The 112392-nt window shown below is 60.6% G+C and carries 109 protein-coding genes; 53 read left to right on the forward strand and 56 right to left on the reverse strand.

From position 1 onward, the window contains the following. Positions 1-97 precede the first annotated feature (97 nt). The 3 genes from metF (at position 98) to IAI51_RS13875 (ending at position 4029) form a co-directional block, all read left to right on the forward strand. On the forward strand, positions 98-943 hold the full coding sequence (gene metF, locus IAI51_RS13865) for a methylenetetrahydrofolate reductase [NAD(P)H] (RefSeq protein WP_003229047.1): 846 nt from the start codon (positions 98-100) through the stop codon (positions 941-943). 147 nt (positions 944-1090) lie between these two features. Continuing rightward, positions 1091-1903 carry a substrate-binding periplasmic protein gene (locus tag IAI51_RS13870; protein WP_187679007.1) on the forward strand — a complete coding sequence of 271 codons (813 nt, stop codon included), beginning with the start codon at positions 1091-1093 and terminating at the stop codon, positions 1901-1903. A gap of 221 nt (positions 1904-2124) precedes the next feature. After that, positions 2125-4029 (forward strand): DEAD/DEAH box helicase, encoded by a 1905-nt coding sequence (locus IAI51_RS13875; RefSeq protein ID WP_187679008.1) that lies wholly within the window; start codon positions 2125-2127, stop codon positions 4027-4029. 67 nt (positions 4030-4096) lie between these two features. Here the strand turns inward: IAI51_RS13875 and IAI51_RS13880 are convergent, their stop codons facing one another. Both IAI51_RS13880 and IAI51_RS13885 read right to left on the reverse strand, forming a co-directional pair. Further along, positions 4097-4690, reverse strand: coding sequence for a YceI family protein (locus IAI51_RS13880; RefSeq protein ID WP_187679009.1), 594 nt, complete (start codon positions 4688-4690; stop codon positions 4097-4099). 31 nt (positions 4691-4721) lie between these two features. Beyond that, complete coding sequence (locus IAI51_RS13885) at positions 4722-5273, reverse strand: cytochrome b (protein WP_187679010.1); 552 nt, start codon at positions 5271-5273, stop codon at positions 4722-4724. A gap of 313 nt (positions 5274-5586) precedes the next feature. Here IAI51_RS13885 and IAI51_RS13890 point away from each other — a divergent pair, with 313 nt between their 5' ends. Further along, complete coding sequence (locus IAI51_RS13890; RefSeq protein WP_262410344.1) at positions 5587-5949, forward strand: hypothetical protein; 363 nt, start codon at positions 5587-5589, stop codon at positions 5947-5949. A gap of 375 nt (positions 5950-6324) precedes the next feature. On the opposite strand, the gene IAI51_RS13895 is transcribed toward IAI51_RS13890, so the two are convergent. Beyond that, positions 6325-8094, reverse strand: coding sequence for a flavin monoamine oxidase family protein (locus tag IAI51_RS13895; RefSeq protein WP_187679011.1), 1770 nt, complete (start codon positions 8092-8094; stop codon positions 6325-6327). Between the two features lie 222 nt (positions 8095-8316). On the opposite strand from IAI51_RS13895, the gene IAI51_RS13900 reads away from it, so the two are divergent. Together IAI51_RS13900 and IAI51_RS13905 are read left to right on the forward strand one after the other, a co-directional pair. Further along, positions 8317-9723 (forward strand): adenosylmethionine--8-amino-7-oxononanoate transaminase, encoded by a 1407-nt coding sequence (locus IAI51_RS13900; RefSeq protein WP_187679012.1) that lies wholly within the window; start codon positions 8317-8319, stop codon positions 9721-9723. 143 nt (positions 9724-9866) lie between these two features. Next, the gene (locus IAI51_RS13905; protein ID WP_187679013.1) at positions 9867-10586 is read left to right on the forward strand and encodes a 16S rRNA (uracil(1498)-N(3))-methyltransferase; all 720 of its coding nucleotides are present in this window, start codon (positions 9867-9869) and stop codon (positions 10584-10586) included. A 41-nt stretch (positions 10587-10627) separates the two neighbouring features. Here IAI51_RS13905 and trhA read toward each other — a convergent pair whose 3' ends face one another. Further along, positions 10628-11245: a PAQR family membrane homeostasis protein TrhA gene (trhA, locus tag IAI51_RS13910; RefSeq protein ID WP_187679014.1), complete on the reverse strand. Its 618-nt coding sequence runs from the start codon at positions 11243-11245 to the stop codon at positions 10628-10630. Between the two features lie 162 nt (positions 11246-11407). Between trhA and IAI51_RS13915 the strand changes: the two genes are divergently transcribed. After that, positions 11408-12322 (forward strand): LysR substrate-binding domain-containing protein, encoded by a 915-nt coding sequence (locus IAI51_RS13915; RefSeq protein ID WP_095187015.1) that lies wholly within the window; start codon positions 11408-11410, stop codon positions 12320-12322. A 111-nt stretch (positions 12323-12433) separates the two neighbouring features. Here IAI51_RS13915 and madM read toward each other — a convergent pair whose 3' ends face one another. From madM to pilG, 15 genes are all read right to left on the reverse strand, one after another. Then, complete coding sequence (gene madM / locus IAI51_RS13920; RefSeq protein ID WP_187679015.1) at positions 12434-13198, reverse strand: malonate transporter subunit MadM; 765 nt, start codon at positions 13196-13198, stop codon at positions 12434-12436. A 1-nt stretch (position 13199) separates the two neighbouring features. Further along, positions 13200-13616 (reverse strand): malonate transporter subunit MadL, encoded by a 417-nt coding sequence (gene madL, locus IAI51_RS13925; RefSeq protein ID WP_187679016.1) that lies wholly within the window; start codon positions 13614-13616, stop codon positions 13200-13202. A gap of 64 nt (positions 13617-13680) precedes the next feature. Continuing rightward, on the reverse strand, positions 13681-14601 hold the full coding sequence (gene mdcH, locus IAI51_RS13930) for a malonate decarboxylase subunit epsilon (RefSeq protein ID WP_187679017.1): 921 nt from the start codon (positions 14599-14601) through the stop codon (positions 13681-13683). Beyond that, a complete protein-coding gene (locus IAI51_RS13935; protein ID WP_187679018.1) occupies positions 14598-15218 on the reverse strand; it encodes a malonate decarboxylase holo-ACP synthase in 621 nt (206 codons plus the stop codon). Before IAI51_RS13935 ends, mdcH begins: the two co-directional genes overlap by 4 nt. After that, a complete protein-coding gene (gene mdcE, locus IAI51_RS13940; protein WP_187679019.1) occupies positions 15212-15997 on the reverse strand; it encodes a biotin-independent malonate decarboxylase subunit gamma in 786 nt (261 codons plus the stop codon). The genes IAI51_RS13935 and mdcE overlap by 7 nt, the downstream gene beginning before the upstream one ends. Further along, positions 15994-16845 carry a biotin-independent malonate decarboxylase subunit beta gene (locus tag IAI51_RS13945; RefSeq protein ID WP_187679020.1) on the reverse strand — a complete coding sequence of 284 codons (852 nt, stop codon included), beginning with the start codon at positions 16843-16845 and terminating at the stop codon, positions 15994-15996. Before IAI51_RS13945 ends, mdcE begins: the two co-directional genes overlap by 4 nt. Next, positions 16838-17137 carry a malonate decarboxylase subunit delta gene (locus IAI51_RS13950; protein ID WP_007913697.1) on the reverse strand — a complete coding sequence of 100 codons (300 nt, stop codon included), beginning with the start codon at positions 17135-17137 and terminating at the stop codon, positions 16838-16840. The genes IAI51_RS13945 and IAI51_RS13950 overlap by 8 nt, the downstream gene beginning before the upstream one ends. Continuing rightward, positions 17137-18009 (reverse strand): triphosphoribosyl-dephospho-CoA synthase, encoded by an 873-nt coding sequence (locus IAI51_RS13955; protein WP_187679021.1) that lies wholly within the window; start codon positions 18007-18009, stop codon positions 17137-17139. Before IAI51_RS13955 ends, IAI51_RS13950 begins: the two co-directional genes overlap by 1 nt. Beyond that, the gene (mdcA, locus tag IAI51_RS13960; RefSeq protein WP_093429846.1) at positions 18009-19679 is read right to left on the reverse strand and encodes a malonate decarboxylase subunit alpha; all 1671 of its coding nucleotides are present in this window, start codon (positions 19677-19679) and stop codon (positions 18009-18011) included. The genes IAI51_RS13955 and mdcA overlap by 1 nt, the downstream gene beginning before the upstream one ends. A 302-nt stretch (positions 19680-19981) precedes the next feature. Beyond that, positions 19982-20452, reverse strand: a complete 471-nt coding sequence (locus tag IAI51_RS13965; RefSeq protein WP_187679022.1) for a chemotaxis protein CheW — start codon at positions 20450-20452, stop codon at positions 19982-19984. Continuing rightward, positions 20445-26369: an Hpt domain-containing protein gene (locus IAI51_RS13970; protein WP_187679023.1), complete on the reverse strand. Its 5925-nt coding sequence runs from the start codon at positions 26367-26369 to the stop codon at positions 20445-20447. Before IAI51_RS13970 ends, IAI51_RS13965 begins: the two co-directional genes overlap by 8 nt. 11 nt (positions 26370-26380) lie before the next feature. Beyond that, positions 26381-28441 carry a methyl-accepting chemotaxis protein gene (locus IAI51_RS13975; protein WP_187679024.1) on the reverse strand — a complete coding sequence of 687 codons (2061 nt, stop codon included), beginning with the start codon at positions 28439-28441 and terminating at the stop codon, positions 26381-26383. A gap of 154 nt (positions 28442-28595) precedes the next feature. Further along, positions 28596-29135 (reverse strand): chemotaxis protein CheW, encoded by a 540-nt coding sequence (locus IAI51_RS13980; protein WP_187679025.1) that lies wholly within the window; start codon positions 29133-29135, stop codon positions 28596-28598. A gap of 10 nt (positions 29136-29145) precedes the next feature. Then, a complete protein-coding gene (gene pilH / locus IAI51_RS13985; RefSeq protein WP_027926574.1) occupies positions 29146-29511 on the reverse strand; it encodes a twitching motility response regulator PilH in 366 nt (121 codons plus the stop codon). Between the two features lie 60 nt (positions 29512-29571). Next, the gene (gene pilG, locus IAI51_RS13990; RefSeq protein ID WP_187679026.1) at positions 29572-29976 is read right to left on the reverse strand and encodes a twitching motility response regulator PilG; all 405 of its coding nucleotides are present in this window, start codon (positions 29974-29976) and stop codon (positions 29572-29574) included. Between the two features lie 225 nt (positions 29977-30201). Here pilG and gshB point away from each other — a divergent pair, with 225 nt between their 5' ends. The 7 genes from gshB (at position 30202) to IAI51_RS14025 (ending at position 36229) form a co-directional block, all read left to right on the forward strand. Further along, complete coding sequence (gshB, locus tag IAI51_RS13995; protein WP_187679027.1) at positions 30202-31173, forward strand: glutathione synthase; 972 nt, start codon at positions 30202-30204, stop codon at positions 31171-31173. A 107-nt stretch (positions 31174-31280) separates the two neighbouring features. Beyond that, on the forward strand, positions 31281-32180 hold the full coding sequence (locus tag IAI51_RS14000) for an energy transducer TonB (protein ID WP_008077848.1): 900 nt from the start codon (positions 31281-31283) through the stop codon (positions 32178-32180). A gap of 135 nt (positions 32181-32315) precedes the next feature. Further along, on the forward strand, positions 32316-32888 hold the full coding sequence (locus tag IAI51_RS14005) for a YqgE/AlgH family protein (RefSeq protein WP_100846946.1): 573 nt from the start codon (positions 32316-32318) through the stop codon (positions 32886-32888). After that, entirely contained in the window at positions 32888-33325 is a 438-nt protein-coding gene (ruvX, locus tag IAI51_RS14010) for a Holliday junction resolvase RuvX (protein WP_008077844.1), read from the forward strand. The genes IAI51_RS14005 and ruvX overlap by 1 nt, the downstream gene beginning before the upstream one ends. 97 nt (positions 33326-33422) lie before the next feature. Next, complete coding sequence (gene pyrR, locus IAI51_RS14015) at positions 33423-33929, forward strand: bifunctional pyr operon transcriptional regulator/uracil phosphoribosyltransferase PyrR (RefSeq protein ID WP_187679028.1); 507 nt, start codon at positions 33423-33425, stop codon at positions 33927-33929. Positions 33930-33956: 27 nt separating this feature from the next. After that, the gene (locus IAI51_RS14020) at positions 33957-34961 is read left to right on the forward strand and encodes an aspartate carbamoyltransferase catalytic subunit (protein WP_007913665.1); all 1005 of its coding nucleotides are present in this window, start codon (positions 33957-33959) and stop codon (positions 34959-34961) included. After that, positions 34958-36229 (forward strand): dihydroorotase, encoded by a 1272-nt coding sequence (locus IAI51_RS14025; protein ID WP_187679029.1) that lies wholly within the window; start codon positions 34958-34960, stop codon positions 36227-36229. Before IAI51_RS14020 ends, IAI51_RS14025 begins: the two co-directional genes overlap by 4 nt. Positions 36230-36322: 93 nt before the next feature. Here the strand turns inward: IAI51_RS14025 and IAI51_RS14030 are convergent, their stop codons facing one another. Further along, positions 36323-36757, reverse strand: a complete 435-nt coding sequence (locus tag IAI51_RS14030; protein WP_187679030.1) for an NINE protein — start codon at positions 36755-36757, stop codon at positions 36323-36325. A gap of 248 nt (positions 36758-37005) precedes the next feature. Between IAI51_RS14030 and IAI51_RS14035 the strand changes: the two genes are divergently transcribed. Continuing rightward, positions 37006-37629: a C40 family peptidase gene (locus IAI51_RS14035; protein ID WP_187679031.1), complete on the forward strand. Its 624-nt coding sequence runs from the start codon at positions 37006-37008 to the stop codon at positions 37627-37629. A gap of 47 nt (positions 37630-37676) precedes the next feature. On the opposite strand, the gene IAI51_RS14040 is transcribed toward IAI51_RS14035, so the two are convergent. Continuing rightward, entirely contained in the window at positions 37677-38711 is a 1035-nt protein-coding gene (locus tag IAI51_RS14040; RefSeq protein WP_187679032.1) for a type IV pilus twitching motility protein PilT, read from the reverse strand. 56 nt (positions 38712-38767) lie between these two features. Between IAI51_RS14040 and IAI51_RS14045 the strand changes: the two genes are divergently transcribed. The 11 genes from IAI51_RS14045 to IAI51_RS14095 all read left to right on the forward strand — a co-directional run bounded on the left by IAI51_RS14045 (position 38768) and on the right by IAI51_RS14095 (position 46375). Then, complete coding sequence (locus tag IAI51_RS14045; protein ID WP_187679033.1) at positions 38768-39454, forward strand: YggS family pyridoxal phosphate-dependent enzyme; 687 nt, start codon at positions 38768-38770, stop codon at positions 39452-39454. Between the two features lie 23 nt (positions 39455-39477). Next, complete coding sequence (gene proC, locus IAI51_RS14050; protein WP_187679034.1) at positions 39478-40296, forward strand: pyrroline-5-carboxylate reductase; 819 nt, start codon at positions 39478-39480, stop codon at positions 40294-40296. Between the two features lie 10 nt (positions 40297-40306). Further along, on the forward strand, positions 40307-40897 hold the full coding sequence (locus tag IAI51_RS14055) for a YggT family protein (protein WP_187679035.1): 591 nt from the start codon (positions 40307-40309) through the stop codon (positions 40895-40897). Further along, a complete protein-coding gene (locus tag IAI51_RS14060) occupies positions 40894-41190 on the forward strand; it encodes a DUF167 domain-containing protein (protein ID WP_187679036.1) in 297 nt (98 codons plus the stop codon). The genes IAI51_RS14055 and IAI51_RS14060 overlap by 4 nt, the downstream gene beginning before the upstream one ends. Before the next feature lie 228 nt (positions 41191-41418). Continuing rightward, entirely contained in the window at positions 41419-42558 is a 1140-nt protein-coding gene (locus IAI51_RS14065; RefSeq protein ID WP_187679037.1) for a homoserine O-succinyltransferase MetX, read from the forward strand. Between the two features lie 7 nt (positions 42559-42565). Continuing rightward, complete coding sequence (gene metW, locus IAI51_RS14070; protein WP_095186989.1) at positions 42566-43186, forward strand: methionine biosynthesis protein MetW; 621 nt, start codon at positions 42566-42568, stop codon at positions 43184-43186. Between the two features lie 26 nt (positions 43187-43212). Next, complete coding sequence (locus IAI51_RS14075) at positions 43213-43647, forward strand: DUF4426 domain-containing protein (protein WP_187679038.1); 435 nt, start codon at positions 43213-43215, stop codon at positions 43645-43647. Further along, entirely contained in the window at positions 43644-44240 is a 597-nt protein-coding gene (gene rdgB, locus IAI51_RS14080; protein WP_095186987.1) for an RdgB/HAM1 family non-canonical purine NTP pyrophosphatase, read from the forward strand. Before IAI51_RS14075 ends, rdgB begins: the two co-directional genes overlap by 4 nt. Then, positions 44237-45442 (forward strand): radical SAM family heme chaperone HemW, encoded by a 1206-nt coding sequence (hemW, locus tag IAI51_RS14085; protein ID WP_262410345.1) that lies wholly within the window; start codon positions 44237-44239, stop codon positions 45440-45442. The genes rdgB and hemW overlap by 4 nt, the downstream gene beginning before the upstream one ends. Positions 45443-45477: 35 nt before the next feature. Then, complete coding sequence (locus IAI51_RS14090) at positions 45478-45801, forward strand: DUF3392 domain-containing protein (RefSeq protein ID WP_008083808.1); 324 nt, start codon at positions 45478-45480, stop codon at positions 45799-45801. Positions 45802-45826: 25 nt separating this feature from the next. After that, positions 45827-46375 (forward strand): RNA 2'-phosphotransferase, encoded by a 549-nt coding sequence (locus IAI51_RS14095; RefSeq protein ID WP_187679039.1) that lies wholly within the window; start codon positions 45827-45829, stop codon positions 46373-46375. Positions 46376-46394: 19 nt separating this feature from the next. Here IAI51_RS14095 and IAI51_RS14100 read toward each other — a convergent pair whose 3' ends face one another. From IAI51_RS14100 to IAI51_RS14120, 5 genes are all read right to left on the reverse strand, one after another. Further along, positions 46395-47183: a hypothetical protein gene (locus IAI51_RS14100; protein ID WP_187679040.1), complete on the reverse strand. Its 789-nt coding sequence runs from the start codon at positions 47181-47183 to the stop codon at positions 46395-46397. Between the two features lie 202 nt (positions 47184-47385). Further along, complete coding sequence (trmB, locus tag IAI51_RS14105) at positions 47386-48111, reverse strand: tRNA (guanosine(46)-N7)-methyltransferase TrmB (RefSeq protein ID WP_187679041.1); 726 nt, start codon at positions 48109-48111, stop codon at positions 47386-47388. 9 nt (positions 48112-48120) lie between these two features. Further along, complete coding sequence (locus IAI51_RS14110) at positions 48121-48915, reverse strand: thiazole synthase (RefSeq protein WP_042561554.1); 795 nt, start codon at positions 48913-48915, stop codon at positions 48121-48123. 60 nt (positions 48916-48975) lie between these two features. Further along, positions 48976-49176, reverse strand: a complete 201-nt coding sequence (gene thiS / locus IAI51_RS14115) for a sulfur carrier protein ThiS (RefSeq protein ID WP_167394879.1) — start codon at positions 49174-49176, stop codon at positions 48976-48978. A 90-nt stretch (positions 49177-49266) separates the two neighbouring features. Then, positions 49267-49638, reverse strand: a complete 372-nt coding sequence (locus IAI51_RS14120) for a DUF423 domain-containing protein (protein WP_187679042.1) — start codon at positions 49636-49638, stop codon at positions 49267-49269. Between the two features lie 74 nt (positions 49639-49712). Here IAI51_RS14120 and mtgA point away from each other — a divergent pair, with 74 nt between their 5' ends. Next, the gene (gene mtgA / locus IAI51_RS14125; RefSeq protein WP_187679043.1) at positions 49713-50435 is read left to right on the forward strand and encodes a monofunctional biosynthetic peptidoglycan transglycosylase; all 723 of its coding nucleotides are present in this window, start codon (positions 49713-49715) and stop codon (positions 50433-50435) included. Between the two features lie 153 nt (positions 50436-50588). Here the strand turns inward: mtgA and rpoH are convergent, their stop codons facing one another. The 4 genes from rpoH to ftsY all read right to left on the reverse strand — a co-directional run bounded on the left by rpoH (position 50589) and on the right by ftsY (position 54785). Next, positions 50589-51443, reverse strand: coding sequence for an RNA polymerase sigma factor RpoH (gene rpoH / locus IAI51_RS14130; protein ID WP_007913617.1), 855 nt, complete (start codon positions 51441-51443; stop codon positions 50589-50591). A gap of 116 nt (positions 51444-51559) precedes the next feature. Next, positions 51560-52585 (reverse strand): permease-like cell division protein FtsX, encoded by a 1026-nt coding sequence (ftsX, locus tag IAI51_RS14135; protein ID WP_187679044.1) that lies wholly within the window; start codon positions 52583-52585, stop codon positions 51560-51562. Continuing rightward, positions 52582-53253: a cell division ATP-binding protein FtsE gene (gene ftsE, locus IAI51_RS14140; RefSeq protein ID WP_008065082.1), complete on the reverse strand. Its 672-nt coding sequence runs from the start codon at positions 53251-53253 to the stop codon at positions 52582-52584. The genes ftsX and ftsE overlap by 4 nt, the downstream gene beginning before the upstream one ends. Beyond that, positions 53250-54785, reverse strand: coding sequence for a signal recognition particle-docking protein FtsY (gene ftsY, locus IAI51_RS14145; RefSeq protein WP_187679045.1), 1536 nt, complete (start codon positions 54783-54785; stop codon positions 53250-53252). The genes ftsE and ftsY overlap by 4 nt, the downstream gene beginning before the upstream one ends. Here ftsY and IAI51_RS14150 point away from each other — a divergent pair. From IAI51_RS14150 to IAI51_RS14180, 7 genes are all read left to right on the forward strand, one after another. Then, positions 54784-54978, forward strand: a complete 195-nt coding sequence (locus tag IAI51_RS14150; protein WP_187679046.1) for a hypothetical protein — start codon at positions 54784-54786, stop codon at positions 54976-54978. The genes ftsY and IAI51_RS14150 overlap by 2 nt on opposite strands. Before the next feature lie 152 nt (positions 54979-55130). Continuing rightward, entirely contained in the window at positions 55131-56486 is a 1356-nt protein-coding gene (locus IAI51_RS14155; protein WP_187679047.1) for a M16 family metallopeptidase, read from the forward strand. Continuing rightward, positions 56479-57966 carry a M16 family metallopeptidase gene (locus IAI51_RS14160; RefSeq protein ID WP_187679048.1) on the forward strand — a complete coding sequence of 496 codons (1488 nt, stop codon included), beginning with the start codon at positions 56479-56481 and terminating at the stop codon, positions 57964-57966. Before IAI51_RS14155 ends, IAI51_RS14160 begins: the two co-directional genes overlap by 8 nt. After that, positions 57966-58568 (forward strand): 16S rRNA (guanine(966)-N(2))-methyltransferase RsmD, encoded by a 603-nt coding sequence (gene rsmD, locus IAI51_RS14165; RefSeq protein ID WP_187679049.1) that lies wholly within the window; start codon positions 57966-57968, stop codon positions 58566-58568. Before IAI51_RS14160 ends, rsmD begins: the two co-directional genes overlap by 1 nt. Before the next feature lie 116 nt (positions 58569-58684). Then, positions 58685-60028 carry a M16 family metallopeptidase gene (locus tag IAI51_RS14170; RefSeq protein ID WP_187679050.1) on the forward strand — a complete coding sequence of 448 codons (1344 nt, stop codon included), beginning with the start codon at positions 58685-58687 and terminating at the stop codon, positions 60026-60028. After that, positions 60021-61526, forward strand: a complete 1506-nt coding sequence (locus IAI51_RS14175; RefSeq protein WP_187679051.1) for a M16 family metallopeptidase — start codon at positions 60021-60023, stop codon at positions 61524-61526. Before IAI51_RS14170 ends, IAI51_RS14175 begins: the two co-directional genes overlap by 8 nt. 79 nt (positions 61527-61605) lie before the next feature. After that, positions 61606-62604, forward strand: coding sequence for a hydrolase (locus IAI51_RS14180; protein WP_187679090.1), 999 nt, complete (start codon positions 61606-61608; stop codon positions 62602-62604). 33 nt (positions 62605-62637) lie between these two features. On the opposite strand, the gene IAI51_RS14185 is transcribed toward IAI51_RS14180, so the two are convergent. Further along, positions 62638-63492 (reverse strand): sulfurtransferase, encoded by an 855-nt coding sequence (locus tag IAI51_RS14185; RefSeq protein WP_187679052.1) that lies wholly within the window; start codon positions 63490-63492, stop codon positions 62638-62640. A gap of 32 nt (positions 63493-63524) precedes the next feature. Continuing rightward, positions 63525-64196 (reverse strand): TetR/AcrR family transcriptional regulator, encoded by a 672-nt coding sequence (locus IAI51_RS14190; protein WP_187679053.1) that lies wholly within the window; start codon positions 64194-64196, stop codon positions 63525-63527. A gap of 146 nt (positions 64197-64342) precedes the next feature. Here IAI51_RS14190 and IAI51_RS14195 point away from each other — a divergent pair, with 146 nt between their 5' ends. The 5 genes from IAI51_RS14195 (at position 64343) to IAI51_RS14215 (ending at position 68985) form a co-directional block, all read left to right on the forward strand. Beyond that, positions 64343-65773 carry a coniferyl aldehyde dehydrogenase gene (locus IAI51_RS14195; RefSeq protein WP_187679054.1) on the forward strand — a complete coding sequence of 477 codons (1431 nt, stop codon included), beginning with the start codon at positions 64343-64345 and terminating at the stop codon, positions 65771-65773. Positions 65774-65805: 32 nt separating this feature from the next. Next, on the forward strand, positions 65806-66351 hold the full coding sequence (locus IAI51_RS14200; RefSeq protein WP_187679055.1) for a twin-arginine translocation pathway signal protein: 546 nt from the start codon (positions 65806-65808) through the stop codon (positions 66349-66351). Between the two features lie 90 nt (positions 66352-66441). Next, entirely contained in the window at positions 66442-68064 is a 1623-nt protein-coding gene (locus IAI51_RS14205) for a GMC family oxidoreductase (RefSeq protein WP_187679056.1), read from the forward strand. A gap of 87 nt (positions 68065-68151) precedes the next feature. Next, positions 68152-68631 carry a pantetheine-phosphate adenylyltransferase gene (gene coaD / locus IAI51_RS14210; protein ID WP_003229157.1) on the forward strand — a complete coding sequence of 160 codons (480 nt, stop codon included), beginning with the start codon at positions 68152-68154 and terminating at the stop codon, positions 68629-68631. Positions 68632-68733: 102 nt separating this feature from the next. After that, on the forward strand, positions 68734-68985 hold the full coding sequence (locus IAI51_RS14215) for a YfhL family 4Fe-4S dicluster ferredoxin (RefSeq protein ID WP_003195146.1): 252 nt from the start codon (positions 68734-68736) through the stop codon (positions 68983-68985). A gap of 135 nt (positions 68986-69120) precedes the next feature. Here IAI51_RS14215 and IAI51_RS14220 read toward each other — a convergent pair whose 3' ends face one another. The 3 genes from IAI51_RS14220 to IAI51_RS14230 form a co-directional block, all read right to left on the reverse strand. Further along, positions 69121-69444, reverse strand: a complete 324-nt coding sequence (locus IAI51_RS14220; RefSeq protein ID WP_187679057.1) for a multidrug transporter — start codon at positions 69442-69444, stop codon at positions 69121-69123. Positions 69445-69513: 69 nt separating this feature from the next. After that, positions 69514-70326: a bifunctional DNA-formamidopyrimidine glycosylase/DNA-(apurinic or apyrimidinic site) lyase gene (mutM, locus tag IAI51_RS14225; RefSeq protein WP_187679058.1), complete on the reverse strand. Its 813-nt coding sequence runs from the start codon at positions 70324-70326 to the stop codon at positions 69514-69516. 12 nt (positions 70327-70338) lie between these two features. Beyond that, a complete protein-coding gene (locus tag IAI51_RS14230) occupies positions 70339-71151 on the reverse strand; it encodes an HDOD domain-containing protein (protein WP_187679091.1) in 813 nt (270 codons plus the stop codon). A gap of 228 nt (positions 71152-71379) precedes the next feature. On the opposite strand from IAI51_RS14230, the gene IAI51_RS14235 reads away from it, so the two are divergent. The 6 genes from IAI51_RS14235 to ilvD all read left to right on the forward strand — a co-directional run bounded on the left by IAI51_RS14235 (position 71380) and on the right by ilvD (position 79055). Further along, complete coding sequence (locus IAI51_RS14235) at positions 71380-71919, forward strand: type 1 glutamine amidotransferase domain-containing protein (RefSeq protein WP_187679059.1); 540 nt, start codon at positions 71380-71382, stop codon at positions 71917-71919. 117 nt (positions 71920-72036) lie between these two features. Continuing rightward, positions 72037-73233, forward strand: coding sequence for a class I SAM-dependent rRNA methyltransferase (locus IAI51_RS14240; protein WP_187679060.1), 1197 nt, complete (start codon positions 72037-72039; stop codon positions 73231-73233). 451 nt (positions 73234-73684) lie between these two features. Further along, the gene (locus IAI51_RS14245; RefSeq protein ID WP_187679061.1) at positions 73685-74758 is read left to right on the forward strand and encodes a SagB family peptide dehydrogenase; all 1074 of its coding nucleotides are present in this window, start codon (positions 73685-73687) and stop codon (positions 74756-74758) included. Further along, positions 74755-75732: a diiron oxygenase gene (locus tag IAI51_RS14250; RefSeq protein ID WP_187679062.1), complete on the forward strand. Its 978-nt coding sequence runs from the start codon at positions 74755-74757 to the stop codon at positions 75730-75732. Before IAI51_RS14245 ends, IAI51_RS14250 begins: the two co-directional genes overlap by 4 nt. Further along, a complete protein-coding gene (locus IAI51_RS14255; protein WP_187679063.1) occupies positions 75725-76957 on the forward strand; it encodes an MFS transporter in 1233 nt (410 codons plus the stop codon). Before IAI51_RS14250 ends, IAI51_RS14255 begins: the two co-directional genes overlap by 8 nt. A 256-nt stretch (positions 76958-77213) precedes the next feature. Then, positions 77214-79055, forward strand: coding sequence for a dihydroxy-acid dehydratase (gene ilvD, locus IAI51_RS14260; protein ID WP_187679064.1), 1842 nt, complete (start codon positions 77214-77216; stop codon positions 79053-79055). Between the two features lie 120 nt (positions 79056-79175). Here the strand turns inward: ilvD and IAI51_RS14265 are convergent, their stop codons facing one another. Further along, positions 79176-80237: a haloacid dehalogenase-like hydrolase gene (locus IAI51_RS14265; protein ID WP_187679065.1), complete on the reverse strand. Its 1062-nt coding sequence runs from the start codon at positions 80235-80237 to the stop codon at positions 79176-79178. A 241-nt stretch (positions 80238-80478) separates the two neighbouring features. Between IAI51_RS14265 and IAI51_RS14270 the strand changes: the two genes are divergently transcribed. Then, entirely contained in the window at positions 80479-81870 is a 1392-nt protein-coding gene (locus IAI51_RS14270) for an L-cystine transporter (protein WP_187679066.1), read from the forward strand. An 89-nt stretch (positions 81871-81959) separates the two neighbouring features. On the opposite strand, the gene IAI51_RS14275 is transcribed toward IAI51_RS14270, so the two are convergent. Further along, complete coding sequence (locus IAI51_RS14275) at positions 81960-82472, reverse strand: dihydrofolate reductase (RefSeq protein WP_187679067.1); 513 nt, start codon at positions 82470-82472, stop codon at positions 81960-81962. Positions 82473-82568: 96 nt separating this feature from the next. On the opposite strand from IAI51_RS14275, the gene IAI51_RS14280 reads away from it, so the two are divergent. Beyond that, complete coding sequence (locus tag IAI51_RS14280) at positions 82569-83942, forward strand: DUF2868 domain-containing protein (RefSeq protein WP_187679068.1); 1374 nt, start codon at positions 82569-82571, stop codon at positions 83940-83942. Next, positions 83935-85311, forward strand: a complete 1377-nt coding sequence (locus IAI51_RS14285) for a GTPase/DUF3482 domain-containing protein (RefSeq protein ID WP_187679069.1) — start codon at positions 83935-83937, stop codon at positions 85309-85311. The genes IAI51_RS14280 and IAI51_RS14285 overlap by 8 nt, the downstream gene beginning before the upstream one ends. 103 nt (positions 85312-85414) lie before the next feature. Here IAI51_RS14285 and IAI51_RS14290 read toward each other — a convergent pair whose 3' ends face one another. The 8 genes from IAI51_RS14290 to IAI51_RS14325 all read right to left on the reverse strand — a co-directional run bounded on the left by IAI51_RS14290 (position 85415) and on the right by IAI51_RS14325 (position 95424). Beyond that, entirely contained in the window at positions 85415-85972 is a 558-nt protein-coding gene (locus IAI51_RS14290) for a phosphonate degradation HD-domain oxygenase (protein ID WP_187679070.1), read from the reverse strand. Next, positions 85972-87105, reverse strand: coding sequence for a TIGR03364 family FAD-dependent oxidoreductase (locus IAI51_RS14295; RefSeq protein ID WP_187679071.1), 1134 nt, complete (start codon positions 87103-87105; stop codon positions 85972-85974). The genes IAI51_RS14290 and IAI51_RS14295 overlap by 1 nt, the downstream gene beginning before the upstream one ends. A 143-nt stretch (positions 87106-87248) precedes the next feature. Continuing rightward, positions 87249-88274 (reverse strand): putative 2-aminoethylphosphonate ABC transporter substrate-binding protein, encoded by a 1026-nt coding sequence (locus tag IAI51_RS14300; RefSeq protein ID WP_187679072.1) that lies wholly within the window; start codon positions 88272-88274, stop codon positions 87249-87251. A gap of 46 nt (positions 88275-88320) precedes the next feature. Continuing rightward, on the reverse strand, positions 88321-90045 hold the full coding sequence (locus IAI51_RS14305; protein WP_187679073.1) for a putative 2-aminoethylphosphonate ABC transporter permease subunit: 1725 nt from the start codon (positions 90043-90045) through the stop codon (positions 88321-88323). After that, positions 90045-91121 carry a putative 2-aminoethylphosphonate ABC transporter ATP-binding protein gene (locus IAI51_RS14310; RefSeq protein WP_187679074.1) on the reverse strand — a complete coding sequence of 359 codons (1077 nt, stop codon included), beginning with the start codon at positions 91119-91121 and terminating at the stop codon, positions 90045-90047. Before IAI51_RS14310 ends, IAI51_RS14305 begins: the two co-directional genes overlap by 1 nt. A gap of 214 nt (positions 91122-91335) precedes the next feature. Further along, on the reverse strand, positions 91336-91701 hold the full coding sequence (locus IAI51_RS14315; RefSeq protein ID WP_187679075.1) for a DUF6124 family protein: 366 nt from the start codon (positions 91699-91701) through the stop codon (positions 91336-91338). Positions 91702-92229: 528 nt separating this feature from the next. Further along, positions 92230-93093 carry a LysR family transcriptional regulator gene (locus tag IAI51_RS14320; RefSeq protein WP_187679076.1) on the reverse strand — a complete coding sequence of 288 codons (864 nt, stop codon included), beginning with the start codon at positions 93091-93093 and terminating at the stop codon, positions 92230-92232. A gap of 15 nt (positions 93094-93108) precedes the next feature. Further along, complete coding sequence (locus IAI51_RS14325; RefSeq protein ID WP_187679077.1) at positions 93109-95424, reverse strand: heavy metal translocating P-type ATPase; 2316 nt, start codon at positions 95422-95424, stop codon at positions 93109-93111. Between the two features lie 84 nt (positions 95425-95508). Between IAI51_RS14325 and cadR the strand changes: the two genes are divergently transcribed. Further along, positions 95509-95958, forward strand: coding sequence for a Cd(II)/Pb(II)-responsive transcriptional regulator (gene cadR, locus IAI51_RS14330; protein WP_008088440.1), 450 nt, complete (start codon positions 95509-95511; stop codon positions 95956-95958). 47 nt (positions 95959-96005) lie between these two features. Here the strand turns inward: cadR and IAI51_RS14335 are convergent, their stop codons facing one another. The 3 genes from IAI51_RS14335 to IAI51_RS14345 all read right to left on the reverse strand — a co-directional run bounded on the left by IAI51_RS14335 (position 96006) and on the right by IAI51_RS14345 (position 98705). Further along, positions 96006-96977: a thymidylate synthase gene (locus IAI51_RS14335; protein ID WP_187679078.1), complete on the reverse strand. Its 972-nt coding sequence runs from the start codon at positions 96975-96977 to the stop codon at positions 96006-96008. Between the two features lie 50 nt (positions 96978-97027). Next, on the reverse strand, positions 97028-97843 hold the full coding sequence (gene lgt / locus IAI51_RS14340; protein WP_103304351.1) for a prolipoprotein diacylglyceryl transferase: 816 nt from the start codon (positions 97841-97843) through the stop codon (positions 97028-97030). A 79-nt stretch (positions 97844-97922) separates the two neighbouring features. Further along, positions 97923-98705, reverse strand: a complete 783-nt coding sequence (locus IAI51_RS14345; protein WP_187679079.1) for a sulfite exporter TauE/SafE family protein — start codon at positions 98703-98705, stop codon at positions 97923-97925. A 130-nt stretch (positions 98706-98835) separates the two neighbouring features. Between IAI51_RS14345 and IAI51_RS14350 the strand changes: the two genes are divergently transcribed. Then, positions 98836-99582, forward strand: coding sequence for an NRDE family protein (locus IAI51_RS14350; RefSeq protein WP_187679080.1), 747 nt, complete (start codon positions 98836-98838; stop codon positions 99580-99582). A 126-nt stretch (positions 99583-99708) separates the two neighbouring features. Here IAI51_RS14350 and ptsP read toward each other — a convergent pair whose 3' ends face one another. Continuing rightward, positions 99709-101988, reverse strand: a complete 2280-nt coding sequence (ptsP, locus tag IAI51_RS14355) for a phosphoenolpyruvate--protein phosphotransferase (RefSeq protein WP_187679081.1) — start codon at positions 101986-101988, stop codon at positions 99709-99711. 22 nt (positions 101989-102010) lie between these two features. Then, entirely contained in the window at positions 102011-102490 is a 480-nt protein-coding gene (locus IAI51_RS14360; protein WP_003229203.1) for an RNA pyrophosphohydrolase, read from the reverse strand. A 143-nt stretch (positions 102491-102633) separates the two neighbouring features. Between IAI51_RS14360 and IAI51_RS14365 the strand changes: the two genes are divergently transcribed. Then, positions 102634-103290 carry an HAD family hydrolase gene (locus tag IAI51_RS14365; RefSeq protein WP_187679082.1) on the forward strand — a complete coding sequence of 219 codons (657 nt, stop codon included), beginning with the start codon at positions 102634-102636 and terminating at the stop codon, positions 103288-103290. Between the two features lie 120 nt (positions 103291-103410). Here the strand turns inward: IAI51_RS14365 and IAI51_RS14370 are convergent, their stop codons facing one another. Next, positions 103411-103824, reverse strand: coding sequence for a DUF2269 family protein (locus IAI51_RS14370; protein WP_187679083.1), 414 nt, complete (start codon positions 103822-103824; stop codon positions 103411-103413). A 40-nt stretch (positions 103825-103864) separates the two neighbouring features. Beyond that, positions 103865-105379: a threonine ammonia-lyase, biosynthetic gene (gene ilvA / locus IAI51_RS14375; RefSeq protein WP_187679084.1), complete on the reverse strand. Its 1515-nt coding sequence runs from the start codon at positions 105377-105379 to the stop codon at positions 103865-103867. A gap of 308 nt (positions 105380-105687) precedes the next feature. Between ilvA and rpiA the strand changes: the two genes are divergently transcribed. Beyond that, complete coding sequence (gene rpiA / locus IAI51_RS14380) at positions 105688-106362, forward strand: ribose-5-phosphate isomerase RpiA (protein WP_100846912.1); 675 nt, start codon at positions 105688-105690, stop codon at positions 106360-106362. A gap of 84 nt (positions 106363-106446) precedes the next feature. Here the strand turns inward: rpiA and IAI51_RS14385 are convergent, their stop codons facing one another. The 4 genes from IAI51_RS14385 to IAI51_RS14400 form a co-directional block, all read right to left on the reverse strand. Further along, entirely contained in the window at positions 106447-107364 is a 918-nt protein-coding gene (locus tag IAI51_RS14385; protein WP_187679085.1) for an SdiA-regulated domain-containing protein, read from the reverse strand. A 117-nt stretch (positions 107365-107481) separates the two neighbouring features. After that, on the reverse strand, positions 107482-108405 hold the full coding sequence (locus IAI51_RS14390; RefSeq protein ID WP_187679086.1) for an SdiA-regulated domain-containing protein: 924 nt from the start codon (positions 108403-108405) through the stop codon (positions 107482-107484). 269 nt (positions 108406-108674) lie between these two features. After that, positions 108675-109340, reverse strand: coding sequence for a fumarylacetoacetate hydrolase family protein (locus IAI51_RS14395; RefSeq protein ID WP_187679087.1), 666 nt, complete (start codon positions 109338-109340; stop codon positions 108675-108677). Between the two features lie 41 nt (positions 109341-109381). Beyond that, positions 109382-110776, reverse strand: coding sequence for an FAD-binding oxidoreductase (locus IAI51_RS14400; RefSeq protein ID WP_187679088.1), 1395 nt, complete (start codon positions 110774-110776; stop codon positions 109382-109384). 206 nt (positions 110777-110982) lie between these two features. Between IAI51_RS14400 and serA the strand changes: the two genes are divergently transcribed. Next, a complete protein-coding gene (gene serA / locus IAI51_RS14405; RefSeq protein WP_064116317.1) occupies positions 110983-112212 on the forward strand; it encodes a phosphoglycerate dehydrogenase in 1230 nt (409 codons plus the stop codon). Positions 112213-112392: the final 180 nt, after the last annotated feature.

A 112392-nucleotide genomic window follows, 5' to 3' on the forward strand; every position in this document is an offset into this window, starting at 1 on the left:
GCCGCAGGCTGCGATCTTTTGATTTTCAAAGATCGCAGCCTGCGGCAGCTCCTACAGGGGTGCAGCGTCCGGCTTACGTGTTTCCAAGGGTATGACCATGTCCCAAGACCGTCGCTACAGCTTCGAGTTCTTCCCGACCAAGACCGATGCTGGGCATGAAAAGCTGCTCAACGTTGCCCGTCAGTTGGCAACGTACAATCCCGATTTCTTCTCCTGCACCTATGGCGCTGGTGGTTCGACCCGTGATCGCACCCTCAACACCGTTTTGCAACTGGAAAGCGAAGTCAAAGTACCCGCCGCACCGCACCTGTCGTGCGTCGGCGACAGCAAGGACGACCTGCGCGGCCTGCTGAACGAGTACAAGGCTGCCGGCATCAAGCGCATCGTCGCCCTGCGTGGTGATCTGCCGTCCGGCATGGGCATGACCAGCGGTGAGCTGCGTCACGCCAATGAACTGGTTGAATTCATTCGTGAAGAAACCGGCGATCATTTCCACATCGAAGTGGCCGCTTACCCGGAGATGCATCCGCAGGCGCGCAATTACGAAGACGATCTCGCCAATTTCGTGCGCAAGGCCCGCGCCGGCGCCGACAGCGCGATCACCCAGTACTTCTTCAACGCCGACAGCTACTTCTACTTCGTCGACCGTTTGCAGGCGCTGGGCGTGGATATTCCGGTGGTGCCGGGGATCATGCCGATCACCAACTACAGCAAACTCGCGCGCTTCTCCGATGCCTGCGGTGCGGAAATCCCGCGCTGGATTCGCAAGCAACTGGAAGCCTACGGCGACGACAGCCAAAGCATTCAGCGCTTTGGCGAGCAAGTCGTCAGCGAAATGTGCGAACGCCTGCTTCAGGGCGGCGCACCAGGGCTGCACTTCTATTCCATGAACCAGGCCGAACCTAGCCTGGCGATCTGGAATAATCTGAAGTTGCCGCGCTAAACGCTACAAGCAAGATCAAAAGATCGCAGCCTTCGGCAACTCCTACAGGGGTTGTTGTGGCTGCGATTTTTTGCGTTTGAATCCCCGAATTAGAGCTTGTGCTGTCACTTTCTGGCTCTTTGCGGTTTCTCGTCGTAATCTCAAGCCATGCCTTTGATCACGCAGTTATTCGCCGTGCTGGTTTTTGCTTGCCTGAGCTTCGCCGCTCGGGGCGAGAAGTTGCGTATTGTCACCGAGCCGTGGGCGCCTTATGTCTATGAGGAGAACGGCAAGAACCTCGGGCTGGACTACGAAACCACGGCCATCGTGTTCAAGCGCCTGGGCATTGAGGTCGAATGGCAATTCCTGCCGTGGAAGCGTTGTCTGTCGATGCTTGAAACCGGTCAGGCTGATGGCGCACTGGACATTTTTCACAGCGACGAGCGCGACGCCACTCTGCTCTACCCCAGCGAACCGCTGTCGGACGTCGAGTTCGTGATGTTCTACGCCAACGACCGGCCGCACCCGTTCAGCACACTCGAAGAGCTCAAAGGCCTGACCATCGGCACCTCGCCGGGTTATCTGTACAGCCCCGACTTCAGCGAATCGACTCTGTTCACCCGCGAACCGGCGCCGACCCACGAAGCCAATTTCGGAAAACTGGTGCGCGGGCGCATCGATTTGCTGATTACTGATCGCCGCGTCGGCCAGCATTTGCTCGATCAGTTGAATATCCGTGACCAGATCAGCGAAAACCCCACTGTCATTAGCCGTCAGAGCCAATTTCTTGCGGTTCGGCGCAATGCTGGTATGGATTTACTGGTGCAGCGTTTTGGCGCCGAGCTCAAGCGATTCAAGCGTGAACCGGCCTATGCCGAGCTGAGCGCGCGTTATGGCGCAGCGCCAACCGGAGCCACGCCACTGGGGAATGTCTCGGCGAGCAGCAAAACCGTTGAGCAGCAGGAAAGCAGCGCGCAGTGATTGCTCTGTTATACTCCGGCGTTCCCGCCAGGCTCACGCCCGGACGCCCGGAACCGTAACAGGCCTCTCGACCCGCTACAGCGCAGCTTTCAGCCCGCGCGAGCACTCCAGACGTGCCTTCGGAACCGCAGCAGGACCGGACGGGATTGCGTCCTCTTAAACGCTATTCGCGCCAGGCAAGACTCCCATTGGGCCAAGCCCTAACTAAAACAGGATTACTCATGTCCTTTGCTTCCCTCGGTCTCTCCGAGGCTTTAGTCCGCGCCATCGAAGATGCGGGCTATACCGAGCCTACTCCGGTGCAACAGCGGGCCATTCCCGCCGTGTTGCAAGGTCGCGACCTGATGGTTGCGGCTCAGACAGGTACTGGTAAAACCGGAGGTTTCGCCCTTCCGATTCTGGAGCGGTTGTTCCCCAACGGTCACCCGGACAAATCCCAGCGTCACGGCCCGCGCCAACCACGCGTACTGGTCCTGACCCCGACCCGCGAACTCGCGGCCCAGGTTCACGAGAGCTTCAAGATCTACGCCCGTGACCTGAAATTCGTCAGCGCCTGCATTTTTGGCGGCGTCGGCATGAACCCGCAGGTTCAGGCCATGTCCCGTGGCGTTGACGTCCTCGTTGCTTGCCCGGGTCGTTTGCTCGACCTGTGCGGCCAGGGCAGCGTCGATCTGTCCCACGTCGAAATTCTTGTGCTCGACGAAGCCGACCGCATGCTCGACATGGGCTTCGTCCACGACGTGAAGAAAGTCCTCGCGCGTCTGCCGGCCAAGCGTCAGAACCTGCTGTTCTCGGCAACGTTCTCCAAAGACATCACCGACCTCGCCGGCAAACTGCTGCACAACCCGGAACGCATCGAAGTGACGCCGCCGAACACCACGGTCGAGCGCATCGAGCAACGCGTGTTCCGTCTGCCGGCCAGCCACAAGCGTGCACTGCTGGCGCACCTGATCACCGCAGGCGCCTGGGAACAGGTACTGGTGTTCACTCGCACCAAGCATGGCGCCAACCGTCTGGCCGAGTACCTGGACAAGCACGGCCTGCCGGCTGTGGCGATCCACGGCAACAAGAGCCAGAACGCCCGCACCAAAGCACTGGCCGACTTCAAGGCTGGCGAAGTGCGCATTCTGGTCGCGACCGACATCGCCGCTCGCGGTCTGGACATCGACCAGTTGCCACACGTGGTCAACTTCGAACTGCCGAACGTCGATGAAGATTACGTACACCGTATCGGCCGCACTGGCCGCGCCGGTCGTTCGGGTGAGGCGATCTCGCTGGTTGCCCCGGACGAAGAAAAGCTGCTGAAAAGCATCGAGCGCATGACCAAGCAGAAGATTGCCGATGGCAACCTGATGGGCTTCGACTCGAGCACCATTGAAGCCGAGAAGCCGGAAGTGCGTGAGCGTCCGGACGTGCGCAACCCGCGCAATCCTCGCGGCCCACGCGGCGACGGCCCGAATGGCGGCGGCGGTGGCGGCGGTCGTAAAGACAAAGGCAAGGACAAGGGCAAGGAAAAACCGGCCGGCGAACGTGGCGAGCGTCCTGCCCGTCAGCAGAAGCCGCGCGAAGGCACCCCGGCCCGTGAACAGCGTCAGCCATCGCAGCCGCCACGCGCCGCTGCCGATCGTGCACCGGACGAGTTCCTCGACGACGATGTCGATAACTTCGGTAACCGCGTTGATTACGTTCCTCAAGCCAAACCGGCTCAGGGCCGTGGTCGCCGTCCGGGTGCTCCGGCACAAGGCACGACAGCGGGTGCAGGTGCTCCGCGCAGCGGCAGCGGCAGCGGCAGCGGCAGCGGCAGCGGTAAGCCTCAGGGTCGTCAAAGCGGCCCACGCAGCAGCGATGGCGCCACCACCGGCACTCCGCCGGCCAAGCGCAACGGCCCGCGCAGCGGTGCTCCACGTGACGGCCAGGCCCGTCGCGAGGAGTCCCGCAACCGTCGCCCGGCTCGCACCGACGACCAGCCGCGTTCGGAACCTGCCGTGCAAAATCCGCGCGGCCCGGCACCGAAGATCATTCACAAGGAGTCAAAAACCGATCGTTTCCCGACTCCTGAGCAACTTGATCAACTGCCAGGCCGTCCGCGCGGCGAGAAACCAGCGTTGCTGACCCGCAACCGCTGATTTAACGCAGCCATAAAAAATGCCCCTGATCGCGAGATCAGGGGCATTTTTTTATCCGTCGCGAAAGTTATTTCGCTTTGACACCTTCAAACGTGATGTACAGATCGACGTTATCGGACTGTGGACCCAGAACCATCATCTTGCCGAAATCAGAGCGCTTGATGCTGGTAGTGCCTTCGAAACCGGCACGGTAACCGCCCCATGGATCCTTGCCTTCACCCAGGAAAGTGGCCTTGACCACGATTGGCTTGGTCACGCCGTGAAAGCTCAGGTCGCCGGTCACGTCAGCAGTGACCTTGCCATCGGCATTCTTGCCGGTTGGCTTGACGCTGGTAGAGACGAAGGTCGCTTTGGCGTACTTGCTCACGTCCAGGAAGTCAGCGCTGGCGATGTGTTTGTCGCGCTCGGCATGGTTGGTGAATACGCTGGCGGTATTGACGTTGAACTCGATTTTGCTGTCTTCAGGCTTGGCAGCGTCAAAGCTGAACTTGCCGTCGATGTCTTTGAAAGTACCGGTGATGAAGCTGTAGCCCAGGTGGCTGATCTTGAAGTCAACGAAGGCGTGCTGGCCTTCTTTGTCGACGGTGTAGTCAGCGGCCATTACGTTGGCGGACAGCACGGCAGAACCGATTGCCAGAGCGGCCAGAGTCTTTTTCAACATGCTTTCTTTTCCTTTGAGTCGAGGTTGAACTTCAGGCTTTGCGACCGAGCATTCGAGTGAGGGTCGCATCACGATCGATAAAGTGGTGCTTCAATGCTGCCAACGCATGGAGACCGGAAAAAATTACCAGCGCCCACGCCAGCCAGAGATGAATCACCCCAGCGGTATCTGCCTGATCCGGTAGCCCGGAAACCAGTGCAGGAACTTCAAACAGGCCAAACACCGGAATCCCGACACCGTCTGCGGTGGAAATCAGGTAACCGGCAAGCATCACAGCGAACAGCCCGACATACAGAAACCCGTGGCCGAACTTGGCGCCGATACGAGTCATGCGGCTGTAGCTTTGCAGCGTTGGCGGCGGTGGGCTGATAAAGCGCCACAACACCCGCAACACCATCACACCCAGCAGCACCAGACCGATGCTCTTGTGTAGATCCGGCGCGTCTTTGCGCCAGCTGCTGTAGTAATCCAGCCCAACCATCCACAGACCCAGCGCGAACAGTCCGAAGACCACCAGCGCCACGCCCCAGTGCATGAAGATGCTGACCCAACCATAGCGCGAAGAAGAGTTACGTAGCTGCATTGCCTAAATCCTGTGAGAACTGCGAACCAAGACTAGCGAGTTATCTATCGAATTAAAGCGGAAAATTTCGCTTTGAAATATCGAGAAATACGATGAAGAGTCTGGAAGTGATGCGTTAAGGAAAGATTAAAGGCGATTTTGCCGCATCGCGCTTGGGACAGACTGGTCGATTTTTACTAGCTGATCAGGCGCGATACGGGGTATTGAACTCGGCAGGCGGCTTTACGGAAGACCGCAAACAGCTAAATTTTCAATCAATAACTATGTATAGCTCATTGCACTTCGTTTGATCTTACAGGCCGATGGAAATCTGGTGATCAAGGAGGGTGAAACATTAATCTGGGTGGCAGATGGAAATCAGCCTTACAGTAAAACCTTGCATCAGAAACGCATGCGCGATCCTCTGCAGTTCGTCATCAGCAATAGCGGCTTTCTTTATGATCCGTCCAGACGCCGCCTTTGGATCGCTGAAAGTACTCACACCACTGACAAATCCCTCTGGTACCACACATGTATGACTATTCAGGATGATGGCAACCTGGTCATCTATGATCAACGCACCGGCAGTCCACGCTGGGCGCGCTTTGGCTTTACCCCAGGACGAAGCTCAAAGCCAAAGGAAAGATGGCTGAGAAACTTACCGGACGGTACGAAAGTATACGATTGGGATTTCTAACAGGCCCGGCACTGTCATCTTCGATTAGTTCTTGAGAACAGCCGGCGGCTGTAAACAATCTGCGCTATAAGGGTCTATCTTGCATTTGTGAGCAAGCTCCGAACTATATCCGCCCGGAAAAAAACGGCCATTTGCACAGCCGGAAAGTGTCAATAACACGAGCAGTATCGTAAGTATTTTCATAGCGGGTCACCTCCAATTTATCCAAGCATAAAATTTGAGATCGCGTGCCCGCTATCATTTCGCTCTGAATACTATGTGGGAAACTTCCTGTGCAGAGGTAAGCCTCGAGACTGCACAGCAGAGATAAGTGTGGAGGTTTAATTGCAAAAAAAACGCGGCCCATTTGGCCGCGTTTTTTATTGGAGCGAAGGCTTACTGCGCCTTGGTCTCTGTCGTTGCAGCAGGCTTGGCCGCCGGTTTCTTCGCCGGTTCAGCCTTTTTTGCCGCCGGTTTTGCCGGAGCTTTTTTCGCTTCGGTCTTGGCCGCCGGCTTCTTCGCCGCAGGCTTGGCCGCTGCTTTCTTGGCTGGCTCGGCTTTTACCGGGGCCGCTGGTTTCGGCGCTTCCACTGGTGCTGGTGCAGCTGCCGGGGTTGGCGCAGGCGCTGGAGTTACTGGCGCTGGAGCCGGCTCCGGGGCCTTGGTTGGCTCAGGTTTCTTGTCGTCATCCGAACCGCCGAACAGGTTGCTGAAGAAGTTGCCCTTCTTCGCCGCCACGGCACCCGCCGCGCCTGCCGCTGCAGCGGCCGGAACCACTTTGGCAGGTTCGAACGATTTGCCTGCCGCCAGATCTTCAACCTGACTGGCCGCACGCTGACCAGTGCGCAGAGCGCCTTCCAGCGTGCCCGGGTACAAGGTGTCGGTGTGTTCACCGGCGAACGCTACGCGTTGCAGCGGACGTTCCCAGATACGCCAGAACTTGCTGATCTGGCCCGGGCCGTAGGCCAGATACGCGCCACCCATCGACGGGTCGGTGCTGTAGCGGCGGATTTCATAACCGGTGAACGAGCCACGGGCCTGTGGATAAAACGCGTGCAGACGGATCAGCACCTGATCGACCATCTGTTTGTCGCCGAACGCCTGCATCACACGGGAGTTGTCGCCGGACAGGTTGATCACCACGTTGGCGCCGCCCTTCAGCGCCGGCTCGATCCAGAGCATGCCCAGACCTGCGTTGCTGTAGATTTCGCCGGACATACGCGCCTTGCTTTCCCACACTGGCGTCTTGAACTTCAACATGATCTGGTCGCGCCAGCCGTAGTTGGTGCCCTTGATCGCCGCCATATGCTGGGCATCCAGCGCAGGCGTCAGCTGAATCTTGCTCAGCGCACGCAGCGGCACGGCCAACACCACGTAGTCAGCCTGATAACCGACACTGCCGACCTTGACGGTCACGCCGTCCTTGTCCTGGCTGATGGCGGAAACCGGCGAGTTGGTCTTGATGGTCTTGATCTGTTTGACGAAGGCCTGCGCCAGCACCTGACTGCCGCCGACCAGACGCGAGGCGCGCAGGTCACGGTCGGAGATGCCGCGATAGACGCGGTTCTGCTGGGCGAAATACAGCAGCGACAGACGCGATGGTTCGTCGTAGTGGGTGCGGATGTCCTGGTTGATCAACTGGCGCGCAGTGGCTGGCAGGTTTTGCTTGTCGAGCCAGTTCGATACGTTGATCTGGTCCAGCGCGTGTAGGGTGCTGGTCGCCGCCGGGTTTTGCGGATCGTCGATCGAACGCGCCAGATCATCGAGGGTTTTCTGGTAGCGCTTCAAGGCATCGGCAGTGGACGGTTGCTTGATCGCCAGATCAGCGGCGGAGAAATACTCGCCGTCGATCAGATAACCCGGGGTGCGCACGAATTCCGGTGCCGGCGTGGTGCCCAGTTTGAAGGTCGAGACGTACTTGTTCAGCACCGGCTGCGTCTTGTCGTTGCCGATCCATTCGCTGGTGGCCATGCCCGAGCGACCGCCCATGCCTGGCTTGGCTTCCAGCAGCGTCACCTGCCAGCCTTTGTTTTGCAGCTCATAAGCAGCGGTCAGACCCGAAAGGCCGCCGCCGATCACGATTGCGGTTTTATCCTTGGCCAGCGCCGTAACGCTGAACAGCCCCAACATCACCAGCGCACAGGCGCGCAGCCAACCGACAGACATTCAGCGAACTCCGGAAAACACATAGGAAAAAGCAGTTTTGCGGGTCAGACGACCCAAAGAACCGCGAAGAATACGTTAGCCATCAAAACGCCGCCAGCGACGTCTATCGGCTCATACAAAGTAGCTCAATCGACACAATGGGTTGTCCCCGCGCGATGCATTGCATAGGCTTGCGCGATTGTTCGCCCGCGCCTGACGCGAGCCGCCTCGAGGAGACTGAAAATGGGCCTGAATAACCAGTGGATGCAACGCGATCTCGCGGTGCTGTGGCATCCCTGCACCCAGATGAAAGACCACGAGCAGCTGCCGCTGATCCCGATCAAGCGCGGCGAAGGCGTCTGGCTCGAAGACTTCGAAGGCAAGCGCTACCTCGACGCGGTCAGCTCCTGGTGGGTCAACGTGTTCGGCCACGCCAACCCGCGAATCAACCAGCGCATCAAGGATCAGGTCGATCAACTGGAGCACGTGATTCTCGCCGGTTTCAGCCATCAACCGGTGATCGAGCTGTCCGAGCGTCTGGTAAAGATGACGCCGCAAGGCCTGAACCGGGTGTTCTACGCCGATAACGGTTCGTCCTGCATCGAAGTCGCGCTGAAAATGAGCTTTCACTACTGGCTCAATCGCGGCCAGCCAAACAAGAAGCGCTTCGTTACCCTGACCAACAGCTACCACGGCGAGACCATGGCGGCGATGGCAGTCGGTGACGTGCCGCTGTTCACCGAAACCTATAAAGCCCTGCTGATGGACACCATCAAGGTGCCGAGCCCGGATTGCTACCTGCGCCCCGAAGGCATGAGCTGGGAAGAACACTCGCGCAATATGTTCGCGGCGATGGAACAGACACTGGCTGAGAATCACGACAGCGTTGCAGCCGTGATCGTCGAACCGTTGATCCAGGGCGCCGGCGGCATGCGCATGTATCACCCGGTGTATCTCAAGCTGCTGCGCGAAGCCTGCGACCGTTATGGCGTGCACCTGATCCACGACGAAATCGCCGTCGGCTTTGGCCGCACCGGCACCATGTTCGCCTGTGAACAGGCCGGCATCCGTCCGGACTTCCTCTGCCTGTCCAAGGCCCTGACCGGCGGCTACCTGCCGCTGGCGGCGTGCCTGACCACCGACGAGGTCTACAGCGCGTTCTACGACGACTATCCGACCCTGCGCGCCTTCCTCCACTCGCACAGCTACACCGGCAACCCGCTGGCCTGTGCGGCGGCGTTGGCGACGCTGGATATCTTCGAGCAGGACAACGTGATCGAGAACAACAAGGCGCTCGCCCAACGCATGGCGTCGGCCACCGCGCATCTGGTCGATCACCCGAACGTGTCGGAAGTGCGCCAGACCGGCATGGTGCTGGCCATCGAGATGGTCAAGGATAAAGCCAGCAAAGAGGCCTACCCTTGGCAGGAACGTCGTGGCTTGAAGGTGTTCCAGCATGCGCTGGAGCGTGGCGCGTTGCTGCGTCCGCTGGGCAGCGTGGTGTATTTCCTGCCGCCCTACGTGATTACCCCGGAGCAGATCGACTTCCTCGCCGACGTCGCCAGCGAAGGCATCGACATCGCTACGCGTGACAGCGTCAACGTGGCGGTGCCGAAAGATTTCCATCCCGGATTCCGTGATCCGGGCTGATCTATTTCACTTAAGCTTCAGCGGTGACCGGACTATCGTCATCGCTGGCAAGCCAGCTCCCACAGGTTCTGCGCAGTCCTTGTGGGAGCTGGCTTGCCAGCGATGGGGCCGCCAGACTTTTACACTTTTTACAGAGACCCCGCATGAGACTGTCCCGCTTCTTTATCGACGCCCCGCTGAGCACCGGCCAACACGAATTGCCGGAAGCTCAGGCGCATTACATCAGCCGCGTGCTGCGCATGGCCGAGGGCGATGCGGTGCAGATGTTCGACGGCTCCGGCCATGAGTTTCGCGGATCGCTGGTGGAAGTCGGCAAGAAACGCGTCGTCGTGCAGATCGACGAGCAACTTGCCGGGCAGATCGAATCGCCGCTGCAAATCCACCTCGGCCAAGGCCTGTCCCGTGGCGAGCGAATGGACTGGGCGATTCAGAAAGCCACCGAACTGGGCGTCACTGAAATCACCCCGATCTTCAGCGAGCGCTGCGAAGTGCGCCTGAAGGACGAACGCGCCGACAAACGCCTGCTCCACTGGCGCCAGGTGGCGATCAGCGCTTGTGAGCAATGCGGGCGTTCGCGGGTGCCGGTGATTCATCCGCCGGTGCTGTTGGCAGACTGGATCAAGCAGACTGAAGCTGATCTGAAGCTAGTACTGCATCCAATAGCTGAGCCGATGGTGAGCCATGCAAAACCTTCGACACTGGCGTTCCTGATCGGGCCGGAGGGTGGGTTGTCCGATGCCGAGGTCGAGCAGGCCAGGGGCAACGGCTTCCACGCCGCCCGCCTCGGCCCACGAGTGTTGCGCACTGAGACCGCGCCGGTGGTTGCACTGGCGGTGGCCCAGCAACTTTGGGGTGATTTCTAGGGCGCCATCGCTGGCAAGCCAGCGATTAGTCGCACCTCGGTCTACAAGACGTAAAACATAATCGCCACAAAGTGCAGCAAGCTCCCGGCAATCACAAACAGATGCCAGATCCCGTGCGCATGCCGCAACCGGTGATCCAGGGCAAAAAAGACAATCCCCACGGTGTACAAAACCCCGCCCGTGGCCAGCCAGGCGAAACCGGTGGTGCCCAGTGCCGCCAATAACGGCTTGACCGCCACCAGCACAATCCAGCCCATCACCGCGTAGATCACAATCGACAGAATCCGCGCCTCGGAGCGCGGTTTGATCTCTTGCAGAATACCGATCAGCGCCAGCCCCCAGACAATCCCGAACAACGTCCAGCCCCACGGCCCGCGCAGGGTCACCAGACAGAACGGCGTGTAACTCCCGGCGATCAGCAGGTAGATCGAAAAGTGATCGACCTTCTTCATGATCGCTTTCTTGCGCCCGCGCACGCTGTGGTACACGGTCGATGCGCTGTAGAGCACCAGCAAGGTAAAGGCGTAAATCGCCACACTGACAATCTTCCAGGGACTGCCATCCAGACAGGCAATCACCAGCATCCACACCCCACCGATAAAAGCCGCCACCGCCCCGACCAGATGCGTCCAGGCGTTCAATCGTTCCCCGTGATACATGTATCGCTCACCTCAAATTCGTTACCGCAGCGCGCAAGGCTCGGGCCTTGAGCGTAAAAGCGCAATGTTTCCGTTAAACATGATCTCCTGTAGGCGCTGCCCAAGGCTGCGATCTTTTGATCTTCCGTGCACAATCGGCCGACATAAAAAAGAGTCCGCGCCATGTTGATCGACGAAGAGTTGACCCTGAAAAAACTCGAGGTGTTCCTCGCCTTCATGCGCACCGGCAATCTGGCCCGCGCCGCTGCGGAGTTGCAGACCAGCAACGTCAGCGTGCACCGCGCGATTCATTCGCTGGAAAGCGCCCTGCGCTGCCCGCTGTTCAAACACGAAGGGCGCAACCTGACGCCGCTGGAAAGTGCCTATGTGCTGGAAGAACGCGCACAGAAGCTGATTCAGGACGTGGTCGAAAGCGTGCGCCTGACCCGCGAAGCCGCCGGGTTCTCCGCAGAACGCTTCAAGCTGGGCTCGCTGTACTCGCTGACAGTGAAGACCGTGCCGCAACTGATCATGGGCCTGAAGATCCGTCGCAGCGAACTCAACATCGACCTGATCCTCGGCTCGAACATCGACCTGCTCTACAAGCTGAAAAACATGGAAGTCGACGCGATCCTGGTGTCGCTGGACGACAGCATCAACGACCCGGACTGCGAGCAGATTGCGCTGTTCTCCGACGACATCTTCCTCGCCACGCCAGCAGATTCACGGTTCGCCCAGCGCAGTGAAGTCGATCTGGCAGAAGTTCGCGACGAAACCTTCATCACCCTGACCCAAGGCTTCGCCACCCATCAGGACGGCAATCGGGTGTTCAAGCAGGCTGGGTTCGAACCGAAGGTGGCGATGCAGGTGAATGACATCTTCACGCTGTTGAGCATGGTCAGTTCCGGGGTGGGTTATGCGCTGCTGCCGGGAAGGATTGCGGCGGTGTATGAGAATCGGGTGAAGCTGATTCCGTTGCAGGAGAAGTACCGGTTGCAGCAGCACATTGGCGTGGTGTTTCTGAAGGCCAAGGAGCGCGATCCGAATTTGCTGGCGTTGTTGGCGGAGTGTCGGATGTATGCCAATCGGCAGGCTTGAGACCGTGTCGTCTCCTTCGCGAGCAGGCTCGCTCCCACAGTTGGAATGCATTTCCCTGTGGGAGCGAGCCTGCTAGCGAAGGCGTCAGCCCAGACGACTCAAAACCCGAACCTAGCCAACAATCGCGCGAACAATAAAGAACAGCAACGAAGGCCCAAGCAAGCACCCAAGCCCGGTGTGGAACGTCGCCGTCAGCGCCCCATAAGGCACCAACCGCCGATCCGTCGCCGCCAGCCCGGCAGTCACACCACTCACCGTCCCGGCCAACCCGCCAAACACCATCGCCGAACGCGGGTTATCCAGGCCCATCCAGCGCGCCGCGACCGGCGTGCCGACCATCACCAGAATCGCCTTGATCAACCCGGTGGCAATCGACAGCGCCATCACATCCGAACTCGCACCAATCGCCGCACCGGTCACAGGGCCAACGATGTAGGTCACCGCGCCAGCGCCGATGGTGGTCATGCTCACCGCATCGCGATAACCAAACGCCCAGGCCATGCTCGCGCCGACAATGAACGGCAGGATCGTGCCCAGCAACAACGCAATCACCCCGATCGTCCCGGCCTTTTTCGCCTCGGTCGCCTGCACTTCAAACGCGGTGGCAACAATCGCGAAATCACGCAGCATTGCCCCGCCCATCAGGCCGATGCCGGAGAACAGCGTCAGATCCGCCAAACCTTTCTGCCCGCCCGTCATGGTGCCGCCGACCCACGCCAGCACCAGACCGATGACGATGGCAATCGCCGAGCCGTGAATGCGTCCGAAAGTCAGGCGTTTGGAGAGAACCACCGACACCCACATGATCACGCCGACAAAAGCGAAGGCAGTGATCAGACCGTTGTGTTCCAGACCTTTTTCAATGAGATCCCACATATCAGCGACCTCCTACCGGCGTGCCGACCGGAGAGATTTCCGCCGGCTCGTCAGGCAGTGGCTCGCCCTTGTGAGTGCGGCTGATCAGGGCAATCGTAAAACCGCAGACCACCACCGAACCAATCGCCGCCAGCACTGCGACCGTGCCGCCGTGCAGCGCGGTGACGACGTTCTGTTGCGCGGCCATCGCCACCACCACCGGAATGTACATGGCGCCCCAGAAGCCGACGCCCATCTCGCACTCCTTGGTCATGCCGCCGCGTTTCTGCATCCACAACCGCGCGCAGATCAACAGGATCATCGCGATGCCGACCCCGCCGACGTTGGATTTGACGCCCAGCAACACGCCGAGCATGTCGCCCATGATCACCCCTGCCAGCGTACAGATCGCCAACAGCGCCACACCGTAAATAATCATTGTTGTAGTCCTCAAAGTGCATCGTCGAATGTTGTTTTTGTTGTTCGAAGCTTGAGTCGGCGTTTTAGGTTCGGCGGCTTCCCTCCTCACGCAACAGCGCCTGCAAGGTGTCGAGGCGAGCACTGTCGAAGGCAGTGACGGTGCCTTGCTCGAACACCCGGCGCGCCAGCCCGGTCAGCACCGCACCGGGCGGCAGTTCGATCTGTAGCCGCACGCCGCGCTCGTAGGCGCTTTGCACGGTGCCGCGCCAATCCACGATGCGACACATGTTGTAAGCGAGATCGTCGCGCAGGGCATCGACCTTGATTACCGGGCGCGCGCGGCTGCCGCTCAGGTAGGCGATTTTCGGGGCTTGCAGTTGTACTTTGGCGAAGGCTTCGGCGAGGGTTTGCGCCGGTTTTTCAAGCAGCGGACAGTGCGACGGCACGCTGACTGCCAGACGTTTCGCCAGACCCGCGCCACGGCTGCGCGCGAGTTCGGCCACCGCTTGCATCGCCTTGTCGCTGCCGGCAATCACCACCTGGTTATCGGCATTGATATTGGCCAGATAAACCGGCGTTTCGGCGCTGTGAACTTGCCCCAGCAACGTTTCGACGGTGGACAGTTGCAGACCGATGATCGCGGTCATGCCAAAGCCCTGTGGATAAGCCTGTTGCATCAACTCACCGCGCAGGCTGACCAGATGCAGCGCATCACTGAAGCTCAAGGCCCCGGCCACCACCGCTGCGGGGTAAGCACCGATGGACAGGCCGGCGACATAGTCCGCGTTCAAACTGTCCTGCAACAACTGTCGCGAAGCCGCGACACCGGCGATCAGCAGGCAGAGCTGCACCGCCCTTGTACTGCGCAGCGCTTCGGCAGAATCAAGCAGCAAGACATCTTCACCCAGCACATCACTGGCCTCGGTCAACGTTTCCCGAGGCAAACGCTGGAGCATGCCCGGTTGCTGCGCGCCCTGACCGGGGAACACCAACAGACTGCTCATGCTGCCTGCTCCTGCGGGTTCCATGGATCAGCAACCAGACACGCCTGATGCGCGCTTTTCAGCAGCACCCGCGCCGAAGTGCTGGCCCATTCACGCAGGGCTACGGCGCCGAACGGCGTCTGCAATTGCATGTCGACCCGGCACACTGCCTGATCGAAAAGCGCCACCAGTTTGCGCGCCCGATTGCGGGTCAGCCGTTGCGGTGTGCGCAGGATCAGATCGAGATCGCTACCCTCATGCATCGCCGCAAAACCACTGGCCAATTCAAACCCGGCACTGCCGCTGACGCCCCAGATCCAACCGCAATCATCGAGCATCGTCCGCAATTGCTTGAGGGCGCGCATGGCCGGCAGATCACGCTCGCTGTCGACATGACACAACGCCTCCGGACCGACCCGACAGCCAATCGAATCAAGCGCCATGAACGCCGCCAAGCGCTGCTCGCGCAATACACCACGCACGCCCACGGCGACAAAACCCTCAGCACTTAACGCACGGCGCACCACCACCGGTTGCCCGGCGCTGAGCGACTCGACTGCCCACTGCGGCGCATCCGCCGGCAACTGCGCCGGAGTCATGCCCCAGAGCAGGTCGTGGGCCAGAGGCGTATTCACCACTGCGCCCTCAACAGCTCACGCACGCGACTGGACGCTTCACGATTTTTTGCACCGAGACGATTGCTCAAATCATTGCCAGTGACATCGCTGATGGCTTGTTTCAAGCACTCGGTCACTCGTGTCAGATCTTCGGCTGTCGGCTGTTCGATCTGCTGCACCGACAGGGTTTCCCAAAGCAGCCCGAGGCTGGCGTAACTGTCGATGTCATAGGCCATCGGCGGCACACTGGCGGCCAGTGCTTCGAGTTCTTCGACGCTGCGCAAAGTCACCCGCGCCGCCGATGCTTTGCCCATCGCATGCACCATCACGCCGGGATCACGCAGGGCGATCAAGCGGTTGGCCTGATAGCCGTGGGCGAGAAACGCACCGGACATGGCTTTGCCCACCAACAGCGCAATCACCGGATGCCCGGCCAGGCGTGCGCGGGCATAACTGTCCGCCGCACCGGCCAGCGCCTGATGAATGCCGAGGGCTTCTTCGCGACGACCATAGGCCTGGCTCGGTACATCGACGATGGCGATCAGTGGACGCTTTTGTGGTTTGTCGCGGTCAGCGTTGATCGCATCGTCGACGGCTTTGGCCAGGCCCCAGCCTTCCAGCAACCCGACTTCGCCGTTACGGGCACGGGGGAAACGGTTGTCAGGGTCAGCGACGACGGCGATAAAACGCCCGAGTTCAGCATCGGCAACCTTCAACGAGGGCGGCAAACCTTCTACAGCTTTCGCGCCCGCGCTCAACGCGTTGAACCAGTTCAAACCGCGCAATGAATAACCACTCATGAGCGCTCTCCTTGATACAGATCGCGAACCACCGAAGGCTCGATTTGCTTGTCAGTGTCGAGGCTGGCCAGCCGTTGCAGGAACCAATCGGCCCGCTGACTGCGCGGTTGCGCTGGCAAGCCTTGTTGCAGCAACTCGCCGACCTGCTGACGAATCTGCGCCACATCATCGGCGGCAAACCGATCCACCAAACCACTGGCAAAACGCTGCTCGCCACCGGTCAGGCTCCAGATAAACGGCCGGTCGCGGGAGTCGTATTCCTCGATCCCGGCTTCCTGCTCGATCACCTGCGGGCCATTCAGGCCCAGGCGTGCTTCCTGGGTCACCAGCAAATAGCTGCACAGCGCAGCGGCAATCGACATGCCGCCGAAGCAACCAACACTGCCTGCCACTACACCCACCACCGGTTGGTATTGCTGCAAATCGACAATCGCCGCATGAATATCGGCAATCGCCGCCAAGCCGAGATTGGCTTCCTGCAACCGCACACCGCCGGTTTCCAGCAGCAACACGGCGCGGGTCGGAATGCCGTTGCGGTTGTCCTCGGCTGCCAGTTCCAGTGCACCGGCAATCTTCGCCCCGCCGACTTCGCCGAGGCTGCCGCCCTGAAACGCGCCTTCGATGGCCGCGATCACCACCGGCAAACCGTCGAGGCTGCCCTTGGCGATCACCACACCGTCATCGGCTTGCGGCACCACGCCCTGGCGTTCAAGCCACGGCGACATGACGCGTTGAAACGGGTCGAGCAATTCGCGGAAGGTGCCGGCATCGAGCAAGGCTTTCGCCCGTTGCCGCGCGCCGAGTTCGACGAAGCTGTGCTTATTGAGCAGCGCTGCGCTGTCAGTCATGGCCGATCTCCTCGAAACCTTGTTCCAGACGCAAGCGCACCACCCCCGGCGTCGCGCCGAAATCGTGGATATCGATGGCCATGGCTGGCGGCGTGGTGCCGTCGAACATCCGCGCAAACAGATGCTGCCAGCGCAGTTGTGCGCCGTTGACCGAGGTTTGCACGTTGATCGTCAACTTGCCGGCCAGCCCCGGTTCGATCAGCACTTCCAGATCACCCGAGCCGACACAACCGACCAGCGCCCGACCGCGAGGCGGCTGCCCGGCGGGGAATTCAAACGATAGGGTTTCCATCAAAACGCTCCTTGAAAGGTGCCGTCGCACTCGATTCGGTCGAGCAGCAGCGTGGCGGCGAGCAGGTCGGCGGCGCCACCGGGCGAGGCATTCAATGTGATGAGTTGTTGATCGAGTTCATGCAGGCGCCGGCGACCGGTGAGGCTGGCGCTGCCGCCAGCATCAAGCACCGCTTGCGCGCCGTGTTGCATGGCTAGCAGGCCTTGTTCGCCGGCGCGGTAGAGCACGCAGGTGTCGGCCAGGTCAGTCATGATCGCGAGCAAGGCGTCGAGCCGGGCATTCTGTTCGCCGTGGCCGGCAGTGCGGCTTTTTTTCAGTTGTGGCAGGCCACGTTGCAGCACGGACGGGAAGCCGAGTTGCGCTTCCTCTCGGGCGCCGCGAGCGCCGTAACGCAGCGCGACTTGTGCACCGTGGCTGAGCGGACGAGGTGCAAAAAGATCATCGAGCAGCGCCAGACGTGCAGCGCGCAGGGTGACGGCGTTGGCGCCTGTGGATTTCGCTTCGAGCGCGGCGGCGGTCACCAACAGGCCCAAGGCCCAGATTGCACCGCGATGAGTGTTCACACCGTTGGTGGTCGCGAGCATCGCTTGCTCGCCTTCACGGCCGATGCGGCCAATGCTTTCACGTAACGTTTGATTGATCTCGCCGACTTCAATGGCGGCTTCGGCCATCTCCTTGAACGCCGGCCACAACGACAGCGCCGAGGCGTGCATCAGGCCCAAGTGCAGATCGGTGTGCGCGCCGTTGCCACGACGGTCGACCAGCGCCGGTTTCGGCGACAGATCCGCTTCGTCGATCAACGCATCCACCGCCATGTCCGCCAATCGCTCGGCCAGGGAAATCGGTTTCGCTTGCAGGTTAAGTGCGTGCATTACCAGCTCCTGAACTTGGCGGGCGGGTTGTAGAGGCCGCCGGACCACTCGACCAGATCGGCCACGCTTTTCGCCGCTAGTAATTCACGGGTGGCGTCGGTGCGGCGGATGCCGAGGTCTTCGGGCAAGGCGATCAAGCCTTCGCGGCGCATGCGTTCGGTGTCTTTCGGGTTGTGGCGCAGGCCAATGGCGGTGACGCCGGCAACAGCGGCGATCATCGCCTGGCGCTCTTCCAGCGAACGCGCCTTGTACAGATAGGCGATGCCTTCTTCGGTGAGCAGGTGGGTGACGTCATCGCCGTAGATCATGATCGGCGCCAGCGGCATGCCGCTTTTCTTCGCCACTTCCACCGCGTCGAGGGTTTCGACGAAGGTCGGTTTGCCGCCCTCCTGGAAGGTCTCGACCATTTGCACCACGAGTTTCTTGCCGCGTTCGAGCATCGGTTGCTGCGAGTCGTCGTGGCGCATGTCCAGCCACGCCGGCGTGCCGTGACGGCGGCCACGCGGGTCATGGCCCATGTTCGGCGCGCCGCCGAAACCGGCGAGACGGCCACGGGTGACGGTCGAGGAATGGCCGTCACCATCGACCTGCAACGTCGCGCCGATAAACAGATCCACCGCGTACTGCCCGGCCAGTTGGCAGAACATCCGGTTGGAACGTAGCGAGCCGTCGCGACCGGTGAAGAACACGTCGGGGCGCGCGGCGATGTAGTTTTCCATGCCCAGTTCGGTGCCGAAGCAATGCACGCTTTCGACCCAGCCGCTTTCAATCGCCGGGATCAACGTCGGGTGCGGGTTGAGCGTCCAGTTGCGGCAGATCTTGCCTTTGAGGCCGAGGGATTCGCCGTAGGTCGGCAGGATCAGTTCGATGGCCGCGGTGTTGAAACCGATGCCGTGGTTGAGCGACTGCACGTTGTGTTTTTCGTAGATCCCGCGAATCGCCATCATCGCCATCAATACGTGCACAGGCTTGATGTGCCGTGGGTCGCGGGTGAACAGCGGTTCGATGTAGAAGGGCTTGTCGGCCACCACGACGAAATCGACCCACGATGCCGGAATATCCACACGGGGCAATTCGCTGACGTCGTCGACCAACTGGTTGACCTGGACGATGACGATGCCGTCGCTGAACGCGGCCGGTTCGATCAGCGCCGGGGTGTCTTCGGTGCTCGGGCCGGTGTAGATGTTGCCGGCGCGGTCGGCCATGAAGCCGGCCGAGAGCACGACGTTGGGGATCAGGTCCACCACCAGCCGGGCGTAGAGTTCGATGTAGGTGTGGATCGCGCCGATTTCCAGCAGGCCGTCTTCAAGCAACTGGCTGATGCGCAGGCTCTGGGTGCCGGCGAAGGAGAAATCGAGCTTGCGGGCGATGCCGCGTTCGAACAGGTCGAGGTGCTCGGAGCGGCCGACGCTGGGCATGATCATGTGCAGGTCGTGGAGCTTCTCGGGATCAGCCTTGGCCAGCGAGCGAGAAAGGAAGTCTGCCTGCTTCTGGTTGTTGCCCTCCAGCACCACTCGGTCGCCGGGATGAATCAGCGCTTCGAGCGCGGCGACGATCTTGTCGGTGGGCAACACCACACCATCGGCCAGCCCGCGCACCTTGTCGAGGCGACGCTGCTTCTCGTCACGCCGCCGCGTCCAGCGCGAGTCAGGGGAAATTGTTGTTGTCATGCTCACTCCACGGGGTTCGCTGTCGTGGAGCTAAGTTAGGCGTGTGGGGTGGGGGCATCAATCAAGCAGGGCGGTGAATCATTACGCTTAGCGTAACGTTCACCAACCCAATCGCTGGCAAGCCAGTGATGAGGCCAGTCAAATCACCGAAAAGGCTGGATCAGTTCGCCGATGATCGTTCCCACGCTCTGCGTGGGAATGCCTCAACGGACGCTCTGCGTTCGGCTTTTTGGGACGCGGAGCGTCCCGGGCTGCATTCCCACGCGGAGCGTGGGAACGATCAATCAATCGCGTACGCCGGATCAGGGGACCAGGCCTGCATCCACCAACAACTGCTCAAGTGCCAACAAATCCGGCACCTTCGCCACTTGCTCCCCCACCTGCACCGCCGCCTGTTCCAGCGCACACAACGGCACATCGACATAGCTCAATTGGCTATCGAGCTTGTAAGACCGAGGAATCCCCTGCACCAGCAACGCAATGAATTTCAGCTGCGGCAAGCCACCCAGCGCATTGAGAATCACAATCCGCGCTCGCTCGCCAATCACCACTTTCTGCCCACACGCCGACTCAAAACTCAGCAACGGAATCTGCCGCTCGCGCCACATGACGCGCCCCAGATACCACGGCGGTGTATCCAGATCGAAGGCGCTGGCCTGATAGTCGATCAGCTCGGCCACCGCGACGTTGGGCAAGATCAGGTTACGATCCGCCAGCGGCAGCAGCAGCCCGGTGAGTTGGCTGGTACGCGCGTTGTGGCGGCGCTCATGCATGTTTCTTGCTCCAGTGGGCAATGCTTTCGAGCAGCACCGATTCCTGATAGGGCTTGCCGAGGTAGTCGTTGACGCCAATAGCCATGGCGCGGTCGCGGTGTTTTTGCCCGGTGCGCGAGGTGATCATGATGATCGGCAGGTGTTGCAGGCGTTCGTCGTTGCGCACTTGAGTGGCGACTTCGAAGCCGTCCATGCGCGGCATTTCGATGTCGAGCAGCATCAGGTCGGGCATGTGTTCTTCGAGCAGGAGCATGGCGTCGACACCGTCCTTGGCGGTCAGTACGTTCATGCCGTGGCGTTCGAGTAAACGACTGGTGACCTTGCGCACGGTGACCGAGTCGTCGACCACCATGACCAGCAGCGGTTTCTGCGGTTCGCTGTCGATATCCGGTTGAATCGGATACTGCGCAACCGGTGCCTGCATCGCGCGGATCGGCGCCAGCAGATCAAGAATCAGCACCACCCGGCCATCGCCCAGAATCGTCGCGCCGGACACGCCCTGCACAGCCGCGAATTGCGCGCCGAGGCTTTTGACCACGATCTCGCGCGTCCCGGCCATGGTGTCGACCTGCACCGCGATGCGCCGGTCGTTGTACTGCACCAACAGCACCGGCAACGGCAGGCTCTGGCCGAGCAGTTTCGGGCGTGGCGCGGTTTTCAGCAGCTCGCCCAAGTAGCACAGCTCATAGCGTTGGCCGCCGTATTGATAGCTCGGTGGATCAAGACGGAAATGCCCATCCAGATCATTCGGCAACACGCGGACGATGCCGTCGATGGTGTTCAGCGGAATCGCGTATTGATCCTCACCACACTGCACCATCAACGCACGGTTGACCGACACGGTGAACGGCAGGCGAATGCGGAAATGCACGCCCTGCCCCGGCACCGAGTCGATGCTCATGCTGCCGCCCAACTGGCGGACTTCTTCATGCACCACGTCCATGCCGACGCCACGCCCGGAGATCTGGGTGATTTTTTCGGCGGTGGAAAACCCCGGCTGGAGGATGAACTGCAACACATCGCGGTCGCTGATTTCGGCGTCCGGCGCCAGCAAGCCACGTTTGACTGCCTTGTTCCGCACCGCTTCCAGCGGCACACCGGCGCCGTCGTCGCGGATGTCGAAAACGATGTCGCCGCCCTCGCGGGACAGTTCGAGGCTGATCTGCCCTTGCGCCGGTTTACCCGCCGCCAGCCGCACCTCGGTGGACTCCAGACCATGGTCGACGGCGTTGCGCAGCATGTGCTCCAACGGTGCGGCCATGCGCTCCAGCACATTACGATCCATCTCGCCTTCGGCGTTGCCGACGACGAAGGCGACGTCTTTGTTCAGCTCTTCGGCAACCTGGCGGACGATGCGTTTGAGGCGCGGCAACATCCGTTCGAACGGCACCATGCGCGAGCGCATAAGGCCTTCCTGCAATTCGGTGTTGATCCGCCCTTGTTGTTGCAGCAGGTTCTCGGCGTCGTGGTTGCGGCGGTCGAGGGTTTCCTTCAGGTCGAGCAAGTCGGAGGCGGATTCGAACAGCGCCCGCGACAGTTGCTGCAACTGGGAATGGCGATCCATTTCCAGCGGATCGAATTCTTCGTAACCGAGGCGTTCGCCGTCGACTTGCTGACGGCTGAGGATGCGCCCCTGGGTTTCCGTATCGAGGCGGCGCAACTGATCACGCATGCGCTCGATGGTGGTTTCCATCTCGTTGAGCGCGACTTGCGCGTCGTTGACTTGCTGTTCAATGCGTCCACGGAAAATCGAGGTTTCACCGGCCAGATTGACCAGTTCGTCGAGCAGTTCGGCGGAGACCTTGACCATGTCCGCGCCGGCGTCGGCGGCCGGTGCTGCGGTCTCGGTTTTAACCGGCAGCGGCAGCAACGGCGGCGCTTCAGGCGTCACGGGATGACTGAAGTTCTGGATCGCATTGATCAACCGATCCGCCGGCGGACACGGTTGCCCGGCGCGCACGCCATCGAGCATTTGCGCCAGTCGGTCATGGCCGCGCTGCACCAGTGCGAACAATTCGCCAGACGCTTGCAGCGAGCCGGCGGAGAGGCTTTCGTAAAGGTATTCCAGCTCATGGGCGAGGTCGCCGATCGGGCCGATCTCGACCATCCGCGCGCCGCCCTTGAGGGTGTGCAGGTCGCGCAGCAGGGTTTCGACTTCCTGACGGTTGCCCGGCTCAGCCTGCCAGCGCAGCAGCGCGGCGCCGGAGTTCTCGATGATGTCGAAACCTTCTTCGAGGAAAATCTCCAGCAACTCGGGATCGTGCCCGGCACCTTCGTGATCGACGGCAGGTTGCGTCGTTTCGGCAGGGGTCGGCGAGCCTTGGCGTACCTGGCGAAGCGCTTCGATCAGATCCTCTGCCGGCTCCAGCGGCTGATGGTTTTGCAGTTGCTCAAGCAGCCGGGTGAAACGCTCATGGCTCTTGTGCAACAAGCGACCAAGGGCTTCGCTGTGGCTGTAGCGACGATCGACCAGACCTTCGTAAAGGCTTTCCAGCTCCTGGGCCAGATCGCCGACGGCGTCGACTTCGGCCATGCGTGCACCACCCTTGAGGGTGTGCAAATCACGCTGCAACGAGGACAGCGGCGCGGCGTTGTCCGGGTCGCTCAGCCAGCGCTGCAAGGCTTGCTCGGCGCTGTCGAGAATGTCCACTGCCTCTTCGAGGAAGATCTCGACGATTTCGTCGTCCGGCTCCTGGGCAGCGCTGGTTTGCGAAAGCTCGGCGGTGGCCGCGCCCAGTTCGCGGATGCTCAAGGTGCGGCTGCCGTCGCTGCGAATCAGGCCCATGGACGAGGGGTCGAGGCTTTCGTCGAGCAGATCATGCAAGGCGCGAATGCGCTCCGGCTGCGGCGTGACTTCCTGGCCGGCGGCCAGTTCGTCGAGCATGTTGATCAGCGCTTCGTGGGCGTACTGCGCTTCCTGGAAAAACCGGTCGCTGACCGCCAGGCTGCTTTCTTCCACGGCGCCATAGAGATCGAGCAAGGCTTCGCACAGAACATCCACCGGCAGCAGATCCGCCAAGTGCGCGCCTTCACCGAGGGTGGTCAGCTCATCCAGCAACGCGCTGAGTTCCTGGCGTTCGCCGGGGTGTTGCTGCCAGCGCTGCAAGAGGTTTTCGGCGTCGAACAGGATGTCCATGCCTTGGGCAAGGAAGTTGTTGATCAGTTGCGGATCGTGCTTGATCCGCAGGCCAGTGTTCGGCGCATTGAGGATCGCTTCCAGACGCTCGCCGAGCAGTGCATCGGTGCGTTTGATCAGCGACTGCGCGCCGACAATCGGCGCCAGCGGATCATGCTTGAGCTGGCGCAAGCCGACACGGAACAGCCCTTCGGCTTCGAGCAGCAACTCGACTTCATCGAGATCGAGCGGCAACTGATGGGCCTTGAACTCTCGGGCCAATTGATCAAGCGATGCCGCCAGTTCGGCAATCGGCAACACACCGGCCATCGACGCGCTGCCCTTGAGGGTGTGCAAAGCGCGCTGCAACTCGTCGCTGGCCGGCAGCGGAACATGCTCGGCCGCTTGATCGAGGAAGCGGTTGAGGCTGGCGAGGTGGGTTTCGGCTTCGTTGCGGAAGATCTCCAGCAACAGCGGATCGAGCGCCGCAACGTCATCGACGTCTTCAGCAGCCAGCGGTTCGTCACCCTTGGCCAAGGCATGGGCGCGCGCCGCCAATTGATCGACATCGCTGCGCTGACGCTGGCTGTTGGTGGCGAATTCGCTGACCAGTTCCGGCAGCAGCAACACCGTGTCGGTGAGTAATTGCGGCACCACGGCGCCGGGTTCGACGCTTTGTTCCAGCACGCGATTGAGCAGGTTTTCCACCGCCCAGGCCAGTTCACCGAGGATCAGCGCACGCACCATGCGTCCGCTGCCTTTCAAGGTGTGGAAGGCGCGGCGCAGCTCTGTCAGCGCGGCGCGATCCTGGGGATTGGCCGTCCAGCGCGGCAGGTATTCGTGGAGAACCTCAAGTACCTCATCGGTCTCTTCGAGGAACACTTCGCGCAGTTCGTCGTCCACCGGTTCTTCGTCGGCCGGCGGCGGCATCAGGCTGCCGGGTGTGACCACGGCGGGCGGATTGATCGCCGGCACTGGGCTGGCCAACACATCGGCCAGCGACTGCACGATGTCCGGGTCGTCCAGCGCCTGCAGGTCCTGCATCACCAGTGCTTCGCTGGGGCTGAGCACGTCATCGAGCACTGGCACACGCTGTTCGCCGGACTGCTCATTGGCCTCTTCGTTTGCAAAATAACCGAGACTGGCGAGGCTCTTCTGCGCGACATCCAGCAGTTGTTCGCTCGGCGCCAGCGGGTCATCGCTCAAGCGTTCAAGGTAATACTCGAGGCTGGTGATGACGTCGGCGAGGTTGTCCAGTTGCTGCCAGCCCGGTTCGTGCGGATCGAGCAGCAGATGTTCGCGGATGAAACCGTTGCAGGCCTCGACCAGATTCGCCGCACGACTCAGCGGAATCATCGCCAGCGCCCCGCGCACCTGAGTTAGCAGTTCCGGCAGCGGTTGCAGTTGCTGGCGATCCCAATCGGCGTCGATGTAGTCGACGATCATGTCCTTGGCCTGTTGCAGGCAGATGCGCGCTTCCTTGATCACGATCTGATGGATCTGCGTCAGATCGGTGGTGGGCAGGCGCGAGTCTTCGGGGCTTTCCGGCTCGACGGTGCCGACCATCCCGGCGAGTGTCGCTTCGACGTAGAGCAAGGCGCCGGCAACGTCCATCAGGATCGCGTCGTTGGGTTCACGCTGGCCTTGGACGAGGCTGAGCACCACCGCCAGTTGATCGATGATGACCTTGCGCGGCTGGCCGAAACCGAGCACCGCGAGGGTGTCGGCGATCTGCCGCAACGGCGCCAGCAGGCTTTCCAGGTCCGACGTATGTTGGCGGTCGCTGCGCACGAACAGGTCGAGGCGTTCCTTGACCCGCACCAGTTCTTCGCACAATGCCGCCAGCACCGAGCGCATCGCATCGCGGTCGGGGCCGGCCAGGCGCGCGCGTTCTTCATCGACCATCGCGCTGTCGGGTAAGGCGTCGTCCAGGGAGTAGCGATCTTTCATGGTCAGCATCTGCCTGGTGGGATGTTCGGCTTTGGCAATATAGAACAACAGGCTTTTCAGAAGCTCTGGCGGGGGCGGCTGATTGAGGCCCGCCATGCCTTGTTCGAGCAGGCGCTTGAGCTCCTTGTCGGCGTCCTTGAACAGGCTGCGCAGTGCCGGGCTTTTGGCGATCACGCCTTCGCGCATACCTTCGACCAAGGCGGATGCGACCTGCCACAACGGACTTAACGGGGCGTCGCCGCTCAGCGCTTCGAGACGGGTGAAGACTTTCGCCAGATAACCCAGGTGCGTCTGGTCATCCTGCTCACGCAGCAAACCGACCAGCGCCATTTGCAGCATCTGGCGTAACTTGCGCAGCACATTCGGCAGCTCTGCCGGTTCCAGCAACGCCAGCGCTTCTTCGCCAAGCGGCGGCAGCTCGGGCAGTTGCGGGCTGAACAGACTGGTTTCCGACAGCAGGCTTTCGCCGCGAGCGCTGCGCAAATCATTGAGCAGCGGCAGCACGACCAGCGGAAGATCACGGCGGGCGCTCTGTACGCGGTCGAGGTAGATCGGCAATTGCCCCAAGGCTTGCAACAGCAAGTGCAGGGCTTCGTCGCGATGGCTGACGCGACCCTGCTGCAAGGCTTCGACCAGATGTTCCATTTCTTCGGCGAGCAGCGCGGCGCCGTAGAACTCGACCATTTGCAAGCTGCCGTGAACCTGATGGATATACGCCAGGCACTCGTCCAGCCCGCCGGATGCGTGCGGATCATCGAGCACGGCTTCAATCGCCTGATGCGCCAGTTTCAGCGTTTCGGCAATTTCGCCTTTGACCCACTCGAGGGCCACGTAGTCGTGGCGATCACCCATAACCGCTCCAATCACACTTTATCCGTCGCCGACGCGGATGCCGCCGGCAAGGTGAAACCTGACACCGAACGACGCAACTGATTGGCCATTTTCGTCAGGTTGCCGATGCTCTCGGCGGTGGCCGTGGAGCCCGACGACGTTTGCGTGGTGATCTGCTGGATCACGTTCATGGTCAGCGAGATTTGCCCGGCCGACGTCGTCTGCTGCTGCGCCGCGTTGGAGATGCTCTGAATCAGCGCCGCAAGGGTCTTCGACACGCCTTCGATTTCTTCCAGAGCCACCCCGGCATCCTGCGCCAGCCGCGCGCCGCGCACCACTTCGGTGGTGGTCTGTTCCATGGAGATGACCGCTTCGTTGGTGTCGGTCTGGATCGCCCGCACCAGCGTTTCGATCTGCCGAGTGGCGGCGGACGAGCGCTCGGCCAGCCGTTGTACTTCGTCGGCGACCACGGCAAAACCACGCCCGGCATCGCCGGCCATCGACGCCTGAATCGCGGCGTTGAGGGCGAGGATGTTGGTCTGGTCGGCAATGTCGTCGATCAGGCTGACGATATCGCCGATTTCCTGCGACGACTCGCCGAGACGCTTGATGCGTTTGGCGGTGTCCTGAATCTGTTCGCGAATGTTGTCCATGCCGTGGATGGTGTTGTGCACCACCTCGTTGCCCTTATTGGCGATTTCCACGGAACGCTCGGCCACCGCCGAGGACTCGGCGGCGTTGGCCGAGACTTGATCGATGGACTGGGCCATATCGTTGATCGCGGTCGAGGCTTCGGAAATCTGCTGGGCCTGATGTTCCGAGGCCTGGGCCAGGTGCATGGCGGTGGCCTGGGTTTCCTGCACGGCCGCCGCGACCTGGCCGGCGGTGAGGTTGATGGTCGCCACCAGATCGCGCAGTTGATCGACGGAATAGTTGATCGAGTCGGCGATGGTGCCAGTGAAGTCTTCAGTCACCGAGGCGGTCACGGTGAGGTCGCCGTCGGCCAGATCCTCGATTTCATCGAGCAGACGCATGATCGCGTTCTGATTGCGTTCGTTCTTCTCGGCGGTCTCGCGCAACTGGCGATTGGTTTCGCGGACCATGACCAGACCGATCAGGATGATCGACGCCAGCGCCAGCAAGCCGAGCACGTAGCCACCGATGGTGTCGGTGTTGCGCCCACCCGCGAGGTTTTCGAAACGGTTGGCCAGGTGCGAGGCTTCGTCGAGCAGGGTTTGCGAGAGGTTGAAGATGTTGCTGGCCGACTCGCGAACTTTGAACAGCTCCGGCGAGGTTTCGAGGATTTCATCGACAGAGCCGGAAACGAACTGGAACAGCTCAGAAATCTCACTCAGGCGCGCGCGGGCATCACGGTCTTCGACCTGACTGATCTTCAGCGCCGGGTTGCCCTGAAGCATGCCGTTGAGGACTTGGCCGAAGCGAGTGGCATCGCGGCCAAACGCATCGGCAGCCTGCTGCGAGTTTTCATCGCCGGCCAGCACGGTGTTCACCGCACCGAGGATGCGTTCGGCCAGCAACGATTGGCGCTGGGCCATCGCCACTTGTGCCGCCGGAGCGCCGCGCTGGAGCAGGATCTCGACGACTTTTTCGTATTCGATCTGCAACTGCGGCACGGTTTCGGCCAAGGTAGCGGCGACCTGATGCAGCGACAGCACGGTCTGTTCGCTGGAAAGAATGGCGTCGGTGTTTTTCAGCAGGCGTTCCCAGTCGAGCTGCACGGCGCGCATTTCCGGGCGCACGGTCGACGGCGCCGGGGGCAGGCCGGTGGCCGGGTCGCCCTTCTTCAGGTAACTCCAGCGCTGGGCGAAATCGTTGCGCGCATCGCTGAGCAACTTGAACGCCGCAGCCTTTCCGGCGGCGGCTTCAGTGGCGTTCTTGGCAATGCGTTGCGACAGCACGCGCAGCTCACCGGCGTGACCGATGTACTGCTTGTCGTAGTTCGCCTGGGTGTTGAGGTAAGCGAAGTTGGCAAACAGCAGCATGATGAACACGATCAGTGCGATGAACAGCACGATGATCTGCGAGCGACTGCGCGATCCTTCCGCCGGCTTGCCTGTTTTTGCTTTTGTCATCGGTCCTCGCCTATTCCCGCGCCATTTAAAGCTCACCGAAAACCCTGTGGGAGCGGGCTTGCCCGCGATGAGGCCGGCACATCCGACATCTATGGCGACTGATCTGACGCCATCGCGGGCAAGCCCGCTCCCACAGGTTTGGGTGGTGTTTCGACTAAATTGCGACGCTCATGAACACCGGGGATTTGGCCAGCGCAAACAGGCTGAACACCCGCCAGTTCTGCTCACGCCGGAAGTACCCTTTGACGAACTCGGCCTTGGAGCCCTGGCGCTTGCTGATCGACAGCGGTTCAAAGCTGTCTTGCTCGAAATGCTGCAGGCCGAAGACCTCATCGACCATTAGCCCGGCAAACACGTCGCCATGCTCCACCACCAATACCCGCCGCTGCTTACGAAGCGGTGAAAGCTCATGCCCGAAGAAACCGCACAGGTCCATGATCGGCAGCAGCCGCCCACGCAGGTTAGCCACCCCTTTGACCCACGGCTTGACCCCGGGCAACTGAGTGCAGCGCGGTTCGTGCAACACTTCGCTGACTTCGCCCATCGGCGCGACATACCAGTGTTCGCCGAGGCGAAAACCGATACCGCTCCAGCGATCCTGACGCGCCGGTTGCGATGGCAGGTCGGCCGCGAGCAAGCGGCAGCGCTGGTCAATCTGCCAGAGCAGTTCGAACGCGGTCAGCGATTCGCTCATGGCCGCGTGATCAACCGGCCAGCACGTTGTTCAGGGTCTTGATCAGAGTCTCTTCATCGACCGGTTTGGTCAGGTAGTCCTTGGCGCCTTGGCGGGTGCCCCAGACCTTGTCGGTTTCCTGATCCTTGGTGGTGATGATGATCACCGGGATATGCCCGGTGTCCGGGTCCTTGGTCAACTGACGGGTCGCCTGAAAGCCGTTGAGGCCGGGCATGACAATGTCCATCAGCACCGCGTCGGGTTTTTCCTGACGGGCCAGGGCAACGCCGTCGGCGCCATTTTCGGCTTTGAGCACTTCATGGCCGTGCTTTTCCAGCATGCCGGTCAGTTTGTACATTTCAGTCGGCGAATCATCGACGATCAGGATACGTGCCATGGTTTTCCCCATTTTTCTTGTCGACATCCGGCCCGCTGGCCGAGCGTCACTGTACGTGTCTTACTGCGGCAAAGCGGCGGCAAAGCCCGGAACATGGGCCTGGATCGCGCTGAGCAGTTCTTCCTTGCTGAAAGGCTTGGTCAAAAATTGATCGGAGCCGACAATCCGCCCCTTGGCCTTGTCGAACAGCCCGTCCCGGGACGACAGCATGATCACCGGCGTGGCCTTGAACGCACTGTTGTTCTTGATTAAAGCGCAGGTCTGATAACCATCCAGACGCGGCATCATGATGTCGACAAAGATGATGCCGGGGTGGTTGTCGGCGATCTTCGCCAAAGCGTCGAAACCGTCGATCGCCGTGATGACTTCGCACCCCACATTTTTCAACAAGGTTTCAGCGGTGCGGCGAATCGTTTTCGAGTCGTCGATCACCATGACCTTCAAGGCGCTGGACTGCTGTTCCATAAGGGGGCTCTACCGTCGCCTTTGCGAATCAAATTGTCCGTTTTGCGATGAGTAATGGCTGGAAACCCTTGATGTTCAAGGGCCAGCACTGCATGGCAGCCTTTTTAGCACAGTCTCCAGATGCAATCTATCGACGGGTTTTCCCTTGACCGCAAACCCGCCCGGCGCCACTCTGGCGGCACTTTTTTCATACCGATCCGGTAGCCAATTTTCGAGGAAAACCCAATGAGCGTTCGCGTCGGGATTGTCATGGACCCTATCGCCAGCATTTCCTATAAAAAGGATAGCTCGCTGGCCATGCTGCTGGCCGCGCAGAAGCGCGGCTGGGAACTGTTCTATATGGAACAGCGCGACCTGTATCAGGCCGAAGGTCAGGCACGGGCGCGGATGAAGCCGCTGCAAGTGTTCGCCAATCCGGAAAAATGGTTCGAACTGGACGCCGAGCAGGACAACCTGCTGAGCGATCTCGACGTGATCCTGATGCGCAAGGATCCGCCGTTCGACATGGAGTTCGTCTACTCCACCTACCTGCTCGAGCAGGCAGAAACCGCCGGCGTGCTGGTGGTCAACAAACCGCAAAGCCTGCGCGACTGCAATGAAAAGCTGTTCGCCACGCTGTTCCCGCAGTGCACGCCGCCGACCATCGTCAGCCGCCGCGCCGATGTCCTGCGCGAATTCGCTGCCAAGCACGGCGACGTGATCCTCAAGCCGCTGGACGGCATGGGCGGCACCTCGATCTTCCGTCACCGTGCCGGCGATCCGAACCTGTCGGTGATTCTCGAAACCCTGACTGCCCTCGGCGGCCAGCAGATCATGGGCCAGGCCTACCTGCCGGCGATCAAGGACGGCGACAAACGCATCCTGATGATTGACGGCGAGCCGGTGGATTACTGCCTGGCGCGGATTCCGGCCCAGGGCGAAACCCGTGGCAACCTCGCCGCTGGTGGCCGTGGTGAAGCGCGTCCGTTGACGGAAAAGGATCGCTGGATCGCCGCTCAGGTCGGCCCAACGCTGCGTGAGAAAGGTCTGCTGTTCGTCGGTCTGGATGTGATCGGCGAGAATCTGACCGAAATCAACGTCACCAGCCCGACCTGCATCCGTGAAATCGACAACGCGTTCGGCACCGACATCGGCGGCATGCTGATGGACGCTATCGACAAGAAGCTGCAAGCCGCCGGCAAAAAGCCGCAAGCTTGATGTGCGTCACATGCAGTCTGTCGCTTGAAGCGTGAAGCCCAAGGCGTGAAACCAACATTGCGTTATCATGCGCAGCCTCTGAAAAGCGCGATGTTGGTTTTCTTGTCATGACCCTCCCGTCCGATCTGCCCGCAGAACTCGCCCATCGTGGCGTGCGCCCGGCCGATCGCCTCGGATTTACCCTGTTTCTCGCAGCGCTGATTCACTTGGCGCTGCTGCTGGGCGTCGGCTTCACCATGGTCGAGCCCAAGCAGATCAGCAAAACCCTGGAAATCACCCTCGCCACCTTCAAGAGCGAAAAGAAGCCCGAGAAGGCTGACTTCCTCGCGCAAGAGCATCAGGAAGGCAGCGGCACGCTGGACAAGAAGGCGATTCCGAAGACCACTGAGGTCGCGCCGTTCCAGGACAATCAGGTTAAAAAGGTCACGCCCCCGCCCGCCGCCAAGCCTGAAGTACAGGAAGCTGCGCCCAAGGCTGCGGTGACGACTGTCGCGCCTAAGCCGAAAAAAGCCCCGACCAAAAAAGAAGAAACCAAGACCGAGGTCAAACCGACCGTCGACGCGCCGGAGTTCGACAGCTCGCAGTTGTCCAGCGACATCGCCAGCCTCGAAGCGGAACTGGCCAAGGAACAACAGCTGTACGCCAAGCGCCCAAGAATTCACCGCTTGAGCGCGGCGTCGACCATGCGTGACAAAGGCGCTTGGTATAAGGACGACTGGCGCAAGAAGGTCGAGCGCATCGGCAACCTGAATTATCCGGAAGAAGCACGGCGCAAGCAGATCTATGGCAATTTGCGCCTGATGGTCTCGATCAACCGCGACGGCTCGCTGTATGAGGTGCTGGTGCTGGAATCGTCGGGGCAGCCGCTGCTGGATCAGGCGGCACAGCGCATTGTCCGGCTGGCGGCGCCATTTGCACCGTTTACCGGTGATCTATCGGATATCGACCGACTGGAAATCATCCGCACCTGGAAATTCGCCCGGGGCGACAAGCTCTCCAGCAATTAAGAGAAAGATCAAAAGATCGCAGCCTTCGGCAGCTCCTACAATTGCCCCGCATTCCCATGCAGGAGCTGCCGAAGGCTGCGATCTTTTGGCGGCTTCAGCTTGTCAGTTCGCCCCTTGAACGCCACACTAGCGCACATGAAAAACGTCAGCCCCAGCTACCTCAAGCATCACTTCCTGATCGCCATGCCACACATGGCCGACCCGAACTTTGCCCACACCTTGACCTACATCGTCGAGCACACGGCCAATGGCGCCATGGGGATTGTGGTCAACAGGCCGCAAGAGTTGAATCTGGCTGACATCCTCGAGCAACTGCGACCGGACATCGATCCGCCGGGCCTCTGCCAGCATGTACCGATTTTCATTGGCGGCCCGGTGCAAACCGATCGCGGTTTTGTCCTGCACCCGGCAGGTAAGACCTTCCAGGCCACCGCCCAGCTCGACGGCGACCTGGCACTGTCCACTTCGCAGGACGTGCTGTTCGCCATCGCTGACGGCGTGGGCCCGGCAAAAAGCCTGATCGCCCTCGGTTACGCCGGTTGGGAAGCCGGGCAACTGGAAGCCGAAATGGCCGACAACGCCTGGCTGACCTGCCCGTATGACACCGACATTCTGTTTAACACCAGCAGCGAACTGCGTCTGGACGCGGCAGCCAGGCACTTGGGGATCGACCTCAACCTGCTGACCAGCCAGGCAGGTCACGCCTGATGGCCCTGCGCTTGATTCTCGGCTTCGACTACGGCACCAAACAGATCGGCGTTGCCGTCGGCCAGGTGATCACCGGTCAGGCCCGCGAGCTGTGCACCTTGAAAGCACAAAACGGCGTGCCCGACTGGAATCAGGTCGAAGCCCTTATAAAGGAATGGAAACCCGACGCCGTCGTCGTTGGCCTGCCGCTGAACATGGACGGCACGCCCAGCGAGATGTGCCTGCGCGCCGAGAAGTTCGCCCGCCGCCTCAACGGCCGCTTCAATGTGCCCTTCTATACCCACGACGAACGCCTGACCACTTTCGAGGCCAAGGGCGAACGTCTGGTGCGTGGCGGCCAGAAGGGCAGTTACCGCGACAACCCAGTGGACGCCATCGCCGCCGCTCTGCTGTTGCAGGGCTGGCTCGATGAAAACACCGCACTGTTTGAATCCTGACTGCATTTAATTCTGAAAAGCGCTACGGCGCTTTTCTTTTGGCTAAACCCCCAGCCACGTCCGGCAGGACGCGGCTCGGGTCGAAGAAGGAGCAACCATGAGCCTGCCCAATCCCGCCGATCTGATCAGCCAGATGGCGACACGCCTCAAGGCGCACCTTGCACAGCGTGATATCAGCGAACCGCGTTACATCGGCATCCGCACTGGCGGTATCTGGGTCGCGCAAGCCTTGCTCAAGGAATTGGGCAGCGACGCGCCGCTGGGCACGCTGGATGTTTCCTTCTACCGCGACGACTTCAGCCAGAACGGCCTGCACCCACAAGTACGCCCGTCCGCCCTGCCCTTCGAGATCGAAGGCCAGCATCTGGTGCTGATCGACGACGTACTGATGAGCGGCCGCACCATCCGCGCCGCCATGAACGAACTGTTCGACTACGGCCGCCCGGCCAGCGTGACGCTGGTCTGCCTGCTTGACCTGGACGCCGGCGAGCTGCCGATCCGCCCGAACGTGGTGGGCGCGACCCTGTCGCTGGCCACCCACGAGCGCGTGAAGCTGTCCGGCCCCGAGCCGCTGACGCTCGAACTGCAAGACTTTGCCCTTTAATCCGCCCTATTGAGAGTCCCCCTCGCGATGACGCCTCTAGATACCAAGCGCCCGCTGCAGCTCAATGATCAGGGCCAGCTGCGCCACTTCCTCTCGCTCGACGGCCTGCGCCGCGAGTTGCTGACGGAAATCCTCGACACTGCCGACTCGTTCCTCGAAGTCGGTGCCCGGGCCGTGAAAAAAGTCCCGTTGCTGCGCGGCAAGACCGTGTGCAACGTGTTCTTCGAAAACTCCACGCGCACCCGCACCACCTTCGAACTGGCGGCCCAGCGGCTGTCGGCGGACGTGATCACCCTGAACGTGTCGACTTCGTCGGCGAGTAAAGGTGAAACCCTGCTCGACACCCTGCGCAACCTCGAAGCCATGGCCGCCGACATGTTCGTCGTGCGTCACGGGGATTCCGGCGCCGCGCACTTCATCGCCGAGCATGTCTGCCCACAAGTGGCGATCATCAACGGCGGCGACGGCCGTCACGCTCACCCGACGCAGGGCATGCTCGACATGCTGACAATCCGTCGGCACAAGGGCGGTTTCGAAAACCTCTCGGTGGCCATCGTCGGCGACATCCTGCACTCGCGGGTCGCGCGTTCGAACATGCTTGCCCTGAAAACCCTCGGGTGCCCGGACATCCGCGTGATCGCGCCGAAAACCCTGCTGCCGATCGGCATCGAGCAATACGGCGTGAAGGTCTACACCGACATGACCGAAGGCCTGAAAGACGTCGACGTGGTGATCATGCTGCGCCTGCAGCGTGAACGCATGACCGGCGGCCTGCTGCCAAGCGAAGGCGAGTTCTACCGCCTGTTCGGCCTGACCACCGCGCGCCTGGCCGGGGCCAAGCCCGATTGCATCGTCATGCACCCGGGGCCGATCAACCGTGGCGTGGAAATCGAGTCGGCAGTGGCCGACGGCCCGCACTCGGTGATCCTCAATCAGGTCACTTACGGCATCGCGATTCGTATGGCTGTGTTGTCCATGGCCATGAGCGGGCAAACAGCCCAGCGCCAATTCGAGCAGGAGAACGCCCAGTGAAGCTCAGCATTCTCGGCGCCCGCGTCATCGATCCAAGCAGCGGCCTGGATCAAATCACCGACATTCACGTTGAAGCCTGCAAGATCGTCGCCCTCGGCGCGGCACCGGCCGGTTTCAGCGCTGTAGAAACTATCGACGCCACAGGCCTTGTGGCCGCTCCGGGGCTGGTCGATCTGAACGTCGCCCTGCGCGAGCCGGGCTACAGCCGCAAAGGTTCGATCGCCAGCGAAACCCGCGCGGCAGCGGCCGGCGGCGTGACCAGCCTGTGCTGCCCACCAAAAACCAAACCGGTGCTCGACACCTCCGCCGTGGCCGAGCTGATCCTTGATCGCGCCCGCGAGGCCGGCAACACCAAGGTGTTCCCGATTGGCGCGCTGAGCAAAGGTCTGGACGGTGAGCAACTGGCCGAACTGGTTGCGCTGCGCGACGCCGGTTGCGTGGCGTTCGGCAACGGTCTGGAGAGTTTCCGCAACACCCGCACCCTGTGCCGGGCGCTGGATTACGCGGCGACGTTCGACCTGACGGTGATCTTCAACTCGCAGGATCACGATCTCGCAGAAGGCGGCCTGGCCCATGAAGGCGCGGTCGCCAGTTTCCTCGGCCTGCCGGGCATTCCGGAAACCGCTGAAACCGTGGCGCTGGCCCGTGATCTGCTGCTGGTCGAGCAAACCGGCGTGCGCGCGCACTTCAGCCAGTTGACCAGCGCTCGCGGCGTGGCCCTGATCGCTCAGGCGCAGGCCCGTGGTTTGAAGGTGACGGCGGATGTCGCGCTGTACCAACTGATCCTGACCGACGAAGCGCTGATCGATTTCAGCAGCCTCTATCACGTCCAGCCGCCGCTGCGCACCCGCGCGGATCGCGATGGCCTGCGTGAAGCAGTGAAGTCCGGTGTGGTCTCGGCGATTTCCAGCCATCACCAACCCCACGAGCGTGATGCCAAACTGGCACCGTTCGGCGCGACCGAGCCAGGCATCAGCAGTGTTGAACTGCTGCTGCCGCTGGCGATGACGCTGGTTGAGGATGGCCTGCTCGATCTGCCGACACTGCTGGCGCGCTTGAGCGCTGGCCCGGCCGAGGCGCTGCGCCTGCCGGCGGGCAAACTGGCGGTGGGGGGTGCGGCGGATATCGTGCTGTTCGATCCGAAGGCTTCCACCGTGGCCGGTGAAGGCTGGCTGTCGAAGGGCGAGAACTGCCCGTTCCTCGGCCACAGTCTGCCGGGTGTGGTTCGTTACACCCTGGTGGATGGGCGGATCAGCCACCAGGCTTGATACCGGGTTGCCCCATTCGCGAGCAGGCTCGCTCCCACATTGGATCTGTGAACGACACAAATCCCCTGTGGGAGCGAGCTTGCTCGCGAAGACTTACTGGAAGGCGCCGCGATTCTGCATGTTGCGCACCGACACTTGGTCATTCAGCGTCCAGAAGTCATACAGCACGCCAATAAAGAACAACCCGCCCGTCAACAGGTAGATCAACCCGCTGATCCACTTCCCCTGATACATCCGGTGCACACCGAACACTCCAAGGAACGTCAGCAGAATCCACGCTACGTTGTACTCGATCGGCCCTTCGGCAAACCGCAAATCTGCTTCGCGATCCATCGCCGGGATCAGAAACACGTCGATCAGCCAGCCAATTCCCAGCAAACCGAAGGTGAAGAACCAGATCGTTCCGGTCACTGGCTTGCCGTAATAAAAGCGGTGAGCGCCAGTAAATCCGAAGATCCACAGCAGGTAACCGATGAGTTTGCTGTGGGTGTCTTTTTCCTTCACACGGGGTAGCTGATAGCTGTTCATGAAGACCTCGTTTCGCTCGATAGATAAATATTCTTGAATTCTTTGTGACTTTTTTACAGGTAGCCGACGTATGGCAAATGTTACCGTTGCAACCGTCAAAGCCTTATAGCACCGGACTTCTGTCAGACAATCGCGTCAATTTGCCGCTTATTTGGTTCCGTTGCCTGCCGATTGAATCGACCAACGGACTCGGAAGGGACAAAAAAGCTGTTATAAAGTTGCGCGCTACCACTTAAGAGCCACGCCTAATGCGACCATTTTTCAAGACATGGCTAACTATTTGCCTATTAATGCCACTGGCCGCCCACGCCACCAATCGTGAGCAACGTCTTCCCAACGTTAACGGCTTTACCCCTAAATCCCATGCTTCTGCCCCTTCGAGCAAAAGCAAGCAAAGCAAAGTCACCACGCTGAGCAGCAAGGGCAACAGCAAGCTGGTGCCACCGATGGCGAGCAAGGAAAGCAGCAATGTCCTTAGCCGCGCGGTGAACGTCCTCGGTACTCCTTATCGTTGGGGCGGCAGTAGCCCAAGTAAAGGCTTCGACTGCAGCGGTCTGGTGAAATACGCGTTCAACGACGCCACGTTCGACCTGCCACGCACCTCCAACGCCATGGCCAGCGGCCACGGCGAGAAAGTCGAGCGCAAGGATCTGAAGCCGGGCGACCTGATCTTCTTCAACATCAAGAGCCGTCAGGTCAACCACGTTGCCATCTACCTGGGCAACGACCGCTTCATCCACGCCCCGCGCCGTGGCAAATCGGTGAGCATCGATACGCTGAACAAGCCGTATTGGCAAAAGCATTACGTGGTTGCCAAGCGGGTGTTGCCGAAAGAACCTGCCAGCAAGCAGCTGCGTGTAGTTCAACGCTAACACCGCGGATCGTCCCCACGCTCTGCGTGGGAACGATCACGCCTCTCTCAGAAGTTATCCGGCGTACGCGCCTTCTCCCGCGCATGCTCCCGGCTGATCAAGCCCTTGGTCACCAGATCCTTCAGGCACATGTCCAGTGTCTGCATCCCCAACGACCCACCCGTCTGAATAGACGAATACATCTGCGCCACCTTGTCCTCGCGGATCAGGTTACGGATCGCCGACGTGCCGAGCATGATCTCGTGCGCTGCCACGCGCCCGCCGCCGATCTTCTTGATCAGCGTCTGCGACACCACCGCCAGCAACGACTCCGACAGCATCGAGCGCACCATCGACTTCTCGTCACCGGGGAATACGTCCACAACCCGGTCGATGGTTTTCGCTGCCGAAGTGGTGTGCAGCGTGCCGAACACCAGATGCCCGGTCTCCGCGGCGGTCAGTGCGAGGCGAATGGTTTCCAGATCGCGCATCTCGCCCACCAGAATCACATCCGGGTCTTCCCGCAGCGCTGAACGCAAAGCGGTGGCGAAACTGCGGGTATCGCGGTGGACTTCGCGCTGATTGATCAGGCATTTGCGCGATTCGTGAACGAATTCGATCGGATCTTCGATGGTGAGGATGTGGTGATGGCGATGGGTGTTGAGGTAATCGATCATCGCTGCCAGCGTGGTCGACTTGCCGGAACCGGTCGGCCCGGTCACCAGCACCAGTCCACGCGGGGCGTCGGTGATCTTGCGGAAGACATCACCCATGGCGAGGTCTTCCATGCTCAGCACTTTCGACGGGATGGTGCGGAATACCGCGCCGGCACCACGGTTCTGATTGAAAGCGTTGACCCGGAACCGCGCGACACCGGGGACTTCGAAGGAAAAGTCGGTTTCCAGATGTTTCTCGAAGTCGACGCGCTGGGTGTCGTTCATGATGTCGTAGATCAATTCGTGCACTTGCTTGTGATCCAGCGCCGGCAGATTGATCCGCCGCACATCACCATCGACGCGGATCATCGGCGGCAGACCGGCCGACAGGTGCAGGTCGGAAGCTCCCTGTTTGGCGCTGAAGGCCAGTAGTTCAGTGATATCCATAGCGCTCCTCAATTCCAGTAGAATGCCGCGAACCTTCAGACCGCTGGCGCCTCTTGATGTCCACGATAGCAGACAACATTCAACTGGTTAGTTCGCGCATCCAGGCTGCTACCGCAGCGGCCGGGCGCACTGAAAACAGCGTGCAGTTGCTCGCGGTCAGCAAGACCAAACCCGCCGAAGCCCTGCGTGAAGCGTATGCCGCCGGCCTGCGCGACTTTGGCGAGAACTATCTGCAGGAAGCCTTGAGCAAACAGCTCGAACTGGCCGACCTGCCCTTGATCTGGCACTTCATCGGCCCCATTCAATCGAACAAGACTCGCGCCATCGCCGAGCATTTCGAGTGGGTGCATTCCGTGGATCGTCTGAAAATTGCCCAGCGTCTGTCCGAACAGCGCCCGGCGGATATGCCGCCACTGAACATCTGCATTCAGGTCAACGTCAGCGGTGAAGCCAGCAAGTCCGGCTGCACCCCGGCTGACCTGCCGGCCCTGGCCAACGCCATCAGCGCCCTGCCGCGCTTGAAACTGCGCGGTTTGATGGCGATCCCCGAGCCGACCGAAGATCGCGCCGAACAGGATGCCGCTTTTGCTGCCGTGCAACGTTTGCAGGACAGCCTGAATCTACCGCTCGACACACTTTCCATGGGCATGAGCCACGACCTCGAGTCGGCCATAGCCCAAGGCGCCACCTGGGTTCGTATCGGTACGGCCCTTTTCGGCGCCCGCGACTATTCCCAATCTTGAACATTTCTGGATAAGGACCTGACATGAGCGACACACGTATTGCCTTTATCGGTGCCGGCAACATGGCCGCCAGCCTCATCGGCGGCCTGCGGGCCAAGGGTCTGGAAGCCGCGCACATCCGCGCCAGCGACCCGGGTGAAGAAACCCGCGCCAAAGTCAGCGCCGAACACGGCATCGAAACCTTTGCCGACAACGCCCAGGCCATCGATGGCGTCGACGTCGTCGTCCTGGCGGTCAAACCTCAGGCAATGAAAGCCGTGTGCGAAGCGATTCGCCCGAGCCTGAAACCGAATCAACTGGTGGTCTCGATTGCCGCCGGCATCACTTGCGCCAGCATGACCGCATGGCTGGGCGAGCAGCCGATCGTGCGTTGCATGCCCAACACCCCGGCGCTGCTGCGTCAGGGCGTCAGCGGCTTGTACGCCACCAGCGAAGTCACCGCCCAACAGCGCCAGCAAGCCGAAGAGCTGCTGTCCGCCGTCGGCATCGCTTTGTGGCTGAACGAAGAACAGCAACTGGACGCGGTGACTGCCGTGTCCGGCTCCGGCCCTGCGTATTTCTTCCTGCTGATCGAAGCCATGAGCGCCGCTGGCGTCAAACTCGGTCTGCCGAAAGAAACTGCCGAACAACTGACGTTGCAAACCGCTCTGGGCGCCGCGCACATGGCGGCTTCCAGTGACGTCGATGCTGCCGAACTGCGCCGCCGCGTGACCTCGCCGGCCGGGACTACAGAAGCTGCAATCAAATCGTTCCAGGCCGGTGGTTTCGAAGCCCTGGTAGAAAAAGCACTCGGCGCCGCCGCGCACCGCTCGGCCGAAATGGCCGAACAACTGGGCAAATAAGGAGCCTTACATGATTGGATTGAACACCGCAGCGGTTTACGTGCTGCAAACCCTCGGCAGTCTGTATTTGCTGATCGTGCTGCTGCGCTTCGTCCTGCAACTGGTGCGGGCGAACTTCTACAACCCGCTTTGCCAGTTCATCGTCAAAGCGACTCAGCCGCTGCTCAAGCCACTGCGCCGGATCATCCCGAGTATGTTTGGCCTCGACATGTCGTCGCTGGTACTGGCAATTCTGGTTCAACTGGCGTTGATGGCGCTGACCCTGCTGCTGACTTACGGCACCACCGGTAACCCGCTGCAACTGTTTATCTGGTCGCTGATCGGCGTGACCGCGCTGTTCCTGAAGATATTCTTCTTCGCCCTGATCATCAGCGTGATCCTGTCGTGGGTCGCACCGGGCAGCCACAACCCGGGCGCTGAGCTGGTCAACCAGATCTGCGAACCGGCCCTGGCGCCGTTCCGCAAGTTCCTGCCGAGCCTCGGCGGGCTCGACCTGTCGCCGATCTTCGCGTTTCTGGCGCTGAAGCTGATCGACATGCTGGTGATCAACAACCTCGCGGCGATGACGATGATGCCGGAAATCCTGCGCCTGCTGATGTGAGCTGGTTTCGCTGGGAAGGTGACGACCTGATTCTGGAATGTCACCTGCAACCTGCGGCCCGTAGCGATGACTTCGCCGGGCTGCATGGTGATCGGCTGAAGATCCGCCTGACCGCGCCGCCGGTCGAGGGCAAGGCCAATGCGTATCTAATGGGCTTTCTGGCCAAGGCTTTTGGAGTTTCCAAGAGCCAGGTGAGTCTGCTTAGCGGTGAGTTGAACCGGCAGAAGCGGGTGAAGATTTGCTCGCCGAAAAAGTTGCCGGAATTGCCGGGGCTGGTTGCGGGTTCGGGCTGAATTCACTGGCGCCCCTTCCCCTCACCCCAGCCCTCTCCCGAGGGAGAGGGAGCCGATTTGGTTGGTTTTCAGTAACTGAGTTCGCCCCGGATATATCAGGTCGGCGTCACTCGAAAGAACACCTCGGTCAGTCCCCTCTCCCTCCGGGAGAGGGTTAGGGTGAGGGCTGCTTGCCGCTAACCCCCCCGGTCTTTAGACTTACGCCTCATTTCAACGAGAGCAGGGTCGATGCCAACTGCCTTTCCCCCCGATTCTGTTGGTCTGGTGACGCCGCAAACGGCGCACTTCAGCGAACCGCTGGCCCTGGCCTGTGGCCGTTCGCTGGCCGCTTATGACCTGATCTACGAAACCTACGGCACGCTGAACGCGCAGGCGAGCAACGCCGTGCTGATCTGCCACGCCTTGTCCGGCCATCACCACGCCGCTGGCTATCACAGCCCCGACGACCGCAAGCCCGGTTGGTGGGACAGCTGCATCGGCCCCGGCAAACCGATCGACACCAGCAAATTCTTCGTGGTTAGCCTGAATAATCTGGGCGGCTGTAACGGCTCCACCGGCCCGAGCAGTATTAACCCGGAGACCGGCAAACCGTTCGGTGCCGACTTCCCGGTGCTCACCGTGGAAGACTGGGTACACAGCCAGGCGCGTCTGGCCGACCTGCTCGGCATCGGCCAATGGGCAGCGGTGATCGGCGGCAGCCTCGGCGGCATGCAGGCGCTGCAATGGACCATCACTTACCCGGATCGCGTGCGCCATTGTCTGGCGATCGCCTCGGCCCCCAAGTTGTCGGCGCAGAACATCGCCTTCAACGAAGTGGCGCGCCAGGCGATTCTTACAGACCCGGAATTCCACGGCGGTTCGTTCCAGGAAGCGGGCGTGATCCCCAAACGCGGCCTGATGCTGGCGCGGATGGTCGGGCACATCACCTACCTGTCCGACGACTCCATGGGCGAGAAATTCGGACGCGGCCTGAAGAGCGAAAAGCTCAACTACGACTTCCACAGTGTCGAGTTCCAGGTCGAAAGCTACCTGCGTTACCAGGGCGAAGAGTTCTCCGGACGCTTCGACGCCAACACCTATCTGTTGATGACCAAGGCGCTGGATTACTTCGATCCGGCAGCGAACTTCGACGATAACCTGGCGAAAACCTTCGAGAACGCCACGGCCAAGTTCTGCGTGATGTCGTTCACCACTGACTGGCGTTTTTCCCCGGCTCGTTCACGCGAACTGGTGGACGCGCTGATGGCAGCACGTAAAGACGTCAGCTACCTGGAAATCGACGCGCCGCAGGGCCACGACGCCTTCCTGATTCCGATCCCGCGCTATTTGCAGGCGTTCGGCAATTACATGAACCGCATTTCGTTGTGAGAAAGCCATGAGAGCTGATCTGGAAATCATCCAGGAATGGATCCCCGCCGGCAGCCGCGTCCTCGACCTGGGCTGTGGTGACGGCGAGTTGCTGACCTGGCTGCGCGACCACAAGCAGGTCACCGGTTATGGCCTGGAAAACGACGCCGACAACATCGCTCAATGCGTGGCCAAAGGCGTCAACGTCATCGAGCAGGATCTGGATAAAGGCCTGGGCAACTTCGCCAGCAACAGTTTCGACATCGTGGTGATGACCCAGGCGCTGCAAGCCGTGCATTACCCGGACAAGATCCTCGACGAAATGCTGCGGGTCGGGCGTCAGTGCATCATCACCTTCCCCAACTTCGGTCACTGGCGCTGCCGCTGGTATCTGGCGAGCAAGGGGCGGATGCCGGTCTCCGAGTTTCTGCCGTACACCTGGTACAACACGCCGAACATCCACTTCTGCACCTTCGAAGACTTTGAAGAACTTTGTCGCGAACGTGATGCGAAGGTCATTGATCGGCTTGCCGTGGATCAACAGCACCGCCACGGGTGGGCCAGTAAGCTATGGCCTAATCTGTTAGGTGAAATTGGTATCTACCGCGTCAGCAGCCCGGTGCTTGCAGATCATCGGGTCGCGGTCTGAGCCACGACATTTCGAGGAGGATGATCATGGGTCGTTTAGCGTTGTTGTTAATCACTGCCTGCCTGAGCGTCGGCGCCATGGCCGCCGATGTCATCAAGGGCGAGCGAAAGGAAGTGTTCGGTGATGTCACCGTGCACTACAACACTTTCAACTCCACCTTCCTGACGCCGGACATCGCCAAGGCTGCCGAGCTGATCCGCAGCAAGAATCAGGGCGTGATCAATGTCTCGGTGATCAAGGGCGGCAAACCGCTGATCGCCAACGTTACCGGCACGGTCAAAGACCTGACCAGCCAGAGCGTGCCGCTGAACTTCAAGCAAGTCACCGAGCAGGGTGCGATCTATTACATCGCCCAATACCCGGTGCCTCAGCAGGAAACCCGCACCTTCGAAATCAAGGTGCAGACCGGTGACAAGATCGACACCATCAACTTCAACCAAGAACTTTTCCCCGGCGAATGATGAATCTCAAGCAGCTCGTACTGGCCAGCCATAACGCCGGCAAACTCAAAGAACTCCAGGCCATGCTCGGCGACTCGGTGCAACTGCGCTCGATCGGCGAGTGGAGCAAGGTCGAGCCGGAGGAAACCGGTCTGTCGTTCGTCGAGAACGCGATCCTCAAGGCGCGTAACGCCGCACGTATTTCCGGGCTGCCGGCGCTGGCCGACGACTCCGGTCTGGCAGTGGATTTCCTCGGCGGTGCACCGGGCATCTATTCGGCGCGTTATGCCGACGGCAAGGGCGATGCGGCGAACAACGCCAAACTGCTCGACGCCCTCAAAGACGTGCCTGAAGCCGAACGCGGCGCGCAGTTCGTTTGCGTTCTGGCATTGGTGCGTCACGCCGATGATCCGTTGCCGATCCTTTGCGAAGGCCTGTGGCACGGACGCATCCTGACTGCCGCCAGCGGCGAACACGGTTTCGGCTACGACCCGCTGTTCTGGGTGCCGGAACGCGATGTTTCCAGCGCTGAACTGAGCCCGGCCGACAAGAATCAGATCAGCCACCGCGCCCGTGCAATGGATCTGCTGCGCCAGCGTCTGGGCCTGAAATGACCGACACCCCCTCTGCGTCGTCGCTGATCATCGGCGGCGCCGCTTCTTCGCCTCGGGCGCCGCTGCCAACGCTGCCGCCCTTGGCGCTGTACATCCATATCCCATGGTGCGTGCGCAAATGCCCGTATTGCGATTTCAACTCGCACACCGCCAGCCCGGTGCTGCCGGAGCAGGAATACGTCGACGCGTTGCTGGCCGATCTCGATCAGGACCTGCATGCGGTTTATGGCCGTGAAATCAGCTCGATTTTCTTCGGTGGCGGTACACCGAGCCTGTTCAGTGCCGAAGCCCTTGGGCGTTTGCTGAAAGGCGTCGAGCAGCGCATTCCGTTTGCCAAAGACATTGAGATCACTCTGGAAGCCAACCCCGGCACCTTCGAACAAGAGAAGTTTGTCGCGTACCGCAAGCTGGGGATCAATCGCCTGTCGATCGGTATCCAGAGTTTCCAGCAGGAAAAGCTCAAGGCGCTCGGCCGTATTCATAACGGCGACGAAGCAGTACGCGCGGCAGGCATGGCGCGGCAGGCCGGGTTCGATAACTTCAACCTCGACTTGATGCACGGCTTGCCCGATCAGTCGCTGGACGACGCCTTGAGCGATCTGCGCCAGGCCATCGAACTGCAGCCGACGCACATTTCCTGGTATCAGCTGACGCTTGAGCCGAACACGGTGTTCTGGAACCAGCCGCCGGTGCTGCCGGAAGACGACACGCTGTGGGACATTCAAGAGGCCGGGCAAGCGCTGCTGGCCGAGCACGGTTACGCGCAATACGAAGTGTCGGCTTACGCCCAACCCGGTCGCCCGGCGCGGCATAACCTCAATTATTGGAGTTTCGGCGACTTCATTGGCATCGGTGCCGGCGCTCACGGCAAACTCAGCCATCCGGACGGGCGCATCGTGCGTACCTGGAAGACGCGCCTGCCGAAGGACTATCTCAACCCGGCGAAAAGCTTCCAGGCCGGCGAGAAAGCCCTGACCAACGATGAGATGCCATTCGAGTTCCTGATGAACGCCTTGCGACTGACAGAAGGCGTGGAATCGCGCCTGTATCCGGAACGCACCGGCCTGTCGCTGGAAAGCCTCGCCGAAGGCCGGGCAGCGGCAGAACAAAGCGGTCTGTTGCAGGTCGAACCGTCACGTCTGGCGGCCACCGAGCGCGGACAGCTGTTCCTCAACGACTTGCTGCAACAATTCCTGAACTGAGCCCAACCCTCAACTTCTGTCCCAAGGGAAAACGCATGGATTTGATACTCGACCTGCTCGCTACCGTCTCCCGCTGGAGCCGCAGCAACCTCTCGGAAATCGCATTGGCGCTGGTCGGCTGCCTGCTGGTGCTGTTCGGCGCCGACTTCAAAGGCTGGGTCGAACAACGCTTGGGCAGCATCGCCGGCGCCCTGCGCGTACCGCTGATGGCCCTGCTGTGCTTGATCGGCAGCGGTGCAGCACTGATCTACGCCACGCCTTGGGTAATCAAGGGATTGAGCCAGTTCAACAACTACAGTTTGGCGCCGGTGTTGTTGGTGGTGCTGGTGTTGATCGGCGTAGTCGCAGACCGACGCTGATCATTGAATTCAAACAGGGAAGTTCATGAGTAAAAAACTGCTGGATGAAACAAGCAAGTTTCTCAGCTATGTGTTGCGCCACGAGCCTCAGGCCATTGGCCTGAGGCTGGACTCTGAAGGCTGGGCGAATATCGAAGCGCTGATCAGCGGCGCGGCACGCGACGGTCGCACTCTCGATCGCGCGCTGATCGAAACTGTCGTGGCGAGCAGCGACAAGAAACGCTTTTCGATATCCGAGGACGGCCAGCAGATCCGCGCCGTGCAGGGGCACTCGACCAAGAGCGTGGAGCTGCAGTTTGAGGAAAAGCAGCCACCAGAAACGCTGTATCACGGCACGGCGACGCGTTTCATGGACTCGATCAACCAGCAAGGCTTGATCCCCGGATCGCGTCATCACGTGCATCTCTCGGCAGAAACCACCACCGCCTCAGCCGTAGGCCAACGCTACGGCACCGTGGTGATCCTGAAAGTCGCTGCGCGGCAGATGCAGGAACAAGGCTTCAAGTTCTATCAGGCCGAGAATGGCGTCTGGCTGACAGAGCAAGTACCAGTGCGCTTCATCTCTACGTTGTAGTCCTCGACACGTTCGTCATCTATTCAGCGCTGGCTTTGACCTCACTTCGAATCATCGCACTGAGCCCGTAGTAGTCCTTACAGCCCAACGCTTCTGCATTGTCCAGATACGCAATATTCTGACCGTCGTGACGGTCATTCTCGTTTACACGCGTCAGCGCAAGAATGTAGTTGGCCTCAGCCCGATATTGATCTTCTGACAATAACAGCGCGACAGCGCGGGCCCGCATTGCCGCCAATTTGCCTTGCTGTCCGGCGGGCGCCCTCTCGTCGAAGAAGCACAGCGAACGCTTGGCCTGCAAAGGATAGACGTGGGCATAAGCGTCGGGCTTGCTCAATAACTGTTGCAGCGACTGCAAGAACTTCAAATGATCCGCGTTTTGCAGATCAAACCTTTCGTATGCCTTGTCGCATAAATGGTAGTAACCCACCGCAGCCGCCAGCAACCCCTGATCCATGGCTTTCTGGTAAAGGCCACAGGCCTCCATCCGCGTTCGCTCAGAGAACATCGGATTGTCCTGAAGGTTGGCCAGCAAGTACGTTGCGAGCATATGCCCGCCATCCGAGGCCTTTTTCAGATTGTCTGCAAGCGCTGCAAAATCGCCTTCGGCATTGCGCAACTGCTCCGGCGTATACGCGAGTTCCGGCTCCCCGGCGCCTTCCCGCCTGATCCGCTCATCGGCGTCACGCTGGATTTTTTCGGCCACTCTTTGCGCGCTGGCGAAGTATTCATCGGGCGTTACCACGCGCTCGCAAGCCGCTGAAAACAGCAGACCCAACAACAGCATGCAGGTGAAAAGGGCTTTCAAGACTCGTCTTCCTTTACAAGTGGGGGGGGGACGAAGATCTTTCGGCGGATCACCAGCAATCTTGAACAAACTCCGAAAACAATTGTGGGAGCGAGCTCGCTCGCGAAAACGTGGTGTCAGTCAACTCAGTGCTGAATGATCCATCGCATTCGCGAGCAAGCTCGCTCCCACAGGTTTATCTACAGATTTTATTGCGTAAGGCTCAGGACTGTTTTTCGAACTTCAGGTCCCACACGCCGTGGCCAAGTCGTTCGCCGCGGCGTTCGAACTTGGTGATCGGGCGTTCGGCCGGGCGTGGTACGCACTTGCCGTCTTCGGCGAGGTTGCGGTAGCCCGGGGCGACGCTCATCACTTCAAGCATGTATTCGGCGTACGGTTCCCAGTCGGTGGCCATGTGCAAAATGCCGCCGACCTTCAACTTGCTGCGCACCAGTTCAGCGAACGACGCCTGAACGATACGACGCTTGTGGTGACGGCTCTTGTGCCACGGATCCGGGAAGAACAGCATCAGGCGATCAAGGCTGTTGTCGGCGATGCAGCGGTTGAGCACTTCGATCGCGTCGCAATCGTAAACGCGCAGGTTGGTCAGGCCCTGAGTCAGCACGCCATTGAGCAGCGCGCCGACACCCGGACGGTGAACCTCAACGCCGATGAAATCCTGCTCCGGTGCCGCTGCAGCCATTTCCAGCAGCGAGTGGCCCATGCCGAAACCGATCTCCAGCGAGCGCGGCGCCGAGCGGCCGAACACCTGATCGTAATCCACTGGCGCGTCAGCCAATGGCAGCACGAACAGCGGCGTGCCTTGATCCAGACCTTTCTGCTGGCCTTCGGTCATGCGCCCGGCGCGCATCACGAAACTCTTGATGCGGCGGTGTTGGCGCTCGTCGCCCTCTTCCGTCTGGATAGGCGTGTCGTTCGATTCAGTCATCAATGGCTCTTACTTGATCAGACCATCCAGCGGCGAAGAGGCGCTGGCATAGAGTTTTTTCGGCATGCGGCCGGCGAGGTAGGCCAGACGGCCCGCGACGATCGCGTGTTGCATGGCTTGGGCCATCATCACCGGTTGCCCGGCGTGGGCGATGGCCGAGTTCATCAGCACCGCGTCACAGCCCAGCTCCATGGCAATGGTAGCGTCGGAAGCGGTACCGACACCGGCATCCACCAACACCGGGATCTTGGCTTCTTCGAGGATGATCTGCAGGTTGTACGGGTTGCAGATCCCCAGACCCGAACCGATCAGACCGGCCAGCGGCATCACCGCGATGCAGCCGATTTCCGCGAGTTGACGGGCGATGATCGGGTCATCGCTGGTGTAGACCATCACGTCGAAACCTTCCTTGACCAGCGTTTCGGCGGCCTTGAGGGTTTCGATCACGTTGGGGAACAGGGTTTTCTGGTCAGCCAGCACTTCCAGCTTCACCAGGTTGTGGCCGTCGAGGAGTTCGCGGGCCAGGCGGCAGGTGCGCACGGCTTCGATGGCGTCGTAGCAACCAGCGGTATTCGGCAGGAAGGTGTAGCGATCCGGCGACAGCACGTCGAGCAGGTTCGGCTCGCCTTCGATCTGGCCGAGGTTGGTGCGGCGCACGGCGAAGGTGACGATTTCGGCACCCGAGGCTTCGATCGCCTGGCGGGTTTCTTCCATGTCACGGTACTTGCCGGTACCGACCAGCAAACGCGACTGGTAAGTACGACCGGCCAGCACAAAAGGCTTGTCGCTACGAACGATGCTCATGGGGAATCCTCTTTAAAGGTGAGGGTCTTGCAGAATTCTGTGCCCTTGCGGGCCGAACGACTAGCCGCCGCCGATGGCGTGCACCACTTCGACATTGTCGCCGTCGTTGAGCGTGGTGTCGGCATGCTGGCTGCGCGGGACGATATCCAGATTGAGTTCGACTGCTACCCGGCGTCCGGTCAGATCCAGACGGGTCAGCAGGGCCGCAACGGTTTCACCGTCGGGCAGTTCAAGGGATTCGCCGTTCAACTGAATGCGCATGCGCAAGGCCGCCATCATTTTTAGGGGCTGGCATTCTAGCCCGATCAGACGGGGCGACCCAAGCCATTCATCGTGAAATGGACTACCCGGTCAGCTCAGCCGCCAGGCGGCCAGCCCCAGGCACAGCCAGCCGATCAGAAACGCCAGGCCGCCGAACGGGGTGATGATGCCAAGCTTGCTGATGCCGGTGATGGTCAGTAGGTACAGGCTGCCGGAGAACAACAAAATGCCGATGGAGAACGAAACGCCAGCCCAGGCCACCAGCCGACCCTGAATCTGTGTGGCCAGCAGCGCCACGCCGAACAGCGCCAAAGTGTGCACCAGTTGATAGGTGACGCCGGTGTGGAAAATCGCCAGATACTCGGGCGTCAGGCGGTTTTTCAGGCCGTGGGCGGCGAATGCACCCAACGCAACCCCGGTAAAACCAAAGAAAGCGGCCAGCATCAGAAAGCCACGCAGCATGTGGAACTCCAGTCAGACTCGATCGGCAGGGTCTGTATAATGGCCCGCTCCACGGGTTCGGCCAAGCCATCTCTATGCTGCGTTCAATTTTCCGTCGTCTCACGAAGGCCCTGCTCTGGTTCGCGGGCGGCAGCGTATTGCTGGTCCTGTTGTTTCGTTTCGTGCCGCCGCCCGGCACGGCGCTGATGGTCGAGCGCAAGGTCGAATCCTGGGTCGACGGCGAGCCGATTGACCTGCAACGCACCTGGAAACCGTGGGATGAGATCTCCGATGATCTTAAGGTGGCGGTCATGGCCGGCGAGGATCAGAAGTTTCCCGAGCATTGGGGCTTTGATTTCAGCGCTATCCAGGCCGCGCTGGCCCATAACGAACTCGGAGGCTCGATTCGCGGCGCCAGTACGTTGAGCCAGCAAGTGTCGAAGAACCTGTTTCTGTGGGCCGGTCGTAGTTATCTGCGAAAAGGTCTGGAAGCTTGGTTTACCGCGCTGATCGAGGTGTTCTGGCCCAAGCAGCGGATTCTTGAGGTGTATCTGAACAGCGTCGAGTGGGATGACGGGGTATTTGGCGCTGAAGCGGCGGCCCGGCATCACTTTGGCGTGAGCGCCAAGTCGCTGTCCCGGCAGCAGGCAAGCTATCTGGCGGCTGTCCTGCCGAACCCACGGGTCTGGAGTGCGAGCCATCCGACAGCGTATGTTTCGCGCCGAGCCGGGTGGATTCGCCAGCAGATGAGCCAGTTGGGCGGGACGAGCTATCTGCTCGGGCTCAATGATTCGCGCCGGGCGCCTTGGGCGCAGTAGCGCCATAAAGCAAAAGATCGCAGCCTTCGGCAGCTCCTACACGGGATTGCATTTCACCTGGAGAAGCTGCCGAAGGCTGCGATCTTTTGATCTGCTGAACAAAAACGCCCCGATCATTGCTGATCGGGGCGTTTTTATTTGCCGAGGCGCCGGTTACGCGGCAATCGACAACTTGAGCTTGTTCATCGCGCTTTTTTCGAGCTGACGGATACGCTCGGCCGACACGTTGTACTTCTGCGCCAGGTCGTGCAGCGTAGCTTTTTCTTCTGCCAGCCAGCGCTGGTAAAGGATGTCACGGCTGCGTTCGTCCAGCACTTCCAGCGCTTCGTGCAGATTGCTGTTGGAGTTGTCGCTCCAGTCGGCATCTTCCAGTTGACGCGCCGGGTCGTACCGGTGGTCTTCCAGATAGTTGGCCGGCGACTGGAAAGCGCTGTCGTCGTCCGCTTCCGCGGCCGGGTCGAAGGCCATGTCGTGGCCGGTCAGGCGACTTTCCATCTCGCGCACTTCCCGCGGTTCGACGCCGAGGCTTTCCGCCACACGGTGGACTTCCTCGTTGTTCAGCCACGCCAGACGTTTCTTCTGGCTGCGCAGGTTGAAGAACAGCTTGCGCTGGGCCTTGGTGGTCGCGACTTTCACAATGCGCCAGTTGCGCAGGATGAACTCGTGAATTTCCGCCTTGATCCAGTGCACGGCGAACGACACCAGACGCACACCCATTTCCGGGTTGAAGCGTTTCACAGCCTTCATCAGGCCGACGTTACCTTCCTGGATCAGGTCAGCCTGAGCCAGACCATAGCCGGAATAGCTACGGGCAATGTGTACGACAAAACGCAGGTGGGCGAGCACCATCTGCCGAGCCGCCCCCAAATCCTGCTCATAGTAGAGACTCTCGGCCAGTTCACGCTCCTGCTCCGGCGTCAGCAATGGAATGCTGTTCACGGTGTGCACATAGGCTTCCAGGTTCGCACCTGGAACCAACGCGTACGCAGGTTGCAAAGAATTGGTCATACGAAAAAACCTCCGACTTACATAACTCGCGCCTTTCGGCACTGCGAAAAATTGACCGGGAACTCAAGTACAAGTTCCCAAAAAAACCGCAAGGCCAATCACGCGCAAAAAAGATTCTACTTCGGCGCCAGCTCCCTGAGATGACGTGCGACTGCAATCCATGCACCGATATAACCCAACAGCACCGCGCCAAGCAAGAGCGACAGACCGTCGGCAACTGGCACTCCGGCCAGTGCGAAATCACTGCCGTACAAGCCGGCCAGTCCAACCACCGCATCGTTCAACCAGTTCAGGCCGAACGCCAATACGCCCCAGGACAGCAGTCCCGCACCGAAGCCATACAACGCGCCCATATAAAGGAAGGGACGACGTACATAGCTGTCGGTGCCGCCGACGAGTTTAATCACTTCTATCTCGGTGCGGCGGTTTTCAATATGAAGACGAATGGTATTGCCTATCACCAAAAGTAATGCAGAAACCAACAACACCGTCAGACCGAAGACAAAACGATCGCCGAGCTTGAGGATGGCGGCCAGACGCTCGACCCAGACTAGATCAAGTTGTGCCTGTTGTACCTTGGGCAGCTCGGAAAGTTTTTGTCTTAATGCTTCCAGGGTCGGCTTGTCGACCTCGTTCGGGGTCACCAGCACCACACCCGGCAACGGGTTTTCCGGCAGCTCGCGCAGGGCTTCGCCCAATCCGGACTGCTGCTGGAACTCTTCCAGCGCCTGATCGCGGCCGACATATTCAGCATCAGCTACGCCGGGCATGCCTTTGATCTGCTCGCGCAACGATTCGCCCTGCTCCGGGCTGGCGTCGAGTTGCAGGTACAGCGAAATCTGCGCCGCCCGCTGCCACGAACCGCCGAGACGCTCGACGTTGTTGAGCAACAGCGACAACCCCATCGGCAGGCTCAGCGCCACGGCCATCACCATGCAGGTGAAGAAGCTGCCGATCGGCTGCTTGCCGAGACGACGCAGGCTGTCGAGCAAACTGGCACGATGGCTTTCGACCCAGGCGCGGAACAGCGTGGCGAAATCCGGGCCGTCGTCATCGTCGTGCTTTTTCTTCTTTTGCGGCTGCGGATCGGCGGCCTTGGGGGCCACGCGCTCGGAAACCTTGGGGCTACGCGTCGCACTCATTCGCCGGCCTCCCCGTCGCCGATCAATCGGCCACGTTGCAAGGTCAGCATGCGATGACGCATGCGCGCGATCAGTGCCAGGTCGTGACTCGCGATCAACACGCTGGTGCCCAGCCGGTTGATGTCTTCGAACACGCCCATGATCTCGGCCGCCAGACGCGGGTCGAGGTTACCGGTCGGTTCGTCCGCCAGCAGCAAGGCCGGGCGATGGACGATGGCGCGGGCAATGCCGACGCGCTGTTGCTGACCGGTGGACAGGTCGCCGGGGTACAGATCGGTTTTATCCGACAGCGCCACGCGCTCCAGCGCCGAGTCGACACGCTTGGCGATCTCGGCCTTGGACAGCCCGAGAATCTGCAACGGCAATGCGACGTTGTTGAACACGGTGCGATCAAACAGCAACTGGTGATTCTGGAACACCACGCCGATCTGCCGACGCAGGAACGGAATCTGTGCGTTGCTGATGGTGCTCAGGTCTTGCCCGGCCAGCAGCAATTTGCCGCTGGTTGGACGTTCCATCGCCAGCAACAGGCGCAAAAGCGTTGATTTGCCGGCGCCAGAATGGCCGGTGACAAACAAGAACTCGCCACGACGGACTCGAAAGCTCAGCTCATGCAAGCCGACGTGACCGTTCGGGTACCGTTTACCGACCTGTTCGAAACGAATCATGAACGCTCCCGCTCGGCAAACAGTGCCTGGACAAAGGGTTCGGCTTCAAAAGTACGCAAATCGTCGATGCCTTCACCGACACCAATGTAGCGGATCGGCAGGCCGAACTGCTTGGCCAGGGCAAAAATCACCCCGCCCTTGGCGGTGCCGTCGAGCTTGGTCAGCGCCAGGCCGGTCAGTTCGACAGTCTGGTTGAACTGCTTGGCCTGGTTGATGGCGTTCTGGCCGGTGCCAGCGTCGAGCACCAGCAGCACTTCGTGCGGCGCGTCGGCGTCGAGCTTGCCGATTACCCGGCGAACCTTTTTCAGTTCTTCCATCAGGTTGTCTTTGGTGTGCAGACGGCCAGCGGTGTCGGCGATCAGCACATCGATGCCACGGGCCTTGGCGGCCTGCACGGCGTCGAAGATTACCGAAGCCGAATCAGCACCAGTGTGCTGAGCAATCACCGGGATCTTGTTGCGCTCTCCCCAGACCTGCAACTGCTCCACGGCGGCGGCGCGGAAGGTGTCACCGGCGGCGAGCATGACTTTCTTGCCTTCCAGTTGCAGCTTCTTCGCCAGTTTGCCGATGGTCGTGGTCTTGCCGGCGCCGTTGACGCCGACCACCAGAATCACGAATGGCTTGTTCTGCGAAACGATCTTCAGCGGCTGCTCGACCGGTTTGAGCATCGCGGCCAGCTCGGCCTGCAGGGATTTGTAGAGTGCGTCGGCATCGGCCAGCTCCTTGCGGGCGACCTTTTGGGTCAGGCGCTGAATGATCTGCGTGGTAGCTTCCACGCCGACGTCGGCAGTCAGCAAACGGGTTTCGAGGTCATCGAGCAGCTCGTCATCGATAGTCTTCCTGCCAAGGAACAGGCTGGCCATACCCTCGCCGATGCTGGCGCTGGTTTTCGACAGACCTTGCTTGAGGCGGGCGAAGAAACCGGCTTTGGTCTCCTCGGTACGCGGGGCTTCGGCCGGAACTTCGACGGGCGCAGCTTCAACCGCAACGATTGGCGCAACGACAACCGGCGCGGGTGCTGGCTCTGGCTCTGGCTCTGGCTCTGGTTGCTGGATGATTGGCGCAACTGGAGCAACCGGCTCGGCAAACACTGGCGCAACAGGCTCTGCCAAAACCGGCGCAGGCTCGACAACCGGCTCAACCACAGGCGCCGGAGCAACCTCGGCAACGAACGCGGCAGGCGCAGGAATTGGCGGTGTCACATGGGGCGCCGCCTCTTCCACCAGCGCCACCGGCTCTTCCGCCACTGGCAAAGTCAGCCACGGTTCGGCGGCCGGGGTCAGCGGCAATTCGGCGGCCACCGGGATTTGAGTCTCAGGCTCTGCCGCCGGTTGCAGCACCGGCTCGGCAATCGGCAGAACGATCGGCGTCGGCTCTTCTTCTATTACGAGAGCAGGCTCAGGGGCCGGCTCAGGAATCGCGGGCGGCGGTTCGACGACGGGTTCCTGCGGTTTTTTACGCAGCCATCCGAACAGGCTTTTCTTCTCGCCAGCCGCAGCTGGGGTCTTCTTGTCGTCGTTGGAACCAAACATGGAGGACGGCTATCTCACGGTAGCGACGCGCCATAAGGGCGCCCCGGCAAATAAATATTCGATGCAGAACAGACTGTGTTTCACCCAGCTTGTTCACGCGCAACATTTTGTCGAGGCGCCAAAGGCACCTCAAAGGTCGATTATTACGAAGGACTGGAACGGCATCGTCGGCGAAAACGCAGAGTTTAGCTGACAAACTCAAAGCTTCTGCCGGAAACCCATACAACCTATCGACTGATCAAAGGCCTGATAGGCGTGGCCGCCAGTAAAACGGATCAGTATCCTAGCACCTCCTCGCCCGCCTAGGCTAAGACCAAGCGGGCAGCCCAACAGGTTAAAAAACGAATGAATGCTCTAGCCCGCCGCGCTGCAGGCCTGCTGCTCAGCACAGTCTGCCTGCCCCTTTCGGCCCTGGCGGCCGACCCGCAACCGACTCACGAATTCACCCTCGACAACGGCCTGAAGGTCGTCGTGCGCGAAGACCATCGCGCGCCGGTGGTGGTGTCGCAGGTCTGGTACAAGGTCGGCTCCAGCTACGAAACCCCGGGCCAGACCGGTCTGTCCCACGCCCTTGAGCACATGATGTTCAAGGGCAGCGAGAAAGTCGGCCCCGGTGAAGCCTCGCTGATCCTGCGCGACCTCGGCGCCGAAGAGAACGCTTTCACCAGCGACGACTTCACCGCTTATTACCAGGTGCTGGCCCGCGACCGTCTGGGCGTGGCCTTCGAACTGGAAGCCGACCGCATGGCCAATCTGCGCCTGCCGGCCGACGAGTTTGCCAAGGAAATCGAAGTCATCAAGGAAGAGCGCCGCCTGCGCACCGATGACAAGCCGATGTCCAAGGCCTACGAGCGCTACAAGGCGATGGCTTACCCGGCCAGCGGCTACCACACGCCTACCATCGGCTGGATGGCTGACCTGGACCGGATGAAGGTCGAAGAGCTACGCCACTGGTATCAATCCTGGTATGTGCCGAACAACGCCACGCTGGTGGTGGTTGGCAACGTCACGCCGGATGAAGTTAAAACCCTTGCCCAGCGTTACTTCGGACCGATCGCCAAACGCGACGTGCCACCGGCAAAACAACCGCTGGAACTGGCCGAACCCGGCGAACGGCAGATCACCCTGCATGTGCAGACGCAACTGCCTAGCCTGATGCTCGGCTTCAACGTACCAAGCATCGCCACTGCTGAAGACAAACGTTCGGTCAACGCCCTGCGCCTGATTTCGGCGCTGCTCGACGGCGGTTACAGCGGTCGCATCCCGACCCAACTGGAGCGCGGCGAAGAGCTGGTGTCCGGCGGTTCGTCGAGCTACGACGCCTACACCCGTGGCGACAGTCTGTTTACCCTGTCGGCGACGCCGAACACCCAGAAGAAAAAGACCATGGCGCAAGCCGAGGCCGGTCTCTGGAAGCTGCTGGAACAACTGAAAACCACCGCACCGTCCGCCGAAGAGCTGGAACGCGTGCGGGCTCAAGTGATTGCCGGCCTGGTCTACGAGCGTGACTCGATTACCAGCCAGGCCACTGCCATCGGCCAATTGGAGACGGTCGGTCTGTCGTGGAAACTGATGGACACCGAACTCGCCGATCTGGAAAGCGTAACCCCGCAAGACATCCAGAACGCCGCCAAGCTGTATTTCACCCGCGAACGTCTCAGCGTCGCCCACGTCCTGCCACTGGAGACGACTCATGAGTAAGCGCAAGACCCCACGCCTGTTGCTCGGCCTGATCGCCGTAGCGATCCTCGGTTCCGCCGCGTTTTATCTGGCTCCCGGCGCGAAAACCGACGCCAGCGAAGCGCTGGACAGCGCCAAGTCCAGCCAGAAACTTCAATCGCTGGCCGAACTCGACGGCAAGGCTCCGGCCAGCCGCAAGCTTGACGTGCAGACCTGGAACACCGCCGAAGGCGCCAAGGTGCTGTTCGTCGAGGCCCACGAATTGCCAATGTTCGACATGCGCCTGATTTTCGCTGCCGGCAGCAGTCAGGACGGCAATGCGCCGGGTCTGGCAGTACTGACCAACGCGATGCTCAACGAAGGCGTTGCGGGCAAGGACGTCGGCGCCATCGCGCAGGGTTTCGAAGGTCTTGGTGCAGATTTCGGCAACGGTGCCTTCAAGGACATGGCGTTGGCTTCGCTGCGCAGCCTGAGTGCCACTGAACAACGTGAACCCGCGCTGAAACTATTCTCGGAAGTGATCGGCAAACCGACCTTCCCGACCGACTCATTCGCACGCATCAAGAATCAGATGCTCGCCGGTTTCGAATACCAGAAACAGAACCCCGGCAAACTCGCCAGTCTGGAACTGATGAAGCGCTTGTACGGCGATCACCCCTACGCGCACTCGAGTGATGGCAGTGCGCAAAGTGTGCCGAAAATCACCGTGGCACAGCTGCGCGAGTTCCACGCCAAGGCCTACGCGGCGGGCAATGTAGTGATCGCGCTGGTGGGTGACTTGTCCCGCGCCGACGCCGAGTCGATTGCCAATCAGGTTTCCGCCGCGCTGCCGAAAGGCCCGGCACTGGCGAAGATCGCTCAGCCACAGGAACCGAAAGCCAGCGTCGGCCACATCGAGTTTCCGTCCAAGCAGACCAACCTGATGCTCGCGCAGTTGGGCATCGACCGCGACGATCCGGACTACGCCGCACTGTCGATGGGCAACCAGATCCTCGGCGGCGGCGGTTTCGGTACGCGCCTGATGAGCGAAGTGCGCGAGAAACGCGGCCTGGCCTACGGCGTGTACTCCGGCTTCAGCCCGATGCAGGCCCGTGGCCCGTTCATGATCAACCTGCAAACCCGCGCGGAAATGAGCGAGGGCACCCTGAAACTGGTGCAGGACGTTCTCGCCGATTACCTGAAAACCGGCCCGACCCAGAAAGAACTCGACGATGCCAAACGCGAACTGGCCGGCAGCTTCCCGCTGTCCACCGCGAGCAACGCCGACATCGTCGGCCAACTCGGCGCCATGGGCTTCTACAATCTGCCGTTGAGTTATCTGGATGATTTCATGCGTGAGTCCCAGAGCCTGACCGTGGAACAAGTCCGCGACGCCCTGAACAAACACTTGAGCACGGACAAAATGGTCATCGTCACCGCTGGCCCGACCGTGCCGCAAAAGCCGTTACCGGCCCCATCTGATAAACCTGCCGAGCAACCGCTCGGGGTTCCGGAGCATTAATGGCTACTCGAGCACCGAAAAAACCTGCGCAAAACGTGCATAACGGCGTGAATCAGTTACGCATCATTGGTGGCGAATGGCGTAGCCGCAAGCTGAGCTTCCCCGACGCCCCGGGCCTGCGCCCGACACCGGATCGCGTGCGTGAAACCCTGTTCAACTGGCTCGCACCCTACGTAGCTGGCGCCAAGGTCCTTGACCCGTTCGCCGGCAGCGGCGCGCTGTTTCTCGAGGCGTTGTCCCGTGGCGCGGCCATGGGGCAGGCGCTGGACGCCAGCAATATCGCGGTTTCCAGCCTTAAAGAGCACCTCGGCACGCTGCGCTGCACCAACGGCCAGGTGCAGACTGCCGACGCCCTGCGCTACCTGGAAACCCAGACCGCTACGCCGTTCGATCTGGTCTTCCTCGATCCGCCGTTCAACCAGAACCTGCTGCCAGCCGTGTGCACGTTGCTCGAAGAGCGTCAGTGGCTGGCCGACGACGCCTGGGTGTATACCGAAAGCGAAACGGCACCATCGACCCTCGGCTTGCCCGCCAACTGGCGCTTGCACCGCGAACAGAAATCCGGACGCGTGTATTACGCGTTGTGGCAACGCAGCGCCTGATCCCGGGCCTGATGTGCGCTCAATGCATCAGCAATAAATAGATACCGCACATCGCTCCTCGCATCTCGCCAAAGTGGTTACCGCAATCTGCGTTAACCACTTTGGACGATTCATGTATGGATACGTTATGCAGCAGGATGCTGCTCATTCTTTGCCTGGCGCCATTGATGTCCCTGGCCGCCCCACCCCCACCGACTCACCAGTTCACCCTGGACAATGGTCTGAACGTGCTTGTGCGCGAAGACCATCGTGCACCGCTGGTGACCTCACAACTCTGGTTCAAGGTTGGCTCTGCCGACGAGGCGCCAGGCCAGAGCGGACTCTCTCACGCGCTCGAACACATGCTCTACAAAGGCAGCAGCAAAACCTGCGCCGGCGAGGCCTCGGCCATTTTGCAAACACTCGGTGCCCGGGAAAACGCCTTCACCAGCAAAGATGCCACGACCTATTACCAAACCCTGGCACCCAGGTATCTGGGCGTGGCATTCGAGTTGATGGCCGATCTGATGTCGACCGCGCACTTGCGCACCTCGGACTTGACCCCGGAAATGGCGGTAATACGCGAAGAACGGCGCTTGCGCACCGACGATGACCCCCATGATCTGGCACTGGAGCGTCTGACCGGTGTGGCGCATTTGGCCAATAGCTATCGCACACCGATTCTTGGCTGGATGCATGACCTGCACCGTTTGAATGCCGACGATCTGCGCCACTGGTATGCGACCCGCTACTCCCCTGGCAACGCCACGCTAGTGGTTGTCGGTGATGTGACGCTCGATCAGGTCAAACGGCTGGCGCAGCGCCACTTTGACCCCTTGCCAGCGCGACCTGTTCCTCGCCTGCTACGGCCCACTGAACTGGCACAGGCAGGTGAACGCAAACTGACGCTGTCTCTGGCCGTCCCGACCCCCCAACTGATCATGGCGTTTAACGTGCCGGGGCTTGCCACCGCTGAAAATCGGCGATCTGTACACGCCCTGCGCCTGATCGACGCATTACTGGGAGGGACCCACAGTGCACGCCTGAAAAAACGCCTGGAATTCACCGAACAGTTGTTCAGCGACGTCAGTACTTCTTATGACGCGCTCACACGCGGCGACAGTCTTCTGTTCGTGACGGCCGAACTCGCCAGCGCCCACGCTGACGATCTGGACGCGGCCGAGGCACGGGTCTGGCAACTGATTGAAGAACTGCATGCCCACCCGCCGACAGCTGAAGAGTTGGAGCGCGCACGCACTCAATTGATTGCCCGACAGATCTATACACAAGACTCCATCGTCGAGCAGGCCCACGAGCTGGCCACATTGGCGAGTATCGACCTGCCCTGGCAGTTGATGGATAAGGACTCAGACGAGCTTGCACAGGTGACACCGGCTGACATCCAGCAGGCTGCGTCAACGTTTTTGACCCGCGAACGCCTGACGGTTGCGCATGTATTGGCGGAGGCGGCTCATGAATAATGGCCTTCGGAAGGCCAGGGGCGTTTTGCTCGGGCTGGGAATCGTAGCAGGCCTGACGGGCGTTCAAACGCTGGCAGATACCGTGACGGTCGCGCCGGCAAATTACCCCGCGCCACGTCTGCAATCGCTACTGGGGCCGGTTCCTGTCGCCGGCACTGCGCGAGCACTGTCGATCAAAGGCTGGAAAACCCTGACCGGCACCAAAGTGTTGTTCATCCGCACCACAGAGCTGCCGATGTTCGATCTGCATGTCAGCTTCGCCGCAGGCAGCGCGCGAGATGGCGACACGCCGGGCCTCGCCGCCGCCACGTTCAGCATGCTCAATGAAGGCATACCGGGCAAAGACCTGTCCGCCATCGTTGAAGTCTTTGACGGTCTGGGCGCGCAACTCGACATGAACATCGATCATGACCGCGCCACATTGGCCTTGCGCAGCTTGAGCGATGAACAGAAACGTGCCCCGGCGTTGCAGCTGTTTTCGCAGATTCTCGGCGCGCCGACACTGACCGACGATGCGCTGAAGAGGGTGAAAATCGAGCTGCGCGACAGCCTCACTTCCGCCGCGCAGGATGCAGGAAATTCGCCAGTGCATCTGGTCAAGACACTGCTCGCCCCGGACGGCCCCTACTCGCTGCCGTTCTATGGCACTGATCAAGGGTTGCAGGCGCTGACCGGGACGGAGGTAAAAGATTTCCACCAGCGTTTCTACAGCGCCAGTCAGGCGCAAATCACCCTGGTCGGCGACCTGACGCTGGCGCAGGCAAAGGCGATCAGTCTGCAAATCAGCAACGCCTTACCGGTCATGCCTGCAGGCACCGCGGTCATGCCAATGCCCGGGCACAAACCCGTTGGCACCGAACGAACCCTGCACGAGGAACAGCCACTGACCCAAATCAACCTGATACTCGCCCAGCCCAGCGTGTCGCGAAGCCATGCGGACTATGCCGCGCTGTACACCGCCAACCTGATTTTTGGCGGCACGATCAACAGCCGACTGATGAGCGAACTACGGGAAAAGCGCGGGCTGGTGTACGACGTCTATTCAGAAAACGCCCCTTGGGCCACGGCGGGTTTGCTGACCATTTCCCTGCAGGTCAATCCGGCATTCAGCCAGGCTACGCTGGCGTTGACCCGGTCGTTGTTCAGTGACTACCTGCGCGACGGGCCGACACAACAGGAGCTCGATCAGGTCAAGCTGCAAGTCGCCAACAGGAGTGCACTGAACAGCTCCAGCAACTGGCAGATTCTCAAGCAACTGGTGACAATCAATCGCCATGATCTGCCACTCGACCTCGACTACACCGTGCAACAGGTGCAACGCCTGACACTCAAACAAATCCATGAGGCGCTGAATCGGCATTTGGCCGCCGACCGCTGGCGCGTGGTGACAGTCGGGGCCACCGTCGAGCAGCAGGCGCTACCCGCCCCCGCGCCGACACCGCCCGGCACGTCATCCCAGAGCATGTGTCGCGCCGAAGCAGGCTTTGTGGCAAGTTAGGTTCTTTCACTCAAAAGCGGCAGATGCCTGAAGCACCTGCCGCTTTGCGCAAGACCTGTCGAGATTTGCCGTGCAGTCACTGAACCCTGTTCCCAGCCCCCGCTTTGCACCGGCCTTCGGCCTGGGTAACCCACACCTGCAAACCTTGTGGGGGCCGCTGTGGCGCAAAACCGTTCACCTTGATCGTCAGCGCGAACGTCTGTGGCTTGATGATGGCGATTTCCTCGACCTCGACTGGCATGGCCCGCACAGCGCCGAGACTCCGCTGGTGTTGGTGCTGCATGGACTGACCGGTTCTTCTAACTCACCTTACGTTGCCGGCATCCAATCCGCGCTCGCCGCGCAAGGCTGGGCCAGTGTTGCATTGAACTGGCGCGGCTGCTCGGGCGAACCGAACCTGCTGCCGCGCAGTTATCACTCCGGCGCCAGCGAAGACCTCGCCGAAGCCATCCGCCATCTGCGTGCGAAGCGTCCGTTGGCACCGCTGTATGCGGTCGGCTATTCCCTTGGCGGTAATGTGTTGCTCAAGCATCTGGGCGAGACCGGGAGTGCCAGCGGCGTGCGCGGTGCGGTGGCAGTGTCGGTGCCGTTTCGCCTCGACCAGTGCGCGGATCGGATTGGTCAGGGATTTTCCAGGGTCTATCAAGCGCATTTCATGCGCGAGATGGTCGCTTACATCAAGAACAAGCAACGCCAGTTCCAGCACGACGGCCGCGATGATGGTGTAGCCGCACTGGCAGCGCTCGGCTCATTGGAAAACATGCGTACGTTCTGGGATTTCGATGGCCGGGTCACCGCGCCACTGCACGGCTTTACCGATGCCGAGGATTACTATCGTCGCGCCTCGAGCCGGTATTTTCTCGGTGAGATCCGCACGCCGACCCTTATCATTCAAGCGGCGGACGATCCTTTCGTGTTTCCGCACAGCCTGCCCCAGGCCAGCGAGCTGTCAGACCTCACCGAATTCGAATTGCAGGCTCGCGGCGGCCACGTCGGCTTCGTCGATGGCTCGTTGCGCCAGCCGGGTTATTACCTGGAACGGCGCATCCCGCAGTGGCTGGCAGGCCTGACGTCATGATTGATCAGGCTCGCTCCCACAAGGGTGTGGTGATTACTCGCCGGTAGCGACTCCGCGCGACGGCTCGTTGATCCACTCACTCCACGACCCCGCATACAGCGAACCCAACGGATACCCCGCCAGGCATAGTGCAAACAGGTTGTGGCACGCCGTCACGCCCGAGCCGCAATACGCGACCAGTTCTGACGGCGAGCGCTCGCCCAGCTTCGCGGCAAAGCGCTGTTTGAGCTGATCGGCCGGCAAGAATCGCCCGTCACTGCCAAGGTTGTCGGTAAACGCCGCACATTGCGCGCCGGGAATGTGCCCGGCAATCGGGTCGATCGGCTCCACTTCACCTTTGAATCGCGGCAAGGCCCGAGCATCGATCAGGGTCAGTTCGGGTTGGCCGAGACGTTGCTGCAATTGTTCGGCGCTGAGCAACAGGCTCATGTCTGACTGGCCGCTGAAATGGCCACGGGTGACGGTCGGCGCATCCAGACTCAGCGGCAGGCCAGCTGCATGCCACGCCTTGAGTCCGCCGTCGAGAATGAACACACCGTCGCGCTTGCCCAGCCACGCCAGCAGCCACCATGCTCGGGCCGCATAGGCTCCCGGGCCGTCGTCGTACAAAACCACGTCGCTGTCGGCATTGATGCCCCAGGCTTGCAGACGCTCGATCAGCTCTGCCGGCTCAGGCAACGGATGACGCCCGGTCACGCCCTTGACTACTTTGCCACTGAGGTCACGCTCCAGATCGGCAAAACTCGCCCCGGCAATGTGCCCTTCGGCATAGCTGCGCTGACCGTAGTCCGGGTCTTCGAGGGCAAAACGACAATCCAGAATCACCAGCCCGGGCTGCTCCTTGCGGGCATCCAGTGCGTTGGGGCTGATCAGTTGCGCAATCGGCATAACGGGCTCCTGTGGGATTTCAACGGGACGGTTTACTTCACATCTTCGAGGGCCTGGGCCAGTGGCACGTAGAACTCCTCGAACAGCGCATTGACCTGCTCGCGCGCCTGCTCGGTGACAAATCCGGCTTCCAGCACCAGCACCTGATACACGCCACGTTTAATGGCTTGTTCACTGAGGTGATTGGAGTTTTCCCGGGTGGTGCACAGAAAGCGTACCCAGGACGTCAGGATGATCCAGGCGTTGAGGGTCAGCGATTCGATCTGCACGCGATCCATGTCGAGGATCCCGGCCGCCACGAAACCTTCGTAGATCGCCGCGCCCTGGATCACACAACGCTGGGAGAAGCGCCGATAACGCGCGGCCAGTTCCGGATCGCTATCGAGCAAATGCTCGAGGTCGCGGTGCAGGAAGCGGTAGCGCCACATCGCCGAGAGCAGCTCCTTGAGGTAGAAGCGCTTGTCTTCAACGGTCGCGGCGCGCCCCTGCGGCGGGCGCAGGAAACTGTCGACAAGGCTTTCGTACTCACTGAACAACACGGCGATGATCGCCTGCTTGTTGGGGAAGTGGTAGTACAGGTTGCCCGGAGAAATCTCCATGTGGGCAGCAATGTGATTGGTACTGATGCTGCGCTCGCCCTGCTGATTGAACAGCTCGAGGCTGTTCAGCACGATACGCTCGCTGGTTTTTATTCGTGGGGCCATGGCTTGGGCTTTAATTCAGAGTGCGTTGACGGGCATCTTACGACCTAACCGGAAATGGATAAAACACTGCTGTGCATGGATGTTGATTGACTTTCTAGAGCATAGACTCTAAAAAGTTCCTCACTACAATAAATACGGAGCCGACCATGACTGCCGACATTGCCTACCTGCAGACGCTGCAATTGCCCCTGGAAGCGCTTGATCGGCAGTTCGCGGCGCAACGGGCTGCGTATGCCGCCAACCCGATGCCACCCGCCGCCCAGCGCCAGCAATGGCTCAAGGCACTGCGCGATTTGCTGAGCAACGAGCGTCAGGCTTTGATCGAGGCGATCAGCGCCGACTTCAGCCATCGCAGCGCCGACGAAACCTTGCTCGCTGAATTGATGCCAAGCCTGCACGGCATTCACTACGCCAGCCGTCATCTCAAGGGCTGGATGAAAGCTTCGCGGCGCAAGGTCGGCATGGCATTCCAGCCGGCTTCAGCGAAAGTGGTTTATCAGCCATTGGGTGTGGTCGGCGTCATCGTGCCGTGGAATTACCCGCTTTATCTGGCCATCGGCCCGCTGGTCGGCGCCTTGGCGGCGGGCAATCGGGTGATGCTCAAACTCAGCGAATCGACCCCGGCCACCGGCCTGTTGCTCAAGGAGTTGCTGGCGCGAATCTTCCCCGAAGATCTGGTTTGCGTGGTGCTCGGCGAAGCCGATATCGGAGTCGCGTTTTCCCGTTTGCGCTTCGATCATCTGTTGTTCACCGGCGCCACCAGCATCGGCAAACACGTAATGCGCGCAGCGGCGGAAAACCTGACCCCGGTCACTCTTGAGCTGGGTGGCAAGTCCCCGGCCATCGTCTCCCGCGACGTGCCATTGAAGGATGCCGCCGAACGCATCGCCTTCGGCAAAACACTCAACGCCGGGCAGACCTGCGTTGCCCCCGATTACGTGCTGGTCCCGGAAGACCGCATCGGTGGTTTCGTCGAAGCCTATCGCCAGGCCGTGCAGGGCTTCTATCCGACCCTCACCGACAACCCCGACTACACCGCAATCATCAACGAACGCCAGTTGGCGCGGCTCAACGGCTACGTCAGCGATGCCACCAGCAAAGGCGCGCTGTTGATTCCGCTGTTTGATCAGGGTCAGGGCCGACGCATGCCTCACAGCGTGCTGCTGAATGTCAGCGACGACATGACCGTCATGCAGGACGAAATCTTCGGCCCGCTGCTGCCGATCGTGCCGTACCAGGATCTGGAGCAGGCATTTGCTTACATCAATCAGCGGCCACGTCCTCTGGCTCTTTACTACTTTGGCTACGACAAACGCGAACAGAACCGCGTGCTGCACGAAACCCATTCCGGCGGTGTGTGCCTGAACGACACGCTGCTGCATGTGGCGCAAGACGACATGCCCTTCGGCGGCATCGGTGCGTCGGGCATGGGTCATTACCACGGTCACGAAGGCTTTCTGACGTTCAGCAAAGCCAAAGGCGTGCTGGTTAAACAGCGCTTCAACGCGGCCAGATTGATTTACCCGCCGTACGGAAAATCGATTCAGAAACTGATCCAGAAGCTGTTCATCCGCTAAATATTCGTCATCGCCGCCGGGTAATAAAAACAATGCACCCAAGCCTGACCGATACACCTGCACTGTCACGTCGTGGCCTGCTGAAATTCAGCCTCGGCGCCACGGCGTTCCTCGCCACCGCCGGTCTCGGCGCCAGCCTCAGCGGCTGTTCGTCGAGCGTCGCGGCCAATGGTTTCGTGACTTTGCGCGACGGCGATTTGCTGTTTCTGCGCGCGCTGATTCCGGTGATGCTTGATGGCGCCGTGGTCGCCGAGAAGATGCCGGACGCGGTGGCTGGCACCCTCAAGTCGCTGGACTACAGCCTCGATCACCTGTCGCCGGAAATGCTCAAACTCACCCGACAACTGTTCGACGTGCTGGGCATGGCCGTGACGCGCGGGCCGCTCACCGGGATCTGGGGCAGTTGGGAAAACGCCAGTCCCGAAGCGATGCGTCACTTCCTCGACCGCTGGCAAAACAGTTCGTTGAACCTGCTGCGCATGGGCCATAGCTCCTTGCAGCAAATGGTGATGATGGCCTGGTACACCCGCGCCGATTCCTGGGCGCACTGCGGCTATCCCGGCCCGCCCACCGTCTAAACATCAAACGAACCCTGTGGGAGCGGGCTTGCCCGCGATGGCATAAGTCGCTCCACCACTGCATCCAGAATAATAAAGAGAACCCGATCGATGCCCGTACCCGACCCGTTCCGCGAAGGCCTCGCCCGAGGCTGGAAAACCTACAACGGCGCCCAGCTGACCGACGACCTGACCCTCGAAGCCGACGTCGCCATCATCGGCAGCGGCGCCGGCGGCGGCACTACGGCAGAAATCCTCAGCGCCGCCGGCTATAAAGTGCTGCTGATCGAAGAAGGTCCGCTGAAAACCAGCTCCGACTTCAAAATGCTCGAAGACCAGGCCTACAGCAGCCTCTATCAGGAAGGCATTGGCCGCATGAGCAAGGATGGCGCGATCACCATCCTGCAGGGCCGCGCCGTCGGCGGCACCACGCTGATCAACTGGACCTCGAGCTTCCGCACGCCGCAACCGACCCTGGAACACTGGGCCAAAGAGCACAACGTCAAAGGCCACAGCGCCGAAGATATGGCCCCGTGGTTCGAAAAGATGGAGCAGAGCCTCGGCGTCGCGCCGTGGATGGTTCCGCCCAACGCCAACAACGACGTGATCCGCAAAGGCTGCGAGCAACTCGGTTATAGCTGGCACGTGATCCCCCGCAACGTGCGCGGTTGCTGGAACCTCGGCTACTGCGGCATGGGCTGCCCGACCAACGCCAAGCAATCGATGCTGGTCACGACCATCCCAGCGACGCTGGAAAAGGGTGGCGAGTTGCTCTATCTGGCCCGAGCGGAAAAGCTGCTGATCAGCGGCGATAGAATCACCGGCCTGCAATGCGTGGCCATGGACGAGCGCTGCGTCGAACCGACCGGCCGCAAAATCACCGTCAAGGCGCGGCATTACGTGCTGGCCGGCGGCGGCATCAACAGCCCGGCATTATTGCTGCGTTCGGATGCGCCGGATCCGCATAAAACCCTCGGCAAACGCACGTTTCTGCATCTGGTGAACATGTCCGCCGGACGCTTCGACGAGGTGATCAACCCGTTCTACGGCGCGCCACAGTCGATCTACTCGGACTATTTCCAGTGGAAAGACGGGGCGACCGGGCCGATGGGCTACAAGCTCGAAGTGCCACCGCTGCACCCGGCGCTGGCGGCGACTTTACTCGGTGGTTTTGGCCAGCAGAACGCCGAGCACATGGCCGATCTGCCGCACACCCACGCGATGCTGGCGTTGTTGCGCGACGGCTTTCACCCCGACAGCCAGGGCGGCAGCGTCGAATTGCGCGGCGACGGCTCGCCGGTGCTCGATTACCAGGTTTCGCCTTACGCTTGGGAAGGCCTGCGCCGCGCCTTCCACAGCATGGCCGAGATCCAGTTCGCCGGCGGCGCCAAAGCGGTGATGCCAATGCATGCCGACGCCCGCTACGTGAAAACCCTGGCCGAGGCGCGCACGCTGATCGATGGCTTGAGCCTGGAGCTGTATCGCACACGACTGGGCAGCGCCCACGTCATGGGCGGCTGTGCGATGGGTGAAGAGCCGAAAACCGCCGTCACCGACAGCCTCGGCCGCCATCATCAACTGCGCAATCTGTCGATTCACGACGGCTCGCTGTTCCCCACCAGCATCGGCGCCAACCCGCAGTTGTCGGTGTATGGTCTCACCGCACAATTGGCGACGTCCCTCGCCGATCGGCTGAAAACCCATGAAAAAGCGGATTATTCCTATCGTCTATAGTGCTTTCTTACCCAAAAGGCGACTTGGCCGACCGGGACGGCTGCGATACCATCCGACTCCCCAACGGACTCCCGCCAGGACGACGCGATGAACCGAGTGTTGTACCCAGGTACCTTCGACCCTATTACCAAGGGCCATGGCGATCTGGTCGAACGCGCCTCGCGCCTGTTCGATCACGTGATCATTGCGGTCGCCGCCAGCCCGAAGAAAAATCCGCTGTTCCCGCTGGAACAACGGGTTGAACTGGCTCGCGAGGTCACCAAGCACCTGCCGAACGTGGAAGTGGTCGGCTTCTCGACGCTGCTGGCGCATTTCGCCAAAGAGCAGAACGCCAATGTGTTCCTGCGTGGTTTGCGTGCGGTGTCGGACTTCGAATACGAATTCCAGTTGGCCAACATGAACCGCCAGTTGGCCCCGGATGTGGAGAGTCTGTTTCTCACCCCTTCGGAGCGTTATTCGTTCATTTCGTCGACGTTGGTCCGCGAAATCGCCGCACTGGGCGGCGATATCAGCAAGTTCGTCCACCCGGCCGTGGCCGACGCGTTGACCTTGCGCTTCAAGAAGTAACGACCGTTCAAACGGCGCCCGCGTGCACTGCGGGCGCCAATGCGGCACAATTGCGCGCATTGATTTATAGCGCCCGGGCCTGCCGCCCCGGCTGGAGTTAGCATGTCCCTGATCATCACCGACGATTGCATCAACTGCGACGTCTGCGAACCCGAGTGCCCGAACGCCGCCATCTCCCAGGGCGAAGAGATCTATGTGATCGACCCGAACCTGTGCACCCAATGCGTTGGCCACTACGACGAACCGCAGTGCCAGCAGGTTTGCCCGGTGGATTGCATCCCGCTGGACGAAGCCCATCCGGAGACTGAAGAACAGTTGATGGAGAAGTACCGCAAAATCACCGGCAAGGCCTGAGTCCTTCAGCGCCTGTTCGGGCCCTATCACCAGCAGGCTGGCTCCTGCATTGGATCTGTGCCAATCACAAATCCCCTGTGGGAGCCAGCCTGCTGGCGATAAGGCCATCAGCAATACTGCAATATCCGGATCAGCTCACTCCCGCTGCTCAAACCCTTCCCCGATACATCCCAGACACCGCACAAACGCCGCTTTCGCCGGATCGACCACCAACGCCTGCCCCGCATCACCAATCCCGCCACCTAGCGCGGTAAACGGCAGCGACACCACAAACGCCCCTGCACCGATCACTGTCGCCACAACCAGCAAAGGCCGGGCAATCAGCAAGTCGCCTATCATCGCGTAGGCCGGTGGGTTCTGGATGGTGTAGCGCGGATCACCGCTGCCGCTTTCCGTGGCTTGAACAGCCAGGCTGGAACACAGCAGCAGGGTGAAGAAGAGGATTTGCAAGGATTTCATGGCACGATCCTTCGGGCTGAACAGTGAGACAACTCACTATAGACCGTAGGACTTTTTCGGCGCTTTGCCTCAGGTCTGACAGCGCGGGCAGAACACACTCGCACGCTGGCCGAGCTTCACTTCGCGCAGACCGGTGCCGCAGACCTTGCAGTGTTCACCGCCTCGGCCATAAACAAACAGTTCCTGCTGGAAATACCCCGGCTGCCCGTCGCCGCCGATGAAATCACGCAACGTAGTGCCGCCACGCTCGATGGCAGCGGCGAGGATGCGTTTGATCTCGATCGCCAGCTTCAGATAACGCCCCCGGGAAATGCCCCCGGCCTCGCGGCGTGGATCGATGCCAGCGGCGAACAGCGCCTCGGTCGCATAAATATTGCCGACCCCGACCACCACCGCGTTGTCCATGATGAACGGTTTGACCGCCATCGAACGCCCGCGCGACAGCTGAAACAAGCGCTCGCCGTCGAACAGATCGGTCAACGGTTCCGGCCCGAGACGAATCAGCAATTCGTGATTGAGCGGATCGGTGCTCCACAACATCGCGCCGAATCGCCGTGGATCGGTGTAACGCAGGGCCAGGCCCGACTCCAGTTCGATATCGACATGCTCATGCTTGAGCGCCGGCATACCGGCCTCAACCAGACGCAGATTGCCCGACATACCCAAATGGCTGATCAACGTACCGACCTCGGCGTTGATCAACAGATACTTGGCCCGTCGCTCGACCAACACGATGCGCTGCCCGGACAGGCGCACATCAAGGTCTTCGGGGATCGGCCAGCGCAGCCGACGGTCACGCACGATTACCCGGCTGACGCGCTGGCCTTCCAGGTGCGGGGCGATGCCCCGGCGAGTGGTTTCGACTTCCGGCAGTTCAGGCATGGCGTCCTCGAATCAATGCGCGCCGAGGTCGCGGATCGTTTGTTTAAGGGTTTCGAAGTCGTAGTCCGACAACCCCACGTAATCGAGAATCAGCGGGCCGATGCTGCTCCATTCGTAGTCTTCGGTCTGATTGCCCAGCACGCGATACGAGGCGCAAATGTGCTCGGCCATCTTGAGGATCGCCAACAGGTTTTTCATTTGACTGTTGCGCGACGACTCGTCGCTGAAAATCGCCAGGGCATTGTGGTGATTGGCAATGGCCGTGCTGACGTGCTCCGGCAGACGCCAGGACTTGGCGGTGTAATAACCGACCACCGCGTGGTTGGTGTTGAACTCGGCGTTTTCGGTGTCGACCACTCGACATTCAGCGCTGGCATTGGCGTAGGCCGTTTCCAGCACCGACATGTAATTGGGGAAACGCTGCAACATCAACGGCACGCCGCAATCGTGAAACAGCCCCAATGCATAGGCTTCATCGCCTGCCTGAGTGCCGATGCGTTTGGCCAGGGTCAGGCAAGTCATCGCCACGTCCTGGGCGGTGTCCCAGAAACGATTGAGGGTGACGATGGTGTCGTCGTTCATCTCGCCCTTGATCGACTGCGCGTTGATCAGGTTGATGATCGAACGGCTGCCCAGCAGATTCACCGCACGCTGGATCGAAGTGATCTTGTTGCTCAAGCCGTAATACGGCGAGTTGACGATTTTCAGCAGCGCGCCGGACAGGCCGGGATCCTGGGCGATCAGCTTGGCGATCACCTCCAGGTCCGGGTCGGGCATGTACTGCTCCATTTGCAGATCCACCATGATCTGCGGCTGCGCGGGCACGCTGATGCCTTGCAGGGATTGTTGAATCTGTTCGGTGGTCAGCTCTTGGGACATAAGTACACACTCTGGGACAGGCGGCGATTCTAACCCCTAAAAACCGCAGGACGACACACCAGTGGGCAATTGTCAGGAACTTTCATTCAAGCCAAGGCTTCGGACTCTGTAATACCCAACGGATGATTTCGGTCCCGCGGGGCAGCAAATTCCCACAGACTCAGGAGCTTATTGATGGCCACTTCCCTCAACGGCAAGCGCGTCGCTTTTTTGGTAACCGATGGTTTCGAACAGGTTGAATTGACCGGCCCCAAACAGGCCCTGGAAGAGGCCGGTGCCCAGGTCGATATCCTTTCGGCGGAGGCAGGCAAGGTCAAAGGCTGGAACCACGACAAACCGGCGGACGACTTCACGGTCGACCAGACTTTCCAGGCTGCCAGCAGCGAGCAATACGACGCGATCGTCCTGCCCGGCGGCGTGCAGAATTCCGACACCATCCGCATCGATCAGGACGCCCAGCACTTGGTCAAGACCGGCACCTCCGCCGGCAAGCCGATTGCGGTGATCTGCCATGGCAGTTGGCTGCTGATTTCGGCGGGGCTGGTCAATGGCAAGACCATGACAAGTTACAAAACGGTCAAGGATGATCTGGTGAATGCGGGCGCCCACTGGGTCGATCAGGAAGTGGTCAGAGACGGTCACTTGATCAGCAGCCGTGAGCCGGATGATATTCCGGCGTTCAGTCGTGAGTTGATCGACGCTCTGTCGGCGTAGCTTTCGTGGCCTCTTCGCGAGCATGCTTGCGAAGAGGCCATCAGCGTTTCATCGCACGCCAAACCCGACACAAGTCGCAACACGGTATACTCCCGCTCTTTTTTCCGGAGCGACGTCATGTCCCTGCCTAGCTTGCGCCTCAAAGCCAACGCCGACCGTCGCCTGCGCGCCGGTCACCTGTGGGTCTACAGCAACGAAATCGACGTGGCCGCCACGCCACTGCACGGCTTTAATGCTGGCGATCAGGCAATCCTCGAAGCTGCCGGCGGCAAACCGCTGGGCATCGTGGCCATGAGCCCGAACAATCTGATCTGCGCCCGCCTGCTGTCGCGCGACACTAAAGTTGCGCTGGACAAATCGCTGCTGGTGCATCGCCTGAACGTCGCCCTGTCGCTGCGCGAGCGTCTGTTCGACAAGCCTTTCTATCGCCTGGTCTACGGCGATTCCGATCTGCTGCCAGGTCTGGTGGTCGACCGTTTCGGCGACATCCTCGTGGTGCAGATTGCCTCGGCAACCATGGAAGCGCACAAAGACGACGTGATCGCCGCGCTGACCCAAGTGCTCAAGCCAAGCGGCATTCTGTTCAAGAACGACTCCGCCGCGCGTGACGCCGAAGGCCTCAACCGCTACGTCGAAACCGTGTTCGGTCTGGTGCCGGAGTGGGTCGCACTGGAAGAGAACGGCGTGAAATTCGAAGCCCCGGTCATTCAGGGTCAGAAAACCGGCTGGTTCTACGATCACCGCATGAACCGCGCGCGCCTGGCCCATTACGCCAAAGGCAAACGCGTACTCGACCTCTATAGCTACATCGGTGGTTGGGGCGTACAGGCGGCCGCCTTCGGCGCCAGCGAAGTGTTCTGCGTCGATGCCTCGGCCTTCGCCCTTGACGGCGTCGAGCGTAACGCCGCGCTGAACGGTTTTGCCGACAAGATGACCTGCATCGAAGGCGACGTCTTTGAAGCCTTGAAAGAGCTGAAGGCCAGCGAAGAGCGTTTCGACGTGATCGTGGCCGACCCGCCAGCGTTCATCAAACGCAAGAAAGACATGAAAAACGGTGAAGGCGCCTACCGTCGTCTGAACGAGCAAGCCATGCGCCTGCTCAACAAGGACGGCATCCTGGTCAGCGCTTCGTGCTCGATGCACCTGCCGGAAGACGATCTGCAGAACATCCTCCTGACCAGTGCCCGTCACCTGGATCGCAACATCCAGTTGCTGGAGCGCGGCGGTCAGGGCCCGGATCACCCTGTACATCCGGCCATTGCCGAAACTCGCTACATCAAGAGCATCACCTGCCGCCTGCTGCCTAACAGCTGATCAATGCGGATAACGGGGAGCCTGCAGGCTCCCTGTTTGCGCCTGGCCCTGGCATTCATTCGGCGCCTTTTACTCCTTCCGACGCTTACGACTTCCTACACTTGCCTTCCTATGAGCGTGCAGGATATTTCCTTACGTCTTTTAATTATTGAAACTTGCCCTACAAAGTCCATCTCCAGCTAAAGATTATTCCGACAAAATTACTGGAGCATTCCTACTTAATATCCACTTGCCAATAATCCATTACAAACTATTATGAAGTTGTCGCCACGAGGCGACTTAAACTTTCAACGAACAAGGAGTTCACATCATGAAAAAGATTTCTCTGGAAACCAACAAAATCGCAAACCTGGCTTTTCTGGTTGCTGCTAAAACCCGTTAAGTAAGTCAGGACGCTGGGGAGTGCCGGCAACTCAGCGTCCTTCCGACTTCAGCCAGAGTGAATAACCCCATGCACATCAATCCTTACCTGTTTATATTGCCGCGCTCGCCAAATCAAATAGTATGGAATTACAAAGAACATACTCAATATGAACTGGACATTAACTATTCATCGCGCCTTGCCCAACTAATAAACAATCCAGACTTGTTCGACACACACAACATAATAGACACACAATTACTCAGCGCGGGCATTCTAACCATTTCAAAAATCGACACCCCGCAATGGGGCTGGGATGAATTATCAAAGATCTATCATATCGGCACCCAAAACATTCCCTGCGAACACGCTCCTCAGAATATTCATGAGTGGTCCAGACAATATCTGGCGCACTGCAACGAAGTATTGGCTAGCCCGGCTCCCGCGACAGAACGACCGCAGCATGAATCTGCACCGCGCATCGCCCTGCCCGTCCCCTGCGCACTGAGCAACGATAGCCTGAATAACGCGCTGCTCCAGCGAAAGACCTGTCGTTCCTTTACCGATGCAGCAATGACGCTCAGCGACGTCGGCACCCTGCTTTATCTTTCACTCGGTTATCTCCACGAGCGCGACATTGATCGCGACGACACCATCGCCCAAGACCTCGGCGCACGTCGCAGCAGTCCCTCCGGTGGCGGTCTGAACGCATGCGAAGGCTTTCTGCTGGTACAGAATGTCGAGGATCTGGAGCCCGGCATCTACGCCTATCACCCGGCGGAACACACCCTGAGCCGGGTTAATCCATTGCCAAAAGCGGCACCGGGCGATTTGCTCGGCGGCCAGCATTTCATCAACAACCTGCCGCTGGGGTTGTTCATCACGGCCCGAGTTGACCGGCTCTGGTGGAAGTACGCGCACTCACGGGCCTACCGCATGGCATTCGTCGAGGCCGGCCATCTGTCACAAACCTTTCAACTGGTTGCTACGGCGCTTGGCTTCAATACCTGGTTGACCGGCGCGTTTGCCGACAAGCAGGTCGAAACACTGCTCAAACTTGAGGAGAGCGCGGAACAGCCACTGTTCTTTGTCGGCTGCGGGAAAAGCGATGGACAGGCAATGTGCCAGGAAATGCGCGATCTGTTGCGTGAGGTCCGGACATGACCCTGCTGATCCCGGATCCGCACGAAGTACCGGTGTCATGGGCGCTCAAGTTCACCTTGGGGGACTGGGACAGTCGAGCCTCGGTACGCAGCAGCACCCACGACTATCAACTGCCGGACGATGTGCAGCAACAACTGCAAAGCCGCTACTGGTTCCCACCCGCCTTCCTGCCCTATCTGGCTCACCCAGCGATTCAGGCCGCGGGGCGCGAGGTATTGCATCGGCTGACGGCCAATCACCTGGTGAATTTTCTCGACTACACCACGCTGCTCGAACATCGCATCGTCAATCGTGCGGTTGAAGTCATCGCGCATCGGGAGCTGCCCATTTACGTGCCGCTGCCAATGAAACACGCGGCGCTGCAGCTCTACACCGACGAGGGTTACCACGCGCTGTTCTCCAATCGTCTCGCGGAGCAGATCGCCGGGCTTTACGGAATCACCGGACGGCCGACGATCCCCAAGCGGATCACCCGCATGAACGCACTGATCGCCCGTACCCCGGAGAAGAGCCGTGCACTGGCATGGTTTCTGCTCGGCTTCGTCTCGGAGACCATCATTGCCCGAGAGCTGCTGGACATCTGCCGCGACACTCTGGTGTCCAGCGTGAACGACATGCTGCGCGATCATCTGGCCGACGAAGCCCGCCACAGTCGCTACTTTGCCGAAGTGTTCCACTACTGCTGGCTGTCCATGAACAGCCGCCAGCGCACGTTCGTGAGCAGAACACTGCTGGAGATCATCGGGATTTTCTTCGAGGTCGACGAACGCTGGCTGCAACAGAGCCTGCGTGGCGCGGGTATCGCCGACAGCGACGTGATGGAGATTGTCGGCAGCATGGCGACGGTGCAAGCCAACCGCGCGCGTGCGCGATCAGGTTGCGTCGCTACGCTGGATGCATTGCGCAAGGCGGGATTTTTCGCCACGCCCCATAACCAGACACTTTTTGCCAAGGCAGGACTGATCGATGGATAAAGGAAAATCCGTGGCAACCGCCCGTCAACGTCGCGGGGCTGTCAGCCTGTTGCTCGCAATGGTGCTGCTCGGCGTGTTTCCACTGGATGTCCTGCTGCCTTCGTTTCCGGCACTGGCCGCGCACTTTCGCAGCACACCGGCGGACATCGCGCTGTCGATCAGTCTGTTCGCCGTAGGTATCGCGTTTGCCCAGCTGTTGATAGGCCCGCTGTCCGACGTGATCGGGCGCAAGGGCTTGTTGCTCGCCGGCATGAGCGTATCGATGCTCGGTGCCGTCGGTTGCGTGATAACCAGCGATTACGCACTTTTCCTGATGTTCCGGGTAGTACAGGCCGTGGGGTGCGGCTGCTTCGTGCTGTCCCAGGCACTGGTGCAGGATCTGTTCGAAGGTGAGGAGCGTGATCGCCTGCGCATCCTGATGGTCACGGCTACCGGGATTTTCATCTCGGTATCGCCGCTGGCCGGCACTTTTCTGCAAGCCACCCTCGGCTGGCGCGGCAGCTTCTGGGTGTTCACTGCGCTGGCTGCCGCGGTGTTGCTCAAGGCCTGGGTTTTCCTGGAGAACACCCGCCCCGCGGCCAGTGGCCCTCCCCTGAGTTTCCTCAGGGCCTATCGACGGGTGTTGGGAGATTTCGACTTCGTCGGCTACTGGCTGATTTCAGCCTTTGCGTTCGCCTGCCATTTCTCGTTTATCGTCATTTCACCGCTGATATTCATGGACCAGCTGCAATTGTCGGCCTATGACTTTTCGCTGATCCTGCTGGCGTATGGCGCCGCGTATGTCGTGGGGGGCATCATCGCCACCTTACTGAATCGACGTATCACGCCGAGCCGACAAATCATCACCGGGCTAAGCCTGATCCTGCTGTCGGGACTGGCGATGCTGTATCTGGCGGCCAACCATGTACTGGCCCCCGCGACAGTGCTGATTCCGATGCTGATCTGCACCGCCGGCACCACCATTGCGCGCCCGGCTGCCACCTCACGGGCCATGGGCCTGTTTCCCGAAAATGCCGGCACTTCAGCCTCGGCCGGCAGCACGATCATCTTCATCTGCGGCGGACTGATCAGTGCGTTGATCAGCCTCAGCCCGACCAATCTGCAATCGACGCTGGGCTACAGCTTCGTGTTGCTCAGCAGCATCGCGCTGATGCTCAACAGCCGGATCAGCCAGCGCGCCAGGAACCTGCAGGCCATTGCGATCGCGCAGACCGGTAGCGATTAAACCTGCCGGTCGTCATGCCACTCGCACCGTCGGCACGGGAACAACGCTTTGCGCCATTCCCTCCAGACGCCAGCGGTGTAGAATCGCCTGATTCATCGCCATTCATCCCCCGGCGGGTTTATGAGCTCAGGCTGAGGCAAGCGGCGATCCCGCAAAGTCATCGGCAACTTCAGGACACACGGCCATTTCTGAGTGTTCCAGACGTCAATAGAAGCTCACTCCCCTTTGATACCTGATTAGCCGCCCGGAGTGCTCCATGCCAGATTACCGCTCGAAAACATCCACCCACGGCCGCAACATGGCCGGCGCCCGCGCACTGTGGCGTGCCACCGGGATGAAAGATGACGACTTCAAAAAGCCGATCATCGCCATTGCCAACTCCTTCACCCAGTTCGTGCCGGGCCACGTCCACCTGAAAGACCTGGGCCAACTGGTTGCCCGCGAAATCGAGCGCGCCGGTGGCGTTGCCAAGGAATTCAACACCATCGCCGTGGATGACGGCATCGCCATGGGTCACGACGGCATGCTTTATTCGCTGCCGAGCCGCGAGATCATTGCCGACTCCGTCGAATACATGGTCAACGCCCACTGCGCCGACGCCATCGTCTGCATCTCCAACTGCGACAAGATCACCCCCGGCATGTTGATGGCTGCCTTGCGCCTGAACATTCCGGTGATCTTCGTTTCCGGCGGTCCGATGGAAGCCGGCAAGACCAAACTCGCTTCTCACGGCCTCGACCTCGTCGACGCCATGGTGATCGCCGCCGACTCCAGCGCTTCTGACGAGAAAGTCGCTGAATACGAGCGTAGCGCCTGCCCGACCTGCGGTTCGTGCTCCGGCATGTTCACCGCCAACTCGATGAACTGCCTGACCGAAGCCCTGGGCCTCGCACTGCCGGGCAACGGTTCGACCCTCGCCACCCACAGCGACCGCGAACAACTGTTCCTGCAGGCCGGCCGCACCATCGTCGAGCTGTGCAAGCGTTACTACGGCGAGAACGATGAATCGGTTCTGCCGCGCAACATCGCCAACTTCAAGGCGTTCGAGAACGCAATGATGCTCGACATCGCCATGGGCGGCTCGACCAACACCATCCTGCACTTGCTGGCGGCTGCCCAGGAAGCCGAGATCGATTTCGACCTGCGCGATATCGACCGTCTCTCGCGCAGCGTTCCACAACTGTGCAAGGTTGCGCCGAACATCCAGAAGTACCACATGGAAGACGTGCACCGCGCTGGGGGTATCTTCAGCATCCTCGGTTCGCTGGCCCGTGGCGGCTTGCTGCACACCGACCTGCCGACCGTGCACAGCCGCAGCATGGAAGAAGCCATCGCCAAGTGGGACATCACCCAGACCACCGATGAAGCGGTGCATCATTTCTTCAAGGCAGGTCCTGGCGGCATCCCGACCCAGACCGCGTTCAGCCAGTCGACTCGCTGGGAAACTCTGGACGATGACCGTGAAAACGGCTGCATCCGCAGTTTTGAACACGCTTACTCGCAAGAAGGTGGCTTGGCCGTGCTGTACGGCAACATCGCCCTGGACGGCTGCGTGGTGAAAACCGCCGGTGTCGACGAGTCGATCCACGTCTTCGAAGGCAACGCGAAGATCTTCGAGAGCCAGGACAGCGCCGTACGCGGCATCCTCGCCGACGAAGTGAAGGCGGGTGACATCGTCATCATTCGCTACGAAGGCCCGAAAGGCGGCCCGGGCATGCAGGAAATGCTTTACCCGACCTCGTACCTGAAATCCAAAGGCCTGGGCAAAGATTGCGCCCTGCTCACCGATGGTCGCTTCTCCGGCGGCACCTCGGGTCTGTCCATCGGCCACGCCTCGCCAGAGGCTGCGGCCGGCGGCGCGATCGGTCTGGTGCAGGACGGCGACAAAGTGCTGATCGACATTCCGAACCGCTCGATCAACCTGTTGGTCAGCGACGAAGAACTGGCTGCACGCCGCGCCGAACAGGACAAGAAGGGCTGGAAACCTGTTGAAGTGCGTCCACGTAAAGTGACCACCGCGCTTAAGGCATACGCCCTGCTGGCGACCAGTGCCGACAAGGGTGCTGTGCGTAACAAGGCGATGCTCGACGGGTTGTAAGCGTCAAATCGCCGAAACAAAAATGCCCCGCCAAGTGCGGGGCATTTTTTATCCAGCCGATTTAGACGGTGACCATGAGGGCCCCATCGCTGGCAAGCCAGCGATGGGAGCGACTCGGTCTTACTGAATCTCCTCCGGCTTGACGATCACCCAGCTCTTGTCCGCCGTCACCGGCAAACCTTCCTTGGCCTGCGCTGCCGCGTGCTTGGCCATCATGCCGTTTAGCTGGGCCATGTATTTGTCCTTGCGGTTGATCCACAAGTGAATACCGCCCTTGGCCACATCGACATCGTGGAACAGCATGTAGCCGTCACTGGTTGGCGTATCGCCGCCTACCAGAACCGGTTTTTTCCACTCATCGATGTAGGTCAGAATCGCCGCGTGCTTGCCGGCCATCCAGGTCGCCGGGGTCCACAGGTACGGGGTCAATTCGAGGCCGAGGTTGGCCTTCTCGTCATACTTGCCGGCGGTGATCTGCTTGCGCGCGGTGGTCAGTTCGCCAGTCTTCGGATCCTTGAGCAGCAGCGACACGCCGATGACGTTCTGCGGTTTGACGTTGTAGCCATACTTCGGATCGGCCGCGACCATGCGCACCAGTTCTTCGGAGGCCGCGGTCATCACGTAGACTTCGATGCCGTTCTCCATCAACTTGTTGTAGAGCTCTTGCTGACCGGTGAAGATCTTCGGCGGATTGACGTCGAGCTTCTTGACCACATCGCCTTCGTAATACGTCGCCGGCACCGGCTTGCCCGAGGTCATCAGCTCATCGACATAGCCTTTGAGTTCCTTGAGGGTGAAGCCGGAGAACACCTGCGCCACCCACGGGTAGCAGACCATGTCGTCGACTTCGCACAGACGATAGTAGTAACTGAACAGGCTTTCCTTGTGGTCGGCGGTGTCCTTGAACGGCATCAGTTTCAGGGAAGGATCGAGTTTGTCGCGGGTGATCAGGCCCTTGTTTTCCATAAACGGCAGCAAGGATTCTTCAAGGTCGTAGCGGTAACTGGTGTTGTCCATGTCGAACACCGCGTAGTTACCCTTGTTGGCGTTGGCGGCGATCATCGCATCCAGTGCCTTGGCCTGATCGACCGGCCAGTGTTTGAGGTCAGTGGCGAAAGCCTGACCGGCCAGGCCCAAACCTACCGTCAGTGCGACAGCCAGAAATTTCGGTGCGAATTTCATCGATGCTTTCTCCCTGAGCTAAAGACATCGACGCTAACAAATAAGTGTGACAGCCCTCGTCTGTCAGCGACCGTCCACGTCCCCATCGCGCCAGATGCATTCCCGAGAGCGACGCGCGCTTATTCCAAAAGCGACTATCACCATACGTTTTTGGTATTAATTCATTGGAAATCAAACTGTTAGGCTTGCCGGTTCGCAGCAGCCCCGGAAGGCTGCTGGCAAAGTCTTTCCTGGAGATCTCATGAATCTACCGCTGATTCTCAACCTGCTGGTGTTCCTCGCCCTGCTCTTCGGTCTGGCGCAAACCCGCCACACCTCGTGGAGCCTGGCGAAAAAAGTCCTGCTCGCGCTGGTGTTGGGCGTAGCGTTCGGCGTGGCTCTGCACACCATTTACGGTGCAGGCAACCCGGTGCTGAAAGCCTCTATCGGCTGGTTCGATCTGGTCGGTAACGGTTACGTGCAATTGCTGCAAATGATCGTCATCCCGCTGGTGTTCGCCTCGATCCTCAGCGCCGTGGCACGTCTGCACAACGCTTCGTCGCTGGGCAAGATCAGCTTCCTGACCATCGGCACGCTGCTGTTCACCACGGCGATTGCGGCGCTGATAGGCATCGGCCTGACCAACCTGTTCGGCCTCACCGCCGAAGGTCTGGTCGCCGGCACGCAGGAAATGGCCCGTCTGCAAACCATTCAGAACGACTACGCCGGCAAGGTCGCCGACCTGAATGTGCCGCAACTGTTGCTGTCGTTCATCCCGCAGAACCCGTTCGCCGATCTGGCGCGGGCCAAGCCGACCTCAATCATCAGCGTGGTGATCTTCGCCGCGTTCCTGGGGGTTGCCGCGCTGCAACTGCTCAAGGATGACGTCGAGAAAGGTCAGAAAGTGATCAACGCCATCGACACCCTGCAAGCCTGGGTGATGCGTCTGGTGCGCCTGGTGATGAAGCTGACCCCGTATGGCGTGCTGGCGCTGATGACCAAAGTGGTCGCCGGCTCCAACTTGCAAGACATCATCAAGCTCGGCAGTTTCGTGGTGGTGTCGTACCTCGGTCTGGGCCTGATGTTTGTTGTACACGGCTTGCTGGTGTCGGCGGCCGGGATCAACCCGCTGCGTTTCTTCCGCAAGATCTGGCCAGTGCTGACATTTGCGTTCACAAGCCGCTCCAGCGCCGCAAGCATTCCGCTGAGCATTGAAGCGCAGACGCGTCGTCTGGGCATTCCACAATCGGTGGCCAGTTTTGCGGCTTCGTTCGGTGCGACCATCGGCCAGAACGGTTGCGCGGGTCTGTACCCGGCGATGTTGGCGGTGATGGTTGCGCCGACCGTGGGCATCAACCCGCTGGATCCGCTGTGGATCGCGACGCTGGTGGCGATTGTCACGCTGAGTTCGGCCGGTGTGGCGGGCGTGGGTGGCGGTGCGACGTTTGCCGCGCTGATCGTGCTGCCGGCGATGGGCTTGCCGGTTTCACTGGTGGCGTTGCTGATTTCGGTCGAGCCGCTGATCGACATGGGTCGCACGGCGTTGAACGTGAGTGGTTCGATTACTGCCGGTGCGATTACCAGCCAGGTGATGCAGCAGACCGATAAAGAGTTGCTGGATGCGGATGAGCATGCGGAGTTGGCGCAGGCTTAAGTAGCGCCTGAAAGACCGCTTTCGCGAGCGGGCTCGCTCCTACAATTGGAATGCGTTCCCTTGTAGGAGTGAGCCTGCTCGCGATGCTTTTAAGCTCGATAAAAAACTTCGAAACGGTAGGAAGGTTTATCGCCCTCGGCAGCGATCTGCTTGAAGGTTTTCTGCTCCCAATCGAATGCGCTGAATTCAGGAAACCAAGCATCCCCTTCTGGGCTTAAATTCACACGGGTCAAATACAAACGATCTGCATGTGGTAATGCCTGCGCATAAAGTTGCGCGCCACCGATCAACATCAACTCATCTGCACCTTGTTCTAAGGCCCACTCCTCTGCCCGAGCCACTGCGGCTTCTAGGGAAGAGAAAACTTCTGCCCCTTCGAGATGCAGATCCGCTTGTCGACTTACGACAATATTCAAACGACCGGGAAGCGGACGCCCCAAAGAATCCCAAGTCTTGCGCCCCATGATGATCGGTTTGCCAAGAGTCGTTTCTTTGAAGTACTTGAAATCACCCGGCAGGTGCCAAGGCATGCTGTTATTCACGCCAATCACTCGGTTATCACCGAGAGCAGCGATCAGACACAAAGGAAGAGTATTGTTCATTCGAATGAGGATACCAGAGCTTCGGCATCCCGCAACTTGCCCCGACCAGTGCCACAGCGGTTATGCTCACGGCTCAATTGAGCGACGGGATGCCGCGTGACACAACTGACTCCACTGCAAAACCTCTGGTTGACCGAAACCGTGCGCCTGCGCGAAGAACACGCAGGCCCCCTGGATGATCTGGAAGCCAATCGTCTGGCCCGGGCGGCCGGCGGTGATCTGCCGAGCCGGATTCAGCGCCGTGCGCTGTGGCTGGCTGAGCGTGACGGGCTGACGAGCGCACTCAAACACTGGCTGCAAGGCGCACGTCTGGCGCTGGTGCTGCTGATGGTTTTCGCCGTGTTGAGCGGCGCCGGACTGGCCTTCGCCGCGCTGGGGCAGACCCCGGTCAACGTCTTTTGGGCCCTGGGCAGTCTGCTCGGGCTGAATCTGATTCTGCTGCTGAGCTGGGCGCTGGGGTTGATCTTTACCGGCGAACACGGCGCCACCCTCGGGCGCCTGTGGTTATGGCTCAGCGAAAAACTTGCCCGCGATGCCAAAGCCGCGCAACTGGCGCCGGCCCTGCTGCTGATGCTGCAACGCAAGAAACTCAATCGCTGGGCCCTCGGCGCAATGGTCAACGGCCTGTGGCTGCTGGCGATGCTCAGCGCGTTATTGTTGCTGCTGACCCTGATGGCGACCCGGCGCTACGGCTTCATCTGGGAAACCACCATTCTCAGCGCCGAAACGTTCATCAACATGACCCAGGCCCTCGGCTCGCTGCCGGCGCTGCTCGGTTTCAATGTGCCGACGGTGGAAATGATCCGCGCCAGCGGTGACGGTGCGCTCGATATCGAAAGCGCGCGTCAGGTCTGGGCGACGTGGCTGGTGGGCGTGCTGGTGGTTTACGGCGTGCTGCCGCGCCTGCTGCTGACGCTGTTGTGCTTCTGGCGCTGGAACAGCGGTAAAGCGGCGCTGCGCCTTGACTTGAACCTGCCCGGCTACGCCCAACTGCGCGAACGCCTGATGCCGACCAGCGAGCGCCTCGGTGTCACCGACGCCGCGCCTGAGCACCTGCACCGCGTCGAAAGCAGCGTCAGCGAACACGCCAGCGACGGCGCATTGCTGGTGGCAATTGAACTCGACGAGCAACGCCCATGGCCGCCCGCGTTGCCGAAAAACGTCAGCAATGCCGGCATCCTCGACAGCCGCGAATCGCGCAACAAACTCCTCGAACAACTGAGTCGCTTTCCCCCGGCGCGGCTGGCGATTGCCTGCGATCCACGGCGTTCGCCGGATCGCGGCAGCCTTGCGCTGATCGCCGAACTCGCACGCAATGCCAGCGCCACCCGCGTCTGGCTGCTACAGGCGCCACCTGGCGAAGCGCTGGACGCTGAACGCCTCGGTGACTGGCACGTCGCGCTGCAACAACTGGATCTGCCATTCGCCGATAGCGCACCGATGAACTGGCTGGAGAACGGTCATGACTGATGCCTTCAAAGCGCCGCTGAAACTCGCGGTGGTCGGCCACACCAACGTCGGCAAGACCTCGCTGCTGCGCACGCTGACTCGCGACGTCGGCTTCGGCGAAGTCTCGCATCGGCCGAGCACCACCCGGCATGTCGAGGGTGCGCGGTTGTCGGTGGATGGAGAGCCGTTGCTCGACCTCTACGATACGCCGGGCCTGGAGGACGCCATCGCCCTGCTGGATTTTCTCGAACGCCTGGAGCGTCCCGGCGAACGCCTCGATGGCCCGGCGCGATTGGCGCGGTTTCTCGACGGCAGCGAGGCGCGTCAGCGTTTCGAGCAGGAGGCCAAAGTGCTGCGGCAACTGCTCGCTTCCGACGCCGGTCTGTATGTGATCGACGCCCGCGAGCCGGTGCTGGCGAAATATCGTGATGAACTGGAAGTGCTGGCCAGTTGCGGCAAACCGCTGTTGCCGGTGCTGAACTTCGTCAGCAGCGCCAACCACCGTGAGCCGGACTGGCGCGAGGCGTTGGCGCGATTGGGCCTGCATGCGCTGGTGCGTTTCGACAGCATCGCACCGCCGGAGGATGGCGAGCGGCGACTGTATGAAAGCCTCGCGCTGCTGCTGGAAAATGCCCGGCCGCAACTGGAGCGGTTGATTGCTGATCAGCAGGCTCAGCGCCTCGCCCGTCAGCAAAGTGCAGCACGGTTGATCGCCGAACTGCTGATCGACTGCGCCGCGTGCCGACGCAGCGTGGTCAGTGAGGCCGAGCAGGAACAGCAAGCCATCAGCGAATTGCGCAAGGCTGTGCGTCAGCGTGAGCAGAAGTGCGTAGAGGCGTTGCTCAAGCTCTATGCGTTTCGCCCGCAGGATGCAGCGGCCAGTGATTTGCCGTTGCTCGACGGGCGCTGGGGCGATGACCTGTTCAACCCGGAAACCTTGAAGCAACTCGGTGTGCGGGTGGGCGGCGGGATCGCTGCCGGTGCGGCTGCCGGGGCGGGCGTCGATTTGCTGGTGGGCGGAATCACCCTCGGTGCTGCCGCGTTGGCGGGTGCGATTGCCGGTGGCGCGCTGCAAACCGCGCGCAGTTATGGCAGCCGTTTGCTGGGCAAGATCAAGGGGCAGCGGGAATTGACGGTGGACGATGGGGTGTTGCGGCTGTTGGCGTTGCGGCAGCGGCAGTTGCTGTTGGCGCTCGATCAGCGCGGGCATGCGGCGATGGATGCGGTTCAGGTGGCGACACCGCAGGACAAGACCTGGCGTGAGGGCAAGTTGCCTGAAGCGTTGAGCAAGGCGCGGGCACATCCGCAGTGGTCGTCGTTGAATCCGCACGCGAAGTTGAATCAGGCGGAGCGGCAGGAGCAGATTGAGTCTTTGGCCAAGGATTTGTAACGGCTGATCTGGCGCTATCGCGAGCAGGCTCACTCCTACAGTGGATCGCGCTCACCTTGTAGGAGTAAGCCTGCTCGCGATAGCCGCACCTCGGTCCAAAGACTCAAGCAGCAAGAAGTCGCACCGCTTTCTCCTTCAATACCCCAAGATCCATCACCGGCACCGCCGTCTCCTTCGCCAACTCATCCCACTGGCGCATCCGCAGACTGACGGCACACAAGGGATCGCGCGCAAACGCATCCGCCTCGGCCTCCGTCATCACCCCGCCCTGATAGTCCAGCGTCCTGCGGCTCGCTTCACTCAACCGCTCGAAATACCCAGGCTCGCGCAACGTCAGATACCGCTTGGCCTGCACGTGATACTCCACCAACCGCGCCATCCGCTCGCTGAATCCCGCCTCACGCAAATAATCCGCGCCAAGCCGTTCATGGCTGACCACACCATAGCCGCCCATGTTCTCCGCGCCCTCGGCACACAAATGGCCGATGTCGTGGAAGAACGCTGCGAGCACCACTTCATCATCAAACCCTTCAGCCATCGCCAACTGCGCAGCCTGAGACATGTGCTCGATCTGCGACACCGGCTCGCCGATGTAATCGCTGCTGCCAAAGCGTTCATACAGGGCAAACACCCGATCAACGACATGCTCGTGACCTGCCATCAAACCTCCTCCAGCAACTGCGCAATGTTGCGCTCGGCCATCGCCGGGCCGACGCTCATGCCGACGCCAGTGTGCATCAGCGCCACACTGAGCCCCGGTGCCGGGCGCAAGAATGAAAACGGCCCCGGCCCCCGAGAACCATAGACGCCCTGCCAGCGCTCGACCACTTGCACCTTGCAGCCCAGCGTCTGCTCGGCCAGTTCAATCATCCAGTCGTCCACTTGCTCGGCATTGAACGGCGAAGGGTCGCTGCCGTAATGGTGCGAGTCGCCGATGATCAGCTCGCCGTAGGGCGTGGGGCTGATCAGCAAATGAATGCCGTTTTCATGCAGGTGCGGTTGTTCACGCAGGATCTGCGCCTGCACTGCCGCCGCCTCTGGCAAATCGGCGAAGGCGCCGTAATGCACGCAGCTCAGGCCGGTGAGCAAGGCGTGTTGCAAATTCAGTTCGACTTGCGGTTTGGCGCGGAGCATTTGCAGGCGGCAGATTTGTGGGTCGAGTGCGGCAATCGGCTCGGCCAGCAGGGTCTGATAATCGTGGCCGGAGCAGACGATGATTTGCTCTGCGGTGAAGATCCCGGCCGTGCTGTGCAGGCGCCCCGGTTCGACATCGCGCACCAGCGTGGAGAAGTGAAACTCGACGCCGAGGTCGCGGCGCAGGTAATCGATCAGCGCCGGAATCGCTTCACGCGAGTACAACTGTTGATCATCCATGCCGTGGAGTGCGGCGCGGTGATGGCTGAACTGGCCGTGGTACAGATCGCGCAATGCGGCGCCGCGCAGCAAGTCCACGTTGTAACCGTGTTCCACGGCGCGCCCGGCGCAGAAGGCCTCAAGCAAGTGCTCTTCGGCTTCGGTTCGGGCGAACAGGTACGAGCCGTTGCGCTTGATCTGCAGGCCGGCGAGTTGCGCCCAGTCACCCCAGATCTCGCGGCTGGCCTTGGCCAGTTCGAGCATCGGGCCGGGTGGCTGGCCAGTGACCAGTGCCTGGCCGAAGTTGCGCACCGAAGCGCCGAGGGGTGTGGCGGTGCGTTCGAAAACCGTAACCTTCAGGCCGCGCTTGGCGGCGGCGTAGGCGTGGGAGAGGCCCAGAATGCCGGCGCCGATGATGAGCAGGTCTTTGTGTTGTGTCATTTAGAGGTGCTCTGAATGAGAGATAGCCATCGCTGGCAAGCTAGCTCCCACAGGGTTTTAGGGTGAACACCGATTGCGGGAACACCTTGAAACCTGTGGGAGCTGGCTTGCCAGCGATGAGGCCCTGTCAGTCGATAAAGATCTTACTTGGCCACGACTTTCTCGGACTTGCCGTCATAGCGCTTGCGCCACTCGGTGAGGATCTCGTCGCGGTTCTTCGAGGCCCAGGCAAAGTCGTTCTTGATCAAACGCTGCTCATAATCCGCCGGCAATTCAGTCTGCGGTTTGGCGATGCCTGGTTGGGCGAGAACGGCGAAGTTCTCTTTGTACAGATCCATCGCTTGGGCGCTGGCGGAGAAGTCGGCGAGTTTCTTCGCGGCTTCTTCATGCGGCGTGCCTTTGATCACGGCGGTCGCTTCGATCTCCCAGCCCAGGCCTTCCTTCGGCAGGATGATGTCCAGAGGCGCACCTTGACGCTTCAGCTGTACCGCCGGGTATTCAAAGGAAATGCCGATCGGGAACTCCCCCGCCGCCGCCAGTTTGCAAGGCTTGGAACCGGAGTGAACGTATTGGCCGATGTTCTGGTGCAGGCCGTCCATGTAAGCCCAACCCTGCTTCTCGCCGAAGGTTTGCAACCAGGCGCTGACGTCGAGGAAACCGGTGCCGGAGGACGCCGGGTTCGGCATGACGATCTTGCCTTTGTACTCAGGCTTGGTCAGATCCTGCCAGCTCACCGGTTTGCTCAGGCCCTGCTTCTCGGCTTCGACGGTGTTGAAGCAAATGGTTGCGGCCCACACATCCATACCGACCCAGGCTGGCGGGTTGGCGGCGTCGCGGTAGTTCGCGCCGATTTTGCCCAGATCCTTCGGCGCGTAGCTTTGCAGCATGCCTTGCTGATCGAGGATCGCCAGGCTGGAAGCGGCTAGGCCCCACACGGCGTCAGCTTGCGGGCGGGCCTTCTCGGCCAGCAGTTTGGCGGTAATGATCCCGGTGGAATCGCGCACCCACTTGATCTCGACGTCCGGGTTGGCCTTTTCGAAGGCTTCTTTGTAGGACTTGAGTTGTTCGGCTTCGAGGGCGGTGTACACCGTCAACTCGGTTTTTGCCGCGAAGGCATTCAGGCTGAAAGTAGCGAGCACAGCAGCGGCCAGGGCCATAGGCTTGAACATGATCGTTTTCCTGTCTTTTGAGTTGAAGGGCAGTTGAAGGTGCAAATCAGTGACCGGGCGCGGTTTGCCGCCAGGCCTGGGAACGGCGCAGCAAGCCGCGCGAAGCCCACGCCAGCAGCAAGGACACGCCCGCCGAAGTGAACAGAATCAGGGTCGACATCGCCGCCGCGCCGCCGACGTTGCCGGCGTCATCCATGTTCAGCACCGCCACCGCCGCGAGGATGGTGTCGGGGCTGTAGAGGAAGATCGCCGCCGACACGGTGGTCATCGCCGAGACGAACAGGTAGCGCACGATGTCGAGCAGCGCCGGCAGGCAGATCGGCACGGTCACACGCAGGTAATGCCGGTACAGCGGCGCCTTGAGCGACAGCGCGGCGGCTTCGAACTCGGCGTCGAGCTGACGCAGCGCGGTGGTCGCGGTCATTTGTGCGGTGGTCAAATAATGCGCAATGGTGCAGACGATCAGCAGCGTCATCGTCCCGTACAGCACGTGCAGCGGGTTGCCGGTCAGGTTGAAAAAGAAGACGTAACCCAGACCGAGCACCAGCCCCGGCACCGCCATCGGCACAAAACTGAGCATGCGCAGGGCCAGGTTGAGGCCGCGTTGGGTGCGGGTCTTTTCCATCAGATACGCGCCAGTGAAGATCAGCACACTGCCGATCAGCGCCGTGCCCAGCGCCATCTTCAAACTGTTGCTGTAGGCCAACCATCCACCGCCGGCGGTTTCGTTGAACTGGTAGTGGTTAAGCGACAGCGACAGGTTGTACGGCCAGAACTTCACCAGCGACGAAAACACCGCCATGCCGAACACCAGCAGCAATGCCGCGCAGATCAGCAGGACGGTTACCAGATAGCAGCCATCGCGCAGTTTCGACGGTGCCGGTTTGAACACCTGAGCGCGGCCACTCATGGAATCGCCGTGACGTCGACGCAACCACGCATCGACGCCGAAGCTGAACAGCGCTGGCAGCAACAGCACCATGCCGATCAACGCGCCGCGACCGAATTGCTGCTGGCCGACCACGGCTTTGTAGGCTTCCAGCGCCAGCACCTGATAGTCGCCACCGACCACCACGGGCACGCCGAAATCGGTGATGGTCAGGGTGAACACCAGACAGAATGCGGCGAACACAGCCTGCCGGGTTGCCGGCCAAGTGATGCTGCGAAACGCCTTGGCCGGGCTGGCGCCCATGCTCGACGCCGCATCGAACAGCCGCGCATCGGCCAGCGACAGCGCCGAGAGCAAAATCATCAGCGCATGGGGAAAGGTGTAAATCACCTCACCCAGCACAATCCCCCAGAAGCCGTAGATGTTGTCCGAGAGCAACCCGCGCAACATGCCCTGATTGCCGAATAGATAAACCAGCGCAATCCCCGGCAGCATCGATGGCGCCATCAGCGGCAGCAGGGAAATCCCGCGCCAGATGCCCTTGGCCGGAATCAATGTGCGTTGCAGGGCGTAGGCAAACAGGTAGGCCAGCGGTACGACGATGGCCGCAACGCTGAGGGAAACTTTCAGGCTGTTGCCGAGCAGCCAGTGGAAATTCTCGCTGCTCACCAGCTCCTTCGCCGCGACCCAGCCACCGCCCTGCCCCGCTTCGCTGCTGAAGCCACGCCAGAAGATCGCCAGCAACGGCAACAGCACCGCAACGCCGAGCAACACCAGCAGCAAGAGTTTGCCGCCGACCACAAAAATCCGGTCGCCGACTTCGGCACGGGAAGTCTGCCGCACCTGCTTGTGCGGTAGCGGCAGCGCGAGGTTGCTGTTCATCAGGCAAACACCTGCAAGCTGCGCGGCGGCAACGCGACCATGATCTGCTGGGCGCCGAGGCGCGGCATGGCTTCTGGCGCCAGTTCGGCGAGTAGCGCATGGCCCGGCAGTTGATCGAGTTCGAAGCTCATACGGCAGCGATTGCCGAGGAAGGTGATCTCGCGCACCTTGGCCGGGAACAGATTTTCCTCATGCACCAGCGGATTGACGCTGATCGCTTCCGGGCGGCAGAAAAGTCGACCCGAGGCGCCGCTGACGCTGCCATCAGCCAGACGCACATCCATCCCGCCAACCCGGGCGTGGCTGTCGCTGCTGCGCTGGAATGGCAGCCAGTTGCCCTGACCGACAAACTCCGCCACAAACGGCGTAGCCGGGCGGTTGTAGATTTCCTGCGGGGTGGCGTACTGCTCGACGCGGCCGTTGTTCATCACGGCGATACGGTCTGCCATCAGCATGGCTTCGTCCTGATTGTGGGTGACCATCAGGGTGGTGATGCCGAGGTTGCGTTGCAGCTGGCGCAGCTCGGTGCACAGATGCTCGCGCACCCGGGCGTCGAGGGCCGACATCGGCTCATCGAGCAACAACAGCGACGGTGCCGGCGCCAAGGCACGGGCCAGGGCAACCCGTTGCTGTTGGCCGCCGGACAACTGGCCCGGGTACTTTTTCTCACTGCCGGTGAGGCCGACCAGCTCAAGCATCTCACCCACCCGGCGGCGCACTTCATCGCGACCGCTGCCGGCGAGGCCGTAGGCAATGTTCGCTTCGACGGTCAGATTGGGGAACAGCGCGTAGGACTGGAACAGAATCCCGTAGTCCCGGGCTTGCGGGGCGAGGTGCGAGACGTCGCGGTCGCCGAGGTACAACTCGCCGCTGTCCTGTTTTTCCAGCCCGGCGATGCAGCGCAGCAGCGTGGTTTTACCGCAACCCGAGGGGCCGAGCAGACAGACCAGCTCGCCGGCCGCGACGTCGAGGGAGACGTTATCCAGCGCAGTGAACGCGCCAAAGCGCTTCTGCACGCCGCGCACTTTCATCGGCGCACCGGGGTTGGTCAGGGCAGTTGCGATTGCAGGATTCATGGGACAGACCTCATCAAGCAGATGAGGCCAATCCTAGAGTTGTAATGCGTCCGTCATGTGGCAGTGAGGCAAAAACGGCTGATAGTGGTATTCGGGGATTTGGGTTCACCCCCGATCAACAGATCGTTCCCACGCTCTGCGTGGGAATGAAGCCCGGGTAAGCCCGGCCAACCGCACTCAGCGGCACCTGCACAGGCGCCGCTGAGTGCGTTGATCACTCCGTCGGCACTAACTTATCCAACACCCGATTGACCGCCAGCTCTGCCAGCATCACCACTTGGGCGATGCCTTGCAGGGTTTTGCGGTGCGTGCCTTCAACCATTGCCACATGGTTGTGCAGCAACACGATGGCCGAGCCGAGGGTTTCACTGGCGTCCGCGATAAGGGATTCGGTGTCGGCCTCGGGGTGCGCCATGTACAGGGTGTTGGGTTTATAGGGCGCGGCCATGATGGCTGCAGTTGGCGGGCCGAGATAGTGGTCGAGGGCGCGCTCGGCGGCTTCGTGGAATTTCTTTGAATCGGGCGATTCGTAGGGGGAGCCCGGGTCGGTGACCGGCGGGTTTGGCGTTGGTTTAATCATCTTCAGGTTCCGAAATTAAGCTGGAACCGCTTCTCTGCTAAAAGAAGGGGTGGCAGCTGAACGCAGGTTAGCAGACCGGGGAACCTAAGGAAGCCGGCGCGCCGAAGCGCCCTGCGCACAGCCGCCATCGAGTGCAGGCACGGAGCCTGACTGATGATGTATGTGCACCCTTAGATTAACCACGGGCTGCTAAACCCGATCACTGGGAATGAGTGATGCGAACCAAGTTACGCAGCCCGCCCAAGGCGCACAAGCCGGCGGATTCTGGTGCATGCGTAGGCAGCGGCGCAAGGATTTGTAGGCTGTCGGGCGTAACACCGAGTGTCTTTAAACACCTGTGCTGGAAAGGGTTTATTGCACTACAGGGATTGTGGATTTGCCTGTCGGATTTTGCTGCGGCGACTGACGCCTTCGCGAGCAGGCTCGCTCCCACAGGGGATTTTGGGTGTTTACAAATTATGTGTTCACCACAGACCCTATGTGGGAGCGAGCCTGCTCGCGAAGAGGCCCGGCCATTCACCGCAGCATTCAGGCCGGAGACATCTCCTGCGCCAACCCCAAAAACGCCGCCGGCAACCGCGCACTCTTGCGCTCCTTGAGGCAGTACAGATATTCGGGAATCTGCGGCGCATTCTCGATGGTCAGCACGCGCAACTGCGGATCATGCGGCACTTCCTGGCGGGCAATGATGCTGATACCGATGTTGCGCAGCACCGCTTCACGAATCGACTCGCGGCTGCCGATCTCCAGCAACGGGCCGAAACTCACGCCCGCGCCAGCCAATAGCTCTTCGGTCAACCGCCGAGTGGTCGAACCGGTTTCGCGCATCAGCAAGGTATGCCCGGCCAGTGCGTTCAACGTCACATGCTCATGCACCGCCAACGGATGATTGCGATGCACCGCCAGCACCAGCGGATCGGTGCCGAGCACCCGGCGAATCAGCCGCGCGTCATCGAGCAACTGCGATGACGCGGCGACGTCCACCCGGTAATCCTCAAGCGCTTCCAGCACCTGCTGCGAGTTGCCGATTTCCACCGACACTTCCACCTGCGGCAGACGCTCGCGGAAGGTCTTCACCAGATCAAGGATGTAATACGGCGCGGTGGCGGCGATGCGCAGCGTGCCTTGCACCTGGCCGCTGTTGCGCAGGAAGAACTCGATATCGGCCTCCTGCTGCAACAGCGCCTTGACCATCGGCAGCAACCGCGCGCCTTCGTCGCTGACGCTGAGGCGGCGGCCGCCACGGTAGAACAGCTCTACCGAATACTGGCTTTCCAGATTGCGGATCTGCGTGGTCACGGTCGGTTGGCTGAGGCCGAGTTTCTTCGCCGCCAGGGTGATGCTGCCCAAGCGGGCCACCATGTAAAACGCCTTCAGCTCGGCACTCAGCACACCCGTTCCTCTCTTCTATTTGCGCAGCAGGCGCAACCCGTTGAACACCACCAGCAGGCTCACGCCCATGTCGGCAAACACCGCCATCCACATGGTGGCGAGTCCGGCGAAGGTTACTCCAAGGAAGATCGCTTTGATCACCAGTGCCAACGCGATGTTTTGTTTCAGGATGCTCGCAGTGTCGCGCGACAGGCTGATGAATGCCGGGATCTTGCGTAGATCATCGTCCATCAGGGCGACATCAGCGGTTTCAATCGCGGTGTCGGTGCCGGCGGCGGCCATGGCAAAACCGATCTCGGCGCGGGCCAGCGCCGGGGCGTCGTTGATGCCGTCGCCGACCATGCCGACGCGATGACCTTTACCGTAAAGCTCTTCAATTGCTTGCAGCTTGTCGGTCGGCAGCAAGTCGCCCTTGGCCTGATCGATGCCGACCTGCGCAGCAATCGCCTGCGCGGTGTGGACGTTGTCACCGGTCAGCATCAGGGTTTTCACGCCCAGTGCATGCAACTGACGGATCGCCTCGCGGCTGGTCTCCTTGACGGTGTCGGCCACAGCAAACAACGCCAGCGGGCCGGACTTGTCGAGCAGCAACACCACCGACTTGCCCTGTTTCTCCAGCGCGAACAGCTTTTCTTCCAGTGCCGGCGAGCAAAGGCCCAGCTCTTCAACCAGGCGATGGTTGCCCAAGTGATAGGTCTGGCCGTTGATATCACCCTTCACGCCACGCCCGGCCAGCGCTGCGAAGTTATCCACAATCAGCGCGGCGAAGTTTTTATCCACAGCATTCTTAGCGATGGCCAGCGACACCGGGTGGTCGGAGCGACCGGCCAGTGCGGCAGCAATTGCCGGGGCCGTGGCGTCGGCGGTCGGGTCGAGGGACACGTAGTCCGTCTGCACGGGTTTGCCGTGGGTGATCGTCCCGGTTTTATCCAGCGCCAGATAGTCGAGCTTGAAACCGCCCTCCAGGTACACGCCGCCCTTGACCAGAATGCCTTTGCGCGCCGCCGCCGCGAGGCCGCTGACGATGGTCACAGGAGTGGAAATCACCAAGGCACATGGGCACGCGACCACCAGCAACACCAGCGCGCGGTAGATCCAGTCGAACCACACGGCGCCCATAAACAGCGGCGGAATGATCGCCACGGCCAAGGCCAATACGAACACCACTGGGGTGTAGATGGTCGAGAATTGATCGACGAAGCGCTGGGTCGGTGCGCGTGCGCCTTGTGCCTGTTCGACGGCGTGGATGATCCGCGCCAGGGTCGAGTTGTTCGCCGCCGCGGTGACCGCGTATTCCAGCGAACCGGCCTGGTTGATGGTGCCGGCGAAGACTTTGTCGCCCACGGCTTTCTCAACCGGCAGGCTTTCACCGGTGATCGGCGCTTGGTCAATAGTTGAGTTGCCGCTGACGACTTCGCCGTCCAGCGCAATGCGCTCGCCGGGTTTCACCCGCACGCGGGCACCGAGTTCGACGCTTTTCACCTCCTGTTCGAGCCAAGTGCCGTCGGCCTGCTGCACTGTGGCCTGTTCCGGGGTCATCTGCATCAACCCGCTGATGGCGTTGCGGGCGCGGTCCAGCGAGCGCGCCTCGATCAACTCGGCCACAGTGAACAGGAACATCACCATCGCCGCTTCCGGCCACTGGCCGATGAGGATGGCGCCGGTCACCGCGATACTCATCAGCGCATTGATGTTGAGGTTGAGGTTCTTGAGGGCGATCCAGCCCTTTTTGTAGGTGGTCAGGCCGCCGCTGAGGATCGACACCAGCGCAATGATCGCCACCACCCAGGTCGGCGCGGCGTTGGTGAAGTGGATCACTTCCGCCACCAGAGCACCGACGCCGGACAACGCCAGCGGCCACCAGTGTTTTTTCACTGGCGCGGGGGCCGGAGCTTCGACGCCAGCCTCCACCGGCTCGGCGTGCATGCCGAGGGATTTGATCGCCTCGGTGATCGGCTCGGTGCCCGCCAGCGTGTGGGTCACGCCGAGTACGCGGTTGATCAGGTTGAATTCCAGCTGTTCAACGCCGGCCAGTTTGCCGAGCTTGTTCTGGATCAGCGTCTGCTCGGTCGGGCAGTCCATCGCCTCAATGCGGAAACTGCTCAGCCGGGCGTCCGCGCTTTTCGCCTCGCTCAGTTGCACCAGCGCAGGCGCGGTCGCTTTCGTCGAGCAGCATGAATCTGCGCTCGTTTGAACTGGCGCAGGCGCAGCGGCTTTCGACCCGCAGCAGGAATCGCCGCCATGGTCGTGCTTATGCACAGGCTGCAATTTTGGGCTGTGGTTATGATCGTGCCCGTCGCCGGGCTTGTGGGTGTGCTGGGAATCGCTCATTGGTCGCGTCCATGAAGGTGCCTGTTGCCAAGTAAAGACCCTGTAGCCACTATAGGGTCAAGCACCCTTTTGGAGATTGTCGTCATGAAGATCGGAGAACTGGCCAAACTGACCGATTGCGCCGTGGAAACCATCCGCTACTACGAGCGCGAAAACCTGCTGCCGGAACCGGCCCGCAGCGACGGCAACTACCGCGTCTACACCCAGGCCCACGCCGAACGCCTGACCTTCATCCGCAACTGCCGCACCCTCGACATGACCCTCGAAGAAATCCGCAGCCTGCTGGCCATGCGTGACAGCCCGCAGGATCAGTGTGAAAGCGTGAACACGTTGATCGACGAGCACATCCAGCATGTGAAGGCGCGGATTGATGGGTTGTTGGCGTTACAGACACAGTTGCTCGACCTGCGCCAACGCTGTGGCGAAGGGCCGGGGGCCGATCAATGCGGGATTTTGCAGCGACTGGAAGTGAGTGGCGGGGTGGTGGCGACGGAGGTTGAGCATTCCCATGTGGGCCGCAGTCATGGTCATTAGCAGCGATGGCTCGTTCCCACGCAGAACGTGGGAACGATCGGTACCGACTAGACCGCCATCGGCGCGGTCATTGGCGCGTGGTGCTCATAACCTTCCAGCGAGAAGTCGCTCGGCTCGACCAGCTCCAGCCATTCCGGCTGATACACGCCCGTCTTGGCAAACTCCGGCACACGATCCGAGATTTTCAGTTTCGGCATGGCGAAAGGCTCGCGCTTGAGCTGTTCGTTGAGCATGTCCAGGTGGTTTTCGTAGACGTGGGCGTCACCAATGAAATAGGTGAACCAGCGCGGCGTGTAGCCGGTCAGGCGACCAATCAGGCTCAGCAGCGCGGCGCCTTCGGTGAGGTTGAACGGCGTGCCCAGGCCCAGATCGTTGGAGCGGATGTAGAGGGTCAGGGAAATTTCCTTGGTCTCGACATTCGGGTGGAACTGGTACAGCAGATGGCATGGCGGCAGGGCCATTTCATCGAGCTGGGCGCAGTTCCAGCCGTGGAACAGGATGCGGCGGCTGCCCGGATCCTTGATGATCGTGTCGACGCACTGGCGAACCTGATCGATGGCTTTGTAAAGCACGACGTAGGCCTGACCGTCTTCTTCGCCTTGAGCGATCTGCTTGTAACCGTTGCTCAACGTTTGTTCGATGGCCGCTGTGTTGCTCAGCGGGATCTGCTTGTACGCCGGCCATTTGCGCCATTGCACGCCGTAGATTTCGCCGAGATCGTCGTCGCCCTGACGGAACGGGTTGGCCAGCCACTGGGCGTTTTCGTTGGCGTTCTGGTCCCAGACCTTGCAGCCCAGCTCACGGAATTCAGCGGCATTGTTCACGCCACGCAGAAAGCCGCACATCTCGCCGATGGCCGATTTGAAGGCCATCTTGCGGGTGGTGATAGCCGGGAAACCTTCCTGCAGATCGAAACGCAGCATCGCCCCCGGAAAACTGATGGTGTTGATGCCGGTGCGGTTGGCCTGTTTGGTGCCGTTCTGGATGACGTGCGAGACCAGTTCGAGATATTGCTTCATGAGTTACCTGTGTCCTTTGAGCCCCGGCGTCGCGCGCCGGGGTTCGTAGTTTAAGCCGTCGGAGCGAGCGGTGCCGCCGGCGCGCGACGATAGGCCAGCCAGATCAGGAACAGCCCGCCGATGATCATCGGCACGCACAGCACCTGCCCCATGGTCAGCCAGTTCCAGGCCAGATAGCCCAGTTGCGCGTCCGGGACGCGGACGAACTCGACGATGAAACGGAAGATGCCGTAGAACAGCGCGAACATGCCGGAAACCGCCATGGTCGGGCGCGGCTTGCGCGAGAAAATCCACAGGATCAGGAACAGCGCCACGCCTTCGAGCGCGAACTGATACAGCTGCGACGGGTGACGCGGCAGTTGTGCCGGATCGCTGAATGGCGGGAAGACCATGGCCCACGGCACGTCAGTCGCCTTGCCCCACAATTCGGCGTTGATGAAGTTGCCGATACGTCCGGCGCCCAGACCGATCGGCACCATCGGCGCGACGAAGTCCATCAGCTGGAAGAACGACTTGCCATTGCGCTTGCCGAACCACAAGGCCGCCAGCATCACACCGATGAAACCGCCGTGGAACGACATGCCGCCCTTCCACACTTCGAAAATCAGCGTCGGGTTGGCCAGGTAAGCGCTCAGGTCGTAGAACAGCACATAGCCCAGACGTCCGCCGACAATCACGCCCATCGACAGCCAGAAGATCAGATCGGAGAGCTTCTCCTTGGACCAGGTCGGGTCGAAGCGGTTGAGCCGGCGCGACGCCAGCAGCCACGCACCGCCGATGCCGATCAGGTACATCAGGCCGTACCAGTGGATTTTCAGCGGACCGATGGCCAGGGCCACCGGGTCGATCTGCGGGTAAGGCAGCATTGCGACTCCTCGTTAGAGTTGAAAGCAGAATTCCCGGGCGACGCTGCCACCTCAGGATTAAGTCAGTATTGCGACGCGATCAAAGCAAAAAGCTTAAACCCACGGTGAACAGCAAAGCGGCGAACAGTCTTTTCAGCAAGCGCGGCGACAATTTGTGCGCCAATCGCGCGCCGATACGGGCGAATACCATGCTGGTCAGAGCGATGCCCAACAGCGCCGGCAAATAGACAAAACCGAGACTATGGGCCGGCAGCAACGGATCATGCCACCCCAGAATCATGAAACTTAATGCACTGGCCAGGGCGATCGGCAAACCGCAGGCCGAAGATGTCGCCACGGCCTGCTGCATCGGCACGCTGCGCCAGGTCAGGAACGGCACGGTCAGCGAGCCGCCGCCAATGCCGAAAATCGCCGACGCCCAGCCAATCACACTGCCGGCCACGGTCAGACCGAGTTTGCCCGGCACGGTTCGGCTGGCCTTGGGTTTGACGTCCAGCGCCAACTGCACAGCGATCACCAGGGCGAAAACACCGATGATTTTTTGCAGGTTGGGCCCGGAAATCGCTTCGGCCGTCAGCGCACCAAAACCGGCGCCGAGCAAAATGCCCACGGTCATCCACATGAAGATCGGCCAGCGCACCGCGCCGCGACGATGGTGCTCACGCACCGCGTTGACCGAGGTGAAGATGATCGTCGCCAGCGACGTGCCCACCGCCAGGTGGGTGAGAATCGACTGGTCAAAGCCCTGCAAGGTAAAACTGAACACCAGCACCGGGACAATGATGATCCCGCCACCGACCCCGAACAGCCCGGCCAGCACGCCCGCACAGGCGCCCAGCGCCAGATAGAGCAGAAATTCCATGACCGTCTCCCAGACGCATCCCCAAAACCGGAGCGGTATGGTAACGGATGCATGGCCTCCTGCTCCACTTGCGATGGATGCACGGACGCCGGATGCGTAGAGTGGGCAAAAAACACACAAGGACCACCTTATGTGCCTGATTGTTTTTGCCTGGCGCCCGGGCCATGCCCAGCCGCTGATCGTCGCGGCCAACCGTGACGAGTTCTACGCCCGGCCGAGCCTGCCGCTGGCGCAATGGCCGGAAGCGCCGCAGGTGCATGCCGGGCGTGATCTTGAGGCCGGTGGGACCTGGCTGGGGATTGGCGCCAATGGGCGTTTTGCCGCACTGACCAATATTCGTGATCCGCATCAGCCGCCGGCGCGCAAATCGCGGGGTGAGTTGGTGGCGCGGTTTCTCACCGGTGATCTGTCGATTGATGATTATTTGATCGATGTGGTCGGTCGCTCGCCGGAATACGCCGGGTTCAATCTGCTGCTCGGCAACAGCCATGAGCTGTGGCATTTCAATGCGCGGATGTCGGAGCCGGTGATGCTCGCGTCGGGTGTCTACGGGCTGTCCAATGCCGGGCTGGATACGCCGTGGCCGAAGTTGCTCAAGGCCAAGGCCGCGTTGGGCGCAGTGCTTGAAGATCCGCAGCCTGAACGCTTGATGGGATTGTTAAGCGATGCGCAGACGGCGCCATTCAACGAGTTGCCGGATACCGGCGTGGGCCTGGCAACTGAATCATTGCTGTCGAGTGTGTTTATTGCCAGCCAGAGTTACGGGACGCGGGCGAGTACGGCGTTGATTGTGCAGGCGGATGGGACGCGGCGGATGGTGGAGCGCAGTTTTGGGCCGTATGGGGGGCATTTGGGCGAGGTGGAAATTCTGGTTTAGGCGGCGTTTTTACTGACGCCATCGCTGGCAAGCCAGCTCCCACAAGTGTCTCGGGTGTCCACAAATGTCGTGTTCACTGACGATCCCTGTGGGAGCTGGCTTGCCAGCGATGAGGCCATCAGCCTTTTAGAGGGCCTTGATGACCGCCGGCGGATTGATCTTCGACAACCCAAGGTTCTTCAGCGCCAATTGCAGCGAGCTGTGGATAACTTGAGGGTTGTCGATAGTCATCAACTCCGCCAGCAATTCCTGGGCCTTGCTCAGGTTCACCTGGCGAAGCATCCACTTCACCTTCGGCAAGTTGGTGGCGTTCATCGACAGGCTGTCGAAGCCCATCGCCATCAACAGCACTGCCGCCGCCGGATCACCGGCCATCTCGCCGCAGATACTCACGGGTTTGCCTTCGGCATGGGCGTCGCGCACCACGTTCTGCAAGGCTTGCAGCACGGCCGGGTGCAGGTAGTCGTAGAGGTCGGCCACCCGCGGGTTGTTGCGGTCAACCGCCAGCAAGTATTGAGTCAGGTCGTTGGAGCCCACCGAGAGGAAGTCCACCTGCCGCGCCAGTTCCTTGGTTTGATACACCGCTGCCGGAATCTCGATCATCACGCCAATCGGCGGCATCGGCACGTCGGTGCCTTCGTCGCGCACTTCGCCCCAGGCCCGGTGGATCAGGTGCAGGGCTTCTTCGAGTTCGTGGGTGCCGGAGATCATCGGCAGCAGAATCCGCAGGTTGTTCAAGCCTTCGCTGGCCTTGAGCATCGCGCGGGTCTGCACCAGGAAGATTTCCGGGTGATCGAGGGTGACGCGAATGCCGCGCCAGCCGAGGAACGGGTTGTCTTCCTTGATCGGGAAGTACGACAGCGACTTGTCACCGCCGATGTCGAGGCTGCGCATGGTCACCGGTTGCGGATGGAACGCGGCGAGCTGTTCGCGGTAGATCGCCAGTTGTTCCTTCTCGCTCGGGAAGCGCTGGTTGATCATGAACGGCACTTCGGTGCGGTACAGACCGACGCCTTCGGCGCCGCGCTTCTGCGCCCGCGCCACGTCCGCCAGCAGGCCGGTGTTGACCCACAGCGGCATGCGGTGGCCATCGAGGGTTACGCACGGCAGGTCGCGCAGGGTGTCGAGCCCCAGCGCCAGCTGTTTCTCTTCTTCCACCACCTCGGAGAACTGCTTGCGCAGCACGTCGCTGGGGTTGGTGTAGACCTCGCCGCGCGTGCCATCGACGATCATCTCGATGCCGTCGACCTTGGCGTACGGCAGGTCAACCAGACCCATCACCGTCGGAATGCCCATGGCCCGGGCCAGAATCGCGACGTGGGAGTTACCCGAGCCGAGTACCGACACCAGACCGACCAGCGTGCCCTCCGGCACCTCGCCGAGCATGGCCGGCGTCAGCTCTTCGCTGACCAGAATGGTTTTTTCCGGGTAGACCAGATTCTGCTGACGCTCTTCCTGCAAGTAGGCGAGCAGGCGGCGGCCGAGGTCTTTGACGTCCGACGCGCGTTCACGCAGGTAGGCGTCGTCCATCAGTTCGAAACGGTTGACGTGCTCGGTGACCACTTGGCGCAGTGCGCCCTGAGCCCATTGGCCGGTCTTGATCACGGTGGTTATTTCGCTGCCCAGCGAGGCATCGTCGAGCATCATCAGGTAGACGTCGAACAGCGCGCGCTCTTCCGGGCGCAGCTGGGTTGCCAGTTTGGCGGACAACGCGCGCATGTCGGCGCGCACGCCTTCGATGGCGGTCTTGAACAGCCCCAGCTCAGCATCGATGTCGGTGATGGTCTTGTCCGGCACCACGTCCAGATCGGCTGGCGGCAGCATGACCACTGCGGTACCCACTGCCGCGCCTGGCGAACCCGGTACGCCGACGAACTTGGCTTCCTGAATGCCTTTGCCCTGACGGCCCAGGCCACGGATCGAACCGGTGGCCTCGGCGTGGGCGATAACGCCGGCGAGCTGCGCGCTCATGGTCACGAGGAAGGCTTCTTCACCTTCATCGAACTGGCGGCGTTCTTTTTGCTGGATGACCAACACGCCGACAACGCGGCGGTGGTGAATGATCGGTGCGCCAAGGAATGAAGCGTAGCGCTCCTCGCCTGTTTCGGCGAAGTAGCGATAGCGCGGGTGATCCGCGGCGTTTTCAAGGTTCAGGGGTTCTTCACGCGTGCCGACCAGACCGACCAGACCTTCGTTGGGTGCCATGCTGACCTTGCCGATCGAGCGCTTGTTCAAGCCCTCGGTGGCCATCAGGACGAAGCGATTGGTCTCGGGATCAAGCAGGTAGACCGAGCAGACCTGGCTGCCCATGGCCTCTTTGACGCGCAACACAATAATCCCCAACGCCGCCTTGAGATCCTTGGCGGAGTTAACTTCCTGGACGATCTTGCGCAGCGTATTGAGCATGGCTCGGGGTCGAACTCCGTCGTCAGTCGCGCGCTAAAAGGCGCGGGGCAAGCTCTTTGAGGGCGCGGCGATACACCTCGCGCTTGAATGTCACCACCTGGCCCAACGGATACCAATAGCTGACCCAGCGCCAGCCATCGAATTCCGGTTTACCGGTCAAATCCATCCGCACCCGCTGCTCGTTGGAGATCAGGCGCAGGAGAAACCATTTCTGTTTCTGGCCGATGCACAGCGGTTGGCTGTGGGTACGCACCAGACGTTGCGGCAAACGATAGCGCAACCAGCCCCGAGTACAGGCGAGTATTTCAACATCTTCACGTTCCAGGCCAACTTCTTCGTTCAGCTCGCGGTACAAGGCGTCTTCCGGCGTCTCTTCGGGGTTGATTCCCCCCTGCGGAAACTGCCAGGCATCTTGATTGATACGGCGAGCCCATAGCACCTGGCCGGCGTCATTCGTCAGAATGATCCCGACATTGGGACGGAAACCATCGGGGTCGATCACGGCAACAACCTCGCAAACGCATGTCGCCGCATTGTTCCACAAAGCTTGATAAGGCGGCAACGAAGGTTCCTACCTTATGTGCACTCTTGTGAAAAGACCGTATTCTTGTCGCCTTTTTACTGACTTATCAGCGGGTAACTGCAATGCGCCTGGCACTCTTCGATTTGGACAACACCCTTCTGGGCGGCGACAGCGATCACGCTTGGGGCGACTATCTGTGCGAACGCGGCTTCCTCGACCCGATCGCATACAAGGCGCGCAACGACGAGTTCTATCAGGATTACCTGGCCGGAAAGCTGGATAACGCTGCTTACCTGAACTTCTGCCTGGAGATCCTCGGCCGCACCGAAATGGCCGTGCTCAATCAATGGCACAGCGACTACATGCGCGATTGCATCGAGCCAATCGTGCTACCCAAGGCGCTGGAACTGCTGAAAAAGCACCGCGATGCCGGCGACAAACTGGTGATCATCACCGCGACCAACCGCTTCGTTACCGCGCCGATTGCCGTGCGTCTGGGCGTTGAAACCCTGATCGCCACCGAGTGCGAGATGATCGACGGTCGTTACACCGGACGCAGCACCGACATTCCGTGCTTCCGCGAAGGCAAGGTGACGCGCCTGAATCGTTGGCTGGCAGAGACTGGTTTTTCGCTGGATGACAGCTATTTCTACAGCGACTCGATGAATGATTTGCCGTTGCTGGAGCAGGTGGCGAACCCGGTGGCGGTGGATCCGGACCCGAATCTGCGCGCTGAAGCCGAGAAGCGTGGCTGGCCGGTCATCACGCTGCGCGACTGATTACGCCATCGCTGGCAAGCCAGCTCCCACAGATTTCTCAGTTGTCCGCATAATCTGTGTTCACTGAAAATCCCTGTGGGAGCTGGCTTGCCAGCGATTGGCTCGACTCGGTCTCAAGCCTTAAACCGGCTTGGCCCCCATCAACCCCGCAATGGCGAGAAACCCGACGCCGCTGACAATCGCCAGCGCCAGATTGAATGTCCGGTTGCCAACCCCTGTTGTCCACAGCCGATTCAGCCGAACAAGCAGCCAGACCGCACTGAACGTGGCCACGGCATAGATCACGCTGGAACCCAGAATCCACAACTGCCCCAACGGCCAGCCCACCAGGTGTACCAACCACCAGCCGGTGAACGGCATGCTGAACATGCCGAGCAACATCAAACACCAGACGAACAACCACGGACGCTGCATCGTGCTCGCCGGCCCTTCGCTGCGATTACGCCAGGAAAGCGCGGCGAGCCCCAGCCCGCTCACCAGGATCACCACGGTAGCCGCGACGTGAAGGACTTTCAGGGTGGTCAGGGTTTCCATGTGTTTCTCTTCCTTGGGTCATGCCCATCAGCGTAGCCGTTCAGCCAAGAAACAGCTGATAGGCCGGGTTCTCGCTTTCATCCCAGTATGGGTAGCCGATTTCCTCGAGCGCCGCCGGCACCAGATGACGTTCGTCATGGGGTACTTGCAGGCCTGCGACCACCCGGCCATCCGCCGCACCGTGGTTGCGGTAGTGGAACATCGAGATGTTCCAGCGCCCGCCGAGCTTGTTGAGGAAGTTGAACAGCGCACCCGGACGCTCCGGAAACTCGAAGCGGAACACCACTTCATCGATCACATGCGCCGCGTGGCCGCCGACCATGTGGCGAATATGCAGCTTGGCCAGTTCGTTGTCGGTCAGGTCGAGCACCGGGAAGCCTTGCTCGGTCAGGCTCGCCAGCAATGCGCTGCGCGGGTCGTTTTCCGGGTGGGTCTGCACACCCACGAAGATGTGCGCTTCGCTGCCGGTGTTGTAGCGGTAGTTGAATTCGGTGATCTGGCGTTTGCCGATGGCCTCGCAGAACGCCTTGAAGCTGCCGGCCTTCTCGGGGATGGTCACGGCGATGATCGCTTCGCGGCCCTCGCCCAGTTCGGCGCGTTCGGCAACGTGACGCAAACGGTCGAAATTGACGTTGGCCCCAGAATCGATGGCGACGAAGGTCTGACCGCTGATGCCGCGCAGTTCGACGTACTTTTTGATCCCGGCCACGCCCAGGGCGCCGGAAGGCTCGGTGATCGAGCGGGTATCGTCGTAAATGTCCTTGATTGCCGCGCAGATCTCGTCGGTGCTGACGGTGATCACTTCATCGACATAGTCTTTGCAGATGTCGAAGGTGTGCTGACCGATCTGTGCCACGGCCACGCCGTCGGCGAAGATGCCCACGGTCGGCAGCACCACGCGCTCACCGGCAGCCATCGCCGCTTGCAGGCAGTTGGAGTCGTCGGGCTCGACGCCGATGACTTTGATGTCCGGGCGCAGGTATTTCACATACGCCGCGATGCCGGCGATCAGACCGCCACCACCAACCGGAACGAAAATCGCGTCCAGCGGCTGCGGGTGCTGGCGCAGAATCTCCATTGCCACGGTGCCCTGCCCGGCAATGGTGTGCGGATCGTCGTAGGGGTGGATGTAGACGTAGCCTTTTTCGTCGACCAGTTTCAGCGAGTAGGCCAGCGCTTCCGGGAACGAATCGCCGTGCAGCACCACTTTGCCGCCGCGCGAACGCACGCCTTCGACCTTGATTTCCGGGGTGGTCTTGGGCATCACGATAGTCGCTTTGACGCCCAGCACTTTCGCCGCCAGGGCCAGACCCTGCGCATGGTTGCCCGCCGACGCGGTGACCACGCCACGGGCGCGCTCTTCTTCGGTCAGCTGGGTCAACTTGTTGTAGGCGCCGCGAATCTTGAACGAGAACACCGGCTGCAAGTCTTCGCGCTTGAGCCAGATGTCATTGCCCAGCCGCTCGGAGAGCTGGCGAGCGTTCTGCAGCGGGGTTTCTACGGCAACGTCATAAACGCGCGAGGTGAGGATCTTTTTGACGTACTGTTCGAGCATCGGAAAGCATCACTGAGCGGGTTGTGCAGGGCCATGGAGTCTAACCCGGCTTTTGCCCGTGCGACCACACTAAACAGTGTGGTCATAACCCGGACACTGGTGATGGAGAACCTTTGTGGTGAGGGGATTTATCCCCGACCGGCGGAGCAGCCGTCGCAAAACTGAGATCAAGTTATTTCTGAAAGAATGCCGGGGGAGCGCTTCGCACTCCATCGGGGATAAATCCCCTCGCCACAGGAGGTTTTAACCAGGCATGGGGCTATAATGCCGGCCTTTCCGTTCTTACCTTGCCCGCTTCCGGAGCCCGCATGACCCAGGATCAACTCAAACAGGCAGTGGCTCAGGCCGCCGTCGACTTCATCCTTCCGAAACTCGACGACAAGAGCATCGTCGGGGTCGGCACCGGCTCCACCGCCAACTGCTTCATCGATGCACTGGCTCAGCACAAGGGTGCGTTCGATGGCGCAGTCGCCAGTTCCGAAGCCACCGCCGCACGCCTGAAGGGCCACGGGATTCCGGTGTATGAGCTGAACACCGTCAGCGACCTGGAGTTCTACGTCGACGGCGCCGATGAAAGCGACGCGCATCTGAACCTGATCAAGGGCGGCGGCGCGGCCCTGACCCGCGAGAAGATCGTCGCGGCCGTGGCCAAGACCTTCATCTGCATCGCCGATGCCAGCAAACTGGTGCCGGTGCTGGGCGAGTTCCCGCTGCCGGTCGAAGTGATCCCGATGGCTCGCAGCCACGTCGCTCGCGAACTGGTGAAACTGGGCGGCGACCCGGTGTACCGCGAAGGCGTGCTGACCGACAACGGCAACATCATCCTCGACGTGTTCAATATGCAGATCACCAACCCGGTGGAGCTGGAAGCGCAGATCAATGCGATTGTCGGTGTCGTCACCAATGGTCTGTTCGCGGCGCGCCCGGCGGATTTGTTGCTGCTGGGAACGAGTGAAGGTGTGAAGACGCTGAAGGCTGAGTAAGCCCCGTCACCCACACATTTGTGGGCAGACGAATAAACCTGTGGGAGCTAGCCTGCTAGCTCCCACAGTGTTTTGTGGTGTTGGTTAGTTCGGCGTTGGTTTTTTGAACACGTAAAACAGATTCGGCTCACTCACCAGATACAACGTCCCGTCGTCATCCATCGCAATGCCTTCCGCCTGCGGCACGGTTTTCTGCAAGCCTTGCCGGCCCTTGCTCAGCGACATGGTGCTGATCGGGCGCCCGTCCACATCCAGCTCCAGAATCAGCCGCGACTCGTCCGACAGCGCCAGCAAATGCCCGCTACGCTCGTCGTATTGCAGGCTCGACAGGTCACGCACGAACATCCCGGCATCGCGCTTGGGATTGTTGATCACGTGCACCGCGTAGGACTTTTCCGGATTGAAGTGAGGAAAGCCGTGCACTTCATAGATCAGCATCAGATCGCGCTCCTTGGCGACGAACAGGCGTTTACCCACCGAGTCGTACGCCAGGCCTTCAAACCCCTTGTTACCCGCCATGTGCACACCGAGGGTCATCTGCTCGGCGTCCGCCGCGTCGAGGAAAGTAGTGTCTTGCTCCAGATGAATCTTGATCAGCCGCTGCAGATGCTCATCGGTGATCACGTAAGTATCGGCGCTGATGAACTCGACCGCCTCCGCGTCGCCGAAGCCAATCAGCGGGATGCGGCGCAGGATCTTGCCCTCCAGCGATAGCTCGACCAGTTCGGAATTCTTGTTGGTCACGGTAAACAGACTTTTGCGCACCGGATCGTAGGTCAGCGCCGACACATCGTCGTCCAGTCCATCAATGACTCGCGCTTCGATGTCCACGCGATACTGATCCAGGCCAATGGCCTCGCTGCTTAGCGGCTGCCATAGGGTGTGCAGGTTGAACCAGCCACGCTCGAACAAACGCATGTATTGGCCGATCGCGATCAACGCGATCAGGGCAATCACCGACAGGATGATGACTATGGGTTTGGGACGGGCAAGTCGACGCATTCGGGCGGGCTCGGAATCAAAACAGGCGGATGAAATATCACGCCCGTCTGAACTGAAGCTTAATGGCCACTTGCCTGCGACGACAACTGCACAATTCTGCAATTGCCGTAGGGAAAGTTACTTCTGTTTTTCGAAGCGATAGAACAGGTTCGGCTCACTGACTATATACAGCGTGCCCGACTCATCCATGGTCACGCCTTCAGCGCGGGGGATGGTCGATTTCAAGCCGTTGAAACCGCCAAGCAAAGTCATGAAGCTGACTTGCTCGCCCTTCTCGTCCAGTTCCAGCAGCAGGTGCGAATCGGCGGAAAGTACCAGCATATGGCCGGTGCGCGGATCAATCGCCAGAGCAGACAGATTGCGGATATCCAGTTCATCACTGGCCAGCTTCTGCTTGTCGCCCTTCAGGGCCTGGCTACCATCACTCTTCCAGGTGAACAGCGCCGGCGGTCGCTCCTCGCCCAGCCACAGTTGCTGATTGCGCGAATCCCAGGTGATGGCTTCGAAAGCCTTGTTCTGGTCTTTCGACGGGCCGAGGTCGTATTTGGGAAAATTGGCGATATTGAGCTCACGGGTGTCAGCATCGACTTTGACAATCGACAGCGTGTGCTGACGCTCGTCGACGATCGCCATCAGGCCGTTTTCCATGACGGTCAGGCCTTCCGGATTGCTCCAGCCCACCAATGGCATCTTGCGCAGCACATCGCCTTGCAGCGTCAGCTCGGCGAGGAACGGGTTTTTGCCCATCACCGAGAACAGGGTTTTGGTTTGCGGGTTGTAAGCCAGGTCCGAAGCTTCGTCCTTCTCCATGCCTGCCAGCGGCTTGGCATCGATCACCGCCCGGTAGTCCGGCAGCCAGATGCTTTCCTTTTGCTCCGCCGTGCTTTCGAAGCGCTCCAGCACCCACAGCACGCCCCGATCATCCCAATGCATGGCGAACGCCAACCCATACGCCGCAGCAATCGCCAACAGCAGCCAAGCATACCAGCGCAGGGCAAAACGTGAGCGGCGAGGGGATTTGAGCTGAGTTTGAGATGACATCGAGGGACGCGTTCCGAAAATTCAGGCTATGGGTAATAGCACAAAGAGGCCGGCTAAGACGCCAGAATTGCGGAAATTATCCAGACGGGATGTGAAAAAAACGGCAAATGGCGCGATTGTCTTGTGATGTCCCCGATCTTAGGGCCACCACAAACCAGTGTGGGAGCGAGCCTGCTCGCGAAAGCGCTGGATCAGTCAACGATTATGTCGACAGATCTGACGCATTCGCGAGCAGGCTCGCTCCCACAGTGTGTATTGCAGTGTTTTGACTAGCGCACGCTGCTGCTGAAGCTGCTGGCGCCAACCAGTTCCAGCACGATGTCGTCGCCGACGTTCAGCGGGCCAACGCCCACTGGCGTACCGGTGAGAATCACGTCACCGGCCTGCAACGAGAAACAGCCGGCCATGTGCTGGATCATCGGCACGATCGGGTTGAGCATAGCGCTGCTGTTGCCGTCCTGGCGGACTTCGCCGTTGATGGTCAAGCGAATGCCGATGTCGGCCAGATCCGCGAAGGTGCTGCCGACCACGAAAGGCGCTAGTACTGCCGCGCCGTCGAACGACTTGGCGATTTCCCACGGCAGGCCCTTGGATTTGAGCTCGGCCTGCTTGTCCCGCAAGGTCAGGTCCAGCGCCGGGGCGAAACCGGAGATCGCGTCCAGCACTTCTTCACGGCTCGGCTTGGTCGACAACGGCTTGCCGATCAACACGGCAATTTCCGCCTCGTAGTGCACCGAACCGCGCTCGGTCGGAATGCTGAAACCGCCGTCCAGCGGCACCACGCAACTGCCCGGCTTGATGAACAGCAGCGGCTCGGTAGGCACCGGGTTGTCCAGTTCCTTGGCGTGTTCGGCGTAATTACGGCCGATGCACACCACTTTCCCGATCGGGAAGTGAATGCGCGTGCCGTCGACGTACTGGTGCTGATAGCTCATTTACCGACTCCTGCCTTCATTGATTCATCAAGAATTACAGATCAAACCGCGAAGATCTTGCCCGGGTTCATGATGCCGTTCGGGTCGAACACCGCTTTGACCGCTTTCATGTATTCGATCTCAGCCGGCGAACGGCTGTAGGTCAAGTAATCGCGCTTGGTCATGCCCACGCCGTGCTCGGCGGAAATCGAACCGTTGTACTTCTCGACGGTTTCGAACACCCATTTGTTGACGGTGGCGCACTTGGCGAAGAACTCGTCCTTGCTCAGGTTTTCCGGCTTGAGGATGTTCAGGTGCAGGTTGCCGTCGCCGATGTGGCCGAACCAGACGATTTCGAAGTCCGGGTAGTGTTCGCCGACGATCGCGTCGATTTCCTTCAAGAACGCCGGCACTTTCGAAACCGTGACCGAGATGTCGTTCTTGTACGGCGTCCAGTGCGAGATGGTTTCGGAGATGTACTCGCGCAGCTTCCACAGGTTCTGCAACTGGGTTTCGCTCTGGCTCATCACGCCGTCCAGTACCCAGCCCTGCTCGACGCAGTGTTCGAAGGTTTCCAGGGCGCTGTTGGCCACTTCTTCAGTGGTCGCTTCAAATTCCAGCAGTGCGTAGAACGGGCAGTCGGTCTCGAACGGTGCCGGCACATCACCGCGGCCCAGCACTTTGGCCAGGGCTTTATCGGAGAAGAATTCGAAAGCGGTCAGGTCGAGCTTGCCCTGGAAGGCATGCAGCACCGGCATGATCGAGTCGAAATCGGCGGTGCCGAGGACCATCGCGGTGAGGTTTTTCGGCGCGCGATCCAGACGCATGGTCGCTTCGACGACGAAACCGAGGGTGCCTTCGGCGCCGATGAACAGTTGCCGCAGGTCGTAACCGGTGGCGTTCTTGATCAGGTCTTTGTTCAGCTCCAGCACATCGCCCTTGCCGGTGACGACTTTCATGCCAGCGACCCAGTTGCGGGTCATGCCGTAGCGAATCACCTTGATCCCGCCGGCATTGGTGCCGATATTGCCGCCAATCTGGCTCGATCCGGCAGAAGCGAAATCCACCGGGTAATACAGGCCATTTTCTTCGGCGACGTTCTGCAAATGCTCGGTGACCACGCCCGGCTGACAAACGGCGGTGCGATCAGTGAGGTTCACGTCGAGAATCTGGTTCATGTAGTCGAACGACACGACCACTTCGCCATTGGCTGCCACCGCAGCGGCGGAAAGCCCGGTACGCCCGCCCGATGGGACCAGCGCGACTTTGTGAGTATTGGCCCAGCGCACAACGGCCTGTACTTGTTCGATGGTCTTGGGGAACACGATGGCGCTGGGCGCCGGGGCGAAGTGCTTGGTCCAATCCTTGCCATACGTGTTCAGGGAGTCGGCGTCGGTCAGGACCTTGCCAGGCTCGACCAGGGTCTTCAGTTCATCAATCAGGGCAGGATTGGTCATCGACAGAACTCTCGAACAATTCATGGTCATCCTGAGAACGCTTCACGTCGCAGGAATGAGTGTTTAGCGGGGTGGCTATGCTAGCATACCGACCCCGCAGAACAGTGCCCAAGGCCAGTTCTGCGGCGACGGCTTTCCTGCCGTTCGGGTCAGCTCCAAGCTGCTCCCCTCCCTGCCATTTTTCTCCGGGATACAGGTTTACGCAGATGAGCAAGACTTCTCTCGATAAGAGCAAGATCAAGTTCCTTCTTCTCGAAGGCGTCCACCAATCGGCTGTCGACGTCCTCAAGGCGGCGGGCTACACCAGCATCGAGTACCTCACAGGTTCTCTGCCGGAAGCCCAGCTCAAGGAAAAGATCGCTGACGCTCACTTCATCGGCATTCGTTCTCGCACCCAACTGACCGAAGAGATCTTCGATCACGCGAAGAAGCTTGTCGCTGTAGGCTGTTTCTGCATCGGCACCAACCAGGTTGACCTCAGTGCAGCCCGCGAGCGCGGCATTGCCGTGTTCAACGCGCCGTACTCCAACACTCGCTCCGTAGCCGAGCTGGTGCTGGCCGAAGCGATCCTGCTGCTGCGCGGCATTCCGGAGAAAAACGCTTCCTGCCACCGTGGCGGCTGGATCAAGAGCGCGGCCAACTCCTTCGAGATCCGCGGCAAAAAACTCGGCATCGTCGGCTACGGCTCGATCGGTACTCAGTTGTCGGTTCTGGCGGAAGGCTTGGGGATGCAGGTGTTCTTCTATGACACCGTGACCAAGCTGCCGCTGGGCAACGCCACTCAGGTCGGCAATCTGCACGAACTGCTGGGCATGTCCGACATCGTCACCCTGCACGTTCCGGAAACCGCTGCGACCCAGTGGATGATCGGCGAGAAGGAAATCCGCGCCATCAAGAAGGGCGGCATCCTGATCAACGCGGCACGCGGCACCGTGGTAGAGCTGGACGCCCTGGCGGACGCGATCAAGGACAAGCACCTGATCGGCGCGGCCATCGACGTGTTCCCGGTGGAGCCACGCTCCAACGACGAAGAGTTCGAAAGCCCGCTGCGTGGCCTCGACAACGTGATCCTGACCCCGCACATCGGTGGTTCGACCGCTGAAGCGCAAGCCAACATCGGTCTGGAAGTGGCGGAAAAACTGGTCAAGTACAGCGACAACGGTACTTCCGTTTCGTCGGTGAACTTCCCGGAAGTGGCCCTGCCGGCTCACCCTGGCAAGCACCGCCTGCTGCACATCCACGAGAACATCCCGGGTGTGATGAGCGAGATCAACAAGGTCTTCGCCGAAAACGGCATCAACATCTCCGGTCAGTTCCTGCAGACCAACGAGAAGGTAGGTTACGTGGTGATCGACGTCGACGCCGAGTATTCGGATCTGGCGCAAGAGAAGCTGCAGCACATCAACGGCACCATCCGTAGCCGCGTGTTGTTCTGATCGAACGCTGAGCGACAAAAAAGGGAGCCCTCGGGCTCCCTTTTTCATGCTCGTGTCCCGTCCTGAATAAGGTTTACACCTTCTGACCCATTCTCAGGAGGGAGTAATGAATACGGGAGAAAGGCGCAGTCAGCGTGATTACACGCTGACCTTTAAATTGTCGGTCGTCGATCAGGTCGA

Source organism: Pseudomonas sp. N40(2020), from assembly GCF_014472415.1.
GTDB lineage: Bacteria > Pseudomonadota > Gammaproteobacteria > Pseudomonadales > Pseudomonadaceae > Aquipseudomonas.

Coding starts and splice junctions, on each gene's coding strand:
- thiS (WP_167394879.1), bottom strand. CDS start 49,176: ATGCGCATTCAGTTGAACGGCGAATCCCTTGAACTGCCCGACGGTGAA.
- IAI51_RS14110 (WP_042561554.1), bottom strand. CDS start 48,915: ATGAGCATCGTTCGTAGCGACAAGCCTTTTGTGCTGGCCGGTCGTACT.
- IAI51_RS14205 (WP_187679056.1), top strand. CDS start 66,442: ATGCCCGTACCCGACCCGTTCCGCGAAGGCCTCGCCCGAGGCTGGAAA.
- trhA (WP_187679014.1), bottom strand. CDS start 11,245: ATGTATCACGGGGAACGATTGAACGCCTGGACGCATCTGGTCGGGGCG.
- IAI51_RS14150 (WP_187679046.1), top strand. CDS start 54,784: ATGGAGGACGGCTATCTCACGGTAGCGACGCGCCATAAGGGCGCCCCG.
- IAI51_RS14245 (WP_187679061.1), top strand. CDS start 73,685: ATGCACATCAATCCTTACCTGTTTATATTGCCGCGCTCGCCAAATCAA.
- IAI51_RS14160 (WP_187679048.1), top strand. CDS start 56,479: ATGAGTAAGCGCAAGACCCCACGCCTGTTGCTCGGCCTGATCGCCGTA.
- IAI51_RS13970 (WP_187679023.1), bottom strand. CDS start 26,369: ATGGGTGATCGCCACGACTACGTGGCCCTCGAGTGGGTCAAAGGCGAA.
- IAI51_RS14295 (WP_187679071.1), bottom strand. CDS start 87,105: ATGACACAACACAAAGACCTGCTCATCATCGGCGCCGGCATTCTGGGC.
- IAI51_RS14265 (WP_187679065.1), bottom strand. CDS start 80,237: ATGAAATTCGCACCGAAATTTCTGGCTGTCGCACTGACGGTAGGTTTG.
- IAI51_RS14215 (WP_003195146.1), top strand. CDS start 68,734: ATGTCCCTGATCATCACCGACGATTGCATCAACTGCGACGTCTGCGAA.
- IAI51_RS14005 (WP_100846946.1), top strand. CDS start 32,316: ATGAAAAACGTCAGCCCCAGCTACCTCAAGCATCACTTCCTGATCGCC.
- coaD (WP_003229157.1), top strand. CDS start 68,152: ATGAACCGAGTGTTGTACCCAGGTACCTTCGACCCTATTACCAAGGGC.
- IAI51_RS14120 (WP_187679042.1), bottom strand. CDS start 49,638: ATGCTGCGTGGCTTTCTGATGCTGGCCGCTTTCTTTGGTTTTACCGGG.
- IAI51_RS14270 (WP_187679066.1), top strand. CDS start 80,479: ATGAATCTACCGCTGATTCTCAACCTGCTGGTGTTCCTCGCCCTGCTC.
- IAI51_RS14350 (WP_187679080.1), top strand. CDS start 98,836: ATGTGCCTGATTGTTTTTGCCTGGCGCCCGGGCCATGCCCAGCCGCTG.
- IAI51_RS13945 (WP_187679020.1), bottom strand. CDS start 16,845: ATGACTGACAGCGCAGCGCTGCTCAATAAGCACAGCTTCGTCGAACTC.
- metF (WP_003229047.1), top strand. CDS start 98: ATGTCCCAAGACCGTCGCTACAGCTTCGAGTTCTTCCCGACCAAGACC.
- cadR (WP_008088440.1), top strand. CDS start 95,509: ATGAAGATCGGAGAACTGGCCAAACTGACCGATTGCGCCGTGGAAACC.
- ftsX (WP_187679044.1), bottom strand. CDS start 52,585: ATGAGTGCGACGCGTAGCCCCAAGGTTTCCGAGCGCGTGGCCCCCAAG.
- lgt (WP_103304351.1), bottom strand. CDS start 97,843: ATGCTGCCTTACCCGCAGATCGACCCGGTGGCCCTGGCCATCGGTCCG.
- madM (WP_187679015.1), bottom strand. CDS start 13,198: ATGTGGGATCTCATTGAAAAAGGTCTGGAACACAACGGTCTGATCACT.
- ptsP (WP_187679081.1), bottom strand. CDS start 101,988: ATGCTCAATACGCTGCGCAAGATCGTCCAGGAAGTTAACTCCGCCAAG.
- IAI51_RS13895 (WP_187679011.1), bottom strand. CDS start 8,094: ATGTCTGTCGGTTGGCTGCGCGCCTGTGCGCTGGTGATGTTGGGGCTG.
- IAI51_RS14090 (WP_008083808.1), top strand. CDS start 45,478: ATGGATTTGATACTCGACCTGCTCGCTACCGTCTCCCGCTGGAGCCGC.
- IAI51_RS14290 (WP_187679070.1), bottom strand. CDS start 85,972: ATGGCAGGTCACGAGCATGTCGTTGATCGGGTGTTTGCCCTGTATGAA.
- IAI51_RS14185 (WP_187679052.1), bottom strand. CDS start 63,492: ATGCCGATTGCGCAACTGATCAGCCCCAACGCACTGGATGCCCGCAAG.
- IAI51_RS14000 (WP_008077848.1), top strand. CDS start 31,281: ATGACCCTCCCGTCCGATCTGCCCGCAGAACTCGCCCATCGTGGCGTG.
- ilvD (WP_187679064.1), top strand. CDS start 77,214: ATGCCAGATTACCGCTCGAAAACATCCACCCACGGCCGCAACATGGCC.
- IAI51_RS14235 (WP_187679059.1), top strand. CDS start 71,380: ATGGCCACTTCCCTCAACGGCAAGCGCGTCGCTTTTTTGGTAACCGAT.
- IAI51_RS14300 (WP_187679072.1), bottom strand. CDS start 88,274: ATGTTCAAGCCTATGGCCCTGGCCGCTGCTGTGCTCGCTACTTTCAGC.
- mdcH (WP_187679017.1), bottom strand. CDS start 14,601: ATGAGCAGTCTGTTGGTGTTCCCCGGTCAGGGCGCGCAGCAACCGGGC.
- IAI51_RS13875 (WP_187679008.1), top strand. CDS start 2,125: ATGTCCTTTGCTTCCCTCGGTCTCTCCGAGGCTTTAGTCCGCGCCATC.
- ilvA (WP_187679084.1), bottom strand. CDS start 105,379: ATGCTCGAACAGTACGTCAAAAAGATCCTCACCTCGCGCGTTTATGAC.
- hemW (WP_262410345.1), top strand. CDS start 44,237: ATGACCGACACCCCCTCTGCGTCGTCGCTGATCATCGGCGGCGCCGCT.
- IAI51_RS14175 (WP_187679051.1), top strand. CDS start 60,021: ATGAATAATGGCCTTCGGAAGGCCAGGGGCGTTTTGCTCGGGCTGGGA.
- IAI51_RS13980 (WP_187679025.1), bottom strand. CDS start 29,135: ATGAGCGAATCGCTGACCGCGTTCGAACTGCTCTGGCAGATTGACCAG.
- IAI51_RS14335 (WP_187679078.1), bottom strand. CDS start 96,977: ATGAAGCAATATCTCGAACTGGTCTCGCACGTCATCCAGAACGGCACC.
- IAI51_RS13955 (WP_187679021.1), bottom strand. CDS start 18,009: ATGCACGCACTTAACCTGCAAGCGAAACCGATTTCCCTGGCCGAGCGA.
- IAI51_RS13975 (WP_187679024.1), bottom strand. CDS start 28,441: ATGACAAAAGCAAAAACAGGCAAGCCGGCGGAAGGATCGCGCAGTCGC.
- IAI51_RS14020 (WP_007913665.1), top strand. CDS start 33,957: ATGACGCCTCTAGATACCAAGCGCCCGCTGCAGCTCAATGATCAGGGC.
- IAI51_RS14395 (WP_187679087.1), bottom strand. CDS start 109,340: ATGAGCTATCAGCACCAGTACGTCGACGGCACGCGCATTCACTTCCCG.
- metW (WP_095186989.1), top strand. CDS start 42,566: ATGAGAGCTGATCTGGAAATCATCCAGGAATGGATCCCCGCCGGCAGC.
- IAI51_RS13965 (WP_187679022.1), bottom strand. CDS start 20,452: ATGCATGAGCGCCGCCACAACGCGCGTACCAGCCAACTCACCGGGCTG.
- pyrR (WP_187679028.1), top strand. CDS start 33,423: ATGAGCCTGCCCAATCCCGCCGATCTGATCAGCCAGATGGCGACACGC.
- IAI51_RS14190 (WP_187679053.1), bottom strand. CDS start 64,196: ATGGCCCCACGAATAAAAACCAGCGAGCGTATCGTGCTGAACAGCCTC.
- IAI51_RS14315 (WP_187679075.1), bottom strand. CDS start 91,701: ATGATTAAACCAACGCCAAACCCGCCGGTCACCGACCCGGGCTCCCCC.
- IAI51_RS14325 (WP_187679077.1), bottom strand. CDS start 95,424: ATGAGCGATTCCCAGCACACCCACAAGCCCGGCGACGGGCACGATCAT.
- IAI51_RS13885 (WP_187679010.1), bottom strand. CDS start 5,273: ATGCAGCTACGTAACTCTTCTTCGCGCTATGGTTGGGTCAGCATCTTC.
- IAI51_RS14075 (WP_187679038.1), top strand. CDS start 43,213: ATGGGTCGTTTAGCGTTGTTGTTAATCACTGCCTGCCTGAGCGTCGGC.
- IAI51_RS14370 (WP_187679083.1), bottom strand. CDS start 103,824: ATGGAAACCCTGACCACCCTGAAAGTCCTTCACGTCGCGGCTACCGTG.
- IAI51_RS14220 (WP_187679057.1), bottom strand. CDS start 69,444: ATGAAATCCTTGCAAATCCTCTTCTTCACCCTGCTGCTGTGTTCCAGC.
- IAI51_RS14155 (WP_187679047.1), top strand. CDS start 55,131: ATGAATGCTCTAGCCCGCCGCGCTGCAGGCCTGCTGCTCAGCACAGTC.
- IAI51_RS14305 (WP_187679073.1), bottom strand. CDS start 90,045: ATGAACAGCAACCTCGCGCTGCCGCTACCGCACAAGCAGGTGCGGCAG.
- rsmD (WP_187679049.1), top strand. CDS start 57,966: ATGGCTACTCGAGCACCGAAAAAACCTGCGCAAAACGTGCATAACGGC.
- IAI51_RS13905 (WP_187679013.1), top strand. CDS start 9,867: ATGAGACTGTCCCGCTTCTTTATCGACGCCCCGCTGAGCACCGGCCAA.
- IAI51_RS14275 (WP_187679067.1), bottom strand. CDS start 82,472: ATGAACAATACTCTTCCTTTGTGTCTGATCGCTGCTCTCGGTGATAAC.
- ftsE (WP_008065082.1), bottom strand. CDS start 53,253: ATGATTCGTTTCGAACAGGTCGGTAAACGGTACCCGAACGGTCACGTC.
- IAI51_RS14195 (WP_187679054.1), top strand. CDS start 64,343: ATGACTGCCGACATTGCCTACCTGCAGACGCTGCAATTGCCCCTGGAA.
- mdcE (WP_187679019.1), bottom strand. CDS start 15,997: ATGAGTGGTTATTCATTGCGCGGTTTGAACTGGTTCAACGCGTTGAGC.
- IAI51_RS13870 (WP_187679007.1), top strand. CDS start 1,091: ATGCCTTTGATCACGCAGTTATTCGCCGTGCTGGTTTTTGCTTGCCTG.
- mtgA (WP_187679043.1), top strand. CDS start 49,713: ATGCTGCGTTCAATTTTCCGTCGTCTCACGAAGGCCCTGCTCTGGTTC.
- IAI51_RS13915 (WP_095187015.1), top strand. CDS start 11,408: ATGTTGATCGACGAAGAGTTGACCCTGAAAAAACTCGAGGTGTTCCTC.
- IAI51_RS14255 (WP_187679063.1), top strand. CDS start 75,725: ATGGATAAAGGAAAATCCGTGGCAACCGCCCGTCAACGTCGCGGGGCT.
- gshB (WP_187679027.1), top strand. CDS start 30,202: ATGAGCGTTCGCGTCGGGATTGTCATGGACCCTATCGCCAGCATTTCC.
- IAI51_RS14365 (WP_187679082.1), top strand. CDS start 102,634: ATGCGCCTGGCACTCTTCGATTTGGACAACACCCTTCTGGGCGGCGAC.
- trmB (WP_187679041.1), bottom strand. CDS start 48,111: ATGACTGAATCGAACGACACGCCTATCCAGACGGAAGAGGGCGACGAG.
- serA (WP_064116317.1), top strand. CDS start 110,983: ATGAGCAAGACTTCTCTCGATAAGAGCAAGATCAAGTTCCTTCTTCTC.
- IAI51_RS14095 (WP_187679039.1), top strand. CDS start 45,827: ATGAGTAAAAAACTGCTGGATGAAACAAGCAAGTTTCTCAGCTATGTG.
- IAI51_RS14285 (WP_187679069.1), top strand. CDS start 83,935: ATGACTGATGCCTTCAAAGCGCCGCTGAAACTCGCGGTGGTCGGCCAC.
- IAI51_RS14035 (WP_187679031.1), top strand. CDS start 37,006: ATGCGACCATTTTTCAAGACATGGCTAACTATTTGCCTATTAATGCCA.
- ftsY (WP_187679045.1), bottom strand. CDS start 54,785: ATGTTTGGTTCCAACGACGACAAGAAGACCCCAGCTGCGGCTGGCGAG.
- IAI51_RS14065 (WP_187679037.1), top strand. CDS start 41,419: ATGCCAACTGCCTTTCCCCCCGATTCTGTTGGTCTGGTGACGCCGCAA.
- IAI51_RS14170 (WP_187679050.1), top strand. CDS start 58,685: ATGGATACGTTATGCAGCAGGATGCTGCTCATTCTTTGCCTGGCGCCA.
- rpoH (WP_007913617.1), bottom strand. CDS start 51,443: ATGACCAATTCTTTGCAACCTGCGTACGCGTTGGTTCCAGGTGCGAAC.
- IAI51_RS14400 (WP_187679088.1), bottom strand. CDS start 110,776: ATGACCAATCCTGCCCTGATTGATGAACTGAAGACCCTGGTCGAGCCT.
- IAI51_RS14030 (WP_187679030.1), bottom strand. CDS start 36,757: ATGAACAGCTATCAGCTACCCCGTGTGAAGGAAAAAGACACCCACAGC.
- IAI51_RS13900 (WP_187679012.1), top strand. CDS start 8,317: ATGGGCCTGAATAACCAGTGGATGCAACGCGATCTCGCGGTGCTGTGG.
- IAI51_RS14240 (WP_187679060.1), top strand. CDS start 72,037: ATGTCCCTGCCTAGCTTGCGCCTCAAAGCCAACGCCGACCGTCGCCTG.
- IAI51_RS14040 (WP_187679032.1), bottom strand. CDS start 38,711: ATGGATATCACTGAACTACTGGCCTTCAGCGCCAAACAGGGAGCTTCC.
- ruvX (WP_008077844.1), top strand. CDS start 32,888: ATGGCCCTGCGCTTGATTCTCGGCTTCGACTACGGCACCAAACAGATC.
- rdgB (WP_095186987.1), top strand. CDS start 43,644: ATGATGAATCTCAAGCAGCTCGTACTGGCCAGCCATAACGCCGGCAAA.
- IAI51_RS14045 (WP_187679033.1), top strand. CDS start 38,768: ATGTCCACGATAGCAGACAACATTCAACTGGTTAGTTCGCGCATCCAG.
- IAI51_RS14200 (WP_187679055.1), top strand. CDS start 65,806: ATGCACCCAAGCCTGACCGATACACCTGCACTGTCACGTCGTGGCCTG.
- mutM (WP_187679058.1), bottom strand. CDS start 70,326: ATGCCTGAACTGCCGGAAGTCGAAACCACTCGCCGGGGCATCGCCCCG.
- IAI51_RS13880 (WP_187679009.1), bottom strand. CDS start 4,690: ATGTTGAAAAAGACTCTGGCCGCTCTGGCAATCGGTTCTGCCGTGCTG.
- IAI51_RS14345 (WP_187679079.1), bottom strand. CDS start 98,705: ATGGAATTTCTGCTCTATCTGGCGCTGGGCGCCTGTGCGGGCGTGCTG.
- IAI51_RS14390 (WP_187679086.1), bottom strand. CDS start 108,405: ATGTCATCTCAAACTCAGCTCAAATCCCCTCGCCGCTCACGTTTTGCC.
- pilH (WP_027926574.1), bottom strand. CDS start 29,511: ATGGCACGTATCCTGATCGTCGATGATTCGCCGACTGAAATGTACAAA.
- IAI51_RS14250 (WP_187679062.1), top strand. CDS start 74,755: ATGACCCTGCTGATCCCGGATCCGCACGAAGTACCGGTGTCATGGGCG.
- rpiA (WP_100846912.1), top strand. CDS start 105,688: ATGACCCAGGATCAACTCAAACAGGCAGTGGCTCAGGCCGCCGTCGAC.
- IAI51_RS14055 (WP_187679035.1), top strand. CDS start 40,307: ATGATTGGATTGAACACCGCAGCGGTTTACGTGCTGCAAACCCTCGGC.
- pilG (WP_187679026.1), bottom strand. CDS start 29,976: ATGGAACAGCAGTCCAGCGCCTTGAAGGTCATGGTGATCGACGACTCG.
- madL (WP_187679016.1), bottom strand. CDS start 13,616: ATGATTATTTACGGTGTGGCGCTGTTGGCGATCTGTACGCTGGCAGGG.
- IAI51_RS14385 (WP_187679085.1), bottom strand. CDS start 107,364: ATGCGTCGACTTGCCCGTCCCAAACCCATAGTCATCATCCTGTCGGTG.
- proC (WP_187679034.1), top strand. CDS start 39,478: ATGAGCGACACACGTATTGCCTTTATCGGTGCCGGCAACATGGCCGCC.
- mdcA (WP_093429846.1), bottom strand. CDS start 19,679: ATGACAACAACAATTTCCCCTGACTCGCGCTGGACGCGGCGGCGTGAC.
- IAI51_RS13950 (WP_007913697.1), bottom strand. CDS start 17,137: ATGGAAACCCTATCGTTTGAATTCCCCGCCGGGCAGCCGCCTCGCGGT.
- IAI51_RS14310 (WP_187679074.1), bottom strand. CDS start 91,121: ATGAATCCTGCAATCGCAACTGCCCTGACCAACCCCGGTGCGCCGATG.